The organism is Mesorhizobium sp. 10J20-29 (assembly GCF_054130485.1).
On sequence record NZ_CP199156.1, the window covers coordinates 554,983 to 665,711 of the forward strand.

The following is a 110,729-nucleotide window of genomic DNA, read 5'->3' on the forward strand; positions in this document are numbered from 1 at the left end:
ACTGTCACCCGCCGCGCCGAACGCATCATGGTGGCGCTTGCCCAGGACCCCGCCGAGCACGTCAACGACGAGGGCCTGCGCTACATCAACCGGGTGTCGGACTTCCTGTTCGTTGCCGGGCGGGTGGTCAATGACAACGGAAACACTGACGTGCTATGGGTGCCCGGGAAGAATCGATAACGCCGTCGCGGCAGCGAAAGGGCAAGCAGTGTTCATCCCGCTCCACGACGCCAACAGCCTGAAGCGCATCAAGCTCCAATACGTCACCTTCGGGCTGATTGCCGCCAACATCATCATCTTCCTGTTTACCGGACTCGGTCCCGAGCAGACGACCACTGCGGCGGTCTACGGCCTCGGCTACATCCCGTCGGTCGCCTTCGACATCGTGGAACTGCCGCCCAACCTGATCCTCGTTCCCGAGGACCTGACCTACCTGACCTACGCCTTCCTGCACGGCGACGTCTTCCATCTCGGCGGCAACATGCTGTTCCTCTGGGTGTTCGGCGACAATGTCGAGGACGCGCTCGGCCACATCAAGTTCCTGATCTTCTATCTGCTCTGCGCCGTCGCGGGAGCCGCGCTGCACGGCTACATCGCGCCCGACTCGCAGGTGCCGCTGATCGGCGCATCCGGCGCCATCGCCGGCGTGGTGGCCGCTTACCTGATCCTGCACCCGAGGGTGAAGATCTGGATCCTCGCCTTCGGCCGCATACCGCTGAGGATCCCTGCCTACATCACCCTGGCGCTGTGGATCCTCTTCCAGTTCGTCATGTTCGCTGCCGGCGGCGAGGACCAGATCTCCTGGGCCTGCCATGTCGGCGGCATTCTGGCGGGCGCCGTCCTCGTGCTGATCCTGCGCAACCGCGACGTGCCGCTGTTTGACCGGCAGATCGTCACCCCGCGCGCCGTGGTGGTCGATCAGCCCAGCCCGGTGCGCCCCATCGAGGCACAGCCGGCGCCGCGTTGGGGCCGCCAGTAATTCAAACGATTTTGGCGAAAAGCCGATATTGACGCCCACCGCGCCCACAACTACGGTCCGGCACGTTTTGCAGGGCCTCGGGCCCGGAAGCGCAACCAAACGTCTGTTTTCGGGTCCAACGTGTCGGCAATCGACAACCGAGCCCTGCGGGTGGCTGCTACTAGCGCCTGAGATTTCTATCGGAGAGGTTATACGCTTATGAAGGTTCTGGTCCCGGTCAAGCGGGTGGTCGACTACAATGTGAAGATCCGCGTCAGGCCTGATGGCTCGGGCGTCGAGCTCGCCAACGTCAAGATGTCGATGAACCCGTTCGACGAGATCGCCGTCGAGGAGGCGATCCGGCTGAAGGAAGCCGGCAAGGTCGACGAGATCATCGTCGTGTCGGTCGGCCCGCAGCAGGCGCAGGAGACACTGCGCACCGCGCTCGCCATGGGCGCCGACCGCGCCATCCTGGTCAAGGTCGACGAACTGGTCGAACCGCTCGGCGTCGCCAAGGTGCTGAAGGGCGTGGTCGAGGCCGAACAGCCGGGCCTCGTGATTCTCGGCAAGCAGGCGATCGACGACGACGCCAACCAGACCGGCCAGATGCTGGCCGCGCTGCTCGGCTGGAGTCAGGGCACCTTCGCCTCCAAGATCGTCATCGAGGGCGACAAGGCCAAGGTGACGCGCGAAGTCGACGGCGGCCTGCAGACGGTCGAGCTGACCATGCCGACCATCGTGACGACCGACCTGCGCCTCAACCAGCCGCGCTATGCCTCGCTGCCCAACATCATGAAGGCCAAGAAGAAGCCGCTCGACGAAAAGAGCGCGGCAGATTTCGGCGCCGATGTCGCGCCGCGCCTGAAGGTGGTGAAGACCGAGGAGCCAAGCGGCCGCAAGGCAGGCGTCAAGGTCAAGGACGTCGCCGAACTGGTCGACAAGCTGAAGAACGAAGCCGGCGTGCTCTGAGAGCCGGAAAGGAATAAAGACATGGCAATTCTCCTCATCGCCGAACACGACAACCAGAGCCTTTCCGACCAGACCGCCAAGGCGCTCTCCGCAGCGCTGAAGATCGGCTCCGACGTGCACGTGCTGGTCGCCGGCAAGGGCGCAAAGGCAGCGGCCGACGCCGCCGCGAAACTCTCGGGCGTGACCAAGGTGCTGCTTGCCGAAGCCGACGAGCTGGAAAACCGGCTGGCCGAACCGCTCGCCGCGCTGATCGTCGGCATGGCCGACGGCTACGACACCATCATCGCGCCGGCCACCACTGCGGGCAAGAACGTCATGCCGCGCGTTGCCGCCCTGCTCGACGTCATGCAGGTCTCCGAGATCGTCGAGGTCGTCTCGCCCGATACGTTCAAGCGCCCGATCTATGCCGGCAACGCCATCCAGACCGTGCAGTCGAGCGACGCCAAGCGGGTGATCACGGTGCGCACGGCCTCCTTCCAGGGTGCGGCCGAAGGCGGCTCGGCCCCGGTCGAGAGCGTGAGCGCTGCCGCCAACCCGGGTCTCTCGACCTTTGTCGAGAACCGGCTGTCGGACAGCGACCGCCCGGAACTGACGTCGGCGAAGATCATCATTTCGGGTGGTCGCGCGCTCGGCTCGTCGGAGAAGTTCCAGGAAGTCATCCTGCCGGTCGCCGACAAGCTGGGTGCCGCCGTCGGCGCCTCGCGCGCCGCGGTGGACGCGGGCTATGCGCCGAACGACTGGCAGGTCGGCCAGACCGGCAAGGTCGTGGCGCCAGACCTCTACATCGCCTGCGGCATCTCCGGTGCCATCCAGCACCTCGCCGGCATGAAGGACTCCAAGGTCATCGTCGCCATCAACAAGGACGAGGAAGCGCCGATCTTCCAGGTCGCCGATTACGGCCTCGTCGGCGATCTGTTCGTCATCCTGCCGGAACTTGAGAAGGCACTTTGACAACGCGCTGACGCGATGGTCAAAATCGCAAGGGCCGGGGTGGACGAAGCCTCCCCGGCCAACTAGGTTGCACTGCACAAAAAATGGGCGGGAAGCCCTTTGACGGGATCAGTGTAATGAGTGGCACTATCGAGACGGTGGGCGTCATCGGCGCCGGGCAGATGGGCGGCGGGATCGCACAGGTTTCAGCGATCGCCGGTTTCAAGGTTCTGCTTTACGACATTTCGGCCGAGAGCATCGAAAAGGGTCTGGCGACGATCAGCGGCAACATGGCGCGCATGGTCGGCTCGGGCAAGCTGGAAGAGGACGCACGCCAGGCGGCGCTCGCGCGCATCACGGCGGCCCCCGGCATGGCCGATCTCGCCACCGCGGACCTCGTCATCGAGGCCGCGACCGAAGACGAGACCGTCAAGCGCAAGATCTTCGCGCAGCTCTGCCCGCAGCTCAATCCCGAAGCCATCATCGCGACCAACACCTCGTCGATCTCCATTACCCGCCTGGCCTCGCAGACCGACCGGCCGGAACGCTTCATGGGCATCCACTTCATGAACCCGGTGCCGGTGATGAAGCTGGTCGAGCTGGTTCGCGGCATCGCCACCGACGACAAGACCTTCGACGCCGCCAAGACCTTCGTCGGCAAGCTCGACAAAACGATCACCGTGTCGGAGGATTTTCCGGCCTTCATCGTCAACCGCATCCTGCTGCCGATGATCAACGAGGCGATCTACACGCTCTACGAGGGCGTCGGCTCGGTCGATGCCATCGACACCGCCATGAAGCTCGGCGCCAATCACCCGATGGGGCCGCTGCAGCTTGCCGACTTCATCGGCCTCGACACCTGCCTGTCGATCATGCAGGTGCTGCATGACGGGCTCTCGGACTCGAAGTACCGGCCCTGCCCGCTGCTGGTGAAATATGTCGAGGCCGGCTGGCTCGGGCGCAAGACCGGTCGCGGATTCTACGACTACCGCGGCGAGCACCCCGTCCCGACGCGCTAGGGGCCAAAACCGCCCGGCGGTACGCAACGCCGCCGAGACTTGGTTTCAGCCGGCGTGCTTCAAGAGCCAGTCGCCCAGGGTCTGGGCGAGCCCCTGGTGAAAATCACCCGTTTCGTCCATGCGCTTGCGATCGAAGCTTTCCCGCTGGTTCGCCGCGCGTGCCATGTAATGATCGAGATCGGCAATCTCGACGAAACTGGCGGCACCTGGTCGCGCCGCCTCGATCGTTTCGAGGATCGCCAGATGCTCCTCGGCGCTGGTCAGGTAATCGGCGCTGCCATAGACGAGCAGCGTGTCGAGCTTCAATCCGGCCCAAAGCGCGGGAAGGTCCAGTTCCGCGATCTGTTGCAGATAGGCATCGGAGGCCGGCAGGTCGATCTCGCCGGCACATTCGGGCCTGGACGCCAGTATTTCCTGGCGCGGCTGCCGTTCGATCAGCAGGCGATGCATGCACCATTGCTTGAGCTGCATCGCACGGCCAAGCGCCGCCGGCGCGGTTCCGGCGAGCTTCAGCTGGCGACGGCGATTGATGAGCTCGTATTCGAACCAGGTCGTCCCGACTGTCTCCATCGCCACGATGCCTCTGACCGGCATCTTCGATGCCAGCAGCGGCCCGACAATGCCGCCGATGCTGTGGCCGACGATGAAGATCCGGTCCGCATCGACATAGGACTTGCTTCGAAGCGCCTGCAGCCCGGCCATGTAGCCGCCCAGTTCGTTCGCCAGATCCACGGAAGAGCAGGGGGCGCCGCGGCTGTCGCCCATGCCGCTCTTCTCGACGCGCATGGTGAGAAAACCCAGGCGGGTGATGGAGGAAAGGAGCTGGCGGTAGACCTCGTCCTCGTCAAAGGGCGATTCCATGCTGTAGCAGCCGATGCCGCCGACAAACAGGACTGCAGGCATCCGGTCGCCATTGAAAGGACGGGTCAGGATGGTGCGGCGCAGATCGCCATCGGCAACAACGGCCTCGTAGAGCGTATCAAAACCCTCTGCCGTCTCGAGTGGCAGGCCGATCAGCGGAACATCCTTGTCCAGGAGCGTACCTGCCCGGCTGACGACGATGCTGAGGCGATCCTGCGCCCGCCTGGGTTTCACGGCGGCGACAACGTCGGCAGGCTCCGCCACGACTCGGCCATCCACCGAAACGATGATATCGCCCGGCCGGATGTCGGCTGCCGCGGCGCTCGAGCCCTCGATCACGCGCTCGACCCGCACGGCCGATCCCTGTGGTCCGTCGGCCTCGCCGCTCTCCATCGCAATGCTGAGGAAGGGGCGACGGGGAAGTTCCTGCGCCGCGCCAGGTCCCGAAACTGCCGCGCCGGCCAGCAGGGCCAGCACACCGAACAACAATCGTCTCAACGCTCTCTCCAGCACTGGCTGCGCAAACCGCCTCTGCGGTCCGTTTTCCTTAATCCGCAGACAGAATTGCAGGCGAGAGAAACTATTCGTGCCGGAAACGCTTGTGCACAGCTACGTGCATCGAGACCGTTGCATCAGATCGCCGACCCGGTCAGCTGCCAGCCGCAGCCAGGAACCGCTTCGCGTCGTCGCTGGCCCAGTCCGCCGGGCCGTTCATGTTGGCGAGCAGGCAGCCTTCGTCGTCGACGAGCAGCGTCACCGGCAGGCCGAGCGCCAGGCCGCGCTTCTTCACGTCGTTGAACAGGTCGAGTGAATTGTCGCGGTAATAGGCGAGCGCATCGACGCCGGTCTCGGCCAGGAATTTTTTCGGCTTGGTGTCGTCGCCGGTATCGACATTGACCGCGACCACTTCGAAGGCGTCGCCACCGATGTCCTTCTGCAACGTGTTCAGCGCCGGCATTTCCTCGCGGCACGGCACGCACCAAGTCGCCCAGAGGTTGAAGAGCACCAGCTTTCCGGCATGGTCGCCAAGCGTCATGGGCGCGCCGTCCGGCCCGTCGAAGGCGAGGCCTTTCAGCGACTGCGGCGGGTCGGCGGGCAGCATGGCCGCGACGGCGCCGGTGGCGGCGGCAGCGACGGTCTTTGCACGGTCCGCCTTCAAGGCGCAGGCCGCGTCATCGGCTGCCGAAGTATCGTCCGCGGCAACGGGCGTTCCGGGCGCGTTGTTGCCAGAAAGGGTGGTCCTGACATATACCGCGACCGCGCCGGCGAGCGCACCGGCCAGCACCGCGATCAGGATCATGCGGCCGGCCGGCATCAGCGATTTCTTTTTATCCGTCATTAAGCGAACTCCAGCGCCCGGTTATCATGATGAGCGAAGACAAGACCAGCAACCAGATGTGGGGCGGACGTTTTGCCTCGGGTCCCGCCGCCATCATGCAGGCGATCAACGCCTCCATTTCCTTCGACAAGGCGCTCTACGCGCAGGACATCCAGGGCTCGCTCGCTCATTCCGAAATGCTTGCGGAAACGGGCATCATCTCCGGCGAAGATCAAGAAAAAATCGCTCACGGGCTGAACACGATTTTGCGTGAAATCGAGGCCGGCAGCTTCGCCTTCTCCGAAAAGCTCGAGGACATTCACATGAATGTCGAGGCGCGGCTTGCCGCACTGATCGGGCCGGCCGCGGGGCGGCTGCACACGGCGCGTTCGCGCAACGACCAGGTGGCGGTCGATTTCCGGCTCTGGACGAAGCAGGAATGCCTGCGCGTCGCCGAGGCGCTGAAGGGCCTGATCGCAGCCTTCCTGGAGCGCGCCGAGGAGCATGCCGCAACCGTGATGCCGGGCTTCACCCACCTGCAGACCGCGCAGCCGGTAACCTTTGGCCATCATTGCATGGCCTATGTCGAGATGTTCTCGCGCGACCTGTCGCGCGTCAGGGACGCGATCGAGCGGATGGACGAGAGCCCGCTCGGCGCCGCGGCCCTTGCCGGCACAGGTTTCCCGATCGACCGCGATATGACCGCCAAGGCGCTCGGCTTCCGCGAGCCGACCCGCAATTCGCTCGATTCCGTGTCCGACCGCGATTTTGCGCTGGAGTTCCTGAGCCTGTCGGCCATCTGCGCCACGCATCTGTCTCGACTGGCCGAGGAGATCGTCATCTGGTCGACGCCGCAGTTCGGCTTCGTCAAGCTGTCCGACCAGTTCTCGACCGGCTCGTCGATCATGCCTCAGAAGAAGAACCCGGACGCCGCCGAACTGGTGCGCGCCAAGACCGGGCGCATCAATGGCGACCTGATCGCGCTGCTGACGGTGATGAAGGGCCTGCCGCTGACCTATTCCAAGGACATGCAGGAAGACAAGGAAGCCGTCTTCGACGCGGCAGAGACGCTCGACCTGATGCTTGCCGCCATGACCGGCATGGTGCGCGACATGACTGTCGAGACGGCTGCCATGAAGCGCGCCGCCGGTAGCGGCTATTCGACGGCGACCGACCTGGCCGACTGGCTGGTGCGCGAACTCGGCATGCCGTTCCGCGAGGCGCACCACGTTACCGGCCGCGCCGTCGCGTTGGCCGAATCACGCAAGTCGCCGCTCGAGAAGCTCGGCCTGGCAGACCTGCAGTCGATCCATCCCGGCATCACCGACGGCATCTTCTCCGTCCTGTCGGTGAAGAATTCGGTCAACAGCCGGACAAGCTTCGGCGGCACCGCGCCGAAAGAGGTCAGGAAACAGGTCCGCTATTGGAAGAAGCGCCTCGCCAAGGCATGATTTGCCGGGGTGCAAAGGCCCGGAAACTTCGCTAAAAGCGGCTGACGTATTTTCTCAGGCACGGATGGCTTCGATGACGGCTGGCAGGATTTTCACGACGCTCGTGCTTCTGACGGCCGTCGCAATGGCTTCGGCCTGCGGCCGCAAGGCCGGCCTCGATACGCCCTACGAGGCGCAGGTGCAGGCGCGCAAGGATGCGCTGAAAGCAGGCGAACCAGCCCCGCCCGAGCCTGAACAACCCGATACGGACAAGCCCTTCCTGCTCGATCCGCTGCTCTGACACTTTTCCAGGCGAATTTGCCGTGAACCATTTCGATTACCGCGACGGCGTGCTGCACGCCGAAGACGTAGCCATTCCGGCCATTGCGGCAGCGGTCGGCACGCCTTTCTACTGCTATTCGACAGCGACGCTGACGCGGCACTACACGGTGTTTGCCAAGGCCTTCGAGGAACTCGACGCGCTGGTCTGCTACGCCATGAAGGCGAATTCCAACCAGGCCGTGCTGAGGACGCTGGCAAAGCTCGGCGCCGGCGCCGACGTGGTGTCGGAGGGCGAGATGCGCCGCGCGCTTGCCGCCGGCATCCCCGCCGACAGGATCCTGTTCTCGGGTGTCGGCAAGACGGCGCGGGAAATGGATTTCGCGCTCGAAGCCGGCATTCTCTGCTTCAACGTCGAATCCGAACCGGAACTCGAGCTTCTGTCGGCCCGCGCCTCGGCCTTGGGCAAGACCGCGCCCATCTCGCTGCGCATCAATCCCGATGTCGACGCCCGGACGCACGCCAAGATTTCCACCGGCAAGGCGGAGAACAAGTTCGGCATCGCCTGGCAGCACGCCCGCGCCGTCTACGGCAAGGCCGCAGGATTGCCCGGCATCAAGGTGGTCGGCATCGATACGCATATCGGCAGCCAGATCACCGAGCTGCAGCCCTTCGACGATGCGTTTGCGCTGCTCGCAGAACTGATCGGCACGCTGCGGGCCGACGGTCACGCGATCGAGCATGTCGATCTCGGCGGCGGCCTGGGCATTCCCTACAGGACGGACAATGCCCCGCCGCCGCTGCCGGATGCCTACGCCGCGATCGTCAAGAAGCATGTCACCAGCCTCGGCGTGAGGGTCATGTTCGAGCCGGGCCGGCTGATCGTTGGCAATGCGGGAATCCTCGTCAGCGAGGTGATCTTCGTCAAGGAAGGCGACGTGAAGAACTTCCTGATCGTCGACGCGGCGATGAACGACCTGATCCGGCCGACGCTCTACGAGGCCTACCACGATATCCGCCCGGTGGTGCAGCAGCCGGCTGACGCGCCGCGCATGATCGCCGACGTGGTCGGGCCGGTTTGCGAGACCGGCGACTATCTGGGGCTCGGCCGCGAGCTGCCACGGCTGAAGTCCGGTGACCTGATCGCGCTCGGCACCGCCGGCGCCTATGGCGCGGTGCAGTCCGGAACCTACAATTCCCGCCTTCTCGTGCCGGAGGTCCTGGTCGACGGCGACCGCTTCCACGTGGTGCGCCCGCGGCCGGCCTACGACGATCTGATCGGCCTCGATTCGCTGCCCGACTGGCTCTAGCGGGCAAGTGGGGGACGATCACGTTTTCGCTATCCCGCCTCGCCTTTGCCTCGATTGCTGCTATTCTTTGAGTCCTGAGGTCTGCGACGCATTTCGCGGTTCGCGCTGGAAGGGCTGATGGCGGCGGAAGACGGCAAGACGATTTTTTCAGGAAGGCTTGCCCGCACAAGGGCCGCTATCGCTGCGACGATGACCGTCGAGCGTGGCTGGCCGCTGATCCTGCCATTTCTGGTCGTTGCAAGCCTGTTCCTCAGCCTGTCCTGGCTTGGCGTATTGCGTGTAGTCCCCGACGCCGCCCGACTGGTCCTGATGGTCATTCTTGCCGCCGGCGCCGTGGCTGCGCTCGTTCCGCTGCGTCTGTTCCGCAGGCCGACCGCCGCCGAAATCGACCGCCGCATCGAACGCGCCAACCGGCTGCCGCACACGCCGGTGCTCGTCCAGGCGGACCGGCCGAGTGGCCGGGATACCGCATTTTCCGACGCGCTCTGGCGCGAGCACCAGCGCCGCATGGCTGCCAGCCTCGACGGGCTCGTCGGCGACATGCCACGTACGCGCGTTCCCGAACGCGATCCATGGGGGCTGCGCGCCGTAGCCGGATTGCTGCTGATTACCGCCTTCGCCTTCTCCCACGGACCGCTCGGCGGCAGCCTCGGCGACGGTTTTCGCGCCCATGCCCGCGCCGAAGCCGTGCCGGCCCGCATCGACGCCTGGGTGACGCCGCCGGTCTATACCGGCAAGCCGCCGCTGTTTCTGACCGCAACCGGCAACCTCGAGCAGCAGGTCTTCTCCGTTCCCGAGCAGAGCGACCTGGCGCTTCGCGTAACCGGCGGCTCGGGGGCCGAGGAACTGGTCTTCACGGACGCCGCCGGCGCCATGCGTGACCTGATGCCGGAAGGCGCAGGAGAGGCTGCCGACGCCAAGCCGGCGGCCGGCGGCCGGTCCACCGTTCGGCAGTTCTTCGCCAAGCTGACCGTCGACGGCGTCCTCTCGCTGAAATCCGGTGAGCAGGAACTGGCGCAGTGGGTGTTCACGGTCATCCCCGACCAGCCCCCGGTGATCCGTTTTGCCGACGAGCCGAAGCGCGCGGTCAACGGCGCGCTGGAACTCGCCTACGAGATCGAGGACGACTATGGCGCAGCTTCCGCCGAGGCGGTGATCGAGCTCGGCGAGCCGCCGGCCGGTGACGCACGGCCGCTCTATGCAGCGCCGGAGATGCCGCTGACGCTGCCGCGACGCGACGCCAAGGAGCCGGCAGCCAAGACCTCGCGCGACCTGACCGAGCACGTATGGTCAGGCTCGACGGTGATCATGACGCTGAAGACTCGCGACGAGGCAGGCCAGGAGGCGACGAGCGAGGCCAAGACCTTCGTGCTGCCGGAACGGCCCTTCACCAACCCTCTGGCCAAGGCCATCGTCGAGCACCGCAAGATCCTGTCGCTGGACGCCAACCGCAAGCGCCACGTCCTCAATCTCATTGACGCGATCACGCTGCGCCCCGAGGACACGCTCGACAACGCCTCGCACTATCTCGGGCTGATGACCGGCCGCACCATGCTCAAGATGGCGTCGAGCGACGACCAGCTGCGTGAGGTGGCCGACTATATGTGGCAGATGGCCCTGGCCATCGAGGACGGCGACCTGTCGGCCGCGGAGAAGCGGCTGCGCCAGGCGCAGGAGGCCCTGCAGCAGGCACTGGAGAATGACGCCTCCGACGAGGAGATCGAGCGGCTGATGGCAGAGCTGCGCGAGGCAATGGACGAGTTCCTGCGCGAGTTCGCCGAGCGCGCCATGCAGAACCCCTCCATGGCCGATCAGATGCCGCGCGACGGCCAGGAGATGCGCCAGAGCGACCTGCAGAAGATGCTGGACCAGATCGAGAACCTGGCCAAGTCGGGCAACCGCGACCAGGCGCGCGACCTGCTCGCACAGCTGCAGGAGATGATGAACAACCTGCAGGCCGGGCGGCAGAATCCGGGCCAGAGCGGGCAGCAGAACTCCGAGATGCGCCAGCAGATGGACAAGCTCGGCGAGATCATGCGCCGCCAGCAGGAGATGATGAACGAGACCTTCCGCATGGACCAGATGCAGCGCGGCCAGCGCCAGCGCGGCAAGGACCGCAGCGAGCAGTTCGGTGAAGGCGGCGAGCAGGGAGAACAGGGCCAGCAGGGCGACCAGGGCGAGGATGGCCAGGGCCGCCCGATGACCCCCGAGGAATTCGCCGAGGCGCTGAAGCAGTTGCAGCAGGGCCAGGGACAGTTGCAGGACGACCTGGAAGCGCTGATGAAAAGCCTCGAAGGCATGGGCATGGAGCCGGGCGAAGGCCTTGGCGAGGCCGGCGAGGCGATGGGCGAGGCAGAAGGATCGCTCGGCCGCGGCGAAGGCGATCGCGCGGTCGGCGAACAGGGTCGCGCGCTGGAGGCCCTGCGCAAGGGCGGCCAGAACATGATGGAACAGATGATGCAGGCCATGCAGGGCGAGGAAGGCGGCGGCCAGGAAGGCGGGCGCCAGCAGAACGCCGACCGCGACCCGCTCGGCCGGCCGCGCGCCACGCAGGGTCCGGACTTCGGCGATTCGGTGAAGGTGCCCGACGAGATCGACGTGCAGCGCGCGCGCCAGATCCTGGAAGCCATCCGCAAGCGCCTCGGCAACGCGCTGAGCCCCGAGCTCGAGCGCGACTATCTCGAGCGGCTGCTCGACATGAAGTAGTCGGCGCCTGTCGCGCGGCACGTCGCCAGTAAGATCGAGAGCGGGCGAGGCTAGCCCGACGGCAGGCCGGGATCGGTCTTGCGCAGCGCAGCTGACGAAGAAAATGCAAGCCACCATTCGGAAAGCCGGGTGCGACGGCCGAGTTCGGCCCTCCCCTCCGGCGCGGCGGTGAAATAGGCAATCATGGCGCCGAGATGCAGATCGGCAAGCGACAGCGTGTTGCCGACAAGGAAAGGCCCGCCGGCCGCCAGCTTTTCCAGAGCCGCCAGAACCTGTGCGGATTTTTCCAGTCCCTCGGCAATCATGCCTTCGTCGGCGTTTTGCCCCGTGGCAGGGGCAAAGACTCGCTGGGCAAAGACCTGCCTGACCATCGGCCAATAGCCGTAGGAATCGGCAATGGCGACGATCTGGTTCATGCGCGCCCGCTGCTGCGGATCGGAGGGCTGGAGCGTCGCCGGCCCGAAGGCCTCGTCCACATAACGGGTGATCGCCGATGTCTCGTAGAGCACGAAGCCGTCATGGATAAGCGTCGGCACGCGCCCGAACGGATGGAGGGCGAGATAGTTCTGCGGGACCGGGTCGGCGAAGGGGTTCACCTCGACATGCGTCCAGGCGCACCCCTTCTCGGCGAGCGTCATGGCGACGATGCGCAGATAGACGCTGTAGCGGTAGCCGTGCAGCTCCAGCGCCATGCGGCTCAGGCGTCGCCCTTGACGATGCCGACGAAGGGCAGCTCGCGGAAGGCATGCGCGACGTCCATGCCGTAGCCGACCACGAAATAATCCGGGCAATCGAAGCCGACGTGATCGGCGTTGAGCGAGGTCTGGCGGCGCATCGCCTTGTCGAGCAGCACGGCGATGGAGACGCTTTTCGCGCCGCGCGACAGCATCAGGTCGCGGGTAAAGGACAGCGTCTTGCCGGATTCCAGAATGTCGTCGATCAAGAGCACGTCGCGCCCGGCGACCTCGTTGTCGATGTCGCGCAGCACCCTGACCTCGCCGCTGGTCGTGCCGGCGCCATAGCTGGAGATGAAGATGAACTCGACTTCCGGCGACAGGCCGACATCGTGCATGGCGCGGATGAGGTCCGCCGCAAAGATGAAGGAGCCCTTGAGGATCGAGATCACCAGCAGGTCGTGGTAGTCGCGCTCGGCGATGTCCTTGGCGAGTTCGAGATTGCGCCGCGCAATGGCCGACGCGGAGTACAGGACCTCGATGTCCTTGCCCCTGACTACTGGCATTTTTCCGATCCTATTCGCCGAAGGTGACCGAAACGGTCTTCACCCCGTTCTTAGGCACATCGAGGCGGCTCGAAAAGGCGAATGTTTCGCCAGGCGCCAGCGGACGGTCGCCTGTCCCCAACCTGTAGTGGGTGATTCGGCCGTCGTCGCCGGTGACGGTGATCTCGAGCGCAGGCAGGGTCTCGACCGAACTGCCGTCATTGGCGGCCTCGCCGTCAACGAAAAGAACCGGCCGCGGCCCTGATACGTCGACGCGCGACGTGACGCCGGAAATGCGCAGCGCCTGCAATTGCTGTGGCGCTGCAAGGAAAGGCGCGCTGCGAACGAGGGCGTGGCCGCCGGAGACCCAGAAGGCTGCCAGAGCCAGCCCGACGCCGAATGCCCAGAATGCCGGGCCCCCGCGCCGCGAAACCGCGTTCTGTGGCTCCGCCTTCCTGCGGCTCAGCATCTCCATGCCGGCAAGCGGTGCTGCGGCCGATCCGATGGATGCAGTCGCTTGTGCGGGCGCGGGCTTGCGTTCCGGGCTTGCGGAGACGATCTCGTATTCCGCGTCGACGATATCGTTTCCCTGCTGGCCGGCAGGGCTCGATCCGGCCGTTTCCGGCGCGTCGGTCATTATTTCGCCGGAAACCGGGCGTGGCCTTTCATCGTCAGCCATTTCTCAGCCGATCACCCTTTGGAGCCTTGTCGGTTTGGGGGTAAACCGAAATGGTTAACGCTTCACGACTTTGTCCGCGTCTGGAGCGCAAATTAACCCGCGATTAACCATGCGGGTCCGATGGTCGGACAATGTAAACGGTCCGGCCCTCCGGAGCCGTCAGTCGAGGTTTCCAGCACTTGATCCGTTTCGAAAATGTCGGTCTGCGTTACGGTATGGGGGCAGAGATTCTTCGCGATCTCTCCTTCGAGATACCGGAGCGATCGTTCCAGTTTCTGAGCGGTCCCTCCGGCGCCGGCAAGACGTCGCTGCTGCGCATGCTGTTCCTCTCCCTCAAGCCGACGCGCGGCCTGATCTCCGTGTTCGGCAAGGACCGCGCGCGCATCACCCGGCGCGAGCTGCCGCATATCAGGCGGCGCATCGGCGTGGTGTTCCAGGATTTCCGCCTGCTCGACCACATGACGACCTACGAGAACGTCGCCCTGCCGCTGCGCGTGCGCGGCCGCGAGGAGGCGAGCTACCGCAGCGACGTCACCGAACTCCTGAAATGGGTCGGTCTCGGCGAGCGCATGCATGTGCTTCCGCCGGTGCTCTCGGGCGGCGAAAAGCAGCGTGCGGCTATCGCCCGCGCACTAATAGAGCAGCCGCAGATCCTGCTCGCCGACGAGCCGACGGGCAATGTCGATCCGCCGCTCGCCCGCCGGCTCCTGCGGCTCTTCATCGAGCTCAACCGGCTGGGCACCGCGGTCGTCATCGCCACCCACGATCTCGGCCTGATGGAACAGGTCGACGCGCGCCGCATGATCCTGTCCGGCGGAAGGCTCGACATCTATGACTGACACAACCGCCGAGGACGAGTTCGACCACGAGGAGATCGTCACGCCGCGGGTCCAGCGCCGCATGGCGCCGATCGTGCCGGCGCAGAACATTGCCGGCCGCGCGCTGATTTCGGTCATCGCCATCATGACCTTCCTGTCATGCCTGACGCTCGGCGCGGTGACGCTCGTGCACGACACGGCCGCCGTCTGGGAGAACCAGATCTCGCGCGAGGCAACCATCCAGATCAAGCCGGCGGAGGGGCTGGACATGGAGGCCGCGCTGGAAAAGGCGGCGGCGGTCGCGGGCGGCTTTCCCGGCATCGTCGGCACGCGCATCGTCGACCGCGAGGCAACCGCCCGCCTGCTCGAACCCTGGCTCGGCAGCGGTCTCGACATCGACGAACTGCCGGTGCCACGGCTGATCATCGTGACGCTCAACGAGGCCTATCCGCCGAATTTCGAGCGGCTGCGCATCGCGCTATCGGCCGTCGTGCCGGAAGCCAGCATCGACGATCACCGGACCTGGGTCGACCGCCTTGTGACGATGGCGCGCACCACCGTGACGATCGGGGTTGCGGCGTTGGCGCTGATGCTGACCGCGACCGTGCTGTCGGTCGTCTTTGCAACGCGCGGCGCGATGGCCGGCAACGGCCACATCATCGAGGTGCTGCATTTCGTCGGCGCCGAGGGGCGCTTCATCGCAACCGAGTTCCGCCGCCATTTCCTGCTGACGGGCATGAAGGGCGCCGCGTCTGGCGGCCTTGCGGCCGTTCTCGTCTTCATCGTCTTTTCGTTCTGGTCGTCCCGCAACCTGGCAACGCCCGAGGCAGACCAGGCGACCGCCCTGTTCGGCAATTTCGCCATCGGCGCCAGCGGCTATGGCGGCGTTGCGCTCATCGTTCTGGTGATTGGCATATTGACTGCCGCGACTTCGCATCTGACGGTCATCGCCTATCTGACCGACCTCGATACACGCCAGACCGACTCATGATATCAGCCAACCCATACATTGCCGCAATTCAGGGCTAGAAGTGCAGCCGATGAAGGGACGCCAGGATTCGGACTTGGCCCGCACGGAAGCGGGCCGCGACGATGGTGCCGTGGCTGAAGCCCGCCGGCCCGCGCGAGTCCTGTGGCTTTCCGGCGTTGGCGTCCTGGTGGCGGGCGTCGTGTTCCTCGCCGGCTTTGCCATCTTCTCGACCCATGTCAGCCAGCTCGCCACGCCGAACGATCCAGAGACGGCCGACGCCATCATCGTGCTGACCGGCGGCCAGGCGCGCCTCGACGCCGCGATAGACCTCCTGAAGTCCGGCAAGGGCAAGCGCCTGCTGATCAGCGGTGTCCACCCGGATGCCAATCGCGACGACCTCAGCGCGGTTACCGGCGGCGGCAAGCAGCTGTTTTCCTGCTGCGTCGACATCGACCATGCTGCGCTCGACACGATCGGCAATGCCGAGGAAAGCGCAAAGTGGGTGCGCAGCCACGCCTATGACCGGATCATCCTGGTCACCAACAACTACCACATGCCGCGCAGCATGCTGGAAATGGGACGGCTTCTCGGCAACGCCGTGCTGGAGCCCTACCCGGTCGTCAACACGCGCCTCGACGAAGGCCGCTGGCTGCAGCCGCCGGCGCTGCGCGTGCTGTTCACCGAATACAACAAGTACCTGCTGGCGCTGGCGCGCGGCATCGTTCCGCTGCGGCCGACCGCGAACGGCCTCTCGGTGGTGAGCGCGACCGCCGCGCAGAACTGATCCGTCTTCCCGCCGGCCGAACGGCCGAAGCGTTTCCATTCTCGACACGGCTGGTGTAACCAACGAGCAGCTCTCACTGCCGGTCCTGCATCCATGCTCATCATCCGATCGCTGGCGTTCAACGTCGTCTTCTACCTCAACCTGATCGTCCAGATGATCGGCTGGTCTCCCTACTATTTCCTGTCGCCGCGCCACCGCGCCTGGTTTGTCCCGAAATTCTGGGCCAGGACCAATCTCTGGCTGATGGAAAAGATGGTCGGCACCAGGAGCGAGATAACCGGCCAGGAGAACCTGCCCGAGGGCTCCTTCATCCTCGCCCCGAAGCACCAGTCCTTCTGGGACACTTTCGCGTTCCTGCCGTCGCTGCGCGATCCGCTCTACATCTTGAAGCGCGAGCTGACCTGGATCCCCATTTTCGGCTGGTACATCATGAAGATGGACATGATCCCGGTGAACCGCGGCAAGCGCTCGGTCGCGCTGAAGAAGGCCGTCATCGACACCAAGCGCGAAATGGCGGAGCACAACCGCCAACTCATCATCTACCCGGAAGGGACGCGACGCGCGCCGGGGGACGAACCGCTCTACAAATACGGCATCGTCGAGATCTACGCGCAGCTCGGCCTGCCGGTGGTCCCGGTGGCGCACGTGGCGGGCCTGTGGTGGCCGCGCCGCAAGTTCATGCGCTATCCCGGCACGATCAAGGCGCGCTTCCTGAAGCCCATCCCGGCGGGTCTCGAGCGCGAGGAATTCATGCGCCGCCTGATCGCCGAGACTGAGGAAGCCTGCGATGCCTTGCTGGTCGAGGCGGCATCGCTGCCCGGACACCCGCCCCTGCCCCCGACGGCGCAGAAGCGGCTCAAGGAGTTGACGCAAGCCGGCAAGGGACGCGACGCGGCCCCGGCAGGCTGAGCGAAGTCAGCCGCTTGCCGCGTCGAGTTCCGCGATGTCTGCCGGCGCAAGCTCGAGCGTCGCGGCCCTGACAAGGCTCTCGGTCTGCGCGAGCGTCGTGGCGCTGGCGATCGGGGCGGTGACGCCCGGCCTGGCAATGACCCAGGCCAGCGCGACCTCGGCGGGCTGCGCGGAATGCCGCGCAGAGACGGCGTCGAGCGCGCCGAGAATGCGCATGCCGCGATCGTCGAGGTAAGAGGCAACGCCGCCGCCCCTCGGGCTTTTGCCGAGATCGGCCTTGCTGCGGTACTTGCCCGAGAGGAAGCCCTTTGCGAGGCTGAAATAGGTGAGGACACCGATGTCCTCGGCCAGGCACAGGTCGCGAAGAGGACCATCGAAGCTTGCGCGGTCGTAGAGATTGTATTCCGGCTGCAGCACCTCGTAGCGCGGCAGGCCCTTGGCGCGCGATATGTCGAGCGCGTCGCGCAGCTGCCCGGCATCGAGGTTGGACGCGCCGGCATGGCGGATCTTGCCCTGTTCGATCAGCCGCTGGTAGGCGCCTAGCGTCTCCTCGTAGCCGACCGTCGGGTCCGGCCAGTGCGACAGCTAGAGGTCGATCCTGTCGGTCTGCAGGCGCCTCAGCGAATCCTCGACCGCCCTGGCGATGTAGGTCGCCGACAGGTCCTTCCTGCCCTGCCCCATGTCGGAGCCGACCTTGGTGATGACCACCACCGCGTCGCGGTTGCCGCGCGCCTTCATCCATCGGCCGATGATCGTCTCCGATTCGCCGCCCGAATTGCCTTCGACCCAGCGCGAGTAGGAATCGGCCGTGTCGATGCCGTTGAGCCCGGCCGCGGTGAAGCGGTCGAGCAGGTCGAAGGAGGTCTTCTCGTCGGCGGTCCAGCCGAAGACATTGCCGCCGAAGACGAGCGGGGCGATTTCAAGGTCGGTTCGTCCGAGGCGGCGTGTGCGCAAGATGAATTCTCCGTGGATCCGGTTCCGGCTGGGTCGCGTCGGAACCACTATTGGCGAAACTAGGTCATTTGCCGCGAGCGTAAAGGCCGGCCGGCGCAGGCCCGCCCGCCGTCGGCGCGACGAGCCGACCGACTTCCTCAAGCCAGCGGTCGCGGATGCCGAGCGCCCTGAGGTGCTCGACGGTGTTGAGCACGTATTCCTCGTTGGGGCCGGCCTGGCCCACGGCGCCCGAGACCATCCTGGCCGCATCCGATTCGTGCAGATTGCCGGCGTACTGATGGTGCCGCCGGTCGACGACATAGGACACGGCCGGTTCGATGCCGCCGTTTTCCAGGCGAATCGGCAGGTGCCGTTCGATATAGACGTTGGTGACGAGTTCGCGGTCGCGCAGATAGGTCATCACCTCTTCGCGCAACTCGCCGGGCACCCGGAAAGCCATCCCGACGCAGGAGCCGCCACGGTCGAGCCCGAGCACCAGCCCCGGCCGCTCCGGCGTGCCGCGATAGATGTGGGATGTGACGCAGAGCGAGCGCCGAAAGCCGTGCAGCCGCGCCCGGCGCGTCTCGACATGCGCAAATCCGGGCCGCCACATAAGCGAGCCATAGCCAAAAACCCAAAAATCGCCCATATCGCCTAGCCAGTGTATGTTGCGCGGGACGCTGCCGCCCTGCGTAGGAGGGTTAGCGCATGCGCCCGGTCAGGGGCAGACCCGTCGCAACAATTTGTGCAGAAGTGAATATCGAGGAACAGCATGGCCGTCACGGACGAGAAACAGACGAATTACGGCCGGCGGATCTTCTGGCTGGGAGTGTTCGTCATCGTTCTGTGCGCCGGCTACACCGCCGGCTGGTACTATCTCGCCGGTGCCTTTGAGAAGAGCGCCCGGCAAACGATCGCCAAGATGAACAGCAACGGCGTCTCGGCCGACTGCGAGAATCCGGTCGCACGCGGCTTTCCCTTTCGGCTGGGCCTCTATTGCGACAGGGTCTCGTTTTCCGACCCGGCTGAGGCCGTCGGCTTCACCGCAGGCGAATTCCGCTCGGCCGGGCAGATCTACGACCCGTTCCGGTTCGTCGCCGAGCTCGACGGTCCGGCGATGGTGGACACGCCCGGCAGCGGCGCGCTCAACTTGGACTGGGACATCATGCGCGCCAGCGTGCGCTGGGCCGAACCGCTGCCCGAGCGCGTCTCGCTCGAGGGCGGCAACGTCGCCGCGAGCCTCGTCACCGGCAAGCAGCTCGGCACGGTTGGAGATTTCCAGGCCCATCTTCGGCCGAACGGACAGGACCTCGACATCGCGACGAGCTTCGACAACCTCATCGTTGACCCATCCCGCGTCGATGGACGGACGCTGCCCCCGCTGTCCGGGCAGACCGACCTGACGATAGACAATGGCGTGGGCCTGGTCGGCACGGGCATCCAGAACCTGCGTGGCCAGTCCGGGACGATACGCGAGGCATCGCTGTTCAGCGGACCGAAAACCGGCCTGACCATAAGCGGTCCGTTTTCGATCGGCGAGGACGGGCTGATCGATGCCGATCTGAAGATCACGGTGCGCAATCCCAACGGCCTGTCGACGGTGCTGGCCGCCGCCTTCCCCGAGAACAGCGACGAGATCATCGCCGGCGTATCGGCGCTTTCCTTCATGGGCAACGCGCCATCGCTGCCGCTGACCATCAAGAAGGGCCGCGCCAATATCAGCTTCGTGAAGCTCGGGAATATCCCGCCGCTCTGAGCCGCGCTACTTCTTTGGCGGGTGCACGACCGCCTGGCGACCGAAATCGGGCACGTCGATGTCCTGGCCGGCCTCGATGATCGACCGGCGCACGGCGCGGGTATGCGTGAACATGTCGAACAGCTTGTCGCCATCGCCCCAGCGGATCGCCCGTTGCAGCGAGGCGAGATCCTCCGAGAAGCGCGCCAGCATCTCGAGAATGGCGTCCTTGTTGTGCAGGCAGACGTCGCGCCACATGGTCGGGTCCGAAGCGGCAAGGCGGGTAAAATCGCGAAAGCCGGAAGCCGAGTACTTGATCACCTCGGACTTGGTGACAGTCTCGAGGTCGTCGGCCGTTCCCACGATGTTGTAGGCAATGATGTGCGGCAGGTGCGAGACGATGGCGAGCACCATGTCGTGGTGCTCCGGGTCCATCGTGTCGATGTTGGAGCCGCAGCGGCGCCAGAACTCTGACAGGCGCTCCAGCGCGGCAGGATCGGTGTCCGGCAGCGGCGTGAAGATGCACCAGCGGTTTTCGAACAGCTCGCCAAAGCCGGAATCGGGACCGGACTTTTCGGTACCGGCAAGCGGGTGCCCGGGAATGAAATGCACACCGGCCGGGATGTGCGGCTCCATCTGGGAAATCACCGAACGCTTGGTCGAGCCGACGTCGGTGACGATGGCGCCGGGCTTCAGGACCGGCGCGATTTCCGCGGCGACCGCACCCGAAGAACCGACCGGCACCGAGATGATGACGAGGTCCGCATCGCGCGCCGCATCGACGGCGCTGGTCGAATAGCTGTCGCCGAGCCCCAGTTCCTCCGCCCGCGCCAGCGTGGCCGCGCTGCGCGTCGCGATGGCGACGTGACCGGCAAGACCCTCGCGCCGGATGACGCGCGCCAGCGACGAGCCGATCAGGCCGATGCCGATCAGCGCGATTCTGGGAAACAGAGGTTCGGACATCGCGCTCAGCTTTTCAGGAATTCGGTGAGGGCAGCAATGACGCCACGATTGGCTTCTTCGGTGCCGACCGTCATGCGGAGCGCATTGGGGAAGCCATAGCCGGAGACGCGGCGCAATATGTAGCCGCGCGCTGCCAGGTAATCGTCCGCCTTTGCAGCCGAGTGGGCCTCGCCATCCGGGAAATGCACGAGGATGAAGTTGCCGACGCTCGGGGTGACGCGCAGCCCGAGCTTCGTCATTTCCTCGGTCAGCCAGCGCAACCAGCGCTCATTGTGCTCGATCGTGCGATCGACATGGCCGCGATCGCGCATCGCGGCGATGCCGGCCTCTATGGCGCCGGCATTGACGTTGAACGGCCCGCGCATGCGGTTGATCGCGTCGACGATGTGCGCCGGGCCGTACATCCAGCCGATCCGCAGGCCGCCAAGGCCGTGGATCTTGGAGAAGGTGCGCGTCATGACGGCGTTCTGAGACCCGGCGACCAGCTCAACGCCGGCCTCGTAGTCGTTGCGCCGGACATACTCGGCATAGGCAGCGTCGAGCACCAGCAGCACGTTGCCGGGCAGGCCGGCGTGCAGGCGGCGGATTTCCTCGGACGGCAGGTAGGTGCCGGTCGGATTGTTGGGGTTGGCAAGAAAGACGATCTTCGTCTTCGGCGTGACCGCGGCGAGAATGGCGTCCACGTCGGCCCGCTCGCCCTTCTCCCTGACGCTGACCGGCGTGGCCCCCGCGGCCTGGATGTAGATCTTGTAGACCAGGAAGCCGTGCTCGGTGAAGATCGCCTCGTCGCCCGGCGACAGATAGGCCTGCGCCAGCAGGCCGAGGATCTCGTCCGACCCGTTCGAGCAGACGATGTTGGCCGGGTTCAGCCCGTGCAGCTCGGCGATTGCCTCGCGCAGCCGCGTGGCGGAACCGTCGGGATAGAATTCGAGCCTGCCGGCTACGTCGCGCACCGCCTCGATGACCTTCGGCGAAGCGCCAAGCGGGTTTTCGTTCGACGACAGCTTGTGGATCTTCGACACGCCGGGCGCCGCAGCGCTCTTGCCGGGCACGTAGGCCTCGATTTCCATGATGCCCGCGCGGGGTGTCGGACGTGACGGCGTTGCCTCGGTCATGGTCTTGAAATTCCGTTGAAATGACCTCTTGCGGAGGCAGTGCGGAAATACAGGCCGGGGCCGGAATTGTCGAGGCCGTTGACGCCGCAGCATGTCAGGCTTAAATGTCGGCCAGGATCCGTGGTGATTTGGCCGGTCGGCTTGCAGCCACGTTAAACAACTCGCTAAAGGGCCGTTTGCATCGTGTAACCGGCTTGCGAAGGCAAAGCCGGTTTTTTTGTTCTGGAGCAACCCGATGCCAATCAAGATTCCCGATCAGCTGCCAGCCCACGAAATTCTCGTGCGCGAGGGCGTCTCGATCATGGACGAGCGGACGGCGCTGCGCCAGGACATCCGCCCCCTGCAGATCGGGCTGCTCAACCTGATGCCCAACAAGATCCGCACCGAAACGCAGATCGCGCGGCTGATCGGCGCCTCGCCGCTGCAGGTCGAGCTGACGCTCGTGCGCGTCGGCACCCACAAGGCCAAGAATACGTCGCACGAGCACCTCATCGCCTTCTACCAGACCTGGGAGGAGATCGCGCACCGCAAGTTCGACGGCTTCATCATCACCGGTGCGCCCATCGAGCTGCTGCCCTTCGAAGAGGTTTCCTACTGGGACGAGCTGACGCGCATCCTCGACTGGACGAAGACGAACGTGCACTCCTCCTTCTTCATCTGCTGGGGTGCGATGGCCGCCGCCTGGCACTTCCACAAGATTCCCAAGTACACGCTGGACAGCAAGGCCTTCGGCGTTTTCCGGCACAGCAACAACGCGCCTGCATCGCCCTATCTGGCCGGCTTCTCGGACGACTTCGCCATACCGGTATCGCGCTGGACCGAGGTCAAGGCGGCCGACATCTCCGCCGACGGGAACCTGCAGCTGCTGATGGAGTCGGACGTGACCGGCCCGTGCCTTGCCGCCGAGAAAACCGGCAACCGTCTCTACATGTTCAACCACATCGAGTACGATTCCACCTCGCTCAAGGAGGAATACGACCGCGACGTGGCCGCCGGCACGCCGATCGCCATTCCGCACGGCTATTACCCGGACAACGACCCTGCCCGGCCGCCGCTCAACCGCTGGCGGTCGCACGCCCACCTGCTGTTCGGCAACTGGATCAATCAGGTCTACCAGACCACTTCCTTCGACGCCGAGAAGATCGGTAGCGGCGACGAGCTCGTGGTCTCTTAAGTCCGCTTCAGCGGGTCTTGGCGTCCGGGCCTGCGCCGCCGCGCAGGCTGCGCGTGGCCGCGCCCTGCGGCGAAAGGACCGGCACGAAGACGCGGCGCGAGGCGCGCTGAGCCACCGGAACGCCCTGGTAGAGCCGCTTCTGGGCATCGACCACGATGACGCCCGAGAAGATCGGCCACAGCCGGCGCCCTGCCCGCTCGAGCAGGCTGTGGAAGCGCAGCATCCAGCGCCGCTTGGAGGGCGGGAAGAACAACCCGTCGGCCCAGGCCGCAGGGGTGAAATTCGCCTCGCGCAGCAACTCGTTGAGCTGGCCGCGCGAAAACGGCCGGCCCGTACCGAAGGGCGTGTGCTCGAAGCGTGCCCACATGCCGCGCCGGTTGGGCACCACGATGACAACCCGGCCGGACGGGGCCAGCACGCGCCAGATCTCGTTCAGCGTCTCGCGCGGGTTTTCGGCGTGTTCGAGCGAGTGGACGAGCAGCACGCGATCGATCGACGAATCGACCAGCGGCAGTTCCTCGTCAAAGACGAGGACGGTGGCGGAAGGCCCGTTCTGCGGCCACTTCACCGCGCCCTGTGTGCCCGGCATGAAGGCGAAGACGCGGTCGGCATCCGTGCCGAAGCGATCGAGCCAGGGCAGCGTGTAGCCGAGCCCGACGAGCCGCTCCCGCGACAGGCTCGTCCACACCGACGACAGCGCCATGGTGATCGAGCGCTCGGCGATACGGCCAAGCAAGGAGGCGTAGAAAGACCTGAGATCGACGATGTCCGAATTCATGGCCGCGACGGTATCTGCTGCGTGTGGCGGTTTCAACAAGCCAGCCGGGGGTGACACCGCCGGGTCGCGACCCTATCTTCCGGTTCTGACATAGGGAGATTGGAATGGGTTTGCAGATCGATCAGTTCATGTGCCGGTCGGACAATTTCGGGGTTCTCGTCCATGACGAGGCGAGCGGCAGGACTGCGCTGATCGACGCGCCGGAGGAATCCTCGATCCTCGCGGCCATCGAGCGCACCGGCTGGAAACCCGACCTGATCCTGACGACGCACCACCACGCCGACCATGTCGAGGCCAACCTCGCCCTGAAAGAGCGCTTCGGCCTGAAGATCATCGGGCCCAAGGCAGAGGCGGACAAGATCCCGGGCATCGACGAGACGGTGTCGGAAGGCTCTAGGCTCGACTTCGCCGGGCACAGGATCGAGGTCATCGAGACGCCCGGACACACCGCAGGTCACGTCTCCTACCATTTCCCCGACGACGGCGTGGCCTTCACCGCCGACACGCTGTTCGCGCTCGGTTGCGGCCGCCTGTTCGAACGCCCGGCGCCCGTGATGTTCGTGTCGATGACGAAGCTGGCCGCGTTGCCGGCCGCGACCGTGATCTATTGCGGTCACGAATATACGCTGGCCAATGCACGCTTCGCCCTGACCATCGACCCGACCAATTCGGCTCTGAAGGAGCGCGTCGCGAAAATCGAGAAGCTGCGGGCCGACGACAAGCCGACTCTGCCGACGACCATCGGCGAGGAACTGGCCACCAATCCCTTCATGCGCTGGCACGACCCGGCTATTCGCAAGAATCTGGGCATGGAGACGGCTTCCGACGTCGATGTGTTCGCCGAGATCCGCAAGCGCAAGGACAACTTCTAGGCATGCCGCAGACCGCCGCCGGGATCATCGCGGCGCTCGGCCTTGAGCGCCATCCCGAGGGCGGCTGGTATGCCGAGACGTTCCGCGACGATCCCGATGGCGGGCGGGGCCACTCGACCGCCATCTACTTTTTGCTCGAACAGGGCGACGTGTCTGCGTGGCACCGGGTCAGGGATGCCGCGGAGGTCTGGCACCACTATTCCGGCGCACCGCTTGAGCTGACCATTTGCGACGAGGGCGGCAAGCGCAGCCGTCACCTGCTCGGCTCCGATCTTGCGGCGGGCGAGCGGCCGCAGGCTGTCGTTCCCGCAGGCTGGTGGCAGACGGCGAGGAGCCTCGGAGCGTGGACGCTCTGCGGCTGCACCGTGGCGCCGGGCTTCGATTTCGCCCAGTTCGAACTGGCCGAAGCCGGCTGGGAACCCTGATCGCGTTCGCTCAGCCCTGCGTTGCCGGCTGGACCGGCCTGCGAAACAGCATCGACCTCGCAGCCAGCACCGCCCCCGCGGTGATGAGCAGGCAGGCGGCGAGAAGCCGCAGGCTGGGTTCTGCAAAGCCGAAGGCGATCAGCACCAGCGTCGACAGCAGCGGCGCGGCATAGCTTGCGGCGCCGAGCACCTGGATGTTGCCGCGCTTGACGCCGATGTCCCAGGCGTAGAAGGCCGCGCCGACCGGCATCAGGCCGAGACCGAGCACCGCCAGCCACTGGCCGGCGTCGACCGGCAGCACGGTTTCCTCGAGGGCGAGGTGGCAGGCGAACGACAGCGCCGCCGTTGCCGCGCAGAACCAGGTGACGATGGTGGTCGGAACCTCCGGGAAGCGCCGCGACAGCAGCGAGTAGCCTGACCACAGCAGCGCGCAGACTCCCGCCATGGCATAGCCGAAGGCGTAGCGCGCCTCGAAAGCGAGCCCGCCGCCCTTGGTGACAATCAGGAAGCAGCCGGCGAGACCCATCAGGGCACCGGCAATGTGGTGCCAGCGCAACTTCTCGCCTGGCATCAGCGCCGAGCCGAGCACGATCAGCAGCGGCCAGAGATAGGCAATCAGGCTGGCCTCGACCGCCGGCGCGTTGCGCAGCGCCGTGAAGTAGAAGAAGTGGTAGCCGAACAGGCCGGCAATGCCGATCAGCCAGACAGCCCCGGGAATTTTTGGCGCCACGGCCGGGCCCGGCATGAAGATTCGCGCCACCAGGCCGACGGCGGTGCCGACGGCGAAGGTCATCGCCGAGAGCAGGAAAGGCGGCACCTGTCCGGAGGCGTCGGTCAGCAAGGCCAGCAGCGCCCACATGGCGACCGCCGTGAATCCGATCAGGGTTGCGCGCGTCGTTGGCAAGAGAAACGTCTCCGCGGCGCGGAGCGCCGTCACTGCAGGGCTTCGAACCGCCGCGCCGCCACCGTGATCGTGCCGATCTGGGTGCTGACGGTGGCATGGATCGGCGCATATATGCCGGTTTTGCCGAGCGGGGCAAACGCCACCATGATGCGGCTCTTGTTCTTCAGGTAGTCCAGCGCACGCTTGGTCGTGCGATAGCCGGAGACTGGCTTGAAATGCATGCGGCAGGTGATGGTGTCGCCCTCGTAGCCCTGCACGGAGACCTTCCCCTTCGACACGTAGGTAAGCGCGAGGTCGGCGCGCAGTTCGCTGTCGAACATCTTGATGGTGCCGTTGCAGACCTCGCCGAGGCTGTCGGCCTGCACCAGCGTCGAGGCAATCGGATCGGCGACGGCCATGAGATCGGCCGGGCCGAGCGGTATCCAGTCCTTGCCGCGCTTCTTGAGCGGCGGCACGGTGGTGACCTTGGTCACGTTGCCGTCGGCAAAGCGGATGTCGACGATCGAGGCCCGCTTGCCAGAGACGTAATCGGCGCGAAACAGCTCCGGCCGGGTGGCCTTGCCGGAGAACCTGCCGACCGCCGACAGCGTGCCTTTCGTATCGTCGAAGATCGCGCCCAGGCCCGCGCTCTTGACCGAGCCCTCGATGGCATAGGTCTGCGAGTCGATACGGCTGTCGAAATTCGCCCGCGCCAGCGTCAGCCCGAGGAAGGAGAGCGCGTACTCGCCGCGATAGAGCGTCGCCTCGGCGGCGGCCGGCGAGGCCATGAAAAGGACAAGCGCGGCCGCGATCCACCCTTGCGGGCGCCTGCCTGAAACCCGCGTGAAGCGTCCTGCCGCGACCAATCCGCACCTTGCTGTCATCATGCCCCGATGCTATCGGCGCAAATCCGGCCTTTCTGTGATATGAAAGCCATGCACCGGGCCAGGCCACGCTTGACGCAAGCCCGGATTGCCACTATGGAACGCCAACTTTTCCATGAGGCCGCTCGAAGAGGCTGCGCGCCATCTATTTCTGGTGCGCCAAAGTCATTGGCCCGTTTAGACCTGAAGGTAAGTGAAATATGTCCCGTGCTTGTGAACTGACCGGCAAGGCCGTTATGTCCGGCAACAATGTTAGCCACGCCAACAACCGTACGCGGCGCAAGTTCCTGCCGAACCTCGTCAAGGTGACGCTGATCTCGGAAGCGCTGAGCCAGAATGTGCGCCTGCGCATCTCGGCAAACGCCCTGCGCACGGTCGAGCATCGTGGCGGCCTCGACGCCTTCCTGGCCAAGGCCGATGTTGCCGAGCTGTCGCAGCGTGCGCGCCTGCTGAAGAAGCAGATCGCCAAGAAGACCGCCGAACAGGCTGCCGAAGCTCCGGCCGCCTGATTCCCTTTCGGGCGGCTCGCGCCGCCCGGCTGGTTCCATCACCCAGGTTAAAAAAATGTTCCGCTATTCTTCCTACCTGCCCTTCGTGGCGGCCATGGCGCTTGTCGTGGTGGCGTCCAATATCCTCGTGCAGTTCCCTGTCCAGGGACAGCTCGGCAGCCTTGCGCTGGCCGACATCCTCACCTGGGGCGCCTTCACCTATCCTCTCGCCTTCCTGGTCACCGATCTCGCCAACCTCCGCTACGGCCCCGCAGTGGCGCGCCGCATCGTCTTCGTCGGCTTCGTCGTCGCCGTGGCCTGCTCGATCATCGTGCCGCCGCTGCTCTACCGCAACGGCCTGACCGAGTTCGAGACGGAGCCCGGCCGCCTGCTGCGCATCGCGACCGCTTCCGGCTCGGCCTTCCTGGTCGCGCAATTGCTCGACGTCACGGTGTTTAACTGGCTGCGGCAGCGCTCATGGTGGCGCGCGCCGGTGTTCAGCTCGCTGTCCGGCTCGGTCGTCGACACGCTGATCTTCTTCAGCATCGCCTTTGCCGCGAGCTTTGCCTTTGTCGGGCCCAATGACGGCTTTGCGCTGGAAAATGCGCCGCTGCTCGGTGTGCTGGCCGTCGACACGCCGCGCTGGCTCTCCTGGGCGCTCGGCGACCTTTCGGTCAAGCTCGTCATCGCGCTCGTCGCCCTCATCCCCTACCGGCTGATCGCAGCCAGATGGACGCAGCCGGCTCTGGCTTCGTGATCCCCTGGGTCCATCTCGGCACGGCCAAGGTGCCGGGCGGCGGTGAAGAGCTGCGCCTGAAGCGGCGCGGCAGCGAATTCTCCATCATGCTCGGCACCAACGAACTCATGAACAGCCGCCTCAGCGGCTCCGAAGAGGCGTTGGCGAGGCTTTCGATCCAGAAGATTGCCGCCAGCACGCGGCCCAAAATCCTGATCGGCGGCCTCGGCATGGGCTTCACCCTGCGCGCCGCCCTTGCCGAACTGGCAGACGGCGCCCGAATCGAGGTGGCCGAGATCGTGCCCGCCGTCATCGGCTGGGCGCGCGGCGAAATGGCCGAGGTTTTCGGAAACTGCCTCGGCGACCCGCGTGTGGCCATCCATGAGGGCGATGTGGGTCAACTGATCCGGTCGGCCGCGGGTGCCTATGACGCGATCCTGCTCGACGTCGATAATGGACCGGAAGGCCTGTCGCGCAGTTCCAATGACAGCCTCTACAGTGCTGCGGGGCTGGCGGCTGCAAGGAAGGCGCTGCGTCCCGGCGGCGTGCTTGCCGTCTGGTCGTCCGGCCCCGACGCCGGCTTCACGCGCCGGCTGCGGCAGGCTGGATTTGCAGTCGAGGAAGTCGGCGTGCGAGCGCGCGGCAAGCGCGGTGCGCGGCATGTGATCTGGCTGGCTGGCAGGAACTAGCGGCGGGATCGGCAGCAGGCACGTGGCCGACGAGGGCCGCGACCCGGCCCCTCAGTCGTTATGCAGGATGAATTCCAGGTAGAGATTGCGCTGCAGGATCGAGTGGTTGTCGTCGGAGACCATCGACACCATCAGGGCACCGTCGTCGCGGGTCCACACGTCGAGGCCCTCCATGTTGTCGATCTGGTAGGCCATGTCGGCGGTGAAGAGTATCGGCCCGTCGGCAACCTTGCCCTTCGCGATGGTGGCGCCGTCGATGCGGCGCAGGCGCATCTTGACGCCCGCGGCCATCGAGAAGCTGCGCTCCAGAAGCAGTAGGTCGCCACCCGGCAGGAAAGCCCCATCGGTGATGTCGAACTCGCCGTTGCGCTTGACGGTGAAGACGCCCTTGCCAGGGCCGTCGACGATGGCGGCGAAGATATTGCCCTGCTTGTCGAGGCTCTTTTCCGAGACGATGACCATGGCTCCCGCGAGCGGACCGGCGGGGTTCGAAAAGGCCACGGTCTCGAAACCGCGATTCGAGCGAAGCTCCGCCTTCGGGATGAGGAAATCGAGGTCATCGAAGGCCGGCTTCATGGCGTCCGGCTCGATGCGGAACTGCGCGATGCGGTGATCGCGCTCGAAGCCGACGGTGGCGACGCCGTCCTTGATCGCAAGGCCCTCGGCATCGACCTGCCACTTGTCGCTGCTGATTTTTCCGGCACGGTCGAACATCGCGGCCATCCGGAAATCGCCGATCCCGGTCGGCTTCTGCTGGCCGTCGCGCAACACGGTACCGAAATACCAGAAGCCGGTGTCGGCAACGCCGATGAAATCCCCCCCGGGCTTCATGAAGCGGAACGCCGACTGCGCGCCGAAATCCGCGGCTGTCGAAGACATTTCCAGGCCGCCGACGAATTCGAGCGGGCCGAACCGGGTCCGGGAACGGCCGATATGGAAGTTGGTGATCGGCCGGGAATCGATCTCGATGCGCCCGGTATCGGCGGCGCGCGAGGGGGGTGACGTGTTAACGAACGTCAGGCCGCCAAGCAGCGCCGTCAGCAAGCCAAGGCCAAGCGCGCCACGCGAAAGGGTCTTCATCCGGCACGCCGCATGCCGCCGCGGCGCGTCTCGCGCGTGCTTTCCTCGCCAAACAGCGAAGCGAGCTGCTCCGTCATGGCGCCCGCCAGTTCCTCGGCGTCGACGATGGTGACGGCGCGGCGATAGTAGCGCGTCACGTCGTGGCCGATGCCGATGGCGAGCAACTCCACGGGCGAGCGCGTCTCGATCAGTTCGATGACGGCGCGCAGGTGGCGCTCGAGATAGTTGCCGGGATTGACCGAGAGGGTCGAATCGTCGACCGGCGCACCGTCGGAAATCATCATCAGGATCTTGCGCTGCTCCGGCCGCGCCATCAGGCGCTGATGCGCCCACAGCAGCGCCTCGCCGTCGATATTTTCCTTGAGCAGGCCCTCGCGCATCATCAGCCCGAGGTTGCGCCGCGCCCGCCGCCACGGATGGTCGGCGCTCTTGTAGATGATGTGGCGCAGGTCGTTGAGCCGGCCGGGATTGGGCGGCTTGCCGTCCTTCAACCACTTCTCGCGCGCCTGCCCGCCCTTCCAGGCACGGGTCGTGAAACCGAGGATTTCGACCGAGACGCCGCAACGCTCCAGCGTGCGGGCCAGGATGTCGGCGCAGGTCGCCGCCACCGTGATGGGGCGGCCGCGCATCGAGCCCGAATTGTCGAGCACCAGCGTCACCACCGTGTCGCGGAATTTCGTGTCGCGCTCCTGCTTGAAGGAGAGCGGCTGCATCGGATCTATCACCACGCGCACCAGCCGCGCCGGATCGAGATAGCCCTCTTCGAGGTCAAAGTCCCACGACCGGTTCTGCTGCGCCATCAGCCGCCGCTGCAGCCGGTTGGCGAGGCGTCCGACGACGCCGGAAAGGTTTGTCAGCTGCTTGTCGAGGAAGGCGCGCAGGCGGTCGAGTTCCTCTTCGTCGCAAAGCTCCTCCGCGCCGACCGTCTCGTCGAAGGCGGTGGTAAACACCTTGTAATCGACGTGCCGCGTCATCTCGGTGAAGGGGTCGTCCTTGCGCCTGGCCTCGCCCGGCGTCTCGGCATCGGCTTCCTCGTCCTCGGAATAGTCGTCGGCAGAGGCGTCGGATGCCTCTGTCTCGCCGGACTGGTCCTCCTCCGCGGAGGCGTCCTGCTCGTCGGACTGCGACTGGTCGGCGCCCGAATCGTCCTCGCCGCCTTCATCGCTGTTTTCCTCGCCCTGCGGCTGGGGATCTTCGCTGTCCTCGGATTCGTCAGACTGTTCCTCGTCGCCGAGTTCCTCGGCCATCTCCATCGAGGCCAGCATCTCGCGCACGACGCGGGCGAAGGCCTGCTGGTCGTCGAGATTGCCCATCAGGTGGTCGAGGTCGGCGCCGGCCTTTTCCTCCACCCAGTCGCGCCACAGGTTGACCATGCGCTGACCGCTCTTTGGCGCCGCGCGGCCGGTGAGCTTTTCGCGCACCATCAGGGCCAGCGCCTCCTCGATCGGCGCATCGTCGCGTTCGCGCACGTCGGCGAGGTTTGCCCTGGCGTACTTGTCCTCGAGCATGGAGCCGAGATTGTCGGCAACGCCAGTCATGGCGCGCGCGCCGATAGCCTCCACCCGGGCCTGCTCGACGGCGTCATAGACGGCGCGCGCCTGCTTGCCCTCGGGCGCGAATTTCGAGTGGATGCGCAGGTCGTGGCAGGCACGCTTCAGCGCCATGGAATCGCCGATGCCCCGTGTCACCGCGATGTCGGCGGCGGTCGCCTTCTTCGGTATCTCGGGCAGGCGCGCCCGGTTGCCGGCCAGCGCCGGCTTGTCCTTGGCGAAGGCGACCTCGAGTTCGTTGTCGCCGGAAATCGCGCGCATGCAGACCGTCAGCGCGCGCTTGAAGCTGTCCGCTTCCGAGCCCGTCTTCGGTCTGTTGCGCGTGTTGTCGCCGGGACCTGCCATCGCGCCTGCTGCTAGCCGAGCACGACGTTGGCGGCCGATTCGGGCAGTTCCTGCCCGAAAGCCCGCTGGTAGAATTCGGCGACGATTGAGCGTTCGAGCTCGTCGCACTTGTTGAGGAAGGTCAGCCGGAAAGCCATGCCGACATCGCCGAAGATCTCGGCGTTCTCGGCCCAGGTGATGACCGTACGCGGGCTCATCACGGTCGACAGGTCGCCGTTGATGAAGGCCTGGCGCGTCATGTCGGCGACGCGCACCATCTTGTTGACGATGTCCTTGCCTTCCGCGTTGCGGTAGTGCTTGGCCTTCGCGAGCACGATCGCGACTTCGTTGTCGTGCGGCAGGTAATTCAGCGTCGTGACGATCGACCAGCGGTCCATCTGCGCCTGGTTGATCTGCTGCGTACCGTGGTAGAGGCCGGTCGTGTCGCCGAGGCCGACCGTGTTGGCGGTGGCGAACAGGCGGAAGGCCGGGTGCGGACGGATGACGCGGCTCTGGTCGAGCAGGGTCAGGCGGCCCGACGATTCCAGCACGCGCTGGATGACGAACATCACGTCCGGCCGGCCGGCGTCATACTCGTCGAAGCAGAGCGCGACATTGTGCTGGTAGGCCCAGGGCAGGATGCCGTCGCGAAATTCGGTGACCTGCATCCCTTCCTTGACGACGATGGCGTCCTTGCCGACGAGGTCGATACGGCTGACATGGCTGTCGAGGTTGACGCGGACCATCGGCCAGTTGAGGCGTGCCGCGACCTGCTCGATATGCGTCGATTTGCCGGTGCCGTGATAGCCCGACACCATGACGCGGCGATTGTAGGCGAAGCCGGCCAGGATCGCCGACGTCGTCTGCGGATCGAACAGGTAGTCCGGATCGAGGTCCGGCACATGCTGGTCGGCCGTCGAATAGGCTGGCACAACCATCTTGGAATCGAAGCCGAACTTCTCCTTGACCGAGACGGTCGTGTCGGGAAGGTTGGCGATATCGCGATCGACCTTGTTCATAATGTCTCCAAATGCGAGGCCTTTGGGCTTCGCCGGCAATCGAATTTGTCCGGGGGCGGTCTTAGTGCCTTTTCCAGCGTGAGGAAAGTTGGAAACGGCCCTCAATCCTGCTGGCTCAGCACAAACCCGCCTGTTTGAGCACGCGATAGGCCTGCAGCACGTCGCGGAACCGATCTTCCGAACCCCTGTCGCCGCCATTCGCGTCGGGATGATGGCGCTTCACCAGTTCTTTATAGCGCGCCTTGATGTCCTTGCCAGTCGCCTTTGTATCAAGGCCAAGCGTTTCCAGCGCCTTGGCCTCAAGCGGCTTGGCCTTGCGCTCGCGCGGCTGGCGCGGGTCCTTGGGGCCCTCGAACAGGTTGAAGGGATCTCGGATGCGGTTGTAGTAGCCAGCCCGGCCGGACCGCTGCTGCGCCACGTCCGGCGAGGAACGCGTGCTGCCACTGATGCCCATCTTCCAGGTCGGGCGATGACCGGTCATCGCCTCGCGCTGGAATCGCGCGACTTCCGAATCCGGCACGCCGGAGAAATAGTTGAAGCCCTTGTTGTACTCGCGCACGTGGTCGAAGCAGAAGCGGAAATACTCGCCTTCCTTCATTCGGCCGACCGGCGCCTTGTGCGTACCAGGCTCCTTGCAGCCATCCCACTGGCAGACCGGCGCGTGCGATTTCAGCTCCGCGTCCTTGTCCGGGCGGATGCGAATCTTTTCGAAGTATTTCGGATACGGCTTCATCTAACCCATTTATGGGATGTTCTGATTGCGAAACAAGAATTGACATTTTCGGGAAACAGGGCCTACCGACCCAAATCACGGATCAATCCCGGATGCGGCGATTTTATGCCGACGTGCGGATATGGGTACAGGAGACCGCAATGTCGATACAGACGACGATCGAAGAGAAGCTCCAGCGCGCCTTCTCGCCGGAACGCATGCAGGTTGTCAACGAGAGCCATCTCCATGCCGGTCACAATCACGAGGACTCCGGCCACCACGCCACCTTCGACGGCTCCGGCGAAACGCATTTTCGCGTGCGACTTGTCGCCCCGGCCTTCTCGGGCATGAGCCGGATCGAGCGTCACCGCGCCGTCAACACGCTGCTGGCCGACGAACTGGAGGCCGGTGTCCACGCCCTGGCAATCGAGCCAGCCGCACCCGGCGAACAGACCCGCTGGTAGAACCGCTTCAGGCGACTGGCCTGATCCGCAGCCGCGCAATGCGGTTCTTGTCGCGCTTCATCACCACGAAGCGCTTGCCGTGGAAGGTGAAGGCCTGCCGTTCTTCGGGAATCGACTGCGTCTCGTGAATGACGAGGCCGGCAATCGTCGTGGCCTCCTCGTCGGGCAGCGACCAGTCGAGCGCGCGATTGAGGTCGCGGATCGGCACCGTGCCGTCGACGACGACGGAACCGTCCGCCTCCTGCCTGACGCCCTGGATGTCGACATCGTGCTCGTCGGCGATCTCACCGACGATCTCCTCGATGATGTCTTCGAGGGTGACCAGCCCCTCGACCTCGCCATATTCGTCGACCACCAGCGCGAAATGCGCCTTGCGCCGCAGGAATGCGTTGAGTTGGTCCTGCAGCGAGGTCGTGTCCGGCACGAACCACGGCTTTGTCGCGATCTTCATCACGTCGATTCTGGAAAAGTCGTTGCCGACCTCGTTGAGCGCGCGCAGCAGGTCCTTGGCGTGCAGCACGCCGACGATGTTCTCGGTCGAGCCCCGCCACAGCGGCATGCGGGTATGCGGGCTCTGCAGGATTTCGCGCACCAGCGCCTCGGGCGGATTGTCGGCGTTGACCGAGCGCATGTTCGTGCGATGGACCATGACGTCCGACACTTCGAGCTCATGCAGATCGACCAGGGCACCGACGCGATCCGTTCTTGAGCCGCTATCGCCGGCAGCATCCCCTGCCGCTCCCCGCGCCTCCTCAGGCACCGGGCGCGGGGTTCCCAGCGCCCTCACCTCGTAGCCCAGCGCGGCGAGCAAAGAGTTGCGCAGCAGGAACAGCACCGCCAGCAGCAGAACGAAGACTGCGATCGTGAGCAGGACCGGCTGCGTCATCCCGGGTGGTTTTCCTTCAGGAACGTCATGACTTCGGAGGCCGGAACGTCCTTTGCGATGAACGACTTGCCGACGCCATGGGTAAGAATGAATGTCAACGCGCCGCGCGAGACCTTCTTGTCCTGCGCGATGAATGAAAACAGCGTCTCGGCATCCGGCAGGCCGCCCGGGATGTCGGCCATCCGCCAGGGCAGGCCGACGGCGCGCAGATGCGTCTCGACGCGCGCCGCGTCGTCCGGGCTCGCCAGGTTGAGGCGGCTGGAGAACCGGTGCGCCAGCGCCATGCCGATCGCCACGCCTTCGCCATGCACCAGGCGGGCGCTGTCGTAGCCGGTCGCGGCCTCCAGCGCATGGCCGAAAGTGTGGCCGAGATTGAGCAGCGCCCGGTCGCCGGTCTCGTACTCGTCGCGCGCCACGACGTCGGCCTTGGCCCGGCAGGCCTCCGCGATGGCGTGCGCGCGTTCCGCGCCGCCGGCAAACACCGCCTGCCAGTGGTCTTCGAGCCAGGCGAAGAAGTCGGGTCGGTCGATCAGCCCGTATTTAGCAAGTTCCGCATAGCCCGCGCGGAACTCGCGGACGGGCAGGGAGTCGAGGACACCGGTATCGGCCAGCACGAGCTGCGGCTGGTGGAATACGCCGACGAGGTTCTTGCCGTGGCTGGTGTTGATGCCGGTCTTGCCCCCGACCGATGAATCGACCTGCGCCAGCAGCGAGGTCGGCATCTGGATGAACTTCATGCCGCGCCGCACGATGCCGGACGCGAAGCCGGCGAGGTCGCCGATCACGCCGCCGCCCAGCGCGATCACCGCATCGCCTCGCTCCAGCCGTGCTGCCAGGATGCCATCGACGACCTGTTGCAGGGCCTCGAAGCTCTTGGTCTTCTCGCCGGGCGGCAGTTCGATCACCGTCGCCCTGATGCCAGCACCGGCAAGGCTTTCCTTCAGACGATCGAGATGGAGGGCCGCTACATTTGCGTCCGTGACGATGGCCGTCGCCAGCCCGGGCAGCCGCGCTGCGATCTCCGAGCCGGCTGTCTCGACCAGCCCGTTGCCGATCAGGATATCATAGGACCTGTCGCCAAGCTTTACCTCAACCGTTTCAACACCGGAGGCAGTCATGAGGCATCTTCCCCGGTTACGTTCAGCGATCGGCTGATCGCGTCGATGACTTCCCCGGCGATCACTTCCCTGCGGTCGTCGCGAGTTGGAACGGTAATGTCGGCATGAGCGTAGACGGGGTGGCGCTCGGCGATCAGGCGCTCGAGCACGCCGCGCGGGTCGGCGTTCTGAAGCAGGGGCCGGTTCTGCTTTTTCGAGACGCGCTCCAGCAGCACGTCGACGTCGGCCTTCAGCCAGACGGAGATGCCGTTGGCGGCGATCGCCTCGCGGGTTTGCTCGTTCATGAACGCGCCGCCCCCGGTGGCCAGCACCTGCGGCCCGTTTTCCAGAACCCGCAATATTACCCGCTGCTCGAGCGCACGGAACTCGGCCTCGCCATATTGCGCGAAGAGATCCGGGATGGACATGCGCGAGACGCTTTCGATCTCATGGTCGCTGTCGAGGAAGGGCAGCCCGAGCGCCGACGCGACCTTGCGGCCGATCGCCGTCTTGCCGGCGCCCATCAATCCGACGAACACGATCGAACGCGAACCGAGACTGGAAAGCAGGGCGTCGACGGTTCCTGACGCCAGCATGGGGATTGCAACCATGGCAGCGTATCGACATGAAAAGGCCGTTTGCGTCAAGCGCTGCGGGTCTATTGGCGCGGCACCCTTGTGTTGACAAAATTCGCGTCCCATAAGGGCCCCCGGGACGAAAACAGGTGCGGGCCAGTCTTATAGATGCCGACTCTTTTCAAGTTCATTCTCACGCTCTGCCTTCTGGCCGTGCTGGCATACGGGGCGATGCTAGCGCTTGTGATCCTGGTGGAGCCCAACAAGGGCGAGATGAGCGAACGCATCCCTTCCGAAAGAATCAACCCGAAGCGGTAGGCGCAACGATGAACAGCGCGGCGCAGATCGAGGCTTTTCTGGAAATGATGAGCGTCGAGCGTGGCGCGGCCGACAACACGCTTGCCAGCTACCGGCGCGACCTGTCGGACGCCTCCTCCTCCATTCCGGGCGGCCTGGCCGACGCGGCCGGCAGCGACCTGCGCGACTACCTCGGCGGCCTCGCCGCAGAGGGCTTCGCGGCCTCCTCGCAGGCGCGCAAGCTGTCGGCGCTGCGGCAGTTCTTCAAATTCCTCTATGCCGAGAACATGCGACCCGACGATCCGACGGGCACGCTCGACAGCCCCGCGCGAGGCCGGCCGCTGCCGAAGACGATGGCCGAGGCCGAGACGGGACGGCTGCTCGACCGGGCAGCACAGGAAGCGGTCGACGAGAGCCTCTCGGATGGTGCCCGCGTGGCAGCGAAGCGCCTTCACGCGCTGGTCGAGGTGCTCTACGCCACCGGATTGCGCGTTTCCGAACTGGTCGGCCTTCCCGTCACGGTCGCATTGCGCGACGAGCGCTTCTTCATCGTGCGCGGAAAGGGCAACAAGGAACGCATGGTGCCGCTTTCGGGCAAGGCGCGCGAGGCGATGCGCGCCTGGCTCGTGGAGCGCGGACGCAACGAAAGCCTGTCCGACAGCCCGCACCTGTTTCCGGCCTCCTCGGACAGCGGCCACCTGTCGCGCCAGGTCTTCGCCCGCGACCTCAAGGCGCTCGCCTCGCGCGCCGGAATTGCTTCCGCGAAGGTCTCGCCCCACGTGCTGAGGCACGCTTTCGCCAGCCATCTGCTGCAAAACGGCGCCGACCTGCGTGCCGTGCAGCAACTGCTCGGCCACGCCGACATTTCGACCACGCAGATATACACGCATGTGCTGGAGGAGCGGCTCGTGCGGCTGGTCAATGAGCATCATCCGCTTGCCGACTAGGCGTCGGACCGCTATGTGAGGGCAGAATTTCACGGCCGGAAACCCAGTTTTCCAGCCCTTCCGTTTCCAGTCCGGCGCATCGGTTCGCTCACGCATGTACAACTATCTCGACTTCGAAAAGCCGGTTGCCGACCTCGAAGGCAAAATCCTGGAACTCAAGAAGCTTTCAGAAGGCGGCGAGTCGGTAGATGTCGGCGAGGAGATCGCACGGCTCGAAAAACGTTCTGCCGAGGCGCTCCGCGACATCTACAAGGCGCTGACGCCCTGGCAGAAGGTGCAGGTTGCACGCCATCCGGACCGCCCGCACTGCCTCGACTACGTCAAGGACCTCTTCACCGACTTCACGCCGCTCGCGGGCGACCGCAATTTCGGCGAGGACAACGCCATTGTCTGTGGCTTTGCGCGGTTCCGCGGCGAACCCATTGCGGTGATCGGCCAGGAGAAGGGCTCCGACACGAAGAGCCGGCTTAAGCACAATTTCGGCTCCGTCCGCCCCGAGGGTTACCGCAAGGCGGTACGCGTGATGGAACTGGCCGACCGCTTCCAGGTGCCGTTGGTCACGCTCGTCGACACCGCCGGCGCCTATCCGGGAATCGGCGCCGAGGAACGCGGCCAGGCCGAAGCCATCGCGCGCTCCACCTCGGCCTGCCTGGCGCTGCGCACGCCATCGATTTCGGTGGTCATCGGCGAAGGCGGCTCGGGCGGCGCCATTGCAATCGCGACCGCCAACAAGGTGTTCATGCTGGAACACGCGATCTATTCGGTGATTTCGCCCGAGGGCGCAGCGTCCATCCTGTGGCGCGACACCACCCGGTCGCGCGATGCCGCCACCAACATGAAGATTACCGCCCAGGATCTGCTGGCTCTCAAGGTCATCGACGCCATCATTCCGGAGCCGCTGGGCGGCGCACATCGCATGCCGTCCGCAGTGATCACGGCCACCGGCGATCTGATTGCGCGCACGCTTGCCGATTTCGGGCAGTCGAATGGGGACTTCCGCGAGCAGCGTCGCGAGAAGTATCTCGCCATCGGCCGCTCGCTCTGACCTCTGCCATTGTGGCATTTTTGCGCGCGGCCGCCACAAAAATGCCGTCCCTTGCCTGTCATAAGGATGCAGGGTTGCAGGTGGACGGGCCCCCGGCAGTAATCAATTCTCAAGGTTAACGCGTCTACCCTCCACGCCCGTGACAATGCGCTTCCGGCGTAGTGCGACTGACCAGCCGGAACAACCAGAGACGACGTTCGACCCATGATTGCACGATTGCTGCGCGCCGGATTGCTGATTGCCGCCTTTGCCTTGGCCGGCTGCACAGGCGCGACCTTCAGCGAGGGTGCCGGCGGCGCCAAGGCCGAAAAGCCGCTTCCGGAGAAGATCCTGACCGCCATGAAGGCCAAGGGAATGTCCCGCACCTCGCCGGTCATGGCCCGCATCTTCAAGGAAGAGGGCAAGCTCGAGATCTGGAAGCAGAAGACCAACGGCCGCTACGATGTCATCGCAAGCTACGACATCTGCAAGTGGTCGGGCGAGCTCGGCCCCAAATTCGTCGAGGGCGACCGCCAGGCGCCCGAAGGCTTCTACACCGTCCGCCCGGCGCAGATGAACCCGAAGTCCAGCTATCACCTGGCCTTCAACATGGGCTACCCGAACGCCTATGACCGTGCCAATGGCCGCACCGGCTCCAACCTGATGGTGCACGGCGCCTGCTCGTCATCGGGCTGCTATTCGATGACGGATGCCCAGATCGAGCAGATTTATGCCTTCGGCCGCGACGCCTTCCGCGGTGGCCAGACGGAATTCCAGATCCAGGCCTTCCCGTTCCGCATGACCGCGGCCAACATGGCGCGCTACCGCAACGACCCGAACTTCGAGTTCTGGAAGATGCTGAAGGAAGGCTACGACCAGTTCGAGATCAGCAAGGTCCCGCCCAAGGTCGATTTCTGCGAGAAGCGCTACGTCTTCAACCGCGTGCCCGAGGGCGGCGCCACCTTCAACGCAACGGCGTCCTGCCCGCCCTCGACGCAGCCGGAAGCACTGGCCAGCGCCTACAGGTCCTACCAGTCGAGCTACGAGGCTGCCTTCAACGCCGCCGTCGCCAAGAGCGCCCCGCCGCCCAAGCCCTCCATTGCGGGCCTCAAGGAGGCTGCGCTGGTGTCGGAGTGGACCCGCAAGCGCGCCAAGGGCGAGCGCGTGCCCGTCGAGCCGCCATCCCTGAACGATGACGGGACGGTGACCGTCAGTTCGCGCATGGGCCGCATCGATTCCCCGGAAGGCCGGCGTCAGGCCGAGATCGACGCCGCAGAAGCCGCAAAGGTGAAGGCCGCCGAGGAAAAGAAGGCTCTGGCTCTTGCAAAGGAGCAGGAAAAGAAGGCGGCCGAACTGGCCAAGACACAGGCTGCCGAGCCCGTTCTGGCGACCGGAACGGTTCCGCCGCCCGCCGAGGTCCAGACCGAGCCTTCAGGCGGAAGCGCGCTGGGTCTGTTCGGCACTGCCAGGAAGAAGATCGTCAACATCTTCGGCAGCTGACGGCCACCCTCGCGGCGACAGGGCGGCGTTGGGCGCACCCGGCTTCCGGCCCTCCAGTCCGGCGAAATCACTGCCTTGAATTTTTTTCGTGGGATCATGCAACCATTGTCGCGGCCGCACATTATGGTCCGGACAGCGGGATGTCCCCCCCCCCGATGATCCCGTTGCACCAAACTAAAGCCGGCCGAAAGGCCGGCTTTTCTTTTAGTGCATGCCGGGTATCGCCAGCGGGTTGGCCTCGAGCGCCGCACGGTCCGGCGTGTCGACCGCAGGTGTTCCGGTAATCCCGGCGAAGAGCCGCCGGACATAGTCTTCCGGCATGTCCAGCGTGATCAGCACCAGCCGGGTCCCGCGCGTCGCATCTGGCCAGGCCGGCAGGCGCACCGGCGGATGCAGCAGCGTCTGGACGCCATGAACCACCAGCGGGTGCGCCGGGTCTTCCTGCAGTTCGATGACGCCCTTCATGCGCAACAGCCTGTCGCCATGGGTCGACCGCAAGAGGTCGAGGAACGTCTCGATCGCCGAGAAGGGGATCGGGCGGTCGTGCACGAGCGTGAAGGTCCTGATGCGCGAATCGTGATGGTGAGGGTGCTCGTCCCCGTGCCCATGGCCGGCATGATGGTGATCGTGGTGGTGGCCCTCGTCGGCTGCCTCGCCGAGCCAGCGGCGCACGTCGGCGGTCTTGCTCGCCGGATCGTAGAGTCCGCACTCGAAGAGCGCGGCATGGCCGCCCTGCATGGAGGCAGAGTCAACCAGCAGGGCCGAAGGATTGATCTGCCGCAGGCGGCCGCGCAAGGCCTCGAGCTGCTCCGGGGCGGAAACGAGATCCGCCTTGGAAATCACGATGCGGTCGGCCACCGCGACCTGCTTGACCGCTTCGATGTGGTTGTCGAGCGTGGCATCGCCATGGACCGCGTCGACCAGCGTGATCACGCCATCGAGGCGGAAGGCCTGCACGAGGGCCGGGTGACCCATGATCGACTGCAGCACGGGCGCCGGATCGGCAAGGCCGGTGGTCTCGATGATGACGCGCCGCAAGGCTGCGATGCGGCCGGTTTGCACGCGATCGACCAGGTCGGCGAGCGTATCGACAAGGTCGCCGCGGATCGTGCAGCACAGGCAGCCGTCGGAAAGCTGGATGATGCCGTCGGAGGACTGCTCGACGAGCAGGTGATCGATGGCGACGTCGCCGAACTCGTTGATGATGACGGCAGTGTCGGCGAGCGCCGGGTCCTTCAGCAGTCGGTTGAGCAGCGTCGTCTTGCCGGCGCCGAGGAAGCCGGTCAGGACCGAGACGGGGATCGGCGTGTCCATCAGCCTGCGTCGGCCGAATCGCCCTGCATCGCCACAGGCTCCGTGCCGGCTGGCGGCGGCTGGTCCGGCCGCCAGGTCGGCAGCGGCACGCCGCCATTGGCTCTGGCCAGTTCAGCCTCGTCGGCCGGCAGTGAGGCGCGCCCGCGCGCGATCATCATGTCCTCGCGGTAGAGCAGCAGTTCCTCCCGCACCAGCTTGGCTGCTTCCGCCGCCACGATGGCAGCCTCTTCGGCCAGCGCTGCTGCAACGGCCGGCGTCGCCGGTCCGGTGGCACCGCCAAGCTTGATATCGACGAGCTCGCGCGACGTCCGCTTGGCCAGCTTCACCGGCGCCTCCAGCGTGCCTTCCTTCTTCTTCTTGGCAAGCAGTTCGCGCTCTCTCTTGCGCAGTTTCTCGCTGCCGGCCTTGGTGCACAGATCCGCGCGCATGTTGACCGGTTCGGCGGATTCGGTGCCGCCGGGCTTCAGCGCAGCCAGCGTCATCGCCCCGGCATTTGGAGAGGCAAAACCCGTCTCCAGCATGCGTGCGGCCTCCTGGGTGCGCGACTTTACCGACGTCGCGCCGAGCACGATGGCCATCAGCGTGCGGCCTTCGCGCGTCGCCGAAGCCACAAGGTTGTAGCCGGAGGGACAGGTATAGCCCGTCTTCATGCCGTCGGCCCCCTCGAGCGTGCCCACGATCCTGTTGTGGCTCGGGATCACCTGGTCGCCGAAGCGCAGGCCCTCGATGGCGAAGTAGTCGGCATATTGCGGGAACTCGTTGCGCAGAGCCGACGACAGGATCGCGAGATCGCGCGCGGTCGTGTACTGGTTGTCGTCGTGCAGGCCGTGCGCGTTGACCCAGTTCGAATTCGTCATGCCGAGCCGCTTGGCCTCGGCGTTCATGCGCGCCGCGAAGCCCTCGGCGGACCCGGACAGGCTGTCCCCGATCGCCGCCGAAACGTCATTGGCAGACTTGACCATGATGATCTTGAGCGCGGTGTCGAGGGTCATCACGGTGCCGGGCTTGTAGCCCATCTTGCTCGGCGGCTGGCTGGCGGCGGCGCGTGTCATGCGCACCGGCGAAAGAAAGGTCACCTCGCCGGTCTCGACCATGCGAAACGCGACATAGGTAGTCATCAGCTTGGTCAGCGAGGCGGGGTACCAGCGGTCGAGCGGCTGGTCGCTCTCGATCACCTGCCCGGTCTTGGAATCGAACAGTATCGAGGGCCCGGCCTCCGCCGAGCTCGGCCCGCATACCATCGTTGCCGTGACCGCAAGCATGAGATGTAGGATGCGCCGCATGAAACCCGCCTTCGTGTTGCCTGGTGGCCCCAACGGTGCCCGTGGGACCGGATATGTCGTGAATCGCGCCGGGCGCCGCTCGCGTGGCGGCGGCGCGATGTCGCAATCTCGTGCTATCTAGCCTATGTGACGCCAAGATGGCAAAAAGCCCGGGCGCGGGCAACCGCGCTCGCCTCAACCAGCAGGAACTCTCACATGCCGATTTTGAACCGCGCCGCCGAGATGCAGGACGAAGTGACCGGCTGGCGCCGCCAGATTCACCAGACGCCCGAACTTGGCTACGACGTCTTCAAGACCGCGGAGTTCGTGGCCTCGAAGCTGAAGGAATTCGGCTGCGACGAGGTGGTGACCGGGCTCGGCAGGACCGGCGTCGTCGGCATCATCCGGGGCAATCTCGGCGCGGGTCGCGCGGTCGGCCTGCGCGCCGACATGGATGCCCTGCCGATCAACGAGATCACCGGCAAGCCCTATGCATCAACGGTTGCCGGCAAGATGCATGCCTGCGGCCATGACGGCCACACGGCAATGCTACTCGGCGGCGCGAAGTACCTCGCCGAGACGCGCAATTTCGCCGGATCTGTCGCGGTGATCTTCCAGCCTGCGGAAGAGGGCGGCGGCGGCGGCAAGGCAATGGTCAAGGACGGCATGATGGAGCGCTTCGGCATCGAGCAGGTGTTCGGCATGCACAATCTGCCCGGCCTGCCGGTCGGCCAGTTCTCCACCAAGCCCGGCGCCATCATGGCCGCCACCGCCGAGTTCAGGATCACCATCAAGGGCCGCGGCGGCCATGCTGCCATGCCGCATGGCACCATCGACCCGATCGTCGCCGGCAGCCAGATCGTCGCCGCGCTGCAGACGATCGCGTCGCGCAACGTCGACCCGGTCGAATCGGTGGTCGTGTCGGTAACCAAATTCCATGGCGGCGACGCCTACAACGTCATTCCCGAGCAGGTGGAGCTCGGCGGCACGGTGCGTTCGCTGAAGCAGGAGGTGGCGTCGCTCGCCCGCGAGCGCATGGAAGCCATCTGCGAGGGCATCGGCAAGGCCAGCGGCACGACGGTGACGCTCGCCTACGCCCCCAACTACCCCGTCACCTTCAACCATCCCGACGAAACGATCTTTGCCAGCGACGTCGCCGCGGCCGTCGCAGGCGAGGCGCAGGTTCACCGGACCATGCCGCCGGTCATGGGCGGCGAGGACTTTTCCTACATGCTGCAGGCGCGGCCCGGCGCCTTCATCTTCATCGGCAATGGCGAGTCGGCGAACCTTCACCACCCGGCCTACGACTTCAACGACGAGGCCATCCCGCACGGCGTGAGCTATTGGGTGAGGCTGGCCGAAACCGCACTGGCCGCCTGAGCGGCTTCCCTTGGGTGGCCCGTTCTCACGCGGCCGCGCAGTGCCTGTGGCGGCAGCCGCCACAGGAGCAGATTTTGCCTCCCGGCAGGTTGGCGAAGCGGCCGGAAACGGCTATGTGTCGGCTTGGTTGGTCCCGTAGCTCAGTAGGATAGAGCGGCAGATTCCTAATCTGTAGGTCACAGGTTCGATTCCTGTCGGGATCACCACTGATGGAGCGGCTCTCGAAATGGAGGGGGCTCTTTCGCCTTGTAGGCCGGCAGGCTCCGACGTCCCGAAAGTGATAGCAGACATTCAATGCACGGTTCCGGCCACGTGAGGGAGCAGCGTCTCGGTGGGGCATGCCGGATGCGGTTGATTGCAATGGCCATTCATGCACATTAGCGACGGTGGACTGGTCAGCAACGGCCGGGCAAATCGAAATTCAGAATGGAATTGATTTTGGGAGGAACTGAAATGCTGAAGAAATTCCTGGGTGCTGCATCTGTCGTGATGTGTGCCTTGGTCCTGTCCAGCGCGGCCAACGCCGCGGACTACAACTGGACGTTCCAGACATCGGAAACGGCCGGCGAGCCCGGCTTCATCAACAAGCAGAAGTGGGCAGACAGCGTCAAGGAAATGTCTGGCGGCCGTATCAAGATCGAGATCGTGCCGATCGGCGCGGTGGTTCCGCATACCGATACGCTGGAGGCCGTGGGTAGCGGCATCTTGCAGGGCCACCTGACCGACCCCAGCTATTTCGCCGGCAAGGACCCGGCCTTCGCCATGATGGGCAACCTCGTCGGTGCCTGGTCCGATCCGTTCGAGCTCCTCGGCTACATGCAGTCCGGTGGCGGCAACGAGCTGTTCCGGGAACTCGTCGCGCCCTATGGCGTGCACTTCATCGGCGCTGCGGCGACCGAGCCGGAGGCCTTCGTTTCTTCCGTGCCGATCCGCACCGTGGAGGACCTGAAGGGCGTCAAGTTGCGCGCGCCTGAAGGCATGGTCTACGAGATCTTCACCAAGGCGGGCGCAGCGCCGGTCGCGCTGCCGGGCTCGGAGGTCTTCACGTCCCTCGACAAGGGCGTCATCCAGGCGGCCGACTATACCGTCTTCGCTGCCAACCAGGCCGCGGGCATGAACGATATCGCCCACTACCCGCTCTATCCCGGCTTCCACTCGCTGCCGCTGATCGACATCTCCGTCAACAAGGAAGCCTGGGACGGCCTGCCTGAGGATCTGAAGGCGATCGTCAACGCGTCGGTCGACACCTTCATCCTCAACCACATCTACTCGGTGCGAAAACTCGACGCCGAAGCCGTGGTCAAGGCCAAGGCGAATCCGGAAATCGAGATCATCAACTGGTCGGGCGACGAACGCGCCAAGTTCCGCCGCATCGCCCAGGACGAGTGGAAGACCTGGGCCGCCAAGACCGAGATGACCCAGCGCTACTACGACTCCGTCATCAAGTATCTGGAAGGCCGCAACCTGCTGTAATCCAGCACGAACGCGCCAACATGCTGCGCCCGGCCGACGCTTCAGCCGGGCGCAGCTATTTTGTGTGGGAGAGAAACTGTGTCGGAAACTCCTGAGATTGTCAGCGCGGCCGAAGAGGCCGGGGCCGAGGTGCGGACGGGGCTGGACCGCGTCGTCGCCAGCGCGGCCAAGCCCTTGGCATGGGCGATTTTCCTGGCCTTCCTGATCAGCGTCTACGAGGTGATCGCGCGCTACGTCTTCGACAGCCCGACCTTCTGGGCACATGAAGCGACGACGTTCCTGATCGCCGCGATCTTCCTCATCGGCGGACCGATCGTGCTGGCCCGCGACAAGCACATCCGCGTGCGCATGTTCTACGACACGGTATCGCCAGCCGGGCGACGCTGGCTCGACATCTTCAATTCCGTCGTCGCGATGATCTTCTTCGCCGGGCTCGGCTATGCCGGCAGCATCATGGCCTGGAAGGCGACCCACACGCCCACCGGCGACATCCATTTCGAGGGCACGGGAACGGCCTGGAACCCGCCGACGCCGGCACTCCTGAAAATCCTGATCCTGCTCTGCGTGGCTCTCATGTTCATTCAATCCGCCCTGCATCTGGTCAAGGCGATCCGGCGCGACGTTCCGCCATCATCGGGCGGGAAAGACTGAGATGGGCCTCAACGCACTCGGCATCGAATACGGCACCTATGTGCTGGTCGCCTCCATCTTCCTGCTCCTGCTCACCGGCCAGCCGCTTGCCTGGGTTACCGGGCTGGTGGCGCTGCTCTTCACCTTCGGCTGGTTCGGCGGCAACGCCCTGCCGCTGGTGACGTCGCGCATCTTCGGCTTCATCACCGAATACTCGCTGGTCGCGATCCCGATGTTCATCCTCATGGCGGCCCTGCTCGACCGGTCGGGCATAGCCAAGGACCTGTTCAACGGCATGCGAATACTGGCCGGGCGATTGCCCGGCGGCGTGGCGATCCAGACGCTGATCGTGGCGATCCTGATGGCCGCCATGTCGGGCGTCATCGGCGGCGAAATCGTGCTGCTCGGCATTCTCGCGCTGCCGCAGATGCTGCGGCTCGGCTACGACCGCGACCTTTCCATCGGCGTGGTCTGCGCGGGCGGCTCGCTCGGCACCATGATGCCGCCCTCCATCGTGCTGATCATCTACGGCCTTGTCGCGGGCGTTTCCATCGCCGACCTGTTCGTCGCCGCGATCACGCCGGCCCTTCTGCTGCTCGCCTGCTACATCGGCTACGTGCTGTTCCGCTGCCTGCGCAATCCGGAGCTCGGGCCGCCCATCTCGGAGCAGGAACGGGCGGAGGAATCCGTCGGCAGCGCGCTCAGGGCGCTGGTCGCACCAATCTTCATCGTCGTCGTCGTCCTCGGCTCGATCTATGGCGGCATTGCCTCGATCACCGAGGCCGCCTCGCTCGGCGTCTCGTCGGTGCTGATCATTTCGCTGCTGCGGGGGGAGTTGAACCGGCGCATGCTGCAGGACAGCCTGGTCCATACGCTCGAGACCTGCGGCATGATCATCTGGATCGGCATTGCCGCCGCCGTGCTGGTGGGTGTCTACAACCTCATGGGCGGCAACCGGTTCGTCTCGGCGGCCATTCTCGGGCTCGATGCCCCGCCGGTCGTCATCGTCATGGTGATGATGGCGATCCTGCTCGTGCTCGGCATGTTCCTCGACTGGATCGGCATTGCGCTGCTGACCCTGCCGATCTTCGTGCCGATCATCCGCGAGTTGGGCTTCGATCCGATCTGGTTCGGCATCCTGTTCGCGGTCAACATGCAGGTCTCCTACCTGACGCCACCCTTCGGGCCTGCGGCCTTCTACCTGAAGAGCGTCGCACCGCCCGACATCACGCTGAAACACATCTACACGGCGTTGCTGCCCTTCATCGTGCTTCAGCTGCTGGTGCTCGGTCTGCTGCTGTTCTACCCGCCGCTCTCCACCTGGATGCTGTAGCAGGACAAACGCCCGTGAAGATCGTCTCCGTTACCGCCCATGTCGTGAACGCAGAGATGCGCAACTGGGTCTTCGTCAAGGTGCAGACCGACGTGCCGGGCCTGCACGGCTGGGGCGAGGCGACGCTCGAATGGAAGACGCGCGGCGTCGCCGGCACGATCGAGGACCTGGCGCCGCTCGTCATCGGCCGCAACCCGCTCGACATCGAGCAGGCAGTCCGGGCAATGCGCATGCAATCCTTCTGGCGGCTCGGCGCTATCGGCATGAGCGCCGTCTCCGGCATCGAGCTGGCGCTGTGGGACATCATGGGAAAGCATTTCGGCGTGCCGGTGTGGCAGCTGACCGGCGGGCGGACCCGCGACAGGGTGCACGTCTATACGCATCTCGGTTTCGGCGACATGCGCGCCGTCTACGAGACCGACAGCGCCGACCCGCTGGTCGAGCGCGCCCAGGAGGTGCTGGCGCGCGGCTATACCGCCTTCAAGGTCGTCATCCTGCCCTATGTCCACGCCTATGCGCCGCGCAAGGCAGTCGCCCATGTCGAGCGGCTGATGGCCAGCCTGCGCGAAGCGGTCGGCCCGGACATCGAGATCATGCTCGACTTCCACGGCAAGCCGGGCTCGGTCGCGACGGCGCTCTCCTTCATCGAGGCAGTCACCCCCTTCCATCCCATGTTCGTGGAAGAGCCGATCCAGCCGGGCGACGTGCGCGGCATGCGCCAGCTGACCGAAAAATCCGCCGTGCCGATCGCCACCGGGGAGAGGCTGGTCGAGCGGAGCGAGTTCGAGGACCACTTCAGCGCCCGCGCGATGGACATCGTGCAGCCGGACATCTGCCATTGCGGCGGCCTGCTGGAAGCCAAGAAGATCGCGGCGATGGCCGAGGCGGCGGGCATGGGCGTGGCTCCCCACAACCCGCTCGGCCCGATCGCCGGGGCCGCCGCGCTGCATTTCGCCGTCTCGACGCCCGCCCACATCATCCAGGAGGAGATGGTCGGCGCCGTGCCCTGGTATTTCGACGTCGTGAAGGGCCCGATCCGCATGGTCGACGGCCACTGGCAGGTGCCCGAGGCGCCGGGCCTCGGCATCGAGGTCGACGAGGCCGAATGCGCCAGACACCCCTTCGCGCCCGAGGTCTATCACACCAGGAATGCGGTTATGGACGACGGCACGCTGGTCGCCTGGTAGCCACGGAACCTGCGTCCCTCTTGCCGAGCCACCGTCGGCTCATGGCCACGCCGCAAAGGACCCGACCCCGCGCGCAGCCTTTCCGGCAGCCTCCAGCCGATGCCGGTTCGGCGACTGCCCGGTCTCCCGCTTGAAGAACCGGCTGAAATAGGCCGGATCGCGAAACCCCAGCGTCTCGGCCACCTCGGCGATCTGCATGCCGGAATTGTCGATCAGCGCGCTGGCTTCGGCGACGAGCCGGGCATGCAGGAGCGCCAGCGGGCTTCGCCCGGTTGCGCGGCGAACCGCCGAATTCAGCCTGTCGCTGGTGACACCGACGAAGGCCGCGTAGCGCGCCACTGTCCAGTGGTCGCGCAGATGCAGTTCCACCGCCTGCAGGAAATTGTGGACGATCGTGCGCGGCAGCGGCTGCGCCTCGTTCAGCACCGGGCGCGAAATGCGCCAGAGCGCGATCAGGAACACCGCCAGAAGGTGGACCACGGCGTCCTGCGCACCCGGCTGGTCCTGCCTTGCCTCCTCCTCCATCAGGCCAAGCGTGTCGGCGATCCGCCGCGCCCTTTCGGGCGGCAGCTTTGCGCCGACGATCGTCTGCGCCAGCGCCGAGCGCAACTGCGTGGCGTTCGGCCCGACCGGGATGGCCCGGCCGAGGTCGACTTCCGACACCGCAAGCGATGCGCCGCGCGACCCTGCCTCGAAACTCAGCGTCGCCTTGCGGCCGGCCGGCAGCCAGACGATGCAGGGCGCAGCAACGGGCGTCTCGACCCCGCCAGACTGGACGAGCCCGCTGCCCGCCTGGAGCAGGAAGGCGCGATGCCGCGTGCCGCGGAACGTCCATTCGCTTCGCGCCAGGGAACTGCGCAGCAATTGCACTTCGACACCCGCTGGCGCTGGATGATGGGACGGGCCCTGGTTCTCCCGGCTTTCTGGGTGGCGACCCGTGTCCATCATGTCCTCACTTCGCTATCGCCGTGAAAAGTACAATTCTCTCTCGAAAAAGTCTATTCATGTGCCTCGAAGTGGGGTCTAGCCTGTGCTTGTCAAACAGGCAGCCTGTCGCGGAGGAGACGAGACAGGCGGCCCGACAGTGATCTCGCCGCATCAGGCGGCGACCACAAGGGAGGAACGTCCATGACGAATTTCAGCCGCAGGCGCGTCCTGCGTACGCTTTGCATGACCGCGACACTTCTTGCCGTCGGTGCGGGCGGCAGCGCCCTCGCCCAGGACCGCACCTCGGTCAAGATCGGCTATGCCGTATCCAAGACCGGGCCCAATGCCGGCGGGGCCGGCATCACCACCATCCCCAATTACGTGCTGTGGGTAAAGGAAGTGAACGACGCCGGCGGCCTCGAGATGCCGGACGGCAAGAGGCTGCCGATCGAACTGGTGGAGTATGACGACCGCTCCTCCGCCGAGGAAGTGGTTCGCGCCGTCGAACGCCTGGCCACGCAGGACAAGGTCGATTTCATGCTGCCGCCCTGGGGCACCGGCTTCAACCTCGCAGTCGCGCCGCTTTTCGACCGTTTCGACTACCCGCAGCTCGCGGTTTCCGCCGTCACCGACAAGGCGCCCGAATTCGTCAAGCGTTGGCCGAATAGCTTCTGGCTGCTCGGCGGTGGCCACGACTACACCGAGGCGCTTGCGTCGCTTCTCGCCAAGGCGCGTGACGACGGCACCATCAACGACAAGATCTCGATGATTTCCGTCGCCGACGGCTTCGGCATCGACCTGGTGACCGCGGCGCGGCCCTCCTTCGAGAAGGCCGGCCTCAATGTCGTCTACGACGTCACCTATCCGGCGGGAACGACGGATTTCTCGCCGATGATCAGCGAGGCGTCGAGCAACGGGGCCGACACCTTCGTCGCCTTCTCCTATCCGCCGGATACCTTCGCCATGACGCAGCAGGCCCAGGTCGCCAAATTCAATCCAAAGGTGCTTTACCTCGGCGTGGGCGTCGGCTTCCCGGCCTATGGCGCTGCCAACGGGGAAAACGCCACCGGCGTCATGAGCCTCGGCGGCATCGACCCCAACAACGAGGCGAACGCCGCCTACCGCAAGCGGCACGAGGAAGTCACCGGCCAGGCGCCGGACCTGTGGGGCAGCGTGGTGACCTATTCCAGCCTGCAGATGCTGCAGGAGGCCATCAAGCGCAAGGGTCTCGACCGCGACGCCGTCTCGGCCGAACTGTCGAACGGAACCTTTGAAACTGCGCTCGGCGAGGTCAAGCTGGAGGACAACCAGCTGCGCAAGCTCTGGCTCGGTGGCCAGTGGCAGAACGGCCAGTTCGTCGCGGTCGCTCCGGCGGACCGCGAGGGCGCCGCTGCGCCGGTGCTGCCCAAGGCACCCTGGAAGGCACAGTAGGAAGCCGCCGGAGGAGGCGCCGCGATGCTGGCCACCGCGCTGATAACCGGGCTCGTGCTCGGCGGGACATATGCTCTTGTTGCGATGGGTCTGACCCTGCAATACGGCATCTCGCGGATCATGAACCTGGCCTATGGCGAGACCGTCATCGCCGCCTCCTTCGGCGCCTATCTTCTCAACAACGCCATCGGCATCAATCCGCTGCTGGGGCTGGCGCTCATCGTGCCGCTGGGCTTCGTGTTCGGCTATCTCGTCTACGGTCTGATGCTGCGCCCGCTGGTGGCGCGGTCGAGGGACGCGGCAAGCCTTGAGATCAACTCGATACTGGCGACGTTCGGCCTGCTCTTCGTCATCCAGGGCGTGATGCTGGTCGCCTTCGGCACCAACTTCACCAGCTACAGCTACATGAATTTCGGCGTGAACGTTCTGGGCGCCAACATTGCGGCCAACCGCCTGCTCGCCTTCGTCCTTGCGGTCGCCATAGGCGGCGGCCTCTACCTGCTGCTCACCCGCACCCGCTGGGGTACCGCGCTGCGCGCCGTCGCCGTATCGCCCTCGTCGGCAGCCCTCGTCGGCATCGACGCCGACCGGGCGGCCCGCTTCGCCTTCGCGCTCGGTTCCGCACTGGCGGCGGCGGGCGGCGTCATCGTCTCGATGTACCAGACCTTTACCGCGACCTCCGGCGTCATCTTCACGATGAAGGCGCTGATCGTCGTCATCATGGGCGGTGTCGGCAACCTGCTTGGCGCGCTCAGCGCCGGCCTGATCCTCGGCCTGGTCGAGACCTTCGTGGCGACCTACCTCGATCCCGGGCTGACGCTTGCCGCGACCTACCTGATCTTCCTGGCCATCCTGCTCTGGCGCCCGGCAGGCCTCTTCGGGCGGGCGCGCTGATGCGGAAGGTCGCGACATGGGCCGGCCTGGCCCTGCTGCTGGCTGTCCTCGCGGCGGCTCCCCTCTATGTCAGCCCCTACGTGCTGGGGCTTCTCGTCGGCATCGCCGGCTACGTGACGCTCGCCACCGCCTGGGCGATGTTTTCGGGCCCGACCCGCTACGTTTCGCTGGCCACGGTCGCCTTCTTCGGCATCGGCGCCTACACAGTGGCCGTGCTGAGCGAAACGCTCCCCTACCCGCTGGTCCTTCTGGTGGCTGCGCTGATCGGGCTCGCCGTGGCGCTCGTCGTCGGCCTGTCCACCCTGCGCCTTGCCGGCGTCTATTTCGTCATCTTCACCTTCGGCCTGGCCGAACTGGTCCGGCAACTGGTGACCTGGTACGAGATCAACGTCACCGGTACGCTCGGTCGCTACATCTTTCTGCCGCTCGGCCCGGAGCACATCTACTGGCAGCTGCTGGCGCTTGCCGCCTTCACCCTGTCGCTGAGCTGGTGGGTGAGCCGTTCGCGCATCGGCCTTGCCCTGAAAGTCATTGGCGATGACGAGGTGGTGGCCGCCCATAGCGGCATCAACCTCACGCGCACCAAGCTGATGCTGTTCGCCGCAAGCTCCGTCATCATCACGCTGGTCGGCGCCATCCAGGCGCCGCGCTGGACCTATGTCGAACCGGCCATCGTGTTCAACCCGACCCTGTCGTTCCTCACGCTGATCATGGCGCTGCTCGGCGGCGCCACGCGCCTGTGGGGCCCGGCGCTCGGTGCCATCCCGCTTTTCCTCCTGTTCGAGTGGCTGGCGGCCAATTTTCCCAACCACTACTCGATCCTCCTCGGCCTGCTTTTCATCCTCATCGTCTTCGTGCTGCCGAATGGCGTGCTGGCCTTCGCGGAGAAACTCTGGGGCGGCAACGCCGGCAAGGTGGCTGCAGCCACGCGCGGGACCCCGCCGTCATGAGCGCCTCGCTGTCGATCTCCGGTCTGCGCAAGACCTTCAGCGGCCTGACCGCGGTGAACGGCGTGTCGTTCACGGTGGCCGAGGGCGAGATCGTCGGCCTTCTCGGCCCCAACGGCTCGGGCAAGACGACCGTGCTCAACATCATCTCCGGCGCGTTGCAGGCAAGCGGCGGCAGCGTCACCCTGGCAGGCGTTCCCCTGACCGGCCTGTCGCCCGACCGCATCGCCCACAGGGGCATCGCCCGCACCTTCCAGCTGGTGCGGATCCTGCCCTCGCTCAGCGTCGCCGACAACGTGCTCGCCGCGCTGGCATTCCGCCGCGATCCGGTATGGGGAGAGGCCGCGCAGCGCGAGGCCCTGCAATGGCTGGCCGACGTCGGCCTTGCAGGCCGCGAAGACGAAAAGGCGGAGAACCTCACCTACATCGACCAGAAGCGGATGGAGCTTGCGCGTGCGCTGGCCGCAAAGCCGTCCCTGCTGCTGCTCGACGAGTGGCTCGCCGGTCTGAACCCGACGGAACTGCGCATCGGCATCGACTTGATCGCGTCGCTGCGCGACCGTGGCATGACCATCCTGCTGGTCGAGCATGTCATGGATGCTGTCCGCGCCCTGTGCGGCCGCTGCATCGTCATGAACGCCGGCACCGTCATCGCCGACGGGCCGACCGCCGACGTGCTGCGCATGCCCGAAGTGGTGCGCGCCTACCTCGGGGACGGCCATGCTTGAGATCGAGAAACTGGCAGTCAGCTACGGCAAGCACATCGCGCTGCACGATGTCGGACTGGCCGTCGGCAAGGGGGAAACGGTGGTCATCCTGGGTGCCAACGGCGCCGGGAAGTCCTCCCTCATCAAGGCGATCTGCGGCATGGTGCCCGCGCGCGGCGAAAGCGCCATCCGCCATCTGGGAAAATCCCTCATCGGCCTGCCGGCCCATGGCATACTGGAGGCCGGCATCGCGACCGTGCCGGAGGGGCGTGGCATCTTCGGCGACCTGACCGTGGACGAGAACCTGCAGATCGGCGCCTATGTCAGGCGTGCCCGCCAGGGCGAAGCGAAGCGTCGCGCCCTGGTTTTCGAACTCTTTCCCCGCCTTGCCGAACGCCGGCGCCAGACCGCCTCGACCATGTCGGGCGGCGAACAGCAGATGCTGGCCATCGGTCGCGCCTTGATGTCCGATCCCACGCTGCTGATGCTCGACGAGCCGAGCCTCGGTCTCGCGCCCGTGCTGGTGCAGGAATTGTTCGCAGCACTTTCGCGCATCCGCGAGACCGGCGTCGGCCTGATGATCGTGGAACAGAATGTCCGCATCAGCCTGTCCATCGCCGACCGCGGCTACCTGATGGAGGCAGGCCGCGTGGTTGGCCAGGGAAGCGCCACCGAACTGATCGAAGACCCGCAGGTGCAGCGTGCCTTTCTCGGCATGGCTGCGACCGCCCAATGAGCGAGGAGACGACAATGGACGTACTTGGACTGATGATCGGGCACGAGGATCACGGCGCATCGGACGGCGCCGTCTTCGAGCGGCGAAATCCGATGTCGGGCGATGTCGCCACGCGCGCCGCCGCGGCCACGATCGACGATGCCATCGCCGCGGCCGACGCGGCTGCGGCAGCCTTTCCCACCTGGTCGCAGACCGCGCCGAAGGAGCGCCGGGCGATCCTTCTCAAAGCCGCCGACCTGCTGCAGTCGCGTGCCGACGATTTCGTGAAGGCGATGGCCGGCGAGATCGGCGCAACGGCCGGCTGGGCGCATTTCAACGTCGGCCTCGCTTCCGACATGCTGCGCGAGGCGGCTTCGCTGACGACCCAGATCACCGGTGAGGTCATTCCGTCAAACCGCCCCGGCAGCCTTGCCATGGGCATCCGGCAGGCCGCCGGCGTCGTGCTGTCCATCGCGCCGTGGAACGCGCCGGTGATCCTCGGTGTGCGCTCGCTGGCGACGCCGCTTGCCTGCGGCAACACGGTGGTGATGAAGACCTCCGAGATCTGCCCGCAGACGCACCGGCTGATCGTCGACACGCTGAACGACGCAGGACTGCCGAAGGGCGTCCTCAACGCCGTGTCGAATGCGCCCGACGACGCCTCCGAGATCGTCGATGCGCTGATCGCGCACCCGGCGGTGCGCCGGATCAATTTCACCGGCTCGACCCGCATCGGCCGCCTCATCGCCGAGACCGCGGGCAGGCACCTCAAGCCCGCACTCCTGGAGCTCGGCGGCAAAGCGCCGCTGGTGGTTCTCGACGATGCCGACATCGAGGCGGCGGTCGCCGCGGCTGCCTTTGGCGCCTACATGAACCAGGGTCAGATCTGCATGTCGACCGAGCGCATTGTTGTCGACGACAAGATCGCCGATGCCTTCGTCGCGGCGCTTGCGCAGAAGGCAAGGTCGCTGAAGGCCGGCGACCCGGCGGCCGGCAACACCGCGCTCGGCTGCGTCGTCGATCCGGCCGCTGCAAACCGCATCGGCCAGCTCATCAAGGACGCCGTCGGCAAGGGCGCCGTGCTCGAAGCGGGCGGCAGCATCGACGGTACGGTCATCCAGGCGACCCTGCTCGACAAGGTCACCCCATCGATGCGCATCTATGCCGAGGAATCCTTCGGTCCGGTGGTCACCGTGGTCCGGGTCGGCAGCGCCGAGGAGGCTGTCCGGGTCGCCAACGATACCGAGTACGGCCTGTCGGCAGCGGTCTTCGGCAAGGACGTGAACCGGGCGATGGCCGTCGCGCGCCGCATCGAGTCCGGCATCTGCCACGTCAACGGACCGACCGTTCACGACGAGGCGCAGATGCCCTTCGGTGGCGTCAAGGCTTCCGGCTACGGCCGCTTCGGCGGCAAGGCCGGCATCGCGGAATTCACCGAACTGCGCTGGATCACGGTGCAGGACGGTCCGCTGCACTACCCGATCTGAGGAGGCCGGGCATGCGGCAGCTTGAAGGCAGGACGTGCATCATCACCGGCGGCGCCGGCAGCCTCGGCCGGGCAACCGCCCGACTGTTTCTCGAACAGGGCGCGCGCCTTGCGCTGGTCGATCGCGACGAGGCCGCGCTCGAGGCGTCTGCCGCGTCGCTGCCGGTCGGTTCGGGACTCGAACTCGTTGTCGCCGATGTCTCCGACGCCGCGCAGACCGAAGCCTATGTCCGCCGCACGACGGAACGGTTCGGCCGCATCGACGTGCTGTTTTCGAATGCCGGCAATTTCGGTGTCGTCGCGCCGATCGATTCCTATCCGGACGACGTCTTCGACAGCGTGCAGGCCGTGCATGTGCGCGGCGCCTTCCTTGCCGCCAAGCACGCTGTTCCGCACATGAATGATGGCGGCTCCATCGTCATCACGTCGAGCGTCGCGGCGACCCGGGGCGATCCCGGCGTCTATGCCTACATCACCGCCAAGCACGCCCAGATCGGGCTCATGCGCTGCCTCGCCAAGGAGCTGGCGCCGCGCCGGATCAGGGTCAACACCATCCATCCAGGCCCCATCGACAATGGTTTCCAGACAGCGGTGGAAGACGATCTCGGCCGCAATCTCGGCGTCGACGGTGCTGCATTCTTCAACCAGATGATTCCGCTCGGGCGTCACGGAACGGCCGACGAAATCGCCCGCTCCGTCCTCTACCTTGCGTCCGACCAGAGCAGCTTCACCACAGGCTCGATGCTGATGGTCGACGGCGGCATGAGCGTCTGAAGCCCGCGCCGCCAAGCAGGTCTAGCGAAACAGCTTGTCGATGTAGTCCGCGCCGAGTCCGACCTTGTCATAGTGGGCCCGGCAGAGCGCGATGTAGTTGTGGACGTCGAAGAACCCGTCCGGCTCCCCCGCCTCGTCGAGCCAGATCAGCGGACCGGTCACCTGGAAGAAGACCTTCATGGGGTCCTTGTGCTCATAGGCTACGAGCGTGTGTCCCTCGCCCGGCGTCTCGTAGACGAAATCTCCGGCGGTCGCCGTCCACTCATGCTCGAGGTAGCCCCACTTTCCGGAGATGGTGTAGGCGAAGACCTCGTGCGGATGGTAGTGGCGGTTCACCAGGCCGGCCTTCTTGGCCATCAATATGTCGCACCACTTGTTCTGAGACGGCGAGATCCACAGCGGCCTGGACGACACGGTCTCGGTAAACGGCACATAGTAGCGCTCGTCATCGGTCGGCGCGTTGCTGAGATAGACCTCGGGCAATGCATCGGGCTGGAACACCCGGTCGATGGGCTTCAGATCCCTCCAGAATTCAGCTTTGGGAGCCTCGGGCATTTGTCTTCCTCGTGGTTGGATAAAGACACACTGTAGCGTCCAGCGCCGCTCGTGGGGAAGCAATTCGGCCTGGCGGCGCCATTGGCGTGGCTTGGCCGAACGGGCCGACTTATTCCTGAAGCAACGACTTGAAAGCGTCCCGCAGAACGTTCTTCTGCACTTTCCCCATCGTGTTGCGCGGCAGGTCATCGATGATGACGACTCTCTTCGGCTGCTTGAAGCGGGCAATCTTCGGCTTGATCCTCTCCAGGATCACCGCCTCGTCCAGCGTGGCCCCGGCCTTTGGCACCAGCACAGCCACGACACCCTCGCCGAAATCGGCATGCGGCACGCCGATGACGGCCGATTCCAGCACGCCATCCTCCTCGTCCAGCAGCAGCTCCAGTTCCTTGGGATAGATGTTGTAGCCGCCGGAAATGATCAGGTCCTTGGAGCGGCCGACGATCTGCACGTAGCCGTCGGCATCGATCACGCCGACATCGCCGGTAATGAAGAAGCCATCGTCGCGGAACTCTTCCTTGGTCTTTTCCGGCATTTCCCAGTAGCCGGAAAAGACGTTGGGGCCCTTGACCTCGATGATGCCGATCTCGCCTTGCGGCAGCGCCTTGCCGCTCTCGGCATCGACAATGCGCAAATCGACCCCCGGCAGCGGAAAACCGACAGTGCCGGCCCTGCGTTCCCCCTCATAGGGGTTGGACGTGTTCATGTTGGTCTCTGTCATGCCGTAGCGCTCAAGGATGCGGTGGCCTGTGCGCTCTTCGAACTGCACATGGGTTTCGGCCAGCAGCGGCGCGCTGCCGGAAATGAACAACCGCATGTGGCGCACCAGGTCACCGGTAAAGCCGGCATCGTCGAGCAGCCGTGTGTAGAAGGTCGGCACGCCCATCATGCTGGTCGCATCGGAAATATTGGCAATGACCGCTTCGGTGCTGAAACCGGGCAGGAAGATCAGCGACGCGCCGGCGCACAATGTGACATTGGTGGCGACGAACAGGCCGTGGGTGTGGAAGATCGGCAGCGCATGCAGCAACACGTCATCGGCAGTGAACCGCCAGACGTCGACCAGCGTCTCTGCGTTGGACAGGAGGTTGGCGTGGCTCAGCATCGCGCCCTTCGAGCGCCCGGTGGTGCCGGACGTGTAGAGGATGGCGGCTAGGTCGTTGGCTGACCGGGCAACCGAGTTGAAGCCGGTCGGTGCCGCAAGCCCTGCGTCGTTGAGCGAGCCGGCGCTGGTGTCGTGGTTCTGCCAGACGCCCATGGTCTCGAGCCCGATGCCGAGACTGCCCGTCAACGCCTCGTAGTCGGCACGCTTCCTGGGGTCGCAGACAAAGATGCGCGGTGTCGCATTGCCGAGAAAATATTCGATCTCCGCCGGCGTGTAGCCGGTGTTGAGCGGCAGGAACACCGCGCCTGCGCGCACCACCGCCAGGTAGAGCATGATCGCCTCGATGGATTTCGGCACCTGCACGGCGACCCTGTCGCCGGGTTCGACCCCCAGTTCGACCAGCACATTGGCGAAGCGGCCCGAGACGTCCTCGACATCGCCGTAGGTATAGCGGCGACCGTCATCCGGCAGGGTTGCAAACAGGGCCTTGCGGGCGGCGGGGCTCGAGAGCTTGTCGGCGAGCAGTCCGTCAAAGAGGTGGTTACGTGCCATTTATCAGTATCCTGCCGCTGCTGTTCGGGGCCGCCGCGTCGGCCAGGGTCTTGACGCTCCTCGACGTGAAGACCGTATGGTTTTCGGCAAACCCTTCGTGGAACTGGCCGATCTTCTTGAGATCGTAAAGGTAGTTGACCATCAGGCCGCAGGATTGCCGCACGCCGTTTGCCGACATGTCGGCACCAGCATGGATGTCATGCACCATCGCGCCGTTGTTGAGATGGAACCGCGCTACAGGATCCCGCGGCATGCCGTGGCGGTCCTTTTCGTTGACCAGGTAGTGGGCTGCTTGCCGGCGCAGCCATTGCGCCTGTTCATCGAGGCCGTCGGCCGTCCCCGATTCCATGGCCGCAGCGATCTGGTCCGCCCAGGCCGGCGGGGTGGGCATTCTCGCGATAGCCTGCTGCAGCCAGCGATTGAAGCCGGGCATTGGCGACAGCGTCACGAAGGTACCTATCGATTTCACCTCGGCGCGCAGGTCCTCGACCACCTGCTTGATCAGCGAGTTGCCGAACGACACGCCGCGCAGGCCCGCCTGGCAGTTGGAGATCGAATAGAACACCGCCGTGTCTGCGCTCTCGGGGTCGAGTACCTTGCGGTTCTCGGCAAGTATGGCCTGCACCGAATCCGGCACGCCCTTGACCAGCGCTACTTCGACGAAGATCAGCGGATCATCGGGCATGACGGGATGGAAGAAGGCGTAGCAGCGCCGGTCGGCAGGCTCGACACGGCGGCGCAGATCGTCCCAGTCGTCGATGGCGTGAACGGCCTCGTACTTGATGATCTTCTCGAGAATGTTGGCCGGGCTCTGCCAGTTGATGCGCCGCGGCACCAGGAAGCCGCGGTTGAACCACGAGCCGAACAGGTGCTGGAAATCGAGGTCGGTGCGCCCGAAGGACGGATTGTCCTTCAACAGCAGCAGCAGTCTCGCGCGCATGTTCACCAGTTCCCCGGTGGCGCCAGGCACCCGGTTGATGCGGCGCAGAAGTTCCTGCCGTTTCGGCTCGGCGGCGGCAAGCAGGCTGGCAAGATTTTCCGGTGACCGGTCTGCCTGATAGGCAGCCGAGAGCCGCTGCAGACGGTCGGCGTCGATGTCCATCCGCTCGGTCAGGTAGTTGAAGAACTCGATCTCGCCCTGCGGCGTCAGTTCGGTGAAGCTGGACAGGATCTGCTGGCCCATGTTGTGGGACGCGCCCTCGCTGGAGCTGGCGATCAGATCCTCGCAGAGCGCGGTGATCGAGCGCCCGTCACCCTTGACGCGGGCCAGGTGGGGTCTGTCGAACAGGGTCGACAAGAGGTCATAGAAGAATCCGGAGCGGTTCACAGCGCCCCTCCCATGACGAGCGTTGGCAGGAAAGTGGCGATCTGCGGAAAGATGCACAGAAGCACGATGGCGAGGACCATGCATCCCACATAGGGCAGGGATCCGCGCAGGATTGTGCCCAGCGAGATGTCCGGTGCGATGGAGTTGATGACGTAGAGATTGAGGCCCACCGGTGGCGTGATCAGCCCGATTTCCATGTTGATGGTCAGGATGACGGCGAACCAGTAGGGGTCGAAGCCGGCGTTGGTGATGATCGGCAGCAGGATCGGGGCCGTCATCAGGATCACCGCCACCGGCGGCAGGAAAAAGCCGGCGATGAGCAGGAACAGGTTGATGATGCCCATCAGCACCCAGCGGTTGACGTCCAGGTCGGAGATCCAGCCTGCGATGCTCTGGGTGACGAATGTCGACGACAGGGTGAAGGCGAACAGTTCGGACGCGGCAATGATCATCATGATCATCACCGATTCCCGGGTCGAATCCCGGAACATCGAAATGAAGGGACCGACGGAAAACATCCTGTAGACCACGACCACGAGCACCAGGCAGAACAGCGCACCGACGCCCGCCGCCTCCGACGGCGTGGCGACGCCGCCGTAGAGCACGAACAATATGCCCGCGATGATCGCCAGGAACGGCAGGACCCGTGGCAGGATCTCGAGCTTCTGCCGCAGCGAATAGTGCTGTGAAACATCCGACAGCGTCAGCCCCTTGCGCCAGCAGGAATAAAGCGTCCAGAGCATGAAGATCGCCGTCAGCATCATGCCGGGCAGCACCCCGGCGAGAAACAGTCGCCCGATCGAGGTTTCCGTCGAGATGCCGTAGACGATCATGGTCAGCGATGGCGGGATGAGGATGCCGAGCGTCCCGCCGGCGGCGATCGAGCCTGCCGAGATTTCGTCCGGATAGCCGCGCTTGCGCATTTCCGGGATACCCATCTTGCCGATCGCGGCGCAGGTGGCGGGCGACGATCCCGACAGCGCCGCAAACAGCGAGCATGCGCCGAGATTGGACAGCACCAGTCCGCCCGGAACCCGGTTGAGCCAGCGGTCGAGTGCCTCGTAGAGGTCCTTGCCGGCCGGGCTGTTGGCCACGGCAGATCCCATCAGGATGAACATCGGGATCGCCACCAGGGTGAACGAGTTGAGGCCGGAGAAGAAGGTCTCGCCGAGAATGTCGAGCGAGCGGAAGCCGTCGATCAGCAGCAATGTGCCGATCGAGACCGCACCGAGCGCGAAGGCGATGGGCATGCCGATGGCGAACAGCGCGATCAGCACGACCATGATGAGAAGGCCGATTTCCAGCGGGCTCATGCGGGCTGCACCTCGACGCCGGACCAGCTCTTGTAGATCTCGGCGATGTACTGGAGGCAGAGGATGGCGACGCCGAGCGGCAGCGGCAGCAGCGGAATCCACAGCGGCAGCGCCCACACCGTGTCGGTGGTCCAGCCCTTCGACAGCGCTTCGTAGAAGTGATGCCAGCCCGACCAGCCCAGCAGCGCGCAGAACATCAGGCTCAGCACCGCGGCGATAACGTCCAGCACTCGCTTGCCGAGGCCGCCGATCATCAATGGCAACAGATCGACCGAGACATGCCCCTTGAGCAGCAGCACATAGGGTGCGCCGATAAAGGTGGAGGCGATCATCGCATAGACCACGAATTCGGTCTGCCAGGCGGTGGAGGCGCCGAGGACATAGCGCATGAACACCATCTGCGAGACCACTAGGGTGGAAGCCGCGATCAGGAGCATGGACGCCACTCCGCAAAGCCGCGACAGCGCCTCGACGATTGAGACATAGCGTTTCATTCCGGGGATACCTCGGATGCGATGGGACCGGGAGAACGGAAGCGGGGGAGGCTGGCTCCCCCGTTCATCGGCTCACTCGACGACAAGCGCCTTGTCGATCAGGTCCTGCCCGCCATCCACCTTTTCGGCGAATTCCTTGTAGGCAGTCTCCTTGGCGATCGCCAGCCAGGCGTCGTAGTCCTCCTTCGACATGGAAACGACCTCCACCCCGGCGCTCTTGAAGGCTTCGACCATCTTGTCGTCGAGGCCCGCGGCCTCCTTGTCGAAATACTCTTCAGCCTTCTTGCCGGCTGCCATCACGGCGGCCTGCTGTTCGGGCGTCAGGCGGTCGTAGGTTTCCTTTGAGATGAGCATCGGCTCATACATGAACCAGAGCGAATTCTCGCCCGGTTCGGTCAGGCAGGTGACCTGCTCATAGAGGCGGTAGGAAACGAACGACCCCGACGAGGTGTTGGTGGCATCGAGTACGCCGGTCTGCATGCCGGTGTAGATTTCCGACGAGGCCATCGACGAGATCGAGGCGCCGGCGCCGACCAGCATCTGCTCGAAGGCGGGACCGGCGGCACGCGTCACCTGACCCTTGATCGTGTCGGGCGAGGTGATGCAGTTCTTCTTCGAGGCGAAGGCCCCGCCGAGCCACGCATCGGCGATGACGATCGCGCCATTGTCTTCGATCAGCTTCTTGATGTCGGTCATGAAGGGCGATGCGTTAAGCCGCTTGGCACGGTCATGGTTGCGCACCAGGCCCGGCATGAGGGTAGCCGAAAACTGCGGCACGCGGCCCGACGCGTAATCGAGCGGGAACGAGGTAATGTCGAGCTGGCCCTTGGTCAGCGCGCCCCACTGTTCCTTGGCCTTGTAGAGCGACTGGCCCGGATAGACCTGGACATCGAGCCCTACATCCGCCGCCGCCAGTTCCTTGGCGAAAAGCTGGACCATTTCGTCGCGCGCGTCGCCCTTGCCGCCCGGAAACTGGTGTGACGCCTTCAGGGTTTCGGCTTGCGCGGAAGCCGTCAATGCGATGGATGCGGCCAGCATGCCCGCAAGCGCGGATAGTCCTAGTTTCATGGTTTCCTCCCAGGAGATTGTGATCGCAGGTACCTCCTCCGGTCCTGACAACCCTGCAACCGGACCATGTTCTGGATGCAAAGTCAAATTTCTTGTATACAAGAAGAAGAACTTTGCATTTCGGTACGGATTGGCGATGATGGGGCCATGGGCACACGCATTGCAGATTCAGTTCGCGAACGCATCGAGCAGATGATCGTCACCGGCGAGTTCGCCGATGGCGAACGTCTGGACGAGGTCAAGCTCGCCGAGCAGTTCGGCGTTTCGCGCACGCCGCTACGCGAGGCGTTCCAGGCGCTCGCGGCATCCGGTCTCTTGACGCTGGAGGCCCGGCGGGGCGCCTTCATCCGCCATCCCGGTTTTGTCGAGCTTGTCGAGATGTTCGAGGTCATGGCCGAGATCGAGGCGATGTGCGGTTTCCGGGCGGCGAGGCACATAACCAGCCAGCAGATCGCAGACATCAACCTGACGATAGAGGCGTGCGAGAGGGCCATCCAGCAAGGCGATTCCGACGAGTACTATCGGGAGAATGAGAAGTTCCACCATCTGATCTACGAAGCCAGCAGCAACCGCTTTCTTGCACGCGAGGCCGCCCGGCTTCACAAGCGGCTGAAGCCCTACCGGCGGATGCAGCTGCGCGTTACCGGTCGCATGCCGCAATCGATGAAGGAACACAGGGCGATCTTTGCGGCGCTGCAGCGATCCGATTCCAAGGCCACTGCCACCGCATTGCGCCTCCACGTCGCCATCCAGGGCGAGAAGTTCAACGACCTGATGGCGAATTTCCAGCAATTGGCGGCCGTGAGGACGGGATAAAGGATTTCGCAGTCGGCACCGCAACGCGTTGCTGAGGCTCCGCCTGCGATAATGTAGCCGCTTCGCCGAGCGATCATGCCAGGCAGCACGGCTCGCACCAGGCGAAACACGCTGCTGACGTCGATGGCGATCAGCCGGCGCGCGATGATCGCGGGCTCGAGGACATTCGCAACACCCTGGTGGAGACCTGCCGCGAGATCTCTTCAGGACTGATCTGAACTCCCTCGACGATGGTGTGGCCGGCGGAAATGCAAAGCGCCCGCTCGCGTGGATACGATCGCGCGCTCGGCCGCTACTGCTCCCGGAATGCGCGCTGCATGCTGTCGAGGATCGGCCGGCTGAGATAGGAGAAGAAGGTGCGCTCCTGGGTCTTGATCATGATCTCCGCCGGCATGCCCGGCGTCGGGCTGAACCCGGGGACCCTTCGCAGTTCGCTCGACGGCAGCCTGATCCGCGCGACGTAGAATTCGCGCGGCTGGCTGGGATTCGAATCGGGAATCGAATCGGCCGAGACGTAATAGACGCTGCCGTCCAGCACCGGCGTGGTGCGGCGGTTCAATGCCGTCAGGCGTACCGCGACCGGTTGGCCGACGCGAACGCTGTCGATCTCGGTGCGGGCAATCTGCGTCTCGATGATTAGCGGTACATCTGTCGGAATGATCTCAACGATGCTCTTGCCGCTTTCGATGACGCCGCCCGAGGTGTGGTAGTGCATGCGCACGACCGTCCCGGATACCGGCGCTTCGATGACGACGCGGCGCAAGATGTTCTCGGCGCTGCGTGTCTGCTCGCGCACGCTGTCGAGTTCAGCTTCGATGGCCTGCAATTCATCCACCGCCGCCTGCCTGTAGCTTGCCTCGACCTGTTTCAGCTGGCCGCGATGCTTTTCGATCTGCGACTCGGTTTCCGACGCCTCTGCGGCCAGCTTTCCAATCTGTCCCTCGGCATCGGCGATAGCCCGCCGCACCGCGTTGGTTTCCGGCTTTCGCATGAAGCCCTGATCCAGCAGGATCAGCTTCCCGGCCAGTTCCTCTTTCAGCAGCACGACCTGCCGCACCATGGCCTGCCTTTCCAGCATGTAGCCCTTTGCGCGATGCTCCAGCGATTCCATGTTGCTGTGCAGCAGGCTGAGGTCGCTCTCGAGCTTGCGCCGGGACGCCTGGAAACTGAGCGACTGGCTCTCGAGGATGGCGGCGACCTCCGGATCGGAGCGCTGGTCCAGCAGGAAGCGCGGAAAGTTGACCTTTTCATCGCCATTGTACTCGGCCAGCAGGCGCGCATTGATCGCTTCCAGCCGGGCGCGCCGCAGGATCAGCTGCCTCTCGTTCGCGCGTGCCGCGGTTTCGTCGAGCCGAACGATCGGGTCGCCTTCTTCGACATGGTCGCCTTCCTCGACGAAGATCTTGTCGATGATCCCGCCCTCGAGGTGCTGGATGATCTTGTTCTGGCCCGTCGCCACGAAGCTCCCCTGAGCCACCACCGCGGCAGCCAGCGGGGCCGTGAACGCCCACACACCGAACCCTCCGAACGTCAGCACGAGGAGGAGGAGCCCGACGATTGTCTGTCCCCGGATTGAGCGGGGGACGTCCACATACCATTGCGTATGGTCGATCGTGGTGAGGGCGTTCATGCGTTGCTCCTAGGCGGAGTTCGGTTGGCCGCCCAAGCGGTTGCGGTTCTGCTGTTCCGACAGCGCCTTCAGCACGTCCTGCCGTGTGCCGAACATGGAGACGGCGCCGTTGGCCAGAAGCATGATCTTGTCGACGCAGCTCAGGAGGGAAGGCTTCTGGGTTATCGCGACGACAGTGATGTTCTGGCGCTTGGCGTGATCGAGCGCCCGGGCCAGTGCGCGGTCGCCATTGGTGTCGAGGTTCGAATTCGGTTCGTCGAGCACGACCAGCGTCGGATTGCCGAAGAAGGCCCGCGCCAGCGCGATGCGCTGCTTCTGTCCGCCCGAAAGCGGCGAACCGTCCTGCGCGACAATCGTCTCGTAGCCCTGTGGCAGGGAGGCGATCATCTCGTGCACGTCGGCGAGCGAGGCCGCCTCGAATATCTGCGCGTCGGAAGCTTCGTCCCGCATGCGCGCTATGTTGCGCTTGATCGATCCGGGGAAAAGCTGGACGTCCTGCGGCAGGTAGCCGATGTTTTCGCCGAACTGCCGCTGGTCCCAGTTGCGCAGGTCCATCAGGTCGAGACGCACGCATCCCGACGTCGGCAGGATCGAGCCGACCAGCATCTTGCCCAGCGTGGTCTTTCCGGCGCCGGAATCGCCGATGACGGCCAGCGACTCGCCCGGCCTCAGGCTGAGGCTGATGGCGTTCAGAACGACCGACTTGGTCCCCTGTGGCACATAGAGAAGCCGCTCGACGTCCAGCCTGCCTTCCGGTTTCGGCAGCTGCAGCCTTTCGAAGTTGAAGGGCGAGGCCTTGAGCAGCGCCGCGATGCGCCCGTAGGACGCGCGCGACAGCAGGAACTGGTTCCAGCCCTCGATCGCGCCCTCGATCGGCGCCAGGGCGCGGCCGGCGATGATCGATGCCGCAATCACCATGCCGCCGGTAATTTCGCCGAGGATCGCAAGATACGCTCCCCACCCCAGCATGCTTACCTGCGTCAGCAGGCGCAGGCCGCGCGAGAGCGAAGCCGATACGATGTTGCGGTCCTGCGCCAGCACCTGCGAGCGCAGCGAAGAAGCCGTGTCCTTGCCCCAGATGCTCACCGCCTCCGGGATCATCGCCAGCGCGTTGATGATCTGGGAATTGCGCGCCATCGAATCGAGGTGAAGATTGGCCTTGGACTGATGGAGGTTGGCCTCCCCGAACGGGCTGGCGGTAATCTTCTGGTTGAGCACCGCAATCAGCAGCAGTGCGAGGGCCGTTGCGACGACGATGTAGCCGAGGTCCGGATGGATGAGGAACACGGCGACGACGAACAGCGGCGCGAACGGCCCATCCAGGAAGGACAACAGCGTCGGGGACACGATGAACGAGCGCAATTGCTGGAGATCGCCGAGAATCTGGTATTCCCGGCCATTGCTGTGCAGCGCTGCGCGCGCGGCCGCGCTGAGTATCGGCGAGCCGAGCTGAGCTGCCACCTCGACGGCCGTCCGCATCAGGATGAAGCGGCGTATCGCATCGAAGACGACCTGCAGGACGACGGCGCCGATCACCACCGCGGTCAGCATGACCAGCGTATCCACCGAGCGGCTGGACAATACGCGGTCGGAAATCTGGAACAGGTAGATGGGTATCGCCAGCACCAGGACGTTGGTCGCGCTGGTGAAGATCATCACGGCCACCAGGTTGCGGCGGACCGCGCGCAGTCCGGCTTTCAGGCTCTTGGAAAAATCGACAGGGCCGAGGCGCTTGTGGAACTGGCCGCCGCCGCCCCCACCACCACCGCCATTGCCCGAGCCGCCCTTGTTCCCGGGTGGTCCTCCGCCGGCATGGGTCGCCGGCGGTGCCTCGACCGGCCCGGCCTCGCCGTCGATCGTCCTGGCGCCGGAGATCGGCTTTTCGCTGCGCGTGACACTGGGGCTCTCCAGGCGGGCCTCCGGCTCCGTAACCGGGGCGCTCTCCTCCGGTTCAGCCTGCGGCTTGGGGGGGGCGTCCGCACCCTCTTCCTGCGGGTCCTCGTCAGCGTCGACGGCCGCGGTCATCAGGTCGGACACCGCATCTTCAATCAGCTTCAGCGCCTGGTCTAGTTCCGACTCCGATGCACCCGGCGAACGCTTCGCGTCGGCTGCAGGATCTTTGGAGATGCGCCCGAGGTGCGTCATGCGTCGACCTCACGCAAGCATTGTCTGCATCGGGTCGACAGAGACGACATCCGACGTGGGGGCGACAATGGTCTCCGGCTCTGCGGAGTCGATCTCCAGCATGCCGTCGGCGAGGAACAGCACGGCCTCGTTGGCCAGCGAGTCTGACGCCGCCGCCAGTTGCAGCGGCAAGGGCTCGTCGGAGATCAGTTCGGCCTGGTAGAGCAGCGCCTCCGAGTAGACGTCACCGCCGACATACAGCGTGGAATCGACGCCCGAATCGTAAATGGTGGCCGAGTTTATCAGGTCATTCCCGCCCGTCGTTATCGACCAGTCCGTGTCGTCGAAGCCCTCTATTCCCTCGCCGAAGACGCTGATCTGATCGGCATCTCCCAGCACGTTGGTCTGGCTGATGTACTGCAGGTCGAGGATGTTTCCGGACACGTAGAGAACGCGCAGGGCGCTCATTCCGGCGAAAGCATCGTCATGCAGGACGCCTGCGAGGCCGCCAGGGTCGTCATTGGCAAGGCCCTCCGCCGCCGTCCGGAAATGATCGGGCATTGCCTGGAAATCGGACTGGCCCACAACGTGGATGCGGGCCTCGTTCCAGAGCAGATTGCCGTCGGTGGCCAACGACGCGCTGCCGGTCGTCTGGAAGCCAGGCAGGGCTGAGATGATGTCGTTGTCGAACAGGATGTTCTGCTGCTCGATGAGATTGACGTGGTAAATGCTGCCGCCGACCACCACGAGATCGTAATAGAAGCCGAGTTCGAGCAGCGAGAAAGTGTTGAACTCGACATTGCCGCCGGCCTCCACGACAGCCTTCGACCCCCGGGCCGTGACCGTAATGATGTCGTGATCGGACAGGTAGTTGTATTGCTCGATCCAGTTGATCAGGGAGAGATTGCCGGTGATCGTCGTGAAGACCCAGTGGCTCGGGAATCCCGTCGGGCCATCCTGTTCGCCGCTGTCCTCGGGCGTGGTTGCCTGCACCACGAACGACGCGATGTTGAGCGCCGTCGTCTCGACGCTTTCTGCGTCCGCCCAGGAGGCGAATGTCGCATCGATCCGGTCACTGTCGCTCCAGACATTTGTCTGGACGATCGCGTTGATCGTCACGCTGTCGCCAACCACCGCAAACACCGGAGAGACGGTCCAGCTGCTGCCGATGAAGACCTCGTTGATCAGCACGTTGTGGCCGGCGCCAAGTTCCATCGAGGCAACGAAATCCAGCTCGCCGGCGCCGGCGACGAACGGCGCGTTCTCGGCCTCCTCCTCGTCAGCCTCCGGCGGGCGGTAGTCGGCAAAGTCCGGCCCCTCGTCGACGGCCGCGCCGTTGACATGGATGCCGAGCATGCCGGACCCGGTATGCGTGTGCACTTCCGCCATTTCGTCACCCGCCGGTGTCGGTTCGGCCAGCTCTGCGAGAAGCTGGTCGGCCAGTCGTGACACGGCCCCTTCGGAGTCGGGCCGTGTCAGCGGGGCGATCGGATCGATCAGGCTGGCCTGCTCCCGCAGTGACTGGGTTGCCTGGTCGAACAAGGCGGTCGAGAGCCAGTCTGCCTCGACATCGCCCATCGTCAGAATGTCATGGTCAGTTGCGAAGTTGGACTGAACCGCAACGATGCCGATCGAACCGGGCGGATCGATTTCCAGAGCCGGCCGGCCGGTCCCGCCTGACGCAGAGGAGTGGGGAGGAGAAAGGCGCCCGGGTGTCGTGTACCAGGGGTTGGAAAGCGGTACCCCGACATAATTTGCCGATGCATGGGTGCTGATGTCGATCAGGACGAGAGGATCGAATCCAGGGAAGTACCGGATCTGCGCACTGACATCGACAAGGGTGTAGGACTCGGACAGATTGGGGTCGAAGACCTTCAGTTCTGCCTCTTCCTCGGCCAGCGCCGCATGAGCCCTGAATTCGTCGTACGCTTCCCGACCGCGGGCCTCTTCCAGCGAAATTTCGAAGATGCCGATAAAGTGGGCGATCGTTTCGGTGATGCCGAGCGTGTACACTTTTGCAACCTTACTGGGTCTGTGCCCGAGTTTCCGCTGCTACTGTTCTTGCCGGTACGTTCGCGGGACTCGCATTCCGGCAGATGGGACGGGGCCTTTGGCCCCGCCCCGAAAGCGTGTCAGGCGCCGTCTTCGCCCGTCAGCGTCTCGGTGAAGTTGCCACCGACCACGGTCATGTCGACCGTATTGCCAAGGATGTTGGCACCCATGACGATGCTCTGGTTGAACGCGGTCGTATCCAAGATTGCGTCAGCCGAAGCTTCCGACAGCCCGTTCACGTAGCTGTCGTCGCCATTGTAGGCTCCCCACATTCCCGCATCGCCGCCGGCGCCACCGGCACCGTTGGTAGCGTTGCCGCCATTGCCGCCATTGCCGCCGGCTCCACCGGTACCATGGCCGCCTGTCGCAATGCCGCCGAACGCATCGCCGCTGTGGGCATTGCCGCCCATTGCGGCCGAGATGGCTCCGGCATCACCGCCGATGCCCTTGCCTGCACCGATGCCGACACCATGACCGGCGCCGAAGCCGAAGCCCGAGCCGCCTTCGGAGTCGCCACCGCTGCCGCCCTTGCCGCCGTCACCAGCTATGCCGCCGTAACCTGCGCCACCTGTTCCGGCTGCGCCGTTGCCGCCGTTGCCAGCAGCGCCACCGGCGCCCCCGGCAGCAGCCGCTGCATCAGCAGCAGCGGCTGCATCGGCCGCCGCACCACCCAGGCTCGCCGCAGCAGCGTCCGCCGCAGCGGCCGCATCTGCCGCGGCAGCTGCATCGCCGCCGTCACCGGCCTCGCCGCCAGCTGCGCCAGCACCGCCGGTGCCAGAGCCTCCGGTTCCACTATAGGCCTGGCCGCCGCTACCGCCGGATCCGCCACTGCCGGCATTCTCGCCTTCAGCGCCGACGCCTACACCGACGCCGAGACCGCCGAGGCCTAGGCCCGTACCGGAGCCGTTGCCGCCATGCGAGAGCGCTGCGCTGAGCGCATCGCCACCGGAAGCCTTGCCGCTGTCGCCGCCATAGGCCTTGGCCCAGCCGCCGTCACCGGGGTCGGGACGTCGATCGCCTTGAGGTCGTCGGTCTGGTCGGTTTCCGAAAAGGCCTTGATGCCCTCGTAATGCGCCTTCGCGCTGCCGATCATGCCCTGCCGCCACCAATTGTCGATGGTGCCCTGGGAGATCTTCGCGCCGGGGCGATTGAAGCCGTAGAACGGGCCGGCCGGGAGATCGATGTAGAACTGCGCGCGATTGTCGGCGAGCGCCTTGCGCAGGCCGTCGAAGACCTCGATCGGCAGGCCGCCTGGATTGGCCTCGGTCTTGACCATGATCGGCGGTACCGCGCAGACAAGCACGACCTTGGCGACCCGGCCCTGCGGCTGGCCATGCCTGGCAACATAGCGCGTGACCTCGCCGCCACCGGTAGAATGGCCGATATGCACAGCGTTGCGCAGGTCGAGATGCTCGGCCACGGCCGAGGCGTCGGCGGCGTAGTGGTCCATGTCGTGCCCCTCGCTGACCTGCGAGGAACGGCCATGGCCGCGCCGGTCATGCGCCACGACGCGGAAGCCCTTGTCGAGGAAATACAGCATCTGGTTGTCCCAGTCGTCGGCGCTCAGCGGCCACCCGTGATGGAAATGGATGGGCTGGGCCGTCTTCGGGCCCCAGTCCTTGTAGAATATCTCGACGCCGTCCTTGGTTTTCACAAAGCTCATTGCAGCTTCTCCATTTAATGTTCTTGACCGGGAGCGGGACGCGACCGACAGGCTTCCCGCTCGGGTTCGTCCGCGACCATGGACCGAACGGAAGATCGGTTCTTTGCAATTCGCACGTTTCTCCGATCCGGCGACGCAATCAAGGGGCATGTGGATCGCAACCCTTGCCGGTCCAGGGACAGTGGCGGCTACGGCTTTGCGGCCTCGCCGAGCTTGAGGTAATCGGCGGCGATTTCCCGCATCCGGCTGCGGTCGAAACTCGGACCGTGCCCGCCGTGCACGACGCGCACCGGCAGGTCGAGCAGCCGCCGCATCGTTGCCCGGTAGGCCTCGCGGTCGGAATCCGGCAGGTCGTCGATCAGGTCCGAATCGTAGATCGCGTCACCGCTGATGAACAACCCGTCGGCCTCGTCGAACAGGCCGATGGAATCAGGCGAATGGCCCGGCAGGTGCAGGACCGTGAAGCGGCGGTCCCCGAGGTCCACCATGTCGCCTTCCGCGAGGCTGCGCCCCAGCGGCGCAGGCTCGACCCGGTAGTCCTCTGACCGCCAATCCGGTCTGGGCAGCCGGGCGACGGCGCCGTCGAGGCCGCGATACATGTCGGCATAAGTCGCCCTGTCGGGCATGGTTGCGAAATCGGCGGCGCTCTGCGCGGGGCCGGCGCGCAGCGGGAACTCGTGCAGCGAACCGACATGGTCGAGGTGGATATGCGTCGCCACCACGATCAGCGGCTTGCCGGCCGGCATATCGATATGCGGCGCCAGCGGCATGATGCCCATGCCCGTATCGACCAGCAGGTCGGCATCCCGGCCCCGGACGTGCCAGATGTTGGCGCGCACGAAATCGTGCACGAAGGGCTCGGTCAGCATCGTTGTATCGGCGTCGATCGCTGTCTTAGAGAACCAGCCGGTCGGCATCGCAATCAAATCCCGTTCACGTCGCGCGCCATAGCGCCGCCCCCCTGAGCGGAGGCAGCTTGCAGCCATCCATCAAGCACAGGCCTGCAATTTCTGCCAGCAGGCTTCGGCACGCGCTAGTCCTGCGCCGCCGCGGCCTCCGGCAGCATCAGCAGCGACCCGATGAGAAGCCGATGGCGCCGGCAAGCGTCAGCGCGACGGCCGGCACCGCCACAAGGACCGCCTGGCCGCCCGGCATGCGGCAATGAAGAGACTGCCTCCTTGGGCCGCCATGGGCAACCCCAAGGCTAGTTGCGGGCAATTCCATTCCCCGCGCCGTTAACGCAATGCGAAATCGCAAATTCCCGCAATATTGCGATGCGGTCCAACGGCGCGTATTCTTGTTTCGGGCGGAACCAGCTCTATATGCAACCGTTCCGGACGCGGCGTAACAGTATGTGTGCTTGGAGGTTTGCCATCATGACACGGTTTCTGACTGGAATTTGCGCGGCGGCGGTTGCCGGCGCATTTTCGATTGCCGCCCTTGCGCCAGCGAGCGCCACGCCGGCCATTGTTCCCGACATCTCGACATCCGCCTCGCACGTGGTCCAGGTCGACGATGGCGACGGCATCGCCCCCGACAGCGCGCGCATCATCCGCCGCGACAGGCATCGGGATCGCCGCGGCGAGAAGTTCCGCCGGCATCATGAGGGCCAGAAACAGGTGCGGCGCCACCATGACGGTCCCAGGCAGGCGCACCGGCGCGATCGCGACAAGCGCTTCGCCCGCCGCCACCACCAGGATGACCGGCTGGGCTACAAGCGGGCGCGTCCGGGCGAACGGCTGGGCTATAATCGAGCGGGACCGGATCAGCGGCTGGGCTACAACCGCAGCCATGATCGCGACGGATATGCCTATGGCGACCACAAGGGCCCCAGGCATTTTCGCCGCCACCGCGACGATCGCCGGCAGTGGCGGCGTGATGATTTCTACGACGGATACCGCCACAAGCGGCGCCTCTACAAGATGGAATCCTTCGGCTACAGCGCTGGCCCTGGCAAAGGCTCGTCCGGCCACAGACGCGGCTCGGGCCGGGGCGGCCTGGGCGACATCCTGACCGCCGTTCCCGACTAGACAGCGGGTGCAACCGATGGCGCGCCCTGGCCGGGCGGGCCATTCCCCAGCCCCGCCTTTCGGGGTTGGGCCCGGTCGATTTGCCGGGATTTTCAGGCAATCACTTGCACACGACCCCGGGCTTTGTTCTGGTGCAACGCAATGAACGCTGCCGCGTTGTTGCGGGCAGGCCGCTAGGGCTAGTTTGAGGGTAGATGACCAAGATTCTTTCGCTGCGCCGGCTCCCTTTGATTCTCTTGGCCGGGGCCGGCCTCCTTGCGCTGATGCAGCCCTGGGCCGCCGGTGCGGTCGAAACCGGCAAGAGCGGTCCGACCGAGAGCATGTTCGTTCTCCAGATCATTCTGCTGATCGTCGTCGGCCGCGTCTTTGGCGAAATTTTCCAGCGCATCGGGCAGCCGGCAGTAATGGGCCAACTGGTCGCCGGCATCTTGCTCGGCCCGACGCTGTTCGGCTGGGTCTGGCCCGAGGCGCACGAGCTTGTCTTCCCTGTCGACGGCATGGGCATGATCGACGCGGTAGCAAAGCTCGGCGTCCTGATGCTGCTCCTTCTGACCGGCATGGAAACCGACCTGAAGCTGGTGCGCAAGGTCGGCGCGGCCTGCTTCTCGATCTCGATCAGCGGCGTGCTCGTGCCCTTCGCATGCGGCTACACGCTGGCGCAGTTGCTGCCCGCGGACCTGCTGCCTGAAACCAGCCAGCGCGTGGTCGCCGGCCTGTTTCTCGGCACCGCTTTGTCGATTTCCTCGGTCAAGATCGTCGCCATGGTCATCCGCGAGATGAACTTCATGCGCCGCAACCTCGGCCAGATCATCGTCTCTTCGGCGATCATCGAGGATACGATCGGCTGGGTCATCATCGCCGTAACCTTCGGCATTGCCACCAACGGCAAGCTTGAACTGGTGCCGCTCGCCACGACGGTCGCTTCGGTTCTGGCCTTCATGCTGTTCAGCTTCACCATCGGCCGCCGGATCGTCTTCACGCTCATCCGCTGGACCAACGACTTCGCCGAGAGCGAATATGCGGTGATCAGCATGATCCTGGCGATCATGGGCGCCATGGCGCTGATCACCGACTGGATCGGCGTCCACACGGTTCTCGGCGCCTTCGTCGCGGGCATTCTCGTCGGCGAATCTCCGATCCTGACCGACCACATCGAAGGCGAATTGCGCGGCGTCATCACCGCGCTGTTTGCCCCGGTCTTCTTCGGCATGGCCGGCCTGTCCGCCGACCTCACCGTTCTGCTGGACCCCGGCCTCGCGCTGTTGACGCTCGGCCTCATCCTCTTTGCAAGCATCGGGAAGTTCGGCGGCGCCTTTGTCGGCGGCAAACTCGCCGGCATGTCATGGATGGAATCCGTCGCCATCGGCTGCGGCATGAACGCGCGCGGCTCGACCGAAGTCATTGTGGCCAGCATCGGCCTGGCGATGGGCATCCTGTCGCACGACCTCTTCACCATGATCGTCACCATGGCCGTGGTCACCACGCTGGCCATGCCGCCGATGCTGCGCTGGGCGCTGCGTCGCCTGCCTGCGGCCGAGGACGAAAAGCAGCGCATCGATCGCGAGGCGCTGGACGAGCGGGGCTTCGTCGCCAAGCTGGAGCGCCTGCTGCTCGCTGTGGACGACAGCGCGGTCGGCAAGTTCACCGCCTATCTCGCCGGACTGCTCGGCGGTGCGAGCGGCATGCCGACGACGCTGCTGCGTCTCAAGGCGGGTGCCGCGGACGAGAAGAGCGACGAGGTCCCGGAAGCCCATCTCGACGAGATCAAGAAGGGCGCCAAGGAAAGTGCGGCTGCCATCGAGGAAGGCGACGCGACGGCAGTCGCCAAGGTCCACCTGACGGCGCGCACCGAGATCCAGGCCACCGGCAAGACCATCGCCGACGAGGCGCGCAAGGGCTACAGCATGCTGCTGGTCGGCATCCGCAACGCGGTCACGTCCAAGGGCGGTTTTTCGAAGCGGCTCAACGACCTCACCAGCGGCTTCGAAGGCCCCGCCTGCATCGTCGCCAAGGGGGCTGCAGGCGGAAAGACGCCGAAGCTCGAGGCCGGTTCGATCATTCTCGTGCCGGTCAACGGCACCGAAGTGTCGCGCCGCGCCATCGACCTTGCCCTTGCGCTTGCGCGGCCGACGGGCGCCGGCGTCCGCGCTCTCTACGTGTCCAACGAAAGCCGCGGCCAGCGCAACTCGGTCTCGCTGCGTCGCGAGGAGGCCGTGCTGAAGGATATCGTCACCATGGCCGACCGCTACGGCGTCGGCATCGAGACGGCGATCCGCAAGCGCGGTTCGCCGCATGACGCGATCTGCCGGGAGGCCGCCAAGGGCGTCGCCATGATCGTCATGGGCGTGACGCCGCGATCAGGCGACGAACTCTTCTTCGGCGAAACGGCCGCAGCCGTCGTCGAGCGCTGCTCGGGGCCTATCGTCATGGTGGCTGCGGTGCGCACCCGGCTCGAGGAGCCTGACGACGACTAGCCGCGGTTCCGGGTTCAGGAGGCGGGCGGCGCCGGTTCGGCCGGATGCGGTGCTTCTTCCGTTGCCGCCCTTGGCGGAAACAGCGATCGCAGCGCCACGTAGAACACCGGCGTCAGGAACAGGCCGACAATCGTCACCCCGAGCATGCCTGAAAAGACGGCGGTGCCGAGCGACTGGCGCATCTCGGCGCCCGGCCCGGTCGCGATCATCAGCGGCAGCACGCCGAGGATGAAGGCGAAGGCGGTCATCAGGATCGGCCGCAGGCGCAGCCGGCAGGCCTCGACGGCTGCATCGACGGTCGAAGCCCCCCTCTCCTGCGCCTGGCGGGCGAATTCGACGATCAGGATGGCGTTCTTGGCTGCCAGGCCGACCAGCACGATCAGGCCGATCTGCACCAGTATGTTGTTGTCGAGCCCCCTGAAGGCAACGCCGAGCAGGGCCGCCAGCACGCCGAGCGGCACGACCAGCACGATGGCGAAGGGCATGATCCAGCTCTCGTACTGCGCCGCCAGCGCCAGGAAGACGAACAGCACCGACAGGCCGAAGATCAGCACCGCCGTGTTGCCGGTCTGCTTTTCCTGCAGCGCCAGTTCCGTCCACTCGTAGGACGTCCCCTGCGGCAGCGTCTCTGCGGCGACCTTTTCCATCAGGTTGAGGGCGTCGCCCGTCGAGACGCCGGGCGCCGCGTTGCCCTGCAGCGGTACCGACACGTACATGTTGTAGCGCTGGACCAGCGCCGGACCGGTCACATCCTTGATCTCGACCAGCGTTCCGAGCGGCACGAGCGCGCCGGTCGCCGAACGCACTTTCAGCTTGCTGATGTCCTCGCGCTCGATGCGGAACGCCTGGTCGGCCTGCGCCCGAACCTGGTAGACACGTCCGAACGCATTGAAGTCGTTGACGTAGGCGGTGCCGAGGTTGATCGACAGCGTCTCGAAGATGTTGGGGATCGGCACGTTCAGCATGCGCGCCTTGTCGCGGTCGATCTCCAGGAAGAGCTGCGGGCTCGAGGCCGAGAAAGTGGTGAAGACACCGGTCAGCCCGGGCGTCTGGTTCGCCTTGCCGGCGATCTCGTAGGCCAGCGCCAGCAGCGGCCGCACGTCCGCGCTGTTGCGCTCCTGCAGCTGCAGCTTGAAGCCGCCCGAGTTGCCGATGCCGCGCACCGGCGATGGCGGCAGCGCGATGATGAAGGCTTCCTGGATGCTCTGCAGGTTGGCATAGAGCGACCCGACGATCTTTGCCGACGTCTCTCCCGTCTCGAGCCGGTGCTCGAAACTGTCGAAGGGCGTGAAGACGACGCCGGCATTGCTGGCATTGGTGAAGGTCGCACCGGAGAAGCCGGCGAAGGCAACCGCATTGGCGACGCCCGGCGTGTTGCGCGCGATTTCGGAGGCCCGCTGCACCACCGCGTCGGTGCGGCTGAGCGAGGCGCCCTCGGGCAGCTGGATCACGACAATCGCGTAGCCCTGGTCCATCGCCGGGATGAAGCCGCGCGGCACAGTCTGGATCATGTGGACGGTCGCGTAGATCAGCACCGCAAAGACGGCAAGCATCGCCAGCAGCGCCACCGTCGAGCCGACCAGGAACCGCACCAGCCGCGCATAGGCGGCGGACACCCGGTCGAAGCCATGATTGAATCCGTCCGCCAGCGCACGGCCGAAGCGCGCCAGGAAGAAGCGCGGCGGCGCGGCCGAGCTGTGATGCGACTTGAACAGCAGCGCGGCAAGCGCCGGCGACAGGGTCAGCGAATTGAAGGCCGAAATGGCCGTCGAGACCGCGATGGTCACGGCGAACTGCAGGTAGAACTGGCCCGAGATGCCGGGAATGAAGGCGGTCGGCACGAAGACGGCGATCAGCACCAGCGAGATGGCGAGCACCGCGGTTCCGACCTCGTCCATCGTGCGGTGCGCAGCACCCCGCGGCGGCAGACCGAGCGCGATGTTGCGCTCGACATTCTCGACCACCACGATGGCGTCGTCGACGACGATGCCCACCGCCAGCACCAGGCCGAACAGCGTCAGCATGTTGAGCGAGAAGCCGAAGGCGAGCAGCACCGCGAGCGTGCCGATGAGCGACACGGGAATGGCCACGATCGGCACGATCGCCATGCGCCACGACTGCAGGAAGACGATGATGACGATGATGACCAGCAGGATCGCCTCGACGATCGTCTTGTAGACTTCGTTGATGGACTCCGCGATGAACTCGGTCGGGTTGTAGACGATCTGGTAGGCCAGACCGCTCGGGAAGTCGGCAGACAGCTCCTTGATCGTCGTCTGGATCTCCTCGGCCGCGGCCAGCGCATTGGTGTTCGGCCGCTGGAAGATGCCAAGCGCCACCGCGGCCTTGCCGTTGAGGTAGGAGTTCGTCACATACTGCCGGGCGCCGAGCTCGATCCGCGCGACGTCGCGCAGCAGGATCAGCCGGCCGTCCTCGGTGGACTTGACGATCACGTCGCGGAATTCGCGCGCATCGTCGAACCGGCCCTGCGTCGTCACCGCATACTGGAACGCCGTCCCGCCATCATTGGGCGGCGCGCCGATGGAGCCGCCGGAAACCTGCACGTTCTGGTCGCGCAGCGCCTGCACGACATCGCCCGCCGTCATGCCGAGCGCCGACAGCTTTTCCGGGTCGAGCCAGATGCGCAGCGAATATTCGCGCTCGCCGAAGAGGATGACGTCGCCCACCCCGTCGAGCCGCAGCAGCACGTCGCGCACGCGCGACCGCGCATAGTTGGAGACGTAGAGCTGGTCATACGTGTCGTCGGGCGACAGCATGTGCACGACCATCATCAGGTCGGGCGAGCTCTTGGCCGTGGTGATGCCGAGCCTTCGCACCTCTTCCGGCAGGCGCGGCTCGGCGATCGACACCCGGTTCTGCACCAGCACCTGCGCGGCGTCGAGATCGGTGCCGAGCTCGAAGGTGATGGTCAGCGCCATCGAGCCGTCGCTGGCCGAATAGGACGACATGTAGAGCATGTGCTCGACGCCGTTGATTTCCTGCTCGATCGGCGTCGCGACGGTTGCTGCGATCGTCTCGGCGTCGGCGCCGGGATACTGCGCCCGCACCACGATGGTCGGCGGCGCGATCTCGGGATACTGCGCCGTCGGAAGCAGCTGGTAGGCGATCAGGCCGACGATCACCAGGACGATCGAGACGACCGATGCGAAGATCGGCCGGTCGACGAAGAAGTGCGAGAACCTCATTTGGAACCGGCCGTTTCCGCCACCGGCGGCAGCACGACGAGCTCCGGCTTGACCGTGATGCCGGGTCGAACCCGCATCAGACCGTTGATGATGATGGTCTCGTCGCCGGTCAGGCCCTCGCGGATGACGCGGTAGCCGTCGATGCGCGGGCCTATGCGCACCGGCTTGGCCGAAACGGCGCCGGCATCGTCGACCACCAGCACGATGCGGCGGTCCTGGTCGGAGCCGAGCGCCTCGTCGGGGATCAGCACGCCCTTGTAGGGCAAGGAGCCCGGCACGTTGATGCGGCCGAACATGCCGGGCTGCAGGATGCCGTCGGGGTTGGCGAAGCGCGCGCGCGTGCGCAGCGTTCCCGTCGCGCTGTCGATCCGGTTCTCGGCAAAGTCGAGCGTCCCGTCGAACGACGTCTCGCCACGGTCGGCGATGCGCACCTTCACCTCAAGCCGCGAGCCGCCGTCCTGCAGCACGCCGCCCCGCTCGCGCGCGTCGCGGGCATAGGCGAGGTAGATCCGCTCGTCGATGTCGAAATAGAAGTCGATCGGATCGGTCGCCACGATCGTCGTCAGCAAGGTGCTGTCGGACTGCACGAGATTGCCGACCGACACCAGGCGCCGGTCGATGCGACCCGACAGCGGCGCCTTGATCTCGGTGAACTCGAGGTTGAGCTTGGAACTCTGCAGCGCGGCGGTCGCCCCCTGGAAGGCCGCCTGCGCCGACAGGTACTCGCGCCGGCGGTCGTCGAGGGTGGAAATCGAGAGGTTGCCCGATTTGGCCAGTTCGTCGGCGCGCTCGAACTGCGCCTTGGTGAAGTCGAGCACGCTGGAGGCCACGTCCACCTGCGAGCGCGCCGCGTCATAGGTCGTCTGGTAGGGGCGCCGGTCGATGGTGAACAGCAGCTGGCCCTTGGAAACGAGAGCGCCGTCCCTGAAATGCACCTGGTCGAGATAGCCGCTTACCCGCGAGCGTATCGCAACCTCGTCCACCGCCTGGAAGCGACCGACGAACTCGTCGTCCTCGACGATCTCGCGCACCACCGGCTTGGCGACGGTGACGGCCGGTGGCTCCTGCTGCGCGACAGCCGGCCCCGAGATAGCGAGAAGCAGGCCGAGGACCACGGCAGCGGCGGCCGGAGGCCAGACGCCGGGACCGCGAAACGGACGACCCAGAACACTGTCAAACATGAAGCCCATCTACGCCCCTCACGGATCGATGTGCGGACTCTGCAAAGAGTTCGGCGGTATCCTGATCCAATTTTGCCGCAATGCAACATTGAAATTTTCAGTTCGCCCGATGCCGGGTCAGCTCCGTCTTCCGGCCGATTGCGCCTGCAATCGCCGCAGCGCTGCCATGGCTTCCCCGGCTGCTTCCGACGGCACGAATATGTGGTCGTGATAGGCGGCTGCAACGACGTTGCAGCTGATTCCCGCATCCCCGATCGCCGTTGCGAAAGCCGCCGTGAGGCCTACCGCCTCGAGGTCGGAATGCACGGTCAAGGTGATCCAGGCGGCACGCAGCACGACCGGGACGCCGGCCCGCAGCGCAGAATCGTGAACCACGATCGCCGTCAGGCCCTCCGCCTCGCGGAACGTGCCGATGACGTCGTCTCCCGACAGGTCGAACGCACAGGCCTCGTCCTTGGCGAAGGTTACGTAGGCGACTTCGACCGGGTTGAGCACCGGCTCCATCGACGCCAGCAGGAGATCGAGGTCGGAAATGGCATTCTGCACGGGGAAGCTCCCTCGACCGTTCGCTTTCGGCCTCGGTTACAACCGCCGTCGGCCAGCGGCAAGTCTACGCATTTCTGCGCCGAAAGCGGCCTAGAAACAGAAAACCCGCCAATCCTTGGGATTGACGGGTTCTCTGACTGGTGGCCAGCGATCGGGAGGGGAGGGAACGCTAGGCCAATTCGGCAAGGTGGGAGGAGAAGCCTCGCCGAAACTGCAATTCTTAGCGCTGGCCGCGGGCTACGCCCGGGATGTCGCTTCGGTTGATACCGAGGTCGTTCAGTTCGCGCGTCGACAGGCGGCTCAGCTCGTTCACGGTATCGCGGTAGCGGCGCCAGTTGCGGTAGTTCTTGATCAGGTTCATCGCGGTAGACTCTCTATCTCGTCTGTTCTCGTTACCGCGCGTAGATGGGGTATGTCGGCACCGTTTAGAATGGATTGTTTTGCATAGGGGCAATGCGAATTTTGCATTGCCGGTTAACGGAAATTTGCCTTTGTCAGCCCGGCTTTGCGCCGTTGACCGGCAAGAGCACCGAATAGAGTGACGTCGTGCCGCAGATGAACAGCCGGTTGAGCTTCGGTCCGCCGAAAGTGACGTTGGCGACGACCTCCGGAACGCGCACCTTGCCGATCAGCGTTCCGTCCGGGTCGTAGCAGTGGACCCCGTCTCCCGCGCTCGACCAGATCCGCCCTGCCCTGTCGACGCGAAAGCCGTCGAAAAGCCCGTTGTCGCATGTGGCAAACACCTCGCCGCCCGACAGGCTGCCATCGGCGCCGACGCCAAACTTGCGGATATGCCGCGGTCCCTTCGGATCGTGCGAGGCGCCCGTATCGGCGATGTAGAGCGTCTTCTCATTGACGGAGAAGGCCAGCCCGTTCGGCTTGACGAAATCGTCGGCCACCCGCCGCACCTCGCCGGTTGCCGGGTCGACGCGATAGACGTGGCAGCCGTCGATCTCCGGCTCGGCGGTCATGCCCTCGTAGTCGCTGAGTATCCCGTAGGACGGATCGGTGAACCAGATCGAGCCATCGGACTTGACCACCGCGTCGTTCGGCGAGTTGAAACGCTTTCCTTCGAACCGGTCGGCAATGATCGTGATCGACCCGTCATGCTCCGTACGGGTTACCCGGCGCGACAGATGGTGACAGGTCACCAGCCGGCCCTGGTAGTCGACCGTGTTGCCGTTCGAATTGTCCGCGGGCTGGCGAAACACGGAAACCGACCCGTCGGTCTCGTCGAAACGCATCATCCTGTTGTTGGGAATGTCGGACCAGACGAGATAACGGCCGGCCGCGAACCAGGCCGGCCCCTCGCACCAGCGCCCGCCGCTCCACAGCCTCTCGACCCGGGCGTTGCCGACGAAGCAGCCGGCGAACCGTTCGTCGATGACCTCGTAGCCGGTGCCTTCGATGACGCTGAACATTCATTCCTCCCTGGCAGATCAACTGTCTTCTGTCGGCGCCGCACATCGCGCGCGGACCGTTCGGGTCAAGTTTGCGATGCCGGCAACTCGCCGGCAAGCGCGCAGATCACCTCGGCCACCAGTTCGTCCGGATCGCGCGTCGCATCGAGCGCAATCGCCATCTCATCGGCATCCGGCGGCTCGAGCGCGGCGAACTGGCTGTCGATCAGGCTGGCCGGCATGAAGTGGCCCTTGCGGCCGGCCACCCGCGACGCCGCGACATCACGCCCGACATCGAGATAGACGAACCGCATGTGCGGGCTCGCCAGCCTTAGCCGGTCGCGGTAGGAGCGCTTGAGTGCCGAGCACGTGACGACGAGCGCACGGCCGTTGCGGTCGGCTTCGGCGATTTCGTCCGCGATGGCGTCGAGCCAGCCCCAGCGGTCCTCGTCGCGCAGCGCCAGGCCGCTGGACATGCGCGCGATGTTCGCCGCGGGATGGTAGCTGTCGCCCTCCGCGAAAGCGGCGCCCATCGCCTGGGCCAGGGCCGCGCCGACCAGCGACTTGCCGCAGCCGCTGACGCCCATCACGACGACGATCGATGGTCGCCTGGTTGTCGATGCACTGTCCATGGGCTCTGCTATCGGTTTGCCGGCGTTCGGCCGTAGAGCAGGAGCATGACGACGATCACGACGCCATAGATGATCTGCCGGCCGGCCTCCGGCATCTGCATCACCGACAGGATTGACTGCAGCAGCGTTATGAGGATGACGCCGGCGACCGTGCCGAGATAGGAGCCGCGTCCGCCGAGGATCGAGGTGCCGCCGAGCACGACGGCGGCAATTGCCGGCAGCAGGTACTCGTCGCCCATGGACTGTGACGCCTTGGACGCATAGCCGGCCAGGAGCACCCCGCCAAAGGCCGACAGGCCACCTGCAATGGCAAAGGCGATCATCACCACCCGCCGCGTGTCGATGCCGGACAGATAGGCGGCCCTCTCCCGGTTGCCGATGCCGTAGACGGCGCGTCCGAAGCTCGTTCGGGTCAGCACGAACACGGTTGCGGCGCCGATCAGTGCCCAGATGACAACTGCGTTCGGAACTCCCGGAATTGTGAATCCTGTTGCCAGGTAGCGCATCGCGTCGGGTGCCGAGTCCTGCGGGGAATAGCCTCCCGTGTAGACCACCATGAGCCCCTGCGCGACTGCGTTCGTGGCCAGCGTGACGATCATCGCCGGGATGCGCAGATAGGCCACGCCAATGCCGTTGACGAGGCCGATCGCCATGCCGCACAACACGCCGAAGGGTACCGCCAGCGCGACGCCGACCGGGCCGTAAGCGGCCGCCGCGCAGGCCATCATCGCTCCCATTGCTACCGCCCAGGGCACTGACAGGTCGATGTGGCCGAGCAGGATGACCAGCATCATGCCGGTCGCGATGACGCCGAGAAACGATGCAACCTTCAACTGCTGCAGCAGGTAGGCGGGAGACAGGAAGCTCGACGAATAGAGGCTGCCGAGAAACAGCAGGATAAGGATGCACGCAAACGCCGTCACCACGGCCGGATCCGCACGTTTCAGGAACTTTGACATCCTGCTTGTCAGGCGCTCCATCGCCGTGTCGCTCATTGGAACCATTCCAGCTTGTTGCGCACCCTGAAGAGCCCGAAGGCGCCGAGACTGACCGCAAACAGCAGCACCACGCCCTGGAAGAGCGGCTGCCAAAGCGGGTCGAAATCGAAGACGAAGAGCAGGTCGCCAATGGTGCGGAAGGCAAGCGCCCCGAAGATGGCGCCGATCGCGCTGCCCCTTCCCCCGTAGAGCGACACGCCACCGAGAACGACGGCGGCAATGGAGAACAGCGTATAGGCGTTGCCGCTCGCATAGGCCGCCTCGCCCGTATAGGTGAAGAAGGTGAGGAACAGCCCGCCGATCGCCGCCAGCGTCCCGGCCAGCGTGTAGGCCGCGAATTTCGCGCGCCGGATGGGCATGCCGGACATGTAGGCGGCAACTTCCGAGGAGCCAGAGGCATAGGCTGCACGTCCGAGCACGGACCGGCTGAACGGCACCCACACGATCAGCACGACGGCCAGCAGCGTCACCAGGCTGGCTGGAACCACACCGAACAGTCGACCGGTCAGCGCATCCGCAAGGTCCTCGTTGACCGAGCCGCCGGGAAACGGCCGCAGGAGCAGCGCAACGCCGAAATACACCGCGCCCGTCGCGATCGTCGTGACGATCGGCTGCAGCCTGCCGAAGATCACGATGGCTCCGTTGATGGCGCCGCAGAGCGCCCCGCTCGCCAGCACTGCCGTGACGCCGAGGGCCGTCTCGATGCCGGTGCCGACCACCAGCCATGACGCCAGGCAGTTAGTCAGGATGAAGATCATGCCGACAGACAGGTCGATACCGGCGGTCAGCACCACCAGCGTCTGCGCCATTGCCACGAAGGCCAGCAGCACGCCCTTGTTCGACGCCGTCTGGACGACATTGGCGGTCAGGCCGGCCGGATGGTTCGAGGTGTAGATGATGAACATCACGATGAAGATGCCGAGCGCCAGCAGCGTTCCGCGCTGTTCGGCAACCCAGAAGCGCCATTCCTTCATGCGCTGGCTCCTTCGGCCATGGCTGCTTCTTCCCCCTGGATGTTCAGCGCGCTGGCGATCAGCGCGCGTTCGGTAATTTCGGCGCCGACCAGTTCGCGCTTGATGGTGCCGTCATAAAGGACCAGCACCCGGTCGCAGCAGCCGATCAGCTCGTCGTAGTCGGTCGAATAGAACAGGATGGCCGCCCCCGCCTCGGCAAGCTTGCGCAGCAGCTGGTACATCTCCTGCTTGGTTCCGACGTCGATGCCGCGCGTCGGGTCGTTGAGCAGGATGATGCGGGGCTGGCGCATCAGCCACTTGGCGATCACCACCTTCTGCTGGTTGCCGCCCGACAGCGCGCCGACGGGAATGTCCAGCCCCGCGGTCTTGATGGCAAGCAGCTTCACCATGTCGTCGATCAGGCTCTGTTCTGTCGCGCGATCGATGACGCCGCCTTTCGACAGCCTGTCGAGCGCGGCGAAGGAGAGATTTTCGCGCACCGTCATCGGCAGCATCAGGCCCTCGGTCTTGCGGTCCTCCGGGATCAGCGCCATGCCGATCTCGTCCTGCCTTGCGGCAGCCGGGCTGGCGATCGAAACCGGTTTTCCATTGACGAGGACCTCGCCGGTCAGCCCGCGCAGGACGCCGAAGAAGGCGAGCAGCAGCTCGCGCTGCCCCTGCCCGTCCAGGCCGCCGAGACCGACGACCTCGCCGGCGCGGACGCTGAGCGAGATGTCGTCGAGCCTGTTGGTCCATGACAGGTTGCGGCCCTCCAGCACGGGCGTCTCGTCCGACGTCTTGCGATCCGGCTTGGCCGGGAAGGCGTGGCTGTATTCGCGTCCGATCATCATCTCGACGACCTCGCTGTCGGACTTGCTGCCGGCAGCATAGGTAGCGACGTTGCTGCCGTTGCGAAACACGGTACACTCGTCGGCCAGTTCCTCGATCTCGTTCATGCGGTGCGAGATGTAGAGCAGCGCCATGCCCTCCGAGCGCAGCCGTTTCAGCACCGCGAAGATCTTCGACACGTCGGCTGCCGTCAGCGCCGAGGTTGCCTCGTCTAGAATGAGGATGCGCGGCTTGCGCGCCAGCGCTTTGGCGATCTCCACCATCTGCATGCGCGACAGCGGCAGGTCCTTGACCAGTGCCTGGGGGTGGATGTCGGCGGCGCCGGCGCGGGCAAGCGCCTCCATGGCAATCCTGCGCTGCGCCGTACGGTCGATCATGCCGAAGCGCTTCGGCGGATCGGAAATGACGATGTTGTCGGCCACGCTGAGGTCGGGGATCAGCGACAGCTCCTGGAAGACACAGACGATCCCGGCCTCGTTTGCCGCCGCCGGAGACGCAAAGCTGACCTCCTTGCCGTCCAGCGTCATGCGGCCTTCGTCGGGCGCCACGACGCCCGCCATGACCTTGATCAGCGTCGACTTGCCGGCGCCGTTCTCGCCGAGGATGGCATGAATGCGTCCCGGCGCGACGGCAAGGTCGGCGCGCTCGAGTGCGCGCACGCCGCCATAGCGCTTGGAAATGCCTTCCATGCGAAGAAGCGGAGCCGCTTCGTTCATTGGTTCCTCCGGGGACGACGCCAGACCAGAAAGAGGCGCCGCAGCCAGGCTGCGGCGCCGGGGCAAATCCTACTGGTTTTCCTTGCTCTGTCCCATGATTTCCTGGGCGGTGAAATTGATGCCGCAGGTCGGGAAGGAGTTGCCGACGAAGAAGTTGTCGGACTGGTCGGGGAAGTAATCCTCGCCTTCCTTGAAGTTCGGATCCTCGACGATCGCCAGCGGAAGCTTCACCGACTGCGGCACCACCTCGCCCTCGAGCGCCGCGATCGCCGTCTTGATGGCGACGGCGACCTGTGCCGGGCCCGTTCCGGCCGACGAGCACTTCAGGCCTTCGGAAGCGAACTTGGCGCAGAACTTGCGGAAGCCGTTCTCGGTCTCGCCGCCGAACGGCACGAAGGGATGCTTGGCGTCGATCATCGCCTGCACGACACCGGTGTCGCCGCCCTGCGCGGTGATGCCGGCGAACGGTCCATTGGTGGCGATGGCGTCGGCCGTGGCCTTCTGCGCCACGCCGTCATCCCACTTGCCGACGACCTCGGTGACTTCCCAGTTCTTGCCGGAAGCATCGAGCGTCTCGTGGATGCCGTTGTGGCGGTCGGTGTCGACCGACGTGCCGGCAACGCCGCGCACTTCCAAGACCTTGCCGCCGTCGGGCACATGCTTGATCAGCCAGTCCGCCCACAGCACGCCGAGCCCCTTCTGGTCGACGTTGACGTTGATGGCGTCCTCGGTGTCCAGCGTGTTGTCGAAGGCGACCAGGATGACGCCCGCCTGCTTGGCGCGCTTGATGACCGGCGCGAAGGCCGTCGGGTTCTGGGCATTGACGACGATCGCGTCGTAGCCCGAATCGATGAAGTTGTTGATCGCCGAGATCTGCGCCGGCACGTCCTCGCCGGTCGACACGACCTTGAATTCCTTAAGCTTGGCGGCGATTTCCGGCTGTGCCGCATAGGCCTTCGCCGTCTGGATCATCTGGATGCGCCAGGTGTTGGCGATATAGCCGTTGGCAAGAGCCACCCGGTAGGGGCCTTCCTTCTTGGGATATTTGAAGAACTTGGTATCGCCCGCCCATGGCGCAAAGCATTCGGCCTCGGCAGCCGGGCCGCTGACGATTTCTGGTTCGGCCAGCGCTGACGACGTCAGCATGGCCAGTGCGGATGCGGCGACGATACCGCCGAGCAATGATTTCATCATGTTGTTGTTCCTCCCAGTTGCGTTTCGGTGTGAGCATCGACGGCATGTTGCCACGCAGAAGATGCCTCCACCCCTGCATCCGAAGCGTCGCCGCGGCGCGGCGACCGTTCGGTGCGCAGTCTCCTCCAAGACTTGACCGGACAGCCCGGCTGAAGCGCCGCGCAATCGGTCATGCCCAAGTATGGTAGCGCTACCAAGTCAGGCTGTAAAGCGAGATTCCGTAGGGGAAGGTCCCCGCTAGCGGCGGGCGGTGCTCTCGCGCAGCTTGAGGTCGAAGCCGAGATCGACTACGCGCTGTTCGGGCCTTTCCCCGGCAATCGCCGCGCAGGCCATGGCGACGGCCTGGCAGCCGATCTCGTAGCGGTGCGTCGTCACGCTGGTCACCGACGGGAAGGCCACCTGCATCATGTCGAGGTCGTTGAAGCCGGTGATGCCGATCTGCTGCGGCACCTCGATGGAGGCCCGGTGGCATTCGAACAGCACGCCAAGCGCGAGATCGTCATTGTTGCAGAAGACGGCGTCGAGCGTCGGCACCTTTGCCAGCGCGTCGCGGAACAGGTCCCGCCCCAGCGAGACGGATGACGGCACCGGCGTCGTGTTGACCAGCCGCGGATCGTAGAGGCCGGCGGCCTCCATGGCGGCCCGGTAGCCGGCGAGCCGCCGCTGCGAACGGGGGTCCATCCGCGCGCCCAGGAACCCGATGCGGCGGTAGCCGGCCGTGATCATGTTGGCAGTCGCCTCCCGCCCGCCGTCGAAATGCGAGAACCCGACCATCATGTCGATCGGATCTGGACCCGTCTCCATGATCTGCACCACCGGGCAGTTGGCCTTCTCGAGCAGGCTGCGCGCGGTCTTGGTCTGGTCGATGCCGGAGACGATCAGCGCCGCCGGACGCTGGCTTAGAAACACCTGCAGCAGGCGCTCCTCCTCCAGCCCGGAATAGTGCGTGTTGCCGAGCTGCACCCGGAACGGGCCGTCGGACAGGCTGTCATAGATGCCGCGAACCACTTCCGCGAAGACGCTGTTGGTCAGCGACGGCACCAGCACGCCGAACACCTCCGCCCGCGCCGAGGCCAGCGCCCGCGCATTCGGGTCGGGGACGTAGCCGAGCTCGGTGACCGCCCGCTCGATCTGGCCGCGCAGGCTCTCCGAAACGCGTTCCGGCTCGCGCAGCGCCCGCGAGACCGTGATCGCGCCGACGCCCGCAAGGCGCGCGACATCCGAGATGGTGGGCCGCCCGCCCCCGCGGCGCGTGCGCGGCCTCATGCTGTTCCGCCCGCCGGGCCGCCCGGCCGCTCAATCCAGTCCTGCAACCGCCCCGTCCTCCCTGAAGATGCCCTGCGGACCTTATACCGGAGCCAGCCCAACGCTGCCAGCCAAGGCCTGCACCCGCTACTTGTGCTCGGCACGGTAGGAGCCGTCCCAGCCGGGCGGCGGGGGCGAAAGCCGGTAGGCCTCGAGCCTTGTCCGGTACTCGGAATAGGCCTTCTGCAGCTGCGCGGGCGCGCTCTCCTGCAGCTGGGAGAGACCGACCGCGGCCTCCTCGAAGCGCATGGCGCGGTAATGCGCCAGAAACGCGCCATGCAATGCGCGCAGGGACTGGAACGCCTCGCTTGCGGCCATTTCTTTTCCGCCCAGGATCGTGTGTATCGCCGTCGCTTCGTCGCGCCCGACCACCATCACCCTGTCGATCTCGAGCATCGCCATGCCCTCGACCTCGCGCGCCGTACTGTCTGCAATCAGGTTGCTCAGCCCGTAGAACTTGGTCAGTCCCTCGATCCGGGATCCGACATTGACGCTGTCGCCGATCGCCGAATAGTCGAAGCGCTGGCGCGAACCCAGGTTGCCGACGCAGCAGATGCCGGTGTTCAGGCCGATGCCGATGCGCACCGGCCGCTCCAGCCCTTCGTTGAGCCGGTCCAGCGCCTCCTGCATGGCCAATACGCTCTCGCAGGCGCGCCGCCGGTGGTCGGGAATGTCGATCGGCGCATTCCAGAACGCCATGATGGCGTCGCCCATGTACTTGTCGATTGTCGCGCCGTTCTGCATGAGCACGTCGGTCATCGGCGTCAGGAAGTTGTTCAGGAAGACGGTCAGCTGAGTCGCCTCCATGCTCTCCGAGATGCTGGTGAACGACCGGATGTCGCAGAACAGGATGGTCAGTTCCCTGTCCTCGCCGCCTAGCACGAGGCTCTGCGGGTTCTCGACCAGCCGCTGCACCATGGCGGGAGACAGATAGTGGCTGAAGGCGCTCCTGATGTAGCGGCTCTCGCTCTCGCTGAGCAGCAGCCGCACGCCCGAGGCCACGCCGTAGGCCAGGAGGGCTGCCAGCGCCGGCAGGATCGGCGACAGCAGCAGCGCATGATCGGCAAAGGCCAGCCAGCCGATTACAATGCACAGGCCGAGCGCCAGTGTTGCGACCAGCGCATTGGCAAGCGTCGAGAGCCACGGCAGGAACGCGAGAACCCCGACGGCGACCACCACGGCCAGCACGATTTCGAAACCCGCGGCCCAGTCCGGCCGGGTGATGTACGTGCCGCTGAGTATCTGGTCGATGATCTCCGCATGAACGAAGACGCCGGGCAGTCCCGCCGCCAGCGGCGTGGCCACGAGGTCGCGCAGGCCGATGGCCGAGGTCCCGATCAGTACGATGCGGCCTTCGATCTGGCCAAGCAGCGCGGGGTCGGGGTTTGCCGCCAGGAGCTTGTGCGCGGAAAGCACGCCTGCCGCCGGCTTTTGCGAATAGTAGACCCAGATGCTGCTGTCGGCGGCTGTCGGCACTTCGAGCGCGCCGACCTTCAGCGCCGTCATGCCGGGTTGCCCGGTGGCCAGCTCGCCGCTGGCGCCGGTGCTCTTGACGATGAAACTCGAGGCCCCCTGCGCGACGCGCAGCGCCTCGACCGAGAGGGCGGGGTAAAGCGTGTTGCTGTAGCGCGAGAGCATCGGCACGCGGCGCACCACGCCGTCGAAGGCCGGCGGAAAGCTGAAGACGCCTATGCCGGGCGCCGCTTCGTCCAGCACGGCGAGGTTGGGAACGCTGCCGGCATAATAGGGCAGGTAAAGCGAGGGGTTGTCGCCGGCGAAGGCGAAGCCCGCCTTCGGCTGCGGCGGTGGCGTCGTGACGGACTCGGCGAGAACCAGGCCCGCGACCACGGGCGACCGTGCGAAGCTGGCGGCAAGAATGCGGTCATGGTCGAGCTCGGCGCCGTCGCCCGGATATGTGACCTGGAACCCCTGGCTCTCGAGTTGCGCGACGGCGAGCGAAGGCGAGGTGCGGTCGGGCTCGGACAGGATCATGTCGAGACCGATGGTGGCTGCTCCCTGTTCGGTCAGCCGGTCGATCATTCTGGCAAGCATCGTGCGCGACCAGGGCCACTGTCCGAGCTGGCGGATGCTCTCGTCGTCGATGTCGACCACCAGGACCGCACTCTCGGCAGCCGCGCGCGGACTCAATGTCTGGTAACTGTCGAAGACAAGGAAGTTGAGTTTCTCCAGCGGGCTGGAAGGCGATACGGCGGCAGCGATCACGATCAGCGCGGCCAGCATGCCGGCCAACCAGATTGCCACATGCCGGCGGCGCCGGGAAAAATAGAACAGTGTGGTCAGGAGAGCCCGCATTCATTCCCCTCGATGCGTCGGCCACAGTCGCGTGGACCGCGATTGGAGGCAAGGGGAGAATCCGGCATGCCGGAAATCGCACCGGGTCGATCCCGGATGCAGGGGCTTCGGCGCAAGGCAAATCGGAATCCATCCGGAAACAACACCGGCAATAGACGGCATCGGGCCGAAACAGGCGTCAGGCAATGTTTCCTTGAGCGATGCGGTCCGTTCCCCGGTTGGGACGCATGACTGCCGTTCCTCTGTGAAGGCGATCCGCTATGAACCCGAACCGAAAACTTGCCTCAGGCATCATGTCGGCCCTGCTTTGCCTGCAGTGCCTCCTGGCGATGGGCGCAGTCGCCGCCGTTGCGCTCAAGCACCGGCCGGCAGCGCCGGATCAGGCTTACCGGACCGCGATGACGTCGCAAGACGTCGTCTGGCGCTGACTGCCGTGCTCGGGTCAACGCTGCCTGGGGGAGGGAGGATCGAACCGATAGCCGGAGCCGCGGATGGTCGTGATGCTTTCGGTATCGAGCTTGCGCCGCAGCCGCACGATCCGGGAATCGATCGACCGGTCGAACGCCTCGACGCTTTCGGCTGGAGCCGCCGCCATGATGTCGTCGCGCGACAGCACTTTGCGCGGGTTGGCAAGGAACAGGCGCAGCAGCGCGACCTGACCGGGAGACAGCTGCTCCTCCTCACCCGACCTGTGCATGACGAGCGCGGCTTTGAGGTCGACGGTGGTATTCTCGAACGCCATCAGTTCGCCCCGGCTCTTGCCGCGTCTCGCGGCGATGCCGGCGATCCTGGCAGCGAGTTCGCGCCAGTTCACCGGCGCGGTGACGATGTCGGCAGCCCCCAGTTCGAGAGCCAGCACCCTGTCGATGAGGTCTGCTTTGCTGGAAAGCATGACGAAGCTCGGGCCATCGCCGCCGGCGTGACGGCGCAACAGGTCGAGCCCGGCGCTTGCGGGCAGCGTCTCGCCGACCACCATGACATCCGTATCGACCGACGAGACCACGGACTCGAGCATCCACTCCTCGGCCACGACGCGGACGTCGTAGCCGCGCCGCTCGAGATAGTCGGCAAAATCCCGGCTGTCGTCCTGCGCCATGCACACCAGCGCAACGACCGGTCTTGCACCCATGAACCGCACTCTCCCCTTTGCCAAATCAAGGCTGGACACGATGTTTATACCCAATCTACTTTCTTCCGATAGCGGAGGCATGATTACACTGCCCAGCCGGATCGTGATCGTTGAGGACGAACCCGACCTTCGGGACGCGGTCGCCGAGTATCTCGGCGCCAACGGCTATATCGTCATGACCGCGGAAAGCGCCGCCGCCATGCGCTGCCTTGTCGAGACGGAGACCTTCGACCTTGCCATCCTCGACATCGCCATGCCGGGCGAGGATGGCCTGTCCCTGGGCCGTTGGCTGCGCAGCCAGATGCAGATCGGTCTGATCTATGCAACCGCGGCCGGTTCGCCGATCGACCGCATCGTCGGACTCGAGCTTGGCGCAGACGATTACGTGGTCAAGCCCTATGAATTGCGTGAGCTGCTGGCCCGGGTGCGCAGCGTGTTGCGGCGGGTGCCGCCCCAGACGGCGGCCCTGCCGGCAAGCAACGGAACCGGTGACGGGAAGCGCAGGGTCGTTTCCTTCGGCGATTTCAAGGCCGATCTCGACGGTCGCATGGTCGTCGGAAGAGGCGGCGCCATCCTAGAGCTGGCCAAGAGCGAATTCGACGTGCTGGAGGTTTTCCTGACACGCTCGAACCGCCTGCTCAGCCGCGCCGCGATTTCCGACGCGATCGGCTTCAATGAGGATCCCGAATCCTCGCGGGCCGTCGACATCCGCATCATGCGCCTGCGCAAGAAGATCGAAGAGGATCCGGCAAACCCGAAGTTCCTGCGGACCGTGCGCGGAGAAGGCTATATCTTCTCGCTTCCGCTCGACGGTCACTAGCGGCCGGAACGCGCTGTCACGGCCATGATGGAAAACCTGCCTCCGAGTCTCGACCCGGGAATCGCCGAACCCAGCGCTTCGGTTGCGACCGCGCGTATCGTCCGCACCCTGTGCGAGACCTCCGACTGGCAGCAGGTGATCCGGGATTCGCTCGAGATGCTGGCTCGCTCGCTCGGCGGGCACCGGGCGATCCTGTTCAGGCTGCGCGACCTTCCCGGCCAGGGTCTTGTGCAGTCAATTCAGGCCTATTGGGTTGACGACGAGATCGTCGGTCCGGCCGGGCCTCCGACCACCATCATCCAGTCGATCATCAACTCGGACCCGTTGCTTGAAAGGCTGGCCGAGGAACTGCGCCAGGGCAAGATGTTTGCCGGATGCACGCGCGATATCGACGGCTTCCTGCGCGCCGATTTCGAGAAGCAGAAGATCAAGTCGTTCCTTTCGGTCACCATCTTCGCGCACGGCCATCTGTGGGGCACGATCGCGATCAACGACTGTCTTGTCGAGCGCGAATGGACCAATGACGAGAAAGCCGCCGTCGAAATCGTCGCCATGGCGATCGGCAATGCGGTCGAGCGCTCGCTTTCCGACGCCCATGTCAGCGAGATCATCCGCCAGACCATGCTGCAGGCGTCGCTCGACGCCATCATCGTCATCGACGAGACCGGCAGCATCATCGAGTTCAACCCGGCGGCCGAGCGCATCTTCGGTTTCAAGCGCAGCGCCATCCTCGGCAAGGACCTGCTGCATACGGTGGTGCCGCATTTCTACCGCAAGGGATATGCCACCGGCGCCGACTACATGTCCGGTCGCGGCGCGCCGATGATCGGCCAGCGCATGGAAACGATCACCCAGAACGCCGATGGCGAGATTTTTCCCATCGAACTGACGGCGACCGAAATGAAGGTCGCCGACCGGCGCCTGTTTTTCGGCTCGATCCGCGATCTGCGCGAGCAGCGGCGGGCCGAGGCCGAGATCAACCGCCAGCGCGAGAAGCTGCACCAGAACGAGAAGATGGCGGCGATGGGCTCGCTGCTGGCCGGCGTCTCGCACGAGCTCAACAACCCGCTTGCCGTTGTGGTCGCCCAGTCGACCCTGCTGCACGAATTCGCGCCCGATGCGCCGACCAAGCTGCGCGCGGAGAAGGTACGCGCCGCTGCCGAGCGCTGCGGCCGCATCGTCAAGAGCTTCCTCGGCATGGTCCGCATCCACCCGACGGTGCCCGACGAGACCGACCTCAACAATGCCGTGCGCGCCGCCCTTGAGGTCACCGCCTACGGCACCCGTTCGACCGGCATCAGCCTCGATGCAGTCTTCGCGGCCGAGGCGCTGCCGGTGCTGGCCGATGCCGATCACATCACCCAGGTGGCGGCGAACTTCCTCATCAACAGCCAGCACGCGCTTGCCGCCGCCAATGGCGAGCGCCGCATCACGGTCAAGACCTTCAGGCTGAGCGAGGCGATTGTCGGCTTTTCGGTCGAGGACACCGGCCCGGGCATCCCGCTTCAGATCCGCCACCGCATCTTCGAATCCTATTTCACCACCAAGCCGGTGGGCGTCGGAACGGGTATCGGCCTGTCGATCTCCAAGTCGATCGTCGAGCGCCACAAGGGACGCATCCGCTTCGAGGAGGTATTGCCGCACGGCGCGCGCTTTGTCGTGGAGCTGCCGGCCTTTGCCGGGTCGCGCACCGCGGCCCTGGCGCAGGAAACGCGCTCCAGTGGCCTTCGCCACGCGCTCATCATCGACGACGAACCCGATGTCGCGGGCTCGCTCGCCGACATTCTCGAACTGATGGGCGTCAAGGCGCGCATCCTCACCGCCTGGACGACCGCCGAGGAGGCGACTGCCGACTTCGACCCCGACATCGTGTTTTGCGACCTGCGCATGCCCGAGGCCAACGGGCTGCGGGTCTACCGCGAGTTCTGCGCGCTTCGGCCCGACCTGTCGCGCCGCTTCGTGCTGGTGACCGGCGACATGATCGGCGCACGCAGCGACATCGGCGCCCTGGCGACCGACGAGCGGCCCCTGATCCTCGAAAAACCCTTCAGCACGCTCGACGTCAGGAGCGTGCTGACCTCCATCAACGACCAGGTCGCGCTGGCCGACGGCGCCGCGTGAGCGCCACGCGGTGCTGTCCTTGCGCCGGTCTCAGCCCTTCAGCACGTCGGCCCATTCCGGGTGACGGCGGAACTGCGCATTGGCGAACGGGCAGAGCGGGATGATCTTCGTGCCGGCCGCCCGTGCATCCTCGACGGCGCGCGTCACCAGCCGCAAGCCCGCGCCCTGGCCGCGAAAGGCATCCGGCACCTCGGTATGGTCGATGATGATCTGGTGCTCGCCGATCTTGGTGAAGGTCATCTCGGCTTCGTCGCCCTGTGGCAATCGCAGGAAATAGCGCCCCTTCGAGCCCTTGTCCTCGAGCACGATCTCCGCTGTCTGGTCAGTCATGTCAGGCTCCCGCTGTTGCCGGCTGCAGGAAGGCCCTGGCCGCGTCGATTTCGTTTGGCCGCAGCTCGTGGCCGCCATCGTGCCAGACCGTTGCCGCATCGGCGCCCCTGGCCAGCAGGCTGGCCTCGAGCCGCGCCGTCAGGTCGGGCGGACAGATCGGGTCCCGGCGCCCGGCCGTGATCAGCACCCGCCGTCCCTTGAGCTCGCCATTGACCGCCGGATCGAAGGGAATGAGCGGATGCATCAGCACCGCAGCGTCGAAGAGTGCCGGGTCCAGGAAGATCGTTGAGGCGAGGATGTTCGCCCCGTTCGAATAGCCGATCCCCAGCACGCGCGACGGCTTGCCGGCCGCGACATGCGCCCTGACGAAGGCCGCCATCTTTTCGGTGCCGCGGGCAAGGTCGGCCATGTCGTAGACCCCCTCGCCCGTGCGCCGGAAGAAGCGCGCGGCGCCGAATTCCGAGACGTCGCCGCGCGGCGCGACGATGGTCGCGTCGGGCATCAGGTCGCGCCCGAGGGCCAGGAGCTGGTTCTCGTCGCCGCCGGTGCCGTGGAAGGCGAAGAGCAGCGCGCCGCCCGGCGAACCGGGCAGCACCTTGTGGACATAGGACTGCGTGGACATCACGTCCTCCTTACGCGCCGAGCGGCTGCAGGTGCTTTTCCAGGTACTCGCGCAGATGCGCGTGCTGCGACGGCAGCTTCAGCGCTTCGCCCAGATGCGCGGTATCCTCGTCCCGGTCGAAGCCGGGCTCGTTGGTCGCCACCTCGAACAGCACGCCGCCCGGGGTGCGGAAGTAGATCGCCCAGAAATAGTCGCGATCGATCACCGGCGTCACCTGGTAGCCCGTGTCGAGCAGGGCCTTGCGCACCTCGAGCTGCTTGGCACGGTTCTCGACGGAAAAGGCGATGTGATGCACCGACCCGGCGCCGAGGTCGGCGAACGCCGCGCCCGGAACGCTCTCGATGTCGATGATGTCGGCGCCGTTGCCGTTCTTCACCGCCAGCCGCCGCACATTGCCGGCGGCATCGACTTCCTCGTAGCCCATGAACTTCAGGAGCTCCTCGGTCGCGCTGCCGTCCTTCAGCCGCAGCGACGCGGAGTGGAAGCCGCGGATCGCCTCGTCATTGGCGACGCCGCCCCGGGTCCATGCCGGGCGTCCGTCGGCCTTCGCCTCGACGAGCGCGAAGCTGTCGCCGTCGGGGCCGTCGAAGGCCAGCCGGTTCTCGCCGAAGCTGGTCTCCTGCTTCAGCCCGGTGACGCCCTGCTCGGTCAGGCGCTGCGTCCAGAACGGCAGCGTCCCTTCCGGCACGGCATAGGCCGTGGTCCCGACTTCGCCGGCGCCGTGACGGCCCTTGCCGATGTTCGGGAACGGGAAATAGGTCATCACGGAGCCCGGCGTGCCGACCTCGTCGCCATAATAGAGATGGTAGACGTCGGGCGCGTCGAAGTTGACGGTCTTCTTGACCCGGCGCAGGCCGAGCTTGTGTGTGAAGAAGTCATTGTTCTGGCGCGCATCGGCAGCCATGGACGTGACGTGGTGGAGACCCTTGATCTGGTCGAGCATTGTCGTGCTCCTTTCGGTTGTGCCGGCTGGGGCGCTGGCTTGGGTCATATGTCGGTCAATGCGATGGTCAACAAAAGCCCGCGCAATCAGAATGGACTGTTCATCATTGGTGAACGACGCCGGCCTTCCCCATCCCAACCGCAAACCGCCGCTTGCAACGGCCGTCAAATCCGGTTCCATGGGGCGATCCTCGGAAACCGGCAGGAATGGCGCCCAACATCCTCCTCATCACCTGCGACCAGTGGCGGGGCGACTGCCTGTCGGCAGCCGGTCATCCTCTGGTCCTCACGCCCAATGCCGACGCGCTGGCGCGCGAAGGCGTCATGTTTGCCCGCCATTACGCGGGCGCAGCGCCCTGCGCGCCGGCGCGGGCCTGCCTCTATACGAGCCTCTACCAGATGAACAATCGCGTTGTTCGAAATGGCACGCCGCTCGACCGGCGCCACGACAATATCGCGCTGGCCCTGCGCCGCAATGGTTACGATCCGACACTCTTCGGCTACACCGACGTGGCGCCCGATCCGCGATGGCTCGCACCGCGCGATCCGCACCTCAGGAGCTATGAAGGCGTCCTGCCGGGATTCTCGGTGCGCCAGCTCCTGCCCGAACACCAGAAACCCTGGCTCTCCTGGCTCGCCGCGCGCGGTATCGATGTCTCGGCCGGAAGCCCCGGCATCCACCGCCCGGTCGGCGGTCCGGCAGGCAGCGTCTCGGATGCACCGCCCGTCTATTCGCGTGACGAGACGCCGTCGGCGTTCCTCGCCGATTCTTTCATCCGCTGGCTCGGAGAGCAGGACGGCGCCTGGTGCGCCCATCTTTCCTTCATCAGCCCTCACCCGCCCTTCATTGTTCCCGAACCCTTCAACCATATGTACCGCCCGGACAGCGTGCCCGCCATCGCGCGGCAGGAAACCTGGCAGGAAGAGGCCGGCACCCACCCGCTTCTCGCCTACCTCATCGGCACGCAATCGGCAGCGAGCTTCCGGCCCGAGCTCGAAGGCCTCGTGCGCGACCTCGACGAGGCTGCGATCCGCCAGATCCGCGCGATCTACTACGGCATGGTGTCGGAAGTGGATGCCCAGCTCGGCCGGATCTGGGAAGCGTTGCGCGCGGCCGGCTGCTGGGATGACACGATCATCGTCTTGACCTCCGACCATGCCGAGATGCTCGGCGACCACCACATGCTGGGAAAGGGCGGCTATTTCGACGGCAGCTACCACATTCCGCTGATCCTGCGCGATCCGCGACAGGCGGCATCGGCGGGCAGGCGCGTCGAGCATTTCACCGAGGCGGTCGACATCATGCCGACCCTTCTCGACCTGCTGGAGCAGCCCTTGCCGGCCCATCTCGACGGCAGGTCGCTGAAGCCCTTCCTCCAGGGTGTGCCACCCGGATCATGGCGCGATGCGGTTCATTGGGAGTTCGACTTCCGCTCCGTGGACAGCGGCGACGCCGAGGCACATTTCGGCCTCGAGGCCCGGCAATGCAACCTGTCCGTAGTCAGAACTGAGCGGCACAAATATGTGCATTTCGGCGGCGGGCTGCCGCCGCTTCTGTTCGATCTCGCCGAAGATCCGGCCGAGCTGCATGATCTCGCCGGCGATGCCGCTTGTCTTTCGCTGCGTCTCGCCATGGCCGAGCGGTTGCTCGAGTGGCGCGCCAGGCATCTCGACCAGTCGCTCGCTCTGTCGCAGTTGACCGAGCGCGGTGTGTCGGGTCACCTGGCGCCGTTGCCCCCAGGATAAGAAAAACCCGCGCCGTTTCCGGCGCGGGTTCTTCAATGCCTGAATGTCAGTGACCTTACTTGGTCATGATCATGCGCTGGTCGTCGCGCGTATCGGCATAGGTGCCTTCATCATAGGCCGGAGCGGCTTCGAGCTGCTCCTCGGTGAAGGTCGTGTAGAGGTACTTGTTGCCGTCCTTGTCGGTCATGAAGGCGAGATTGTCGCTGCCGACGGCAACTTCCTTCTCGCCGATGCCGAGGAAACCGCCTACGTCGATGATGTAGGCGTCGACCTGGCCGTCAGCGGTCAGGATGACGTCGCCGATCTCGCCGACATTGGCGTCGTTCGCGCCGTAAACGGTGGTGCCCACCATCTCCTCGGCACGAATCTCGCCCGAGGGAATCTCCTTCAGGGTCGAACGATCAATGGCCGCGGTCGCGGTGTTGTCGGTGGCCGGAGCCTGTGCCGATTGATCGGTGGCGGGGACTGCCGGATCAGCAGCCGGAGCCTGGGCCGTCTGGTCGGTGGCCGGGACTGCCGGATCGACAGCCGGAGCCTGGGCCGTCTGGTCGGTGGCCGGGACAGCCGGATCCGCAGCGGTCTGGTCGGTTGCCGGGGCCATGCCGTCCTGCGCCGTGGTGTTTACGGCGACATTGGCCGGGGCCGGCTCATAGGCGCTGGCGTCGAATGCCGTCTGCGACTCGAGCTGCTCCTTGCTCATCGGGGCAACGAGCCAGCGGTCGCCGTCACGTTCTGCCCAGTCGAGCTGCGAATATTCCACTGCGACGTCCTTTTCGCCGATGCCGAGGAAGCCGCCGACGCCGATCACGACGGACTCAATGCTGCCGTCGGCGCTGATGACGATGTCGTTGACTTCACCGATGTTCTCGGCGTCGTCACCGGTACCGTTGTAAACTTCCTCGCCGATGAGGTTGCTTGCGAGGTGGCCGTCGGCACGCTCGACCTGAGCGTTTGCGTCGACAGCCGGGTTGGCATCCTGCGTCATCGGGGCAGGCTCGGTGGTCGCTGCCGGAGCCGTGGCTTCCTGAGCGAAGGCGCCCGTCGAAATGAGCGTTGCAAGTGCGGTTGTAGCCAGCAGATTGCGGATCATGATATTGTCTCCCTGTGCATGGTTTCAGAAATGGTCTCATTGCACTGTCGCGCTGGACCCGTCTCTCGAAGGAAAGGTCCGGCGCGACTTCACGCCCCAACAACGTGGCCACCTGTAACTTGTTCCGAAATTCACGCGCCAACAGGCCGGGCTTTTTTTTGGGCTTGATCAGCTGGTTGGACTTGCCTCGAACACTGTCATTTTGGATGGAACAACGCTCGTTCGGAGTCGTTAGGCAGGGTTGGATGCCCGGCATTCGACGGCTGGATAATTGATTGGGGGTAGCTCGGAATGCAATTTGTGGCGGTTATCAACCGTGACGGCGGCACGATGCGCACGATCGATCTTGACGACTTCTGCGCGCGCATGCGCGAGACTCTCGAAGCCTCCGGACATTCCCTCGAAATCGACCTTGTCGCCGGCGACGGTTTGATCGCCGGTCTGAAAAAGGCTGCGGCAACCGACGCGGATGTTGTTCTGGCGGGCGGCGGCGACGGCACGATCTCGGCGGCGGCCGGAATCCTGATGGACAGCGGTAAGGCCCTCGCGGTATTGCCGGCCGGAACTATGAATCTCTTTGCCCGCAGCCTCGGAATTCCCTTATCGCTCGACGAAGCCGTGGCGGCGCTTGCCACGGCGCCGATAAGGCAGGTCGATATCGCCAGCGCCAACGGCCGTCCCTTCGTGCACCAGTTCTCCGTCGGCATGCACGCCCGGCTTATCGATCTTCGATCCAGGATGGAGTTTGCCTCCAGGCTCGGCAAGATCGGCGCCTCGGCAAGAGCCGCCATAGCAACGCTCCGCAACCCGCCCGCACTTGATGTCTCGCTGCTGCTGGGCGAGACCGAGATCGTCGCCCGGTCGACCGCGATCGGCATCACCAACAATCTGTTCGGGGAAGGCCACCTGCCCTATGCGGAACGGCCGGACGGCGGCGTGCTCGGTGTCTACGTCACGGTCGCACGCGCACGCAGCGAGATACTGAGTTTCGTGCTCAACATGGCGCGCGGCCGGTGGCGCGACAATCAGCAGGTGGAGATACATCAGTCAGAAGAGGTGAAGCTGACAATTCGTTCCCGGCGCAGAAAGTTGAAGGCTGCCATCGACGGTGAGCTTTGCGAATTGAGCCCCGAGACACATGTCAGGATACACCCCGGCGCATTAAGCGTCGTCGCGCCGGCGGCATCGTCCCTGGCAAGGGCCGCGTGATGCATCTTGGGACCGGAAAATTCGGCGAGGGATCGCTGCTATTGGGCGGAGCCGGATTGAGGTTGGTCGGCGCTGACTCCCGACTGGTCCACGCTGCGGGAATCGATGCTCTCGCCCCAGAATTCGAGCCCGAGCCACACGGCTCCGGCGAGTGCGAGCCCGACGGCAAGGATTGTGAACACGCGGTACCCGTTTCGACCCTGGCGTGCTCTTTCGGCCGTGACCTTCTTTTCTTCCACTGGGAATCTCCATTGCAGCGCGGCATAAGGCCCGCGCAATCACCGGACCAATGCGTCTGTCAGCCAAATGTTCCGCATCCGCCGCAACCGCCTTTTAGAGCCGGGCGGCGTATTGGGAATCGATGAGAACTACAGGGGGACCTCGACCATTGGGGCAGGGAAACGCAGGGCGACCGGGCTTGCCGGAGCATGTCTGGCAAACCGTCAACGACCAGCACCGTTTGGCGCGCCTGCATGCGCTCGAGACGATCGGCACCGAATCCGATGCCGATTTCAACCGCATTGCGCAGCTCGCCGGCAACGTCATGGGAACGCCTGTCGCGCTGGTCTCGCTGCTTGAGGCCAAGCGTCAGTGGTTCAAGGCAAGGACTGGCTTTGAACGTGGCGAGACACCCATCGAGCAGTCTTTTTGTGCCCACGCGATCGCTGCCGCAAACGATGTCATGGTCGTTGAAGACGCCTTGCACGACCCTCGCTTCGCTGAAAATCCGCTGGTGACTGGCGAAGACCACGTTCGCTTCTACGTCGGAGCGCCGATCGTCGTTGGAGGCGCGACACTGGGTACGCTTTGCGTCCTCGACCGCGAGCCGCGGCCGCGCCCCTCCCCGGAAGTCCTCGCGCAGCTTGAGGCCCTCGCCGCGCTTGCGTCGAGCCTGTTTGCGCTGAAGGAAGGAACCCGCAGCGGAGCCTTGGCGCGCGCGGCGCTGCTTCGTGAAGAGGCCCGCAAGTCCGTGGCCCTCGACGCGGCGGGTATTGCCAGTTGGGTGTGGGACGCCAGGTCCGATCTGGTCGAATGCGATTCCCTGATGCAGGTGCTGCTTGGCATGCCGCAATCGACGCGGCTTACCGCCAGGCGCATATTTTCGGCCATCGACCGGCGCGACGTCGGCCAGATCGAGCGCTGGTTCCGGACCGATCTCAGCGAAGGAGACGAGTTTGCCGGGGAGTATCGGATCCGGCACACGGACCCGGTGCGCTGGCTGGCGGCACGCGGACGGGTTATCGAGCGTGACTCGGAAGGTCGCCCGGCCCTCATCTTTGGCGTCAACTATGACATCAGCGAAGCCAAGTCCGGTGAGATACGACAGCGCATCCTGCTGCGGGAACTGAACCATCGGGTCAAGAACACACTGGCCACCGTCCAGGCGCTTGCCTCGCAAACAGTACGCCACGCCCGCGACCCGCGAGAATTTCTGGAAGCATTCAGTTCGAGGCTGCAGGCGCTCGGGCTCGCCCATGGCCTGTTGTCCGATCACGAGTGGCGCGGCATCCGCATTGGCGATCTCGCGCGCCGGGAGGTCAAGCCTTTCGACGATCCGCAGCGGCAGCGGATCGCGATGAGCGGGGCCGACATTCTGCTGTCGCCCGATCAGGCTGTCGGACTGGGGCTGATCCTGCACGAACTGGCCAGCAATGCCATGAAGTACGGCTCGCTATCCGTGCCGGACGGCACGGTCGACCTAGGCTGGCATGTCGACGGGCGGGATGCCGATCGTCAGATTTCCGTCGACTGGAAGGAGAGCGGAGGCCCAGCCGTCGTGCCGCCGGAAAGGACGGGCTTTGGGTCCATCCTGATCCGCCGCAGCCTTGCGAAAGTTCTCTCCAGCCAAGTCGAGCACGTGTTTGCGCCGGAAGGGGTGACCGCCCGGATAACCATGCCGCTAGACCAGCAGGAGGACTGACGGTCCCGAGCGCTGGCGATCAGATCTGGTCGTCTGGATCGTCGTCGTCGTCGGAGCCGACATTCTCGCGGTAGATGGCGTAGGCCAGAACCGCTGCGGCCGGTCCCAGCAGCAACCCCAGGCCTCCCTTGCCGCGTAGCAGGCTAGGCAGCAGCGCGATCGCGGTGGCGACCCCGGCCGCGGTCATGTCGGCCCTGCGTCTCCTCGCCTCCCGCCGCGCGCGAAAGCCTGCCGTGATGCGGTGGATGATCAGGATCACCACCGCGATGACGACGAAGCAGACGCCTATTCCCAGCGCCGCTTCCAGGTCGCCATAGCGTTCGGAGGCCCAGATGAAGAGTCCGACGAAGAAGAATATGGCGCCGCAGATCGCCGCCAGTCCAGCAAGCGCATAGGCAACGGCGGCCCTCCGTGCACGTTGCACGGCAGCCGCCGTTCGACCCGATACGAGGCTTGCCAGAAGCGATGCGAGCATGAGTTGCTAGCGGCGCGCGATGAGCGCGAACAGGAAGCCCACGCCGGCGGCGATGGCGAGCGACGAGATCGGCTTTTCACGCACGTTCTCGGTGATCTGCGCCTCGATGTCGCGGGCGTTCTGGCGCAGGCTCTCCACGGTCTCCTCGCCCTTGGCGCGAAGCTGTTCGGCGCCCTGCGAGGCGGCGCGTCGTGCCGCGCCGATACCGTGCTCGCCGGTGCGCTGGAGCTGTTCGGTCAATTTCTCGATGTCTGCCCTCAGCAGCTTGATGTCCGCCTCGAGGTCCGAAACCGACCGCATCTCGTTGCCGGCCTTTGCAGTTGCGGCATTCGCCATATTTTCGCTCCTTGCTGTTGTTGCGGCTCAACGTGTCAGGATCGTCGAAGTTCCCGTCGGGAACCAACGAATGGCGCACTACGTTGCCTCGCTATATCCGAAAAGAGATTTTCATGTCCAACCGCATTGTCAAGAAGGCGCCCATCGTGAGGCTGCCGCCGAAGTCGAACGTGGAGCTCCTGCTGCAGCGGGCTTCGCAGGTCTCGATCATTCTCGTCGGCCTGGTCGCCGCGATCTTTGCCCTTTATTCGGCCGAGTACATCCTGGCGCCCGCGAGCCTCGGCATCGTCATCGGCCTCATGCTCGGGCCGATCGCCACCCGCATCGAAAGGCGCGGCTTGGCCCCCGCCTTCTCGGCGACCCTCGTCGTCATCCTCTTCATCGCGCTCATCCTGCTCTTCGTCATCGCGCTGGCGGCGCCACTGTCCTTCTGGATGGCGCGGCTGCCGCAGATCTGGGCCGACCTGCAGGTGCAGCTTGCCGAGCTCAAGGGGCCGATCGAATCCATCAAGACCATGCGTGACCAGATCCGCGAGGTGGTGGGTGCCGACGGCGTAACGGTTTCGGTCGACGACGGCGTCGGGGTCGAGAACATGGTGTTCCTGGCGCCGGCCTTCATCGCGCAGGTGCTGATCTTCTTTGCCTGCCTCTTCTTCTTCGTCGCGACGCGGCACCAGACCCGGACCGCCATGCTGAAGCTGTGCCTTGACCGGCGCCTGCGCTGGCGTGTCGCCCACATCTTCCGCGACACCGAGGACATGGTCTCGCGCTACCTGCTGTCGATCACGCTCATCAACATCGGCGAGGGCCTCGCCGTCGCCGGCGGCATGTATCTCATCGGCATGCCCTCGCCGGCGCTGTGGGGCGCGCTGGCCGCGATCCTCAACTTCGTCGTCTTCATCGGCCCCACCGCCATGGTGGCGGTCCTCTTCCTGGTCGGCCTCGCCGAGTTCGACACCCTCGGCGGCAGCATGCTGCCGGTCTTCGTCTACCTTGCCATCAACCTTGTCGAGGCGCAGTTCGTGACGCCCATCGTCGTTGGCCGCACCATGACGCTGAACCCCTTCGTCGTCGTCCTGTCGCTGATCTTCTGGATCTGGCTCTGGGGCCCGCTGGGCGGCTTCATCGCCATACCGGCGGTGCTTGTCGTCTACGCCATCCTGCGCAACATCGTACCGGGCATAAACTGGGAGGTCGACGAGCTCGACCGGCAGCATCCGCGCTAGAGCAGCGGCCGCTTGTCCTCCCGCAGCCCCTCCCACCCGGAAAGCTTCATCAGCCCCTCAAGGTCGGCGATCTCGCAGCCGCGGTCGCGCCAGGAGATGAGCTTCCTGTCGATCAGCTTGCGGATGGTCTTGTTGGTATGGACGAGCGACAGGCCGAGCGTGTCGGCGATATGCTGCTGGCTGATCGCCACCTCGTTGGGGCTGCCCCCCTTGAGGCCGACGCTTTTTGCCCGGCTGTGGATGAAGGCGAGCAGATAGGCCGCCCGCTCGATGGCCGACCTGCGCCCCAGGCTGAGCAGGTTCTCGTCCAGCATCCTTTCCTCGCGCGAGGCGATCCAGGTGATGTCGAAGGCCAACCCCGGATGCTTGCGGTAGAGCCCGAAGAGATTGTCCCGCTCGAACACGCACAGCAGCATCGGCGACAGCGCCTCCACCGAGTGCTGCATCTCGCCCAGAAGGCTGCCCTGCAGGCCGATCATGTCGCCCGGCATGACGAAGTTGAGGATCTGCCGCCGCCCGTCGGGCAGCAGCTTGTAGCGGAAGCCCCAGCCCGACAGCACCGTGTAGAGATGGGCGCTGTGGTTGCCCTCGACGAGCACCGTCGACCCCTTCTCGACCGACAGCTCGCCGGTCTTGAACGTGCTGATGAAGTCGAGTTCCTGGTCCTCGAAGTCGCGGAACACATCCAGCGGCCTCAACGGGCATTTCTCGCAAGGATACTGGCGAATCGAGAACCGACGTCCCGGGTGTCCGGCCAAATGCTTGTCCCCCGATTTGGTTGCAGCACCAATCTGCCCGTATAGTTCAATCACGAGCCTCGCAGGATGTCTTTTTTAAATGACATTGTCCCGATTTGCCGCAATGAGTGCCCTGATTTCAAGGAGCCCCCCATATTTTGGTGCATATTCTCGACGGCCTGAATATTTTGCTGCTGGAGGATGAGTTTCTCATCGCCATGGACGTCGAGCAGCTGTGCCGTGACAACGGCGCCGAGGACGTCCACGTTGTCCGGAGTCTGGACGATATCGACATTGCGAAGGCGATGGAGTTCGACGCCGCGATCGTCGACGTCATGCTTGGCGGCCAGTCCACCCTGGAACTGGCCGCATCGCTGAAGGACGCAGGCACGCCGTTCGTGTTCGCGTCGGGCTATACCGACAATGAGGAGCTCGCGGCAAAATTCCCCGGCGTCGCGCTGATCGGCAAGCCTTATGACGACAAGGACCTGATCGAGGCGCTTGCCCGCGCCTGCGCTGCCCGCGCTGCTTCCTCAGGCGGCGCTTGATCCCATGACCTGGGCTGCGATCGAATCCGGACCGAAGTCGGATTCACCCGAGATCTGCAGGATCTCCTGCAGCCTGGTGCGCGCGCGGCTGACCCGGCTCTTGATGGTGCCGATCGCGCAGTCGCAGATTTCCGCCGCTTCCTCGTAGGAAAAGCCGGAAGCACCGATCAGGATGATCGCCTCGCGCTGGTCTTCTGGCAGCTTTTCGAGCGCTGCGCGGAAATCCTTGAGGTCGAGCTGACCGTGCTGGCTCGGATGCACGGCAAGCCGCGCCGTCATGATGCCATCGGAATCCTGCACCTCGCGGCCGCGCTTGCGCATCTGCGAGTAGAACTCGTTGCGCAGGATCGTGAAGAGCCACGCCTTGAGGTTGGTGCCGGGCTGGAAGCTCTCGTGCTTGTCCCACGCCTTGACCAGCGTCTCCTGCACCAGGTCGTCGGCCTTGTCCGCGTTCTGGGAAAGCGACACGGCAAAGGCCCGCAGGCTCGGTATCGCACTCAGAAGATCGGACTTGAACGCCACTGAGACGGCCATGACTAATCCTTCTTTCGCGCGGGTTCAGCTTTTTCCAGCTGGCTCAGCAGGTCGGCAAACCGGTCCGGCACTTCGTCCGCGACCAGTTCGTCGTAATATTGCTTGAGCTTTCGGGCGATTTCGGAATTTGTGCCGAGCGGGTCGGCCGTACTCGTTCGTTGCTGCGTGGCGCCTGACACTTGATCGTCTTTCTTGTTCATGTCTAACTTGCCCCCTCAAACCCCGGCTCGGCTCCGGGTACTGGTGTCCCGGCCCCCGTTCTGGTTGCCTTGTTGTTGACCCAAACGCAGACCCCGCCGGATGGTTCCGCCACTTTGCATTTTTTTTGGAACCTTTATCGGAAAGCCGCGTTATCAACGCCGGGACACCTGATTTTAGTACCCGACAACGTCACGAGGGAGACGGACCACATGAGTCTATCCGCAACAATTGCCCCGCATTTGCCATTTCTGCGTCGATTTTCACGCGCCGTTTCAGGATCCCAGCACAGCGGCGATGCCCTTGTTGCAGCGATGCTGGAGGCGATCATTGCCGATGTAAGCATCTTTCCCAAATGTTCGAGCGAGCGGATTTCGCTCTATCGTCTCTTCTCCGATCTCTTCACTTCCGTTTCGATCCGGGTGCCTCAGGAATCGGCGCCGACCGCCTGGGAGCAGCGTACCGCTGCCAATCTCGCCGCATTGGCGCCCCGCGCGCGTCAGGCATTCCTGCTGATTGCGGTCGAGGGCTTCACCAACGACGAGGCCGCCGAGATCCTCGATACGACCGAGGCTGAGTTCACCGACCTCTTGGCCCAGGCCAGCAACGAGATCTCGCGTCAGGTCGCGACCGATATCCTCATCATCGAGGACGAGCCGCTGATCGCGATGGACATCGAACAGATGGTGGAAAGCCTCGGGCACCGGGTCGTCGGCACTGCGCGGACCCATGCGGAGGCAACCGCGATGTTCGAGAAGTCGCGCGCAAAGATGGTGCTTGCCGACATCCAGCTCGCGGACGGCAGCTCCGGCATCGATGCCGTGAACGAGATCCTGGCCTCGGCTGCTGTGCCGGTGATTTTCATCACCGCCTTCCCCGAGCGGCTGCTGACCGGCGAACGCCCGGAGCCAGCATTCCTCGTCACCAAGCCGTTCAACCCGGACATGGTCAAGGCTCTCATCAGCCAGGCGCTGTTTTTCGAGCGGCAGGCGAAAGCCGCCGCATAAAGGCCCTATTGTCATTGGCTGAAGGCCGCCCGGTGGGCGGCCTTTTTCGTTGGACTGGCGGGGAACCATTTTTCTGCGGCTCCGTTGGTGGTCGACAGTCAAGGAGATCGAACATGCTTTATTGGGCTCTGGTATTTCTCGTCGTCGCGATCATTGCTGGCGCACTTGGCTTTGGCGGCATCGCCGGCACGTCAGCTGGCATCGCACAGATACTCTTCTTCGTATTCTTGGCGTTCCTGGTGATCTCGCTGCTGGCCGGATTGTTCCGCCGCGCTTGACGCCCGCCATGTTTCGAACGCTGGAGGCCGAACCCCTCAAACGGCTTCCAGTTTCCGCCGGGCAACGTTGAAAATACGTTGTCCGGCGGATCTTTGATGGACATGGCGGTGTCTAGGCCCCGTCCTTCGACGTATGTCACTTCGTGCTTGGGCTGGCTGGACGGGTTGACGAGATAGCGGGAGACTTGGACCTTCACAAATCGGGACAGTTGCGTTGCCCAGTACGATCCAAAATGAGCCGAAGGCTGCTGTCGCGTTGCTGCGCGCATTGCGCAACACGGCGGTTTCGGTCTTCTACCAGGATGCCGCGCTCCGCTTCGTCTGGGCCCGCAACGTGCCGGCCTCCTGGAGCCAGGGCAATATCGCCGGCGCCGGCGATGCCGATCTGTTTCCCGCCAGCGTTGCCCAGCGTGTCACGGCCGCCAAGCAGGCTGTCGTCACCACGCACCGGCCGGACAGGCTGGATATTTCGATTCCCGGGCCGGACGGCTCACAGTCCTACAACATCTGGATAGACCCCGATCTCGATCCGGACGGCACTCTCATCGGAATCATCACCACGGCTGTGGAGACGACCGAGCAGAAGCGCCGCGAGCAGACCCTGCGCACGCTTCTGCGTGAGGTCAGCCATCGCTCCCGGAACCTTCTTGCCATCATCCAGAGCATCGCGACGCAAACTGGTCGCTTTTCGGCGACGATTGACGATTTCCTGACCCGCTTTCGCGGTCGCCTGCAGTCTCTTGCGGCCTCGCAGGATCTCGTGACGTCGTCCAATTGGCGCGGGGCCAGCCTGGGAGAACTGGTTACCGGACAGGCGGCCCGCTACAGCCTGACGCCCCAGAGTGCGATCCGGTTTTCCGGGCCGAACCTCTGGCTCAATCCCAACGCGGCTTTGCATATCGGGCTGGCATTGCATGAATTGGCGGTAAACTCCGTCAGCTTCGGCGCGCTGTCGAAGCCGAACGGCTTCGTCACCGTGACGGCAAGTCTTGGCGACGAGACGTCGGGCGGCGCATCCCTGTCGCTGCTGTGGGAGGAGACGATAGGGGCGGCAACCGACGCAGCGCCGGACGATCCTGTCCGGCAACGCCGGTTCGGCAGCGTCGCGCTCGAACAGGTCGTCCCGGCCTCCCTGAACGGCAAGGCAACGCTCGATATTGCCAAGGGAAAACTGACTTACCGGCTGGTTATTCCCTTTGGCCATTTCGAAGCCGAGTAGTGCCACGCACGCTAAGCGGAACTGTAACGACGCGCAGGCGTTGTGTCGGCTGGAAAGGTCGACGCAATGGAACACATAGCTGCGCTACTTCTGATCATCGGATGCTCGGGTTCAATGGACCGTTGCGAGGAACTTCCCGCGCCGGTTCCGGTCTTCGAGACCGTCGAAGAATGCCAGGCCAGCCTGCGGCCTTCCATCGATTCCCTCCGCCATGAGCGCCCGCACGTGATTGCCAAATGCGTCACGGTCGATCCCGCGCTCGAGGAGGAGGACGCCGAACTCGTCTGGGACATAAATCCCGATGGGACACTCTTCGCCGAGATAGGCTCACCCGACATAATGGTTGCATCCAATGCCTCCAGTCGCGAAAAAGACTATGTTAGCCAAGAGTAATTTCACGCGCGCAAAATCCGCCATTGCGTGCTAATTGACGTGGCGGAATGAAGAGAACCAGGGAGCCTTTGATGAAGAAAATTGCATTTGCGGTGGTGGCGATGATGGCGCTTGCCGGCTGTACGACGGCTGAGAACGACGCTGCCTTGGGCGGTACGGCGGGTGCGGTTATCGGTGGCCTGGCCACTGGTGATGCTGGTGGCGCGATTGTCGGCGGTGTGGTTGGCGCTGCATCAGGTGTCCTGATCGGCAAGGCTACCAGGACCGGTTGGTGCCGTTACCGTGACCGTAACGGTCGCATCTACGAAGCGCGCTGCCGCTAAGGAGTTAAGGGCCTGGCTGCAATGCAGACCAGGCCCTCTTCTTGTTGAACGCCTGTTGCCGGGCATCGTCACTGCTCGTCCGCATCCTGGCCTGCAAACGCTCCGAACTGGCAGGCGTCGAGCGACCCGCACAGCACCTGCGCAGTCTAGGCGGCTGCCGCCGCCTTCACTGGCCTTCCCGACTTCCACAGCAGGATTGTCATCACGCTGACGTTCAACAGGTTCCAGCCGATGCCGTTCAGGAATGCGGCGGCGTATGA

At 65.1% G+C, this 110,729-nt stretch carries 111 protein-coding genes, 1 tRNA gene, 1 pseudogene and 1 riboswitch (2 of these 114 only partly in view); of the genes and pseudogenes, 55 read left to right on the forward strand and 58 right to left on the reverse strand.

Annotation, left to right across the window (positions count from 1 at the left end):
* From ACT2BZ_RS02690 to ACT2BZ_RS02710, 5 genes are all read left to right on the forward strand, one after another.
* On the forward strand, positions 1-180 hold the 3' end of the coding sequence (locus ACT2BZ_RS02690) for a cob(I)yrinic acid a,c-diamide adenosyltransferase (protein WP_457939092.1). It extends 402 nt beyond the left edge of the window; 180 of the gene's 582 nt are visible here — the last part of the coding sequence; its start codon lies off the left edge, out of view; it ends in the stop codon at positions 178-180.
* A gap of 28 nt (positions 181-208) precedes the next feature.
* Positions 209-979, forward strand: a complete 771-nt coding sequence (locus ACT2BZ_RS02695) for a rhomboid family intramembrane serine protease (protein ID WP_457939093.1) — start codon at positions 209-211, stop codon at positions 977-979.
* Positions 980-1,177: 198 nt separating this feature from the next.
* Entirely contained in the window at positions 1,178-1,927 is a 750-nt protein-coding gene (locus ACT2BZ_RS02700; protein WP_457939094.1) for an electron transfer flavoprotein subunit beta/FixA family protein, read from the forward strand.
* 21 nt (positions 1,928-1,948) lie between these two features.
* Positions 1,949-2,878, forward strand: coding sequence for an electron transfer flavoprotein subunit alpha/FixB family protein (locus ACT2BZ_RS02705; protein ID WP_457939095.1), 930 nt, complete (start codon positions 1,949-1,951; stop codon positions 2,876-2,878).
* A 116-nt stretch (positions 2,879-2,994) separates the two neighbouring features.
* On the forward strand, positions 2,995-3,876 hold the full coding sequence (locus ACT2BZ_RS02710) for a 3-hydroxybutyryl-CoA dehydrogenase (RefSeq protein ID WP_457939096.1): 882 nt from the start codon (positions 2,995-2,997) through the stop codon (positions 3,874-3,876).
* A 45-nt stretch (positions 3,877-3,921) separates the two neighbouring features.
* Here the strand turns inward: ACT2BZ_RS02710 and ACT2BZ_RS02715 are convergent, their stop codons facing one another.
* Positions 3,922-5,235 carry an alpha/beta fold hydrolase gene (locus tag ACT2BZ_RS02715; RefSeq protein WP_457939098.1) on the reverse strand — a complete coding sequence of 438 codons (1,314 nt, stop codon included), beginning with the start codon at positions 5,233-5,235 and terminating at the stop codon, positions 3,922-3,924.
* Positions 5,236-5,386: 151 nt separating this feature from the next.
* Entirely contained in the window at positions 5,387-6,076 is a 690-nt protein-coding gene (gene tlpA / locus ACT2BZ_RS02720; RefSeq protein ID WP_457939100.1) for a thiol:disulfide interchange protein TlpA, read from the reverse strand.
* Between the two features lie 29 nt (positions 6,077-6,105).
* Between tlpA and argH the strand changes: the two genes are divergently transcribed.
* From argH to ACT2BZ_RS02740, 4 genes are all read left to right on the forward strand, one after another.
* A complete protein-coding gene (gene argH, locus ACT2BZ_RS02725; protein ID WP_457941202.1) occupies positions 6,106-7,506 on the forward strand; it encodes an argininosuccinate lyase in 1,401 nt (466 codons plus the stop codon).
* Positions 7,507-7,579: 73 nt separating this feature from the next.
* Positions 7,580-7,786 (forward strand): hypothetical protein, encoded by a 207-nt coding sequence (locus tag ACT2BZ_RS02730; RefSeq protein ID WP_457939102.1) that lies wholly within the window; start codon positions 7,580-7,582, stop codon positions 7,784-7,786.
* 22 nt (positions 7,787-7,808) lie between these two features.
* A complete protein-coding gene (gene lysA, locus ACT2BZ_RS02735; RefSeq protein WP_457939104.1) occupies positions 7,809-9,074 on the forward strand; it encodes a diaminopimelate decarboxylase in 1,266 nt (421 codons plus the stop codon).
* A 117-nt stretch (positions 9,075-9,191) separates the two neighbouring features.
* Entirely contained in the window at positions 9,192-11,780 is a 2,589-nt protein-coding gene (locus ACT2BZ_RS02740; RefSeq protein WP_457939106.1) for a TIGR02302 family protein, read from the forward strand.
* 50 nt (positions 11,781-11,830) lie between these two features.
* On the opposite strand, the gene ACT2BZ_RS02745 is transcribed toward ACT2BZ_RS02740, so the two are convergent.
* The 3 genes from ACT2BZ_RS02745 to ACT2BZ_RS02755 are packed head-to-tail and all read right to left on the reverse strand — an operon-like array spanning position 11,831 to position 13,636.
* Positions 11,831-12,472, reverse strand: coding sequence for a glutathione S-transferase family protein (locus ACT2BZ_RS02745; RefSeq protein ID WP_457939107.1), 642 nt, complete (start codon positions 12,470-12,472; stop codon positions 11,831-11,833).
* Between the two features lie 5 nt (positions 12,473-12,477).
* Positions 12,478-13,020: a hypoxanthine phosphoribosyltransferase gene (gene hpt / locus ACT2BZ_RS02750; RefSeq protein WP_457939108.1), complete on the reverse strand. Its 543-nt coding sequence runs from the start codon at positions 13,018-13,020 to the stop codon at positions 12,478-12,480.
* Positions 13,021-13,030: 10 nt separating this feature from the next.
* On the reverse strand, positions 13,031-13,636 hold the full coding sequence (locus ACT2BZ_RS02755; protein WP_457939110.1) for a hypothetical protein: 606 nt from the start codon (positions 13,634-13,636) through the stop codon (positions 13,031-13,033).
* A 221-nt stretch (positions 13,637-13,857) separates the two neighbouring features.
* On the opposite strand from ACT2BZ_RS02755, the gene ftsE reads away from it, so the two are divergent.
* The 4 genes from ftsE to ACT2BZ_RS02775 all read left to right on the forward strand — a co-directional run bounded on the left by ftsE (position 13,858) and on the right by ACT2BZ_RS02775 (position 17,159).
* The gene (ftsE, locus tag ACT2BZ_RS02760; RefSeq protein ID WP_457939112.1) at positions 13,858-14,517 is read left to right on the forward strand and encodes a cell division ATP-binding protein FtsE; all 660 of its coding nucleotides are present in this window, start codon (positions 13,858-13,860) and stop codon (positions 14,515-14,517) included.
* Positions 14,510-15,487, forward strand: a complete 978-nt coding sequence (locus ACT2BZ_RS02765) for a cell division protein FtsX (protein ID WP_457939114.1) — start codon at positions 14,510-14,512, stop codon at positions 15,485-15,487. The genes ftsE and ACT2BZ_RS02765 overlap by 8 nt, the downstream gene beginning before the upstream one ends.
* Before the next feature lie 49 nt (positions 15,488-15,536).
* Positions 15,537-16,250 (forward strand): YdcF family protein, encoded by a 714-nt coding sequence (locus tag ACT2BZ_RS02770; protein WP_457939115.1) that lies wholly within the window; start codon positions 15,537-15,539, stop codon positions 16,248-16,250.
* Between the two features lie 93 nt (positions 16,251-16,343).
* Positions 16,344-17,159 carry a lysophospholipid acyltransferase family protein gene (locus tag ACT2BZ_RS02775; protein ID WP_457939116.1) on the forward strand — a complete coding sequence of 272 codons (816 nt, stop codon included), beginning with the start codon at positions 16,344-16,346 and terminating at the stop codon, positions 17,157-17,159.
* A 6-nt stretch (positions 17,160-17,165) separates the two neighbouring features.
* On the opposite strand, the pseudogene ACT2BZ_RS02780 reads toward ACT2BZ_RS02775, so the two are convergent.
* Positions 17,166-18,113, reverse strand: a pseudogene (locus tag ACT2BZ_RS02780) (aldo/keto reductase).
* A gap of 64 nt (positions 18,114-18,177) precedes the next feature.
* Positions 18,178-18,741: a gamma-glutamylcyclotransferase gene (locus ACT2BZ_RS02785; protein ID WP_457939117.1), complete on the reverse strand. Its 564-nt coding sequence runs from the start codon at positions 18,739-18,741 to the stop codon at positions 18,178-18,180.
* Positions 18,742-18,864: 123 nt separating this feature from the next.
* On the opposite strand from ACT2BZ_RS02785, the gene ACT2BZ_RS02790 reads away from it, so the two are divergent.
* On the forward strand, positions 18,865-19,848 hold the full coding sequence (locus ACT2BZ_RS02790; RefSeq protein ID WP_457939119.1) for a DUF2125 domain-containing protein: 984 nt from the start codon (positions 18,865-18,867) through the stop codon (positions 19,846-19,848).
* 6 nt (positions 19,849-19,854) lie between these two features.
* Here the strand turns inward: ACT2BZ_RS02790 and ACT2BZ_RS02795 are convergent, their stop codons facing one another.
* Both ACT2BZ_RS02795 and hisC read right to left on the reverse strand, forming a co-directional pair.
* Entirely contained in the window at positions 19,855-20,790 is a 936-nt protein-coding gene (locus tag ACT2BZ_RS02795) for a prephenate/arogenate dehydrogenase family protein (RefSeq protein WP_457939120.1), read from the reverse strand.
* A gap of 5 nt (positions 20,791-20,795) precedes the next feature.
* On the reverse strand, positions 20,796-21,905 hold the full coding sequence (gene hisC, locus ACT2BZ_RS02800) for a histidinol-phosphate transaminase (RefSeq protein ID WP_457939122.1): 1,110 nt from the start codon (positions 21,903-21,905) through the stop codon (positions 20,796-20,798).
* A gap of 110 nt (positions 21,906-22,015) precedes the next feature.
* Positions 22,016-22,093: riboswitch (SAM riboswitch) on the forward strand.
* 47 nt (positions 22,094-22,140) lie between these two features.
* Here hisC and metA point away from each other — a divergent pair.
* Positions 22,141-23,079 (forward strand): homoserine O-acetyltransferase MetA, encoded by a 939-nt coding sequence (gene metA / locus ACT2BZ_RS02805; protein WP_457939123.1) that lies wholly within the window; start codon positions 22,141-22,143, stop codon positions 23,077-23,079.
* Positions 23,080-23,086: 7 nt separating this feature from the next.
* Here metA and ACT2BZ_RS02810 read toward each other — a convergent pair whose 3' ends face one another.
* A complete protein-coding gene (locus ACT2BZ_RS02810; protein ID WP_457939124.1) occupies positions 23,087-23,857 on the reverse strand; it encodes a class I SAM-dependent methyltransferase in 771 nt (256 codons plus the stop codon).
* Positions 23,858-23,961: 104 nt separating this feature from the next.
* Between ACT2BZ_RS02810 and gloB the strand changes: the two genes are divergently transcribed.
* The gene (gene gloB, locus ACT2BZ_RS02815; RefSeq protein WP_457939125.1) at positions 23,962-24,729 is read left to right on the forward strand and encodes a hydroxyacylglutathione hydrolase; all 768 of its coding nucleotides are present in this window, start codon (positions 23,962-23,964) and stop codon (positions 24,727-24,729) included.
* A gap of 2 nt (positions 24,730-24,731) precedes the next feature.
* Entirely contained in the window at positions 24,732-25,154 is a 423-nt protein-coding gene (locus tag ACT2BZ_RS02820) for a cupin domain-containing protein (RefSeq protein WP_457939127.1), read from the forward strand.
* 10 nt (positions 25,155-25,164) lie between these two features.
* Here the strand turns inward: ACT2BZ_RS02820 and yddG are convergent, their stop codons facing one another.
* Positions 25,165-26,058 (reverse strand): aromatic amino acid exporter YddG, encoded by an 894-nt coding sequence (gene yddG / locus ACT2BZ_RS02825; RefSeq protein WP_457939128.1) that lies wholly within the window; start codon positions 26,056-26,058, stop codon positions 25,165-25,167.
* A 29-nt stretch (positions 26,059-26,087) separates the two neighbouring features.
* Positions 26,088-26,924, reverse strand: coding sequence for a DUF3108 domain-containing protein (locus tag ACT2BZ_RS02830; RefSeq protein ID WP_457939130.1), 837 nt, complete (start codon positions 26,922-26,924; stop codon positions 26,088-26,090).
* A 197-nt stretch (positions 26,925-27,121) separates the two neighbouring features.
* Here ACT2BZ_RS02830 and rpmB point away from each other — a divergent pair, with 197 nt between their 5' ends.
* The 3 genes from rpmB to ACT2BZ_RS02845 are packed head-to-tail and all read left to right on the forward strand — an operon-like array spanning position 27,122 to position 28,834.
* A complete protein-coding gene (rpmB, locus tag ACT2BZ_RS02835; protein ID WP_457939132.1) occupies positions 27,122-27,430 on the forward strand; it encodes a 50S ribosomal protein L28 in 309 nt (102 codons plus the stop codon).
* Between the two features lie 55 nt (positions 27,431-27,485).
* A complete protein-coding gene (locus ACT2BZ_RS02840; protein ID WP_457939133.1) occupies positions 27,486-28,166 on the forward strand; it encodes a queuosine precursor transporter in 681 nt (226 codons plus the stop codon).
* Positions 28,163-28,834: a spermine/spermidine synthase domain-containing protein gene (locus ACT2BZ_RS02845; protein WP_457941203.1), complete on the forward strand. Its 672-nt coding sequence runs from the start codon at positions 28,163-28,165 to the stop codon at positions 28,832-28,834. The genes ACT2BZ_RS02840 and ACT2BZ_RS02845 overlap by 4 nt, the downstream gene beginning before the upstream one ends.
* A 51-nt stretch (positions 28,835-28,885) precedes the next feature.
* Here the strand turns inward: ACT2BZ_RS02845 and ACT2BZ_RS02850 are convergent, their stop codons facing one another.
* The 4 genes from ACT2BZ_RS02850 to ACT2BZ_RS02865 form a co-directional block, all read right to left on the reverse strand.
* Complete coding sequence (locus ACT2BZ_RS02850; RefSeq protein ID WP_457939135.1) at positions 28,886-29,914, reverse strand: esterase-like activity of phytase family protein; 1,029 nt, start codon at positions 29,912-29,914, stop codon at positions 28,886-28,888.
* Positions 29,911-31,809: a cobaltochelatase subunit CobT gene (gene cobT, locus ACT2BZ_RS02855; protein WP_457939136.1), complete on the reverse strand. Its 1,899-nt coding sequence runs from the start codon at positions 31,807-31,809 to the stop codon at positions 29,911-29,913. The genes ACT2BZ_RS02850 and cobT overlap by 4 nt, the downstream gene beginning before the upstream one ends.
* An 11-nt stretch (positions 31,810-31,820) precedes the next feature.
* Positions 31,821-32,807 carry a cobaltochelatase subunit CobS gene (gene cobS, locus ACT2BZ_RS02860; protein WP_457939138.1) on the reverse strand — a complete coding sequence of 329 codons (987 nt, stop codon included), beginning with the start codon at positions 32,805-32,807 and terminating at the stop codon, positions 31,821-31,823.
* Positions 32,808-32,922: 115 nt separating this feature from the next.
* On the reverse strand, positions 32,923-33,540 hold the full coding sequence (locus ACT2BZ_RS02865) for a J domain-containing protein (RefSeq protein WP_457939140.1): 618 nt from the start codon (positions 33,538-33,540) through the stop codon (positions 32,923-32,925).
* A gap of 140 nt (positions 33,541-33,680) precedes the next feature.
* Between ACT2BZ_RS02865 and ACT2BZ_RS02870 the strand changes: the two genes are divergently transcribed.
* Positions 33,681-33,983 (forward strand): BolA family protein, encoded by a 303-nt coding sequence (locus ACT2BZ_RS02870; protein ID WP_457939142.1) that lies wholly within the window; start codon positions 33,681-33,683, stop codon positions 33,981-33,983.
* A gap of 7 nt (positions 33,984-33,990) precedes the next feature.
* Here ACT2BZ_RS02870 and ACT2BZ_RS02875 read toward each other — a convergent pair whose 3' ends face one another.
* From ACT2BZ_RS02875 to ACT2BZ_RS02885, 3 genes are read right to left on the reverse strand one after another with little or no spacing between them, the layout of a single operon-like run.
* Positions 33,991-34,869, reverse strand: a complete 879-nt coding sequence (locus ACT2BZ_RS02875) for a transporter associated domain-containing protein (protein ID WP_457939143.1) — start codon at positions 34,867-34,869, stop codon at positions 33,991-33,993.
* On the reverse strand, positions 34,866-35,987 hold the full coding sequence (aroB, locus tag ACT2BZ_RS02880; protein ID WP_457939145.1) for a 3-dehydroquinate synthase: 1,122 nt from the start codon (positions 35,985-35,987) through the stop codon (positions 34,866-34,868). Before aroB ends, ACT2BZ_RS02875 begins: the two co-directional genes overlap by 4 nt.
* Positions 35,984-36,577 (reverse strand): shikimate kinase, encoded by a 594-nt coding sequence (locus ACT2BZ_RS02885; RefSeq protein ID WP_457939147.1) that lies wholly within the window; start codon positions 36,575-36,577, stop codon positions 35,984-35,986. The genes aroB and ACT2BZ_RS02885 overlap by 4 nt, the downstream gene beginning before the upstream one ends.
* A 132-nt stretch (positions 36,578-36,709) precedes the next feature.
* Here ACT2BZ_RS02885 and ACT2BZ_RS02890 point away from each other — a divergent pair, with 132 nt between their 5' ends.
* The 4 genes from ACT2BZ_RS02890 (at position 36,710) to ACT2BZ_RS02905 (ending at position 40,309) form a co-directional block, all read left to right on the forward strand.
* Positions 36,710-36,859: a histidine kinase gene (locus tag ACT2BZ_RS02890; protein WP_457939149.1), complete on the forward strand. Its 150-nt coding sequence runs from the start codon at positions 36,710-36,712 to the stop codon at positions 36,857-36,859.
* 8 nt (positions 36,860-36,867) lie between these two features.
* Positions 36,868-37,785: a site-specific tyrosine recombinase XerD gene (locus ACT2BZ_RS02895; RefSeq protein WP_457939151.1), complete on the forward strand. Its 918-nt coding sequence runs from the start codon at positions 36,868-36,870 to the stop codon at positions 37,783-37,785.
* 94 nt (positions 37,786-37,879) lie between these two features.
* Entirely contained in the window at positions 37,880-38,830 is a 951-nt protein-coding gene (locus tag ACT2BZ_RS02900) for an acetyl-CoA carboxylase carboxyltransferase subunit alpha (RefSeq protein WP_457939153.1), read from the forward strand.
* A gap of 204 nt (positions 38,831-39,034) precedes the next feature.
* A complete protein-coding gene (locus ACT2BZ_RS02905) occupies positions 39,035-40,309 on the forward strand; it encodes a L,D-transpeptidase family protein (protein WP_457939155.1) in 1,275 nt (424 codons plus the stop codon).
* 204 nt (positions 40,310-40,513) lie between these two features.
* Here the strand turns inward: ACT2BZ_RS02905 and ACT2BZ_RS02910 are convergent, their stop codons facing one another.
* The gene (locus tag ACT2BZ_RS02910) at positions 40,514-41,623 is read right to left on the reverse strand and encodes a CobW family GTP-binding protein (RefSeq protein ID WP_457939156.1); all 1,110 of its coding nucleotides are present in this window, start codon (positions 41,621-41,623) and stop codon (positions 40,514-40,516) included.
* The gene (locus ACT2BZ_RS02915) at positions 41,623-42,906 is read right to left on the reverse strand and encodes a D-alanyl-D-alanine carboxypeptidase family protein (RefSeq protein ID WP_457939158.1); all 1,284 of its coding nucleotides are present in this window, start codon (positions 42,904-42,906) and stop codon (positions 41,623-41,625) included. Before ACT2BZ_RS02915 ends, ACT2BZ_RS02910 begins: the two co-directional genes overlap by 1 nt.
* A gap of 195 nt (positions 42,907-43,101) precedes the next feature.
* Between ACT2BZ_RS02915 and ACT2BZ_RS02920 the strand changes: the two genes are divergently transcribed.
* From ACT2BZ_RS02920 to dgoD, 6 genes are all read left to right on the forward strand, one after another.
* Positions 43,102-44,265, forward strand: coding sequence for a M20 aminoacylase family protein (locus tag ACT2BZ_RS02920; protein WP_457939159.1), 1,164 nt, complete (start codon positions 43,102-43,104; stop codon positions 44,263-44,265).
* Between the two features lie 129 nt (positions 44,266-44,394).
* Positions 44,395-44,471: transfer RNA gene (locus ACT2BZ_RS02925), tRNA-Arg, on the forward strand.
* A gap of 247 nt (positions 44,472-44,718) precedes the next feature.
* Positions 44,719-45,738, forward strand: coding sequence for a TRAP transporter substrate-binding protein (locus ACT2BZ_RS02930; RefSeq protein WP_457939161.1), 1,020 nt, complete (start codon positions 44,719-44,721; stop codon positions 45,736-45,738).
* A gap of 78 nt (positions 45,739-45,816) precedes the next feature.
* Positions 45,817-46,389, forward strand: a complete 573-nt coding sequence (locus tag ACT2BZ_RS02935; RefSeq protein WP_457939163.1) for a TRAP transporter small permease subunit — start codon at positions 45,817-45,819, stop codon at positions 46,387-46,389.
* Position 46,390: 1 nt separating this feature from the next.
* The gene (locus ACT2BZ_RS02940; RefSeq protein ID WP_457939164.1) at positions 46,391-47,701 is read left to right on the forward strand and encodes a TRAP transporter large permease; all 1,311 of its coding nucleotides are present in this window, start codon (positions 46,391-46,393) and stop codon (positions 47,699-47,701) included.
* A 14-nt stretch (positions 47,702-47,715) separates the two neighbouring features.
* A complete protein-coding gene (gene dgoD / locus ACT2BZ_RS02945; RefSeq protein ID WP_457939165.1) occupies positions 47,716-48,888 on the forward strand; it encodes a galactonate dehydratase in 1,173 nt (390 codons plus the stop codon).
* 39 nt (positions 48,889-48,927) lie between these two features.
* Here dgoD and ACT2BZ_RS02950 read toward each other — a convergent pair whose 3' ends face one another.
* Positions 48,928-49,752 (reverse strand): helix-turn-helix domain-containing protein, encoded by an 825-nt coding sequence (locus ACT2BZ_RS02950; RefSeq protein WP_457939167.1) that lies wholly within the window; start codon positions 49,750-49,752, stop codon positions 48,928-48,930.
* A 264-nt stretch (positions 49,753-50,016) separates the two neighbouring features.
* Here ACT2BZ_RS02950 and ACT2BZ_RS02955 point away from each other — a divergent pair, with 264 nt between their 5' ends.
* From ACT2BZ_RS02955 to ACT2BZ_RS02985, 7 genes are read left to right on the forward strand one after another with little or no spacing between them, the layout of a single operon-like run.
* The gene (locus ACT2BZ_RS02955; RefSeq protein ID WP_457939169.1) at positions 50,017-51,246 is read left to right on the forward strand and encodes an amino acid ABC transporter substrate-binding protein; all 1,230 of its coding nucleotides are present in this window, start codon (positions 50,017-50,019) and stop codon (positions 51,244-51,246) included.
* A 24-nt stretch (positions 51,247-51,270) separates the two neighbouring features.
* Positions 51,271-52,140 (forward strand): branched-chain amino acid ABC transporter permease, encoded by an 870-nt coding sequence (locus ACT2BZ_RS02960; protein ID WP_457939170.1) that lies wholly within the window; start codon positions 51,271-51,273, stop codon positions 52,138-52,140.
* On the forward strand, positions 52,140-53,090 hold the full coding sequence (locus ACT2BZ_RS02965; RefSeq protein ID WP_457939172.1) for a branched-chain amino acid ABC transporter permease: 951 nt from the start codon (positions 52,140-52,142) through the stop codon (positions 53,088-53,090). The genes ACT2BZ_RS02960 and ACT2BZ_RS02965 overlap by 1 nt, the downstream gene beginning before the upstream one ends.
* Positions 53,087-53,815 carry an ABC transporter ATP-binding protein gene (locus ACT2BZ_RS02970; protein WP_457939173.1) on the forward strand — a complete coding sequence of 243 codons (729 nt, stop codon included), beginning with the start codon at positions 53,087-53,089 and terminating at the stop codon, positions 53,813-53,815. Before ACT2BZ_RS02965 ends, ACT2BZ_RS02970 begins: the two co-directional genes overlap by 4 nt.
* The gene (locus ACT2BZ_RS02975) at positions 53,808-54,530 is read left to right on the forward strand and encodes an ABC transporter ATP-binding protein (protein WP_457939174.1); all 723 of its coding nucleotides are present in this window, start codon (positions 53,808-53,810) and stop codon (positions 54,528-54,530) included. The genes ACT2BZ_RS02970 and ACT2BZ_RS02975 overlap by 8 nt, the downstream gene beginning before the upstream one ends.
* Before the next feature lie 14 nt (positions 54,531-54,544).
* Entirely contained in the window at positions 54,545-55,996 is a 1,452-nt protein-coding gene (locus ACT2BZ_RS02980) for an aldehyde dehydrogenase (RefSeq protein ID WP_457939175.1), read from the forward strand.
* A gap of 11 nt (positions 55,997-56,007) precedes the next feature.
* Complete coding sequence (locus ACT2BZ_RS02985) at positions 56,008-56,769, forward strand: SDR family NAD(P)-dependent oxidoreductase (RefSeq protein WP_457939176.1); 762 nt, start codon at positions 56,008-56,010, stop codon at positions 56,767-56,769.
* A 21-nt stretch (positions 56,770-56,790) separates the two neighbouring features.
* On the opposite strand, the gene ACT2BZ_RS02990 is transcribed toward ACT2BZ_RS02985, so the two are convergent.
* From ACT2BZ_RS02990 to dctP, 6 genes are all read right to left on the reverse strand, one after another.
* Positions 56,791-57,324: a 2,4'-dihydroxyacetophenone dioxygenase family protein gene (locus ACT2BZ_RS02990; protein ID WP_457939177.1), complete on the reverse strand. Its 534-nt coding sequence runs from the start codon at positions 57,322-57,324 to the stop codon at positions 56,791-56,793.
* 109 nt (positions 57,325-57,433) lie between these two features.
* Positions 57,434-58,981 (reverse strand): malonate--CoA ligase, encoded by a 1,548-nt coding sequence (locus ACT2BZ_RS02995; protein ID WP_457939178.1) that lies wholly within the window; start codon positions 58,979-58,981, stop codon positions 57,434-57,436.
* Positions 58,971-60,308 carry a malonyl-CoA decarboxylase gene (locus tag ACT2BZ_RS03000; RefSeq protein ID WP_457939179.1) on the reverse strand — a complete coding sequence of 446 codons (1,338 nt, stop codon included), beginning with the start codon at positions 60,306-60,308 and terminating at the stop codon, positions 58,971-58,973. The genes ACT2BZ_RS02995 and ACT2BZ_RS03000 overlap by 11 nt, the downstream gene beginning before the upstream one ends.
* A complete protein-coding gene (locus ACT2BZ_RS03005) occupies positions 60,305-61,621 on the reverse strand; it encodes a TRAP transporter large permease (protein ID WP_457939180.1) in 1,317 nt (438 codons plus the stop codon). Before ACT2BZ_RS03005 ends, ACT2BZ_RS03000 begins: the two co-directional genes overlap by 4 nt.
* Entirely contained in the window at positions 61,618-62,115 is a 498-nt protein-coding gene (locus tag ACT2BZ_RS03010; RefSeq protein ID WP_457939181.1) for a TRAP transporter small permease subunit, read from the reverse strand. Before ACT2BZ_RS03010 ends, ACT2BZ_RS03005 begins: the two co-directional genes overlap by 4 nt.
* Before the next feature lie 72 nt (positions 62,116-62,187).
* Entirely contained in the window at positions 62,188-63,183 is a 996-nt protein-coding gene (dctP, locus tag ACT2BZ_RS03015; RefSeq protein WP_457939182.1) for a TRAP transporter substrate-binding protein DctP, read from the reverse strand.
* Between the two features lie 147 nt (positions 63,184-63,330).
* Between dctP and ACT2BZ_RS03020 the strand changes: the two genes are divergently transcribed.
* Positions 63,331-63,999, forward strand: a complete 669-nt coding sequence (locus ACT2BZ_RS03020; RefSeq protein WP_457939183.1) for a GntR family transcriptional regulator — start codon at positions 63,331-63,333, stop codon at positions 63,997-63,999.
* Between the two features lie 292 nt (positions 64,000-64,291).
* Here ACT2BZ_RS03020 and ACT2BZ_RS03025 read toward each other — a convergent pair whose 3' ends face one another.
* The 4 genes from ACT2BZ_RS03025 to ACT2BZ_RS03040 all read right to left on the reverse strand — a co-directional run bounded on the left by ACT2BZ_RS03025 (position 64,292) and on the right by ACT2BZ_RS03040 (position 70,215).
* Entirely contained in the window at positions 64,292-65,629 is a 1,338-nt protein-coding gene (locus ACT2BZ_RS03025; RefSeq protein ID WP_457939184.1) for an HlyD family type I secretion periplasmic adaptor subunit, read from the reverse strand.
* 9 nt (positions 65,630-65,638) lie between these two features.
* Positions 65,639-67,774 carry a type I secretion system permease/ATPase gene (locus ACT2BZ_RS03030; RefSeq protein ID WP_457939185.1) on the reverse strand — a complete coding sequence of 712 codons (2,136 nt, stop codon included), beginning with the start codon at positions 67,772-67,774 and terminating at the stop codon, positions 65,639-65,641.
* A gap of 9 nt (positions 67,775-67,783) precedes the next feature.
* Positions 67,784-69,766, reverse strand: a complete 1,983-nt coding sequence (locus ACT2BZ_RS03035) for a hypothetical protein (RefSeq protein ID WP_457939186.1) — start codon at positions 69,764-69,766, stop codon at positions 67,784-67,786.
* A 119-nt stretch (positions 69,767-69,885) separates the two neighbouring features.
* Positions 69,886-70,215: a hypothetical protein gene (locus ACT2BZ_RS03040; protein WP_457939188.1), complete on the reverse strand. Its 330-nt coding sequence runs from the start codon at positions 70,213-70,215 to the stop codon at positions 69,886-69,888.
* Between ACT2BZ_RS03040 and ACT2BZ_RS03045 the strand changes: the two genes are divergently transcribed.
* A complete protein-coding gene (locus tag ACT2BZ_RS03045; RefSeq protein ID WP_457939189.1) occupies positions 70,198-70,695 on the forward strand; it encodes a hypothetical protein in 498 nt (165 codons plus the stop codon). The genes ACT2BZ_RS03040 and ACT2BZ_RS03045 overlap by 18 nt on opposite strands.
* On the opposite strand, the gene ACT2BZ_RS03050 is transcribed toward ACT2BZ_RS03045, so the two are convergent.
* Entirely contained in the window at positions 70,692-71,468 is a 777-nt protein-coding gene (locus ACT2BZ_RS03050; RefSeq protein ID WP_457939190.1) for an alpha/beta fold hydrolase, read from the reverse strand. The two genes, ACT2BZ_RS03045 and ACT2BZ_RS03050, sit on opposite strands and share 4 nt — an antisense overlap.
* A 188-nt stretch (positions 71,469-71,656) precedes the next feature.
* Complete coding sequence (locus ACT2BZ_RS03055; RefSeq protein ID WP_457939191.1) at positions 71,657-72,385, reverse strand: MBL fold metallo-hydrolase; 729 nt, start codon at positions 72,383-72,385, stop codon at positions 71,657-71,659.
* Positions 72,386-72,844: 459 nt separating this feature from the next.
* On the opposite strand from ACT2BZ_RS03055, the gene ACT2BZ_RS03060 reads away from it, so the two are divergent.
* Positions 72,845-73,498 (forward strand): hypothetical protein, encoded by a 654-nt coding sequence (locus ACT2BZ_RS03060; protein ID WP_457939193.1) that lies wholly within the window; start codon positions 72,845-72,847, stop codon positions 73,496-73,498.
* Positions 73,499-73,692: 194 nt separating this feature from the next.
* A complete protein-coding gene (locus ACT2BZ_RS03065; protein WP_457939195.1) occupies positions 73,693-75,972 on the forward strand; it encodes a cation:proton antiporter domain-containing protein in 2,280 nt (759 codons plus the stop codon).
* Positions 75,973-75,986: 14 nt separating this feature from the next.
* On the opposite strand, the gene ACT2BZ_RS03070 is transcribed toward ACT2BZ_RS03065, so the two are convergent.
* From ACT2BZ_RS03070 to ACT2BZ_RS03125, 12 genes are all read right to left on the reverse strand, one after another.
* Positions 75,987-79,178 carry an efflux RND transporter permease subunit gene (locus tag ACT2BZ_RS03070; protein WP_457939196.1) on the reverse strand — a complete coding sequence of 1,064 codons (3,192 nt, stop codon included), beginning with the start codon at positions 79,176-79,178 and terminating at the stop codon, positions 75,987-75,989.
* Positions 79,175-80,359 carry an efflux RND transporter periplasmic adaptor subunit gene (locus ACT2BZ_RS03075; RefSeq protein ID WP_457941204.1) on the reverse strand — a complete coding sequence of 395 codons (1,185 nt, stop codon included), beginning with the start codon at positions 80,357-80,359 and terminating at the stop codon, positions 79,175-79,177. Before ACT2BZ_RS03075 ends, ACT2BZ_RS03070 begins: the two co-directional genes overlap by 4 nt.
* 117 nt (positions 80,360-80,476) lie before the next feature.
* A complete protein-coding gene (locus tag ACT2BZ_RS03080; RefSeq protein WP_457939197.1) occupies positions 80,477-80,905 on the reverse strand; it encodes an ACT domain-containing protein in 429 nt (142 codons plus the stop codon).
* Positions 80,906-81,125: 220 nt separating this feature from the next.
* Positions 81,126-81,266, reverse strand: coding sequence for a DUF1127 domain-containing protein (locus ACT2BZ_RS03085; protein WP_457939199.1), 141 nt, complete (start codon positions 81,264-81,266; stop codon positions 81,126-81,128).
* Between the two features lie 133 nt (positions 81,267-81,399).
* Positions 81,400-82,326 (reverse strand): SMP-30/gluconolactonase/LRE family protein, encoded by a 927-nt coding sequence (locus tag ACT2BZ_RS03090; RefSeq protein ID WP_457939200.1) that lies wholly within the window; start codon positions 82,324-82,326, stop codon positions 81,400-81,402.
* A 65-nt stretch (positions 82,327-82,391) separates the two neighbouring features.
* On the reverse strand, positions 82,392-82,937 hold the full coding sequence (locus ACT2BZ_RS03095) for a gluconokinase (RefSeq protein ID WP_457939202.1): 546 nt from the start codon (positions 82,935-82,937) through the stop codon (positions 82,392-82,394).
* 8 nt (positions 82,938-82,945) lie between these two features.
* A complete protein-coding gene (locus tag ACT2BZ_RS03100; protein WP_457939203.1) occupies positions 82,946-83,932 on the reverse strand; it encodes an ABC transporter permease in 987 nt (328 codons plus the stop codon).
* Positions 83,929-84,909 (reverse strand): ABC transporter permease, encoded by a 981-nt coding sequence (locus ACT2BZ_RS03105; protein ID WP_457939204.1) that lies wholly within the window; start codon positions 84,907-84,909, stop codon positions 83,929-83,931. Before ACT2BZ_RS03105 ends, ACT2BZ_RS03100 begins: the two co-directional genes overlap by 4 nt.
* Positions 84,906-86,453: a sugar ABC transporter ATP-binding protein gene (locus ACT2BZ_RS03110; protein WP_457939206.1), complete on the reverse strand. Its 1,548-nt coding sequence runs from the start codon at positions 86,451-86,453 to the stop codon at positions 84,906-84,908. The genes ACT2BZ_RS03105 and ACT2BZ_RS03110 overlap by 4 nt, the downstream gene beginning before the upstream one ends.
* A 69-nt stretch (positions 86,454-86,522) precedes the next feature.
* A complete protein-coding gene (locus ACT2BZ_RS03115) occupies positions 86,523-87,647 on the reverse strand; it encodes a sugar ABC transporter substrate-binding protein (RefSeq protein ID WP_457939208.1) in 1,125 nt (374 codons plus the stop codon).
* Between the two features lie 237 nt (positions 87,648-87,884).
* Complete coding sequence (gntR, locus tag ACT2BZ_RS03120; RefSeq protein WP_457939209.1) at positions 87,885-88,913, reverse strand: HTH-type transcriptional regulator GntR; 1,029 nt, start codon at positions 88,911-88,913, stop codon at positions 87,885-87,887.
* 126 nt (positions 88,914-89,039) lie between these two features.
* Positions 89,040-91,265 (reverse strand): CHASE2 domain-containing protein, encoded by a 2,226-nt coding sequence (locus tag ACT2BZ_RS03125; protein WP_457939211.1) that lies wholly within the window; start codon positions 91,263-91,265, stop codon positions 89,040-89,042.
* A 260-nt stretch (positions 91,266-91,525) separates the two neighbouring features.
* Here ACT2BZ_RS03125 and ACT2BZ_RS03130 point away from each other — a divergent pair, with 260 nt between their 5' ends.
* Positions 91,526-91,693, forward strand: coding sequence for a hypothetical protein (locus ACT2BZ_RS03130; RefSeq protein ID WP_457939213.1), 168 nt, complete (start codon positions 91,526-91,528; stop codon positions 91,691-91,693).
* A 14-nt stretch (positions 91,694-91,707) separates the two neighbouring features.
* Here ACT2BZ_RS03130 and ACT2BZ_RS03135 read toward each other — a convergent pair whose 3' ends face one another.
* A complete protein-coding gene (locus ACT2BZ_RS03135) occupies positions 91,708-92,394 on the reverse strand; it encodes a winged helix-turn-helix domain-containing protein (RefSeq protein WP_457939215.1) in 687 nt (228 codons plus the stop codon).
* An 88-nt stretch (positions 92,395-92,482) separates the two neighbouring features.
* On the opposite strand from ACT2BZ_RS03135, the gene ACT2BZ_RS03140 reads away from it, so the two are divergent.
* Together ACT2BZ_RS03140 and ACT2BZ_RS03145 are read left to right on the forward strand one after the other, a co-directional pair.
* Entirely contained in the window at positions 92,483-93,214 is a 732-nt protein-coding gene (locus ACT2BZ_RS03140) for a response regulator (RefSeq protein ID WP_457941205.1), read from the forward strand.
* Positions 93,215-93,238: 24 nt separating this feature from the next.
* Positions 93,239-95,335, forward strand: a complete 2,097-nt coding sequence (locus ACT2BZ_RS03145) for an ATP-binding protein (RefSeq protein ID WP_457939217.1) — start codon at positions 93,239-93,241, stop codon at positions 95,333-95,335.
* 30 nt (positions 95,336-95,365) lie between these two features.
* Here ACT2BZ_RS03145 and ACT2BZ_RS03150 read toward each other — a convergent pair whose 3' ends face one another.
* From ACT2BZ_RS03150 to ACT2BZ_RS03160, 3 genes are read right to left on the reverse strand one after another with little or no spacing between them, the layout of a single operon-like run.
* Positions 95,366-95,665 (reverse strand): GNAT family N-acetyltransferase, encoded by a 300-nt coding sequence (locus ACT2BZ_RS03150; protein ID WP_457939219.1) that lies wholly within the window; start codon positions 95,663-95,665, stop codon positions 95,366-95,368.
* 1 nt (position 95,666) lies between these two features.
* Positions 95,667-96,287, reverse strand: a complete 621-nt coding sequence (locus ACT2BZ_RS03155) for an alpha/beta hydrolase (protein WP_457939220.1) — start codon at positions 96,285-96,287, stop codon at positions 95,667-95,669.
* Between the two features lie 10 nt (positions 96,288-96,297).
* Positions 96,298-97,230, reverse strand: a complete 933-nt coding sequence (locus ACT2BZ_RS03160) for a VOC family protein (protein WP_457939222.1) — start codon at positions 97,228-97,230, stop codon at positions 96,298-96,300.
* Between the two features lie 206 nt (positions 97,231-97,436).
* Here ACT2BZ_RS03160 and ACT2BZ_RS03165 point away from each other — a divergent pair, with 206 nt between their 5' ends.
* Positions 97,437-98,975: an alkaline phosphatase family protein gene (locus tag ACT2BZ_RS03165; protein WP_457939224.1), complete on the forward strand. Its 1,539-nt coding sequence runs from the start codon at positions 97,437-97,439 to the stop codon at positions 98,973-98,975.
* 55 nt (positions 98,976-99,030) lie between these two features.
* On the opposite strand, the gene ACT2BZ_RS03170 is transcribed toward ACT2BZ_RS03165, so the two are convergent.
* Positions 99,031-100,065, reverse strand: a complete 1,035-nt coding sequence (locus ACT2BZ_RS03170) for a PRC-barrel domain-containing protein (protein ID WP_457939225.1) — start codon at positions 100,063-100,065, stop codon at positions 99,031-99,033.
* A gap of 291 nt (positions 100,066-100,356) precedes the next feature.
* Between ACT2BZ_RS03170 and ACT2BZ_RS03175 the strand changes: the two genes are divergently transcribed.
* The gene (locus ACT2BZ_RS03175) at positions 100,357-101,274 is read left to right on the forward strand and encodes a diacylglycerol/lipid kinase family protein (protein WP_457939226.1); all 918 of its coding nucleotides are present in this window, start codon (positions 100,357-100,359) and stop codon (positions 101,272-101,274) included.
* A 38-nt stretch (positions 101,275-101,312) separates the two neighbouring features.
* Here ACT2BZ_RS03175 and ACT2BZ_RS03180 read toward each other — a convergent pair whose 3' ends face one another.
* A complete protein-coding gene (locus tag ACT2BZ_RS03180) occupies positions 101,313-101,513 on the reverse strand; it encodes a hypothetical protein (protein ID WP_457939227.1) in 201 nt (66 codons plus the stop codon).
* A 122-nt stretch (positions 101,514-101,635) separates the two neighbouring features.
* Between ACT2BZ_RS03180 and ACT2BZ_RS03185 the strand changes: the two genes are divergently transcribed.
* A complete protein-coding gene (locus tag ACT2BZ_RS03185) occupies positions 101,636-103,195 on the forward strand; it encodes a sensor histidine kinase (RefSeq protein ID WP_457939229.1) in 1,560 nt (519 codons plus the stop codon).
* A 19-nt stretch (positions 103,196-103,214) separates the two neighbouring features.
* Here ACT2BZ_RS03185 and ACT2BZ_RS03190 read toward each other — a convergent pair whose 3' ends face one another.
* Together ACT2BZ_RS03190 and ACT2BZ_RS03195 are read right to left on the reverse strand one after the other, a co-directional pair.
* Entirely contained in the window at positions 103,215-103,619 is a 405-nt protein-coding gene (locus tag ACT2BZ_RS03190; protein ID WP_457939231.1) for a hypothetical protein, read from the reverse strand.
* Positions 103,620-103,676: 57 nt separating this feature from the next.
* Entirely contained in the window at positions 103,677-104,006 is a 330-nt protein-coding gene (locus ACT2BZ_RS03195) for a DUF883 family protein (protein ID WP_457939232.1), read from the reverse strand.
* Positions 104,007-104,119: 113 nt separating this feature from the next.
* Between ACT2BZ_RS03195 and ACT2BZ_RS03200 the strand changes: the two genes are divergently transcribed.
* On the forward strand, positions 104,120-105,232 hold the full coding sequence (locus ACT2BZ_RS03200) for an AI-2E family transporter (protein ID WP_457939234.1): 1,113 nt from the start codon (positions 104,120-104,122) through the stop codon (positions 105,230-105,232).
* Here the strand turns inward: ACT2BZ_RS03200 and ACT2BZ_RS03205 are convergent.
* Positions 105,229-105,990: a Crp/Fnr family transcriptional regulator gene (locus tag ACT2BZ_RS03205; protein ID WP_457939235.1), complete on the reverse strand. Its 762-nt coding sequence runs from the start codon at positions 105,988-105,990 to the stop codon at positions 105,229-105,231. The genes ACT2BZ_RS03200 and ACT2BZ_RS03205 overlap by 4 nt on opposite strands.
* Positions 105,991-106,130: 140 nt before the next feature.
* Between ACT2BZ_RS03205 and ACT2BZ_RS03210 the strand changes: the two genes are divergently transcribed.
* Positions 106,131-106,517: a response regulator gene (locus tag ACT2BZ_RS03210; protein ID WP_457939237.1), complete on the forward strand. Its 387-nt coding sequence runs from the start codon at positions 106,131-106,133 to the stop codon at positions 106,515-106,517.
* Here ACT2BZ_RS03210 and ACT2BZ_RS03215 read toward each other — a convergent pair.
* Complete coding sequence (locus ACT2BZ_RS03215; RefSeq protein ID WP_457939239.1) at positions 106,503-107,051, reverse strand: sigma-70 family RNA polymerase sigma factor; 549 nt, start codon at positions 107,049-107,051, stop codon at positions 106,503-106,505. The genes ACT2BZ_RS03210 and ACT2BZ_RS03215 overlap by 15 nt on opposite strands.
* Before the next feature lie 2 nt (positions 107,052-107,053).
* Positions 107,054-107,251: a NepR family anti-sigma factor gene (locus ACT2BZ_RS03220; RefSeq protein ID WP_457939241.1), complete on the reverse strand. Its 198-nt coding sequence runs from the start codon at positions 107,249-107,251 to the stop codon at positions 107,054-107,056.
* A 210-nt stretch (positions 107,252-107,461) separates the two neighbouring features.
* On the opposite strand from ACT2BZ_RS03220, the gene ACT2BZ_RS03225 reads away from it, so the two are divergent.
* The 5 genes from ACT2BZ_RS03225 to ACT2BZ_RS03245 all read left to right on the forward strand — a co-directional run bounded on the left by ACT2BZ_RS03225 (position 107,462) and on the right by ACT2BZ_RS03245 (position 110,469).
* Entirely contained in the window at positions 107,462-108,256 is a 795-nt protein-coding gene (locus ACT2BZ_RS03225; RefSeq protein ID WP_457941206.1) for a response regulator, read from the forward strand.
* A 113-nt stretch (positions 108,257-108,369) separates the two neighbouring features.
* Positions 108,370-108,534, forward strand: coding sequence for a DUF1328 domain-containing protein (locus ACT2BZ_RS03230; RefSeq protein WP_121583648.1), 165 nt, complete (start codon positions 108,370-108,372; stop codon positions 108,532-108,534).
* 214 nt (positions 108,535-108,748) lie between these two features.
* Positions 108,749-109,753 (forward strand): sensor histidine kinase, encoded by a 1,005-nt coding sequence (locus ACT2BZ_RS03235; RefSeq protein WP_457939242.1) that lies wholly within the window; start codon positions 108,749-108,751, stop codon positions 109,751-109,753.
* Positions 109,754-109,819: 66 nt separating this feature from the next.
* Positions 109,820-110,146, forward strand: a complete 327-nt coding sequence (locus ACT2BZ_RS03240; protein WP_457939243.1) for a hypothetical protein — start codon at positions 109,820-109,822, stop codon at positions 110,144-110,146.
* A 71-nt stretch (positions 110,147-110,217) separates the two neighbouring features.
* Positions 110,218-110,469 (forward strand): glycine zipper domain-containing protein, encoded by a 252-nt coding sequence (locus ACT2BZ_RS03245; protein WP_457939245.1) that lies wholly within the window; start codon positions 110,218-110,220, stop codon positions 110,467-110,469.
* Between the two features lie 146 nt (positions 110,470-110,615).
* Here ACT2BZ_RS03245 and ACT2BZ_RS03250 read toward each other — a convergent pair whose 3' ends face one another.
* Positions 110,616-110,729, reverse strand: partial view of an MFS transporter gene (locus ACT2BZ_RS03250; protein WP_457939246.1) — the end only. 1,128 nt of this gene lie beyond the right edge of the window; 114 of the gene's 1,242 nt are visible here — the last part of the coding sequence; its start codon lies beyond the right edge, outside the window — the gene reads right to left on this strand; the stop codon is at positions 110,616-110,618.

Bases quoted from the DNA above. Each gene is read 5' to 3' on its own strand.
- ACT2BZ_RS02700 (WP_457939094.1), top strand. From the start codon at position 1,178: ATGAAGGTTCTGGTCCCGGTCAAGCGGGTGGTCGACTACAATGTGAAG.
- ACT2BZ_RS02705 (WP_457939095.1), top strand. From the start codon at position 1,949: ATGGCAATTCTCCTCATCGCCGAACACGACAACCAGAGCCTTTCCGAC.
- ACT2BZ_RS02710 (WP_457939096.1), top strand. From the start codon at position 2,995: ATGAGTGGCACTATCGAGACGGTGGGCGTCATCGGCGCCGGGCAGATG.
- tlpA (WP_457939100.1), bottom strand. From the start codon at position 6,076: ATGACGGATAAAAAGAAATCGCTGATGCCGGCCGGCCGCATGATCCTG.
- argH (WP_457941202.1), top strand. From the start codon at position 6,106: ATGAGCGAAGACAAGACCAGCAACCAGATGTGGGGCGGACGTTTTGCC.
- ACT2BZ_RS02730 (WP_457939102.1), top strand. From the start codon at position 7,580: ATGACGGCTGGCAGGATTTTCACGACGCTCGTGCTTCTGACGGCCGTC.
- ACT2BZ_RS02740 (WP_457939106.1), top strand. From the start codon at position 9,192: ATGGCGGCGGAAGACGGCAAGACGATTTTTTCAGGAAGGCTTGCCCGC.
- ACT2BZ_RS02745 (WP_457939107.1), bottom strand. From the start codon at position 12,472: ATGGCGCTGGAGCTGCACGGCTACCGCTACAGCGTCTATCTGCGCATC.
- hpt (WP_457939108.1), bottom strand. From the start codon at position 13,020: ATGCCAGTAGTCAGGGGCAAGGACATCGAGGTCCTGTACTCCGCGTCG.
- ACT2BZ_RS02755 (WP_457939110.1), bottom strand. From the start codon at position 13,636: ATGACCGACGCGCCGGAAACGGCCGGATCGAGCCCTGCCGGCCAGCAG.
- ACT2BZ_RS02765 (WP_457939114.1), top strand. From the start codon at position 14,510: ATGACTGACACAACCGCCGAGGACGAGTTCGACCACGAGGAGATCGTC.
- ACT2BZ_RS02770 (WP_457939115.1), top strand. From the start codon at position 15,537: ATGAAGGGACGCCAGGATTCGGACTTGGCCCGCACGGAAGCGGGCCGC.
- ACT2BZ_RS02775 (WP_457939116.1), top strand. From the start codon at position 16,344: ATGCTCATCATCCGATCGCTGGCGTTCAACGTCGTCTTCTACCTCAAC.
- ACT2BZ_RS02785 (WP_457939117.1), bottom strand. From the start codon at position 18,741: ATGGGCGATTTTTGGGTTTTTGGCTATGGCTCGCTTATGTGGCGGCCC.
- ACT2BZ_RS02790 (WP_457939119.1), top strand. From the start codon at position 18,865: ATGGCCGTCACGGACGAGAAACAGACGAATTACGGCCGGCGGATCTTC.
- ACT2BZ_RS02795 (WP_457939120.1), bottom strand. From the start codon at position 20,790: ATGTCCGAACCTCTGTTTCCCAGAATCGCGCTGATCGGCATCGGCCTG.
- hisC (WP_457939122.1), bottom strand. From the start codon at position 21,905: ATGACCGAGGCAACGCCGTCACGTCCGACACCCCGCGCGGGCATCATG.
- metA (WP_457939123.1), top strand. From the start codon at position 22,141: ATGCCAATCAAGATTCCCGATCAGCTGCCAGCCCACGAAATTCTCGTG.
- ACT2BZ_RS02810 (WP_457939124.1), bottom strand. From the start codon at position 23,857: ATGAATTCGGACATCGTCGATCTCAGGTCTTTCTACGCCTCCTTGCTT.
- gloB (WP_457939125.1), top strand. From the start codon at position 23,962: ATGGGTTTGCAGATCGATCAGTTCATGTGCCGGTCGGACAATTTCGGG.
- ACT2BZ_RS02820 (WP_457939127.1), top strand. From the start codon at position 24,732: ATGCCGCAGACCGCCGCCGGGATCATCGCGGCGCTCGGCCTTGAGCGC.
- ACT2BZ_RS02830 (WP_457939130.1), bottom strand. From the start codon at position 26,924: ATGATGACAGCAAGGTGCGGATTGGTCGCGGCAGGACGCTTCACGCGG.
- rpmB (WP_457939132.1), top strand. From the start codon at position 27,122: ATGTCCCGTGCTTGTGAACTGACCGGCAAGGCCGTTATGTCCGGCAAC.
- ACT2BZ_RS02840 (WP_457939133.1), top strand. From the start codon at position 27,486: ATGTTCCGCTATTCTTCCTACCTGCCCTTCGTGGCGGCCATGGCGCTT.
- ACT2BZ_RS02850 (WP_457939135.1), bottom strand. From the start codon at position 29,914: ATGAAGACCCTTTCGCGTGGCGCGCTTGGCCTTGGCTTGCTGACGGCG.
- cobT (WP_457939136.1), bottom strand. From the start codon at position 31,809: ATGGCAGGTCCCGGCGACAACACGCGCAACAGACCGAAGACGGGCTCG.
- cobS (WP_457939138.1), bottom strand. From the start codon at position 32,807: ATGAACAAGGTCGATCGCGATATCGCCAACCTTCCCGACACGACCGTC.
- ACT2BZ_RS02865 (WP_457939140.1), bottom strand. From the start codon at position 33,540: ATGAAGCCGTATCCGAAATACTTCGAAAAGATTCGCATCCGCCCGGAC.
- ACT2BZ_RS02870 (WP_457939142.1), top strand. From the start codon at position 33,681: ATGTCGATACAGACGACGATCGAAGAGAAGCTCCAGCGCGCCTTCTCG.
- ACT2BZ_RS02875 (WP_457939143.1), bottom strand. From the start codon at position 34,869: ATGACGCAGCCGGTCCTGCTCACGATCGCAGTCTTCGTTCTGCTGCTG.
- aroB (WP_457939145.1), bottom strand. From the start codon at position 35,987: ATGACTGCCTCCGGTGTTGAAACGGTTGAGGTAAAGCTTGGCGACAGG.
- ACT2BZ_RS02885 (WP_457939147.1), bottom strand. From the start codon at position 36,577: ATGGTTGCAATCCCCATGCTGGCGTCAGGAACCGTCGACGCCCTGCTT.
- ACT2BZ_RS02890 (WP_457939149.1), top strand. From the start codon at position 36,710: ATGCCGACTCTTTTCAAGTTCATTCTCACGCTCTGCCTTCTGGCCGTG.
- ACT2BZ_RS02895 (WP_457939151.1), top strand. From the start codon at position 36,868: ATGAACAGCGCGGCGCAGATCGAGGCTTTTCTGGAAATGATGAGCGTC.
- ACT2BZ_RS02900 (WP_457939153.1), top strand. From the start codon at position 37,880: ATGTACAACTATCTCGACTTCGAAAAGCCGGTTGCCGACCTCGAAGGC.
- ACT2BZ_RS02905 (WP_457939155.1), top strand. From the start codon at position 39,035: ATGATTGCACGATTGCTGCGCGCCGGATTGCTGATTGCCGCCTTTGCC.
- ACT2BZ_RS02910 (WP_457939156.1), bottom strand. From the start codon at position 41,623: ATGGACACGCCGATCCCCGTCTCGGTCCTGACCGGCTTCCTCGGCGCC.
- ACT2BZ_RS02915 (WP_457939158.1), bottom strand. From the start codon at position 42,906: ATGCGGCGCATCCTACATCTCATGCTTGCGGTCACGGCAACGATGGTA.
- ACT2BZ_RS02920 (WP_457939159.1), top strand. From the start codon at position 43,102: ATGCCGATTTTGAACCGCGCCGCCGAGATGCAGGACGAAGTGACCGGC.
- ACT2BZ_RS02930 (WP_457939161.1), top strand. From the start codon at position 44,719: ATGCTGAAGAAATTCCTGGGTGCTGCATCTGTCGTGATGTGTGCCTTG.
- ACT2BZ_RS02940 (WP_457939164.1), top strand. From the start codon at position 46,391: ATGGGCCTCAACGCACTCGGCATCGAATACGGCACCTATGTGCTGGTC.
- ACT2BZ_RS02955 (WP_457939169.1), top strand. From the start codon at position 50,017: ATGACGAATTTCAGCCGCAGGCGCGTCCTGCGTACGCTTTGCATGACC.
- ACT2BZ_RS02960 (WP_457939170.1), top strand. From the start codon at position 51,271: ATGCTGGCCACCGCGCTGATAACCGGGCTCGTGCTCGGCGGGACATAT.
- ACT2BZ_RS02965 (WP_457939172.1), top strand. From the start codon at position 52,140: ATGCGGAAGGTCGCGACATGGGCCGGCCTGGCCCTGCTGCTGGCTGTC.
- ACT2BZ_RS02970 (WP_457939173.1), top strand. From the start codon at position 53,087: ATGAGCGCCTCGCTGTCGATCTCCGGTCTGCGCAAGACCTTCAGCGGC.
- ACT2BZ_RS02975 (WP_457939174.1), top strand. From the start codon at position 53,808: ATGCTTGAGATCGAGAAACTGGCAGTCAGCTACGGCAAGCACATCGCG.
- ACT2BZ_RS02980 (WP_457939175.1), top strand. From the start codon at position 54,545: ATGGACGTACTTGGACTGATGATCGGGCACGAGGATCACGGCGCATCG.
- ACT2BZ_RS02985 (WP_457939176.1), top strand. From the start codon at position 56,008: ATGCGGCAGCTTGAAGGCAGGACGTGCATCATCACCGGCGGCGCCGGC.
- ACT2BZ_RS02990 (WP_457939177.1), bottom strand. From the start codon at position 57,324: ATGCCCGAGGCTCCCAAAGCTGAATTCTGGAGGGATCTGAAGCCCATC.
- ACT2BZ_RS02995 (WP_457939178.1), bottom strand. From the start codon at position 58,981: ATGGCACGTAACCACCTCTTTGACGGACTGCTCGCCGACAAGCTCTCG.
- ACT2BZ_RS03005 (WP_457939180.1), bottom strand. From the start codon at position 61,621: ATGAGCCCGCTGGAAATCGGCCTTCTCATCATGGTCGTGCTGATCGCG.
- ACT2BZ_RS03010 (WP_457939181.1), bottom strand. From the start codon at position 62,115: ATGAAACGCTATGTCTCAATCGTCGAGGCGCTGTCGCGGCTTTGCGGA.
- dctP (WP_457939182.1), bottom strand. From the start codon at position 63,183: ATGAAACTAGGACTATCCGCGCTTGCGGGCATGCTGGCCGCATCCATC.
- ACT2BZ_RS03020 (WP_457939183.1), top strand. From the start codon at position 63,331: ATGGGCACACGCATTGCAGATTCAGTTCGCGAACGCATCGAGCAGATG.
- ACT2BZ_RS03025 (WP_457939184.1), bottom strand. From the start codon at position 65,629: ATGAACGCCCTCACCACGATCGACCATACGCAATGGTATGTGGACGTC.
- ACT2BZ_RS03030 (WP_457939185.1), bottom strand. From the start codon at position 67,774: ATGACGCACCTCGGGCGCATCTCCAAAGATCCTGCAGCCGACGCGAAG.
- ACT2BZ_RS03040 (WP_457939188.1), bottom strand. From the start codon at position 70,215: ATGGGCGGCAATGCCCACAGCGGCGATGCGTTCGGCGGCATTGCGACA.
- ACT2BZ_RS03050 (WP_457939190.1), bottom strand. From the start codon at position 71,468: ATGAGCTTTGTGAAAACCAAGGACGGCGTCGAGATATTCTACAAGGAC.
- ACT2BZ_RS03055 (WP_457939191.1), bottom strand. From the start codon at position 72,385: ATGCCGACCGGCTGGTTCTCTAAGACAGCGATCGACGCCGATACAACG.
- ACT2BZ_RS03060 (WP_457939193.1), top strand. From the start codon at position 72,845: ATGACACGGTTTCTGACTGGAATTTGCGCGGCGGCGGTTGCCGGCGCA.
- ACT2BZ_RS03065 (WP_457939195.1), top strand. From the start codon at position 73,693: ATGACCAAGATTCTTTCGCTGCGCCGGCTCCCTTTGATTCTCTTGGCC.
- ACT2BZ_RS03070 (WP_457939196.1), bottom strand. From the start codon at position 79,178: ATGAGGTTCTCGCACTTCTTCGTCGACCGGCCGATCTTCGCATCGGTC.
- ACT2BZ_RS03075 (WP_457941204.1), bottom strand. From the start codon at position 80,359: ATGTTTGACAGTGTTCTGGGTCGTCCGTTTCGCGGTCCCGGCGTCTGG.
- ACT2BZ_RS03085 (WP_457939199.1), bottom strand. From the start codon at position 81,266: ATGAACCTGATCAAGAACTACCGCAACTGGCGCCGCTACCGCGATACC.
- ACT2BZ_RS03090 (WP_457939200.1), bottom strand. From the start codon at position 82,326: ATGTTCAGCGTCATCGAAGGCACCGGCTACGAGGTCATCGACGAACGG.
- ACT2BZ_RS03095 (WP_457939202.1), bottom strand. From the start codon at position 82,937: ATGGACAGTGCATCGACAACCAGGCGACCATCGATCGTCGTCGTGATG.
- ACT2BZ_RS03100 (WP_457939203.1), bottom strand. From the start codon at position 83,932: ATGAGCGACACGGCGATGGAGCGCCTGACAAGCAGGATGTCAAAGTTC.
- ACT2BZ_RS03105 (WP_457939204.1), bottom strand. From the start codon at position 84,909: ATGAAGGAATGGCGCTTCTGGGTTGCCGAACAGCGCGGAACGCTGCTG.
- ACT2BZ_RS03110 (WP_457939206.1), bottom strand. From the start codon at position 86,453: ATGAACGAAGCGGCTCCGCTTCTTCGCATGGAAGGCATTTCCAAGCGC.
- ACT2BZ_RS03115 (WP_457939208.1), bottom strand. From the start codon at position 87,647: ATGATGAAATCATTGCTCGGCGGTATCGTCGCCGCATCCGCACTGGCC.
- gntR (WP_457939209.1), bottom strand. From the start codon at position 88,913: ATGAGGCCGCGCACGCGCCGCGGGGGCGGGCGGCCCACCATCTCGGAT.
- ACT2BZ_RS03125 (WP_457939211.1), bottom strand. From the start codon at position 91,265: ATGCGGGCTCTCCTGACCACACTGTTCTATTTTTCCCGGCGCCGCCGG.
- ACT2BZ_RS03130 (WP_457939213.1), top strand. From the start codon at position 91,526: ATGAACCCGAACCGAAAACTTGCCTCAGGCATCATGTCGGCCCTGCTT.
- ACT2BZ_RS03135 (WP_457939215.1), bottom strand. From the start codon at position 92,394: ATGGGTGCAAGACCGGTCGTTGCGCTGGTGTGCATGGCGCAGGACGAC.
- ACT2BZ_RS03145 (WP_457939217.1), top strand. From the start codon at position 93,239: ATGATGGAAAACCTGCCTCCGAGTCTCGACCCGGGAATCGCCGAACCC.
- ACT2BZ_RS03150 (WP_457939219.1), bottom strand. From the start codon at position 95,665: ATGACTGACCAGACAGCGGAGATCGTGCTCGAGGACAAGGGCTCGAAG.
- ACT2BZ_RS03155 (WP_457939220.1), bottom strand. From the start codon at position 96,287: ATGTCCACGCAGTCCTATGTCCACAAGGTGCTGCCCGGTTCGCCGGGC.
- ACT2BZ_RS03160 (WP_457939222.1), bottom strand. From the start codon at position 97,230: ATGCTCGACCAGATCAAGGGTCTCCACCACGTCACGTCCATGGCTGCC.
- ACT2BZ_RS03165 (WP_457939224.1), top strand. From the start codon at position 97,437: ATGGCGCCCAACATCCTCCTCATCACCTGCGACCAGTGGCGGGGCGAC.
- ACT2BZ_RS03170 (WP_457939225.1), bottom strand. From the start codon at position 100,065: ATGATCCGCAATCTGCTGGCTACAACCGCACTTGCAACGCTCATTTCG.
- ACT2BZ_RS03175 (WP_457939226.1), top strand. From the start codon at position 100,357: ATGCAATTTGTGGCGGTTATCAACCGTGACGGCGGCACGATGCGCACG.
- ACT2BZ_RS03185 (WP_457939229.1), top strand. From the start codon at position 101,636: ATGAGAACTACAGGGGGACCTCGACCATTGGGGCAGGGAAACGCAGGG.
- ACT2BZ_RS03195 (WP_457939232.1), bottom strand. From the start codon at position 104,006: ATGGCGAATGCCGCAACTGCAAAGGCCGGCAACGAGATGCGGTCGGTT.
- ACT2BZ_RS03200 (WP_457939234.1), top strand. From the start codon at position 104,120: ATGTCCAACCGCATTGTCAAGAAGGCGCCCATCGTGAGGCTGCCGCCG.
- ACT2BZ_RS03215 (WP_457939239.1), bottom strand. From the start codon at position 107,051: ATGGCCGTCTCAGTGGCGTTCAAGTCCGATCTTCTGAGTGCGATACCG.
- ACT2BZ_RS03220 (WP_457939241.1), bottom strand. From the start codon at position 107,251: ATGAACAAGAAAGACGATCAAGTGTCAGGCGCCACGCAGCAACGAACG.
- ACT2BZ_RS03225 (WP_457941206.1), top strand. From the start codon at position 107,462: ATGAGTCTATCCGCAACAATTGCCCCGCATTTGCCATTTCTGCGTCGA.
- ACT2BZ_RS03230 (WP_121583648.1), top strand. From the start codon at position 108,370: ATGCTTTATTGGGCTCTGGTATTTCTCGTCGTCGCGATCATTGCTGGC.
- ACT2BZ_RS03240 (WP_457939243.1), top strand. From the start codon at position 109,820: ATGGAACACATAGCTGCGCTACTTCTGATCATCGGATGCTCGGGTTCA.
- ACT2BZ_RS03245 (WP_457939245.1), top strand. From the start codon at position 110,218: ATGAAGAAAATTGCATTTGCGGTGGTGGCGATGATGGCGCTTGCCGGC.